Annotated in this window: 110 protein-coding genes and 1 pseudogene (2 of these 111 only partly in view); 63 read left to right on the top strand and 48 right to left on the bottom strand. The window is 59.0% G+C overall.

Annotated features, from left to right (window positions below):
* The 11 genes from tssM to AAIE04_RS10930 all read right to left on the bottom strand — a co-directional run.
* A protein-coding gene (gene tssM / locus AAIE04_RS10980) for a type VI secretion system membrane subunit TssM (protein ID WP_498576924.1) crosses the window boundary here: on the bottom strand, positions 1–1,630 show its 5' end (the start). The gene continues 2,006 nt to the left of window position 1, outside the view; only the first 1,630 of its 3,636 coding nucleotides appear in the window; the start codon lies at positions 1,628–1,630; its stop codon lies beyond the left edge, outside the window.
* Positions 1,630–2,850: a DotU family type VI secretion system protein gene (locus AAIE04_RS10975; RefSeq protein ID WP_025159843.1), complete on the bottom strand. Its 1,221-nt coding sequence runs from the start codon at positions 2,848–2,850 to the stop codon at positions 1,630–1,632. The genes tssM and AAIE04_RS10975 overlap by 1 nt, the downstream gene beginning before the upstream one ends.
* 3 nt (positions 2,851–2,853) lie before the next feature.
* Positions 2,854–4,200 (bottom strand): type VI secretion system baseplate subunit TssK, encoded by a 1,347-nt coding sequence (tssK, locus tag AAIE04_RS10970; RefSeq protein WP_025159842.1) that lies wholly within the window; start codon positions 4,198–4,200, stop codon positions 2,854–2,856.
* Between the two features lie 40 nt (positions 4,201–4,240).
* The gene (tssJ, locus tag AAIE04_RS10965) at positions 4,241–4,771 is read right to left on the bottom strand and encodes a type VI secretion system lipoprotein TssJ (RefSeq protein ID WP_063918557.1); all 531 of its coding nucleotides are present in this window, start codon (positions 4,769–4,771) and stop codon (positions 4,241–4,243) included.
* A gap of 29 nt (positions 4,772–4,800) precedes the next feature.
* Complete coding sequence (tagV, locus tag AAIE04_RS10960) at positions 4,801–5,301, bottom strand: type VI secretion system accessory protein TagV (RefSeq protein WP_019452982.1); 501 nt, start codon at positions 5,299–5,301, stop codon at positions 4,801–4,803.
* A gap of 48 nt (positions 5,302–5,349) precedes the next feature.
* Positions 5,350–5,742, bottom strand: a complete 393-nt coding sequence (locus tag AAIE04_RS10955) for a DUF4150 domain-containing protein (RefSeq protein ID WP_004934933.1) — start codon at positions 5,740–5,742, stop codon at positions 5,350–5,352.
* Between the two features lie 17 nt (positions 5,743–5,759).
* A complete protein-coding gene (locus AAIE04_RS10950) occupies positions 5,760–6,395 on the bottom strand; it encodes a DUF3540 domain-containing protein (protein ID WP_498576923.1) in 636 nt (211 codons plus the stop codon).
* Between the two features lie 30 nt (positions 6,396–6,425).
* Complete coding sequence (locus AAIE04_RS10945; protein ID WP_498576922.1) at positions 6,426–7,493, bottom strand: pentapeptide repeat-containing protein; 1,068 nt, start codon at positions 7,491–7,493, stop codon at positions 6,426–6,428.
* Positions 7,490–10,042: a DUF2169 family type VI secretion system accessory protein gene (locus AAIE04_RS10940; protein WP_498576921.1), complete on the bottom strand. Its 2,553-nt coding sequence runs from the start codon at positions 10,040–10,042 to the stop codon at positions 7,490–7,492. The genes AAIE04_RS10945 and AAIE04_RS10940 overlap by 4 nt, the downstream gene beginning before the upstream one ends.
* 173 nt (positions 10,043–10,215) lie before the next feature.
* Positions 10,216–10,716 (bottom strand): hypothetical protein, encoded by a 501-nt coding sequence (locus tag AAIE04_RS10935; protein WP_498576920.1) that lies wholly within the window; start codon positions 10,714–10,716, stop codon positions 10,216–10,218.
* A gap of 811 nt (positions 10,717–11,527) precedes the next feature.
* Positions 11,528–12,460: a LysR family transcriptional regulator gene (locus tag AAIE04_RS10930; RefSeq protein WP_498576919.1), complete on the bottom strand. Its 933-nt coding sequence runs from the start codon at positions 12,458–12,460 to the stop codon at positions 11,528–11,530.
* Between the two features lie 97 nt (positions 12,461–12,557).
* Here AAIE04_RS10930 and pcp point away from each other — a divergent pair, with 97 nt between their 5' ends.
* Positions 12,558–13,205, top strand: a complete 648-nt coding sequence (pcp, locus tag AAIE04_RS10925) for a pyroglutamyl-peptidase I (protein ID WP_198636699.1) — start codon at positions 12,558–12,560, stop codon at positions 13,203–13,205.
* A 35-nt stretch (positions 13,206–13,240) separates the two neighbouring features.
* On the opposite strand, the gene curA is transcribed toward pcp, so the two are convergent.
* The 3 genes from curA to ydgT all read right to left on the bottom strand — a co-directional run bounded on the left by curA (position 13,241) and on the right by ydgT (position 15,190).
* A complete protein-coding gene (curA, locus tag AAIE04_RS10920) occupies positions 13,241–14,272 on the bottom strand; it encodes an NADPH-dependent curcumin/dihydrocurcumin reductase (RefSeq protein WP_498056289.1) in 1,032 nt (343 codons plus the stop codon).
* 84 nt (positions 14,273–14,356) lie between these two features.
* On the bottom strand, positions 14,357–14,776 hold the full coding sequence (gene uspC / locus AAIE04_RS10915) for a universal stress protein UspC (RefSeq protein ID WP_019452973.1): 420 nt from the start codon (positions 14,774–14,776) through the stop codon (positions 14,357–14,359).
* Between the two features lie 198 nt (positions 14,777–14,974).
* Entirely contained in the window at positions 14,975–15,190 is a 216-nt protein-coding gene (ydgT, locus tag AAIE04_RS10910) for a transcription modulator YdgT (protein ID WP_004934895.1), read from the bottom strand.
* A gap of 1,357 nt (positions 15,191–16,547) precedes the next feature.
* Here ydgT and flhD point away from each other — a divergent pair.
* The 17 genes from flhD to AAIE04_RS10825 all read left to right on the top strand — a co-directional run bounded on the left by flhD (position 16,548) and on the right by AAIE04_RS10825 (position 33,319).
* Entirely contained in the window at positions 16,548–16,898 is a 351-nt protein-coding gene (gene flhD, locus AAIE04_RS10905) for a flagellar transcriptional regulator FlhD (protein ID WP_033643537.1), read from the top strand.
* A complete protein-coding gene (gene flhC, locus AAIE04_RS10900; protein WP_019452971.1) occupies positions 16,898–17,482 on the top strand; it encodes a flagellar transcriptional regulator FlhC in 585 nt (194 codons plus the stop codon). The genes flhD and flhC overlap by 1 nt, the downstream gene beginning before the upstream one ends.
* A gap of 144 nt (positions 17,483–17,626) precedes the next feature.
* Positions 17,627–18,517, top strand: coding sequence for a flagellar motor stator protein MotA (gene motA / locus AAIE04_RS10895; protein WP_498576918.1), 891 nt, complete (start codon positions 17,627–17,629; stop codon positions 18,515–18,517).
* Positions 18,514–19,590 (top strand): flagellar motor protein MotB, encoded by a 1,077-nt coding sequence (motB, locus tag AAIE04_RS10890; RefSeq protein WP_019452969.1) that lies wholly within the window; start codon positions 18,514–18,516, stop codon positions 19,588–19,590. The genes motA and motB overlap by 4 nt, the downstream gene beginning before the upstream one ends.
* On the top strand, positions 19,587–21,608 hold the full coding sequence (cheA, locus tag AAIE04_RS10885) for a chemotaxis protein CheA (RefSeq protein WP_498576917.1): 2,022 nt from the start codon (positions 19,587–19,589) through the stop codon (positions 21,606–21,608). The genes motB and cheA overlap by 4 nt, the downstream gene beginning before the upstream one ends.
* A gap of 32 nt (positions 21,609–21,640) precedes the next feature.
* Positions 21,641–22,141, top strand: coding sequence for a chemotaxis protein CheW (gene cheW, locus AAIE04_RS10880; RefSeq protein WP_004934876.1), 501 nt, complete (start codon positions 21,641–21,643; stop codon positions 22,139–22,141).
* Between the two features lie 195 nt (positions 22,142–22,336).
* Positions 22,337–24,007, top strand: a complete 1,671-nt coding sequence (locus AAIE04_RS10875; RefSeq protein WP_025159838.1) for a methyl-accepting chemotaxis protein — start codon at positions 22,337–22,339, stop codon at positions 24,005–24,007.
* 76 nt (positions 24,008–24,083) lie between these two features.
* Positions 24,084–25,709: a methyl-accepting chemotaxis protein gene (locus AAIE04_RS10870; protein ID WP_019452966.1), complete on the top strand. Its 1,626-nt coding sequence runs from the start codon at positions 24,084–24,086 to the stop codon at positions 25,707–25,709.
* A gap of 28 nt (positions 25,710–25,737) precedes the next feature.
* On the top strand, positions 25,738–26,610 hold the full coding sequence (gene cheR, locus AAIE04_RS10865; RefSeq protein ID WP_025159837.1) for a protein-glutamate O-methyltransferase CheR: 873 nt from the start codon (positions 25,738–25,740) through the stop codon (positions 26,608–26,610).
* The gene (locus tag AAIE04_RS10860) at positions 26,610–27,659 is read left to right on the top strand and encodes a protein-glutamate methylesterase/protein-glutamine glutaminase (RefSeq protein ID WP_016927288.1); all 1,050 of its coding nucleotides are present in this window, start codon (positions 26,610–26,612) and stop codon (positions 27,657–27,659) included. Before cheR ends, AAIE04_RS10860 begins: the two co-directional genes overlap by 1 nt.
* 102 nt (positions 27,660–27,761) lie before the next feature.
* Entirely contained in the window at positions 27,762–28,151 is a 390-nt protein-coding gene (cheY, locus tag AAIE04_RS10855) for a chemotaxis response regulator CheY (RefSeq protein ID WP_004934862.1), read from the top strand.
* A gap of 10 nt (positions 28,152–28,161) precedes the next feature.
* The gene (gene cheZ / locus AAIE04_RS10850; protein WP_004934858.1) at positions 28,162–28,806 is read left to right on the top strand and encodes a protein phosphatase CheZ; all 645 of its coding nucleotides are present in this window, start codon (positions 28,162–28,164) and stop codon (positions 28,804–28,806) included.
* A 125-nt stretch (positions 28,807–28,931) separates the two neighbouring features.
* Positions 28,932–29,165 carry a type II toxin-antitoxin system VapB family antitoxin gene (gene vapB / locus AAIE04_RS10845; RefSeq protein WP_154746396.1) on the top strand — a complete coding sequence of 78 codons (234 nt, stop codon included), beginning with the start codon at positions 28,932–28,934 and terminating at the stop codon, positions 29,163–29,165.
* Positions 29,165–29,563, top strand: coding sequence for a type II toxin-antitoxin system tRNA(fMet)-specific endonuclease VapC (gene vapC / locus AAIE04_RS10840; protein ID WP_498576916.1), 399 nt, complete (start codon positions 29,165–29,167; stop codon positions 29,561–29,563). Before vapB ends, vapC begins: the two co-directional genes overlap by 1 nt.
* Positions 29,564–29,692: 129 nt before the next feature.
* Positions 29,693–30,844 carry a flagellar biosynthesis protein FlhB gene (gene flhB / locus AAIE04_RS10835; RefSeq protein ID WP_498576915.1) on the top strand — a complete coding sequence of 384 codons (1,152 nt, stop codon included), beginning with the start codon at positions 29,693–29,695 and terminating at the stop codon, positions 30,842–30,844.
* Complete coding sequence (flhA, locus tag AAIE04_RS10830; RefSeq protein ID WP_019452961.1) at positions 30,837–32,915, top strand: flagellar biosynthesis protein FlhA; 2,079 nt, start codon at positions 30,837–30,839, stop codon at positions 32,913–32,915. Before flhB ends, flhA begins: the two co-directional genes overlap by 8 nt.
* Positions 32,915–33,319 (top strand): flagellar protein FlhE, encoded by a 405-nt coding sequence (locus AAIE04_RS10825; protein WP_019452960.1) that lies wholly within the window; start codon positions 32,915–32,917, stop codon positions 33,317–33,319. Before flhA ends, AAIE04_RS10825 begins: the two co-directional genes overlap by 1 nt.
* 2 nt (positions 33,320–33,321) lie before the next feature.
* Here AAIE04_RS10825 and AAIE04_RS10820 read toward each other — a convergent pair whose 3' ends face one another.
* From AAIE04_RS10820 to flgA, 5 genes are all read right to left on the bottom strand, one after another.
* Positions 33,322–33,624: a helix-turn-helix domain-containing protein gene (locus AAIE04_RS10820; protein WP_033632742.1), complete on the bottom strand. Its 303-nt coding sequence runs from the start codon at positions 33,622–33,624 to the stop codon at positions 33,322–33,324.
* Complete coding sequence (locus AAIE04_RS10815) at positions 33,621–33,992, bottom strand: type II toxin-antitoxin system RelE/ParE family toxin (RefSeq protein WP_063918546.1); 372 nt, start codon at positions 33,990–33,992, stop codon at positions 33,621–33,623. Before AAIE04_RS10815 ends, AAIE04_RS10820 begins: the two co-directional genes overlap by 4 nt.
* Before the next feature lie 230 nt (positions 33,993–34,222).
* Positions 34,223–34,657: a flagella synthesis protein FlgN gene (locus AAIE04_RS10810; protein ID WP_154746392.1), complete on the bottom strand. Its 435-nt coding sequence runs from the start codon at positions 34,655–34,657 to the stop codon at positions 34,223–34,225.
* A 40-nt stretch (positions 34,658–34,697) separates the two neighbouring features.
* Complete coding sequence (flgM, locus tag AAIE04_RS10805; protein ID WP_019452957.1) at positions 34,698–35,009, bottom strand: flagellar biosynthesis anti-sigma factor FlgM; 312 nt, start codon at positions 35,007–35,009, stop codon at positions 34,698–34,700.
* A 129-nt stretch (positions 35,010–35,138) separates the two neighbouring features.
* Entirely contained in the window at positions 35,139–35,792 is a 654-nt protein-coding gene (flgA, locus tag AAIE04_RS10800) for a flagellar basal body P-ring formation chaperone FlgA (protein WP_019452956.1), read from the bottom strand.
* Between the two features lie 160 nt (positions 35,793–35,952).
* Between flgA and flgB the strand changes: the two genes are divergently transcribed.
* The 11 genes from flgB (at position 35,953) to flgL (ending at position 46,027) form a co-directional block, all read left to right on the top strand.
* Positions 35,953–36,366 (top strand): flagellar basal body rod protein FlgB, encoded by a 414-nt coding sequence (flgB, locus tag AAIE04_RS10795; protein ID WP_019452955.1) that lies wholly within the window; start codon positions 35,953–35,955, stop codon positions 36,364–36,366.
* Between the two features lie 5 nt (positions 36,367–36,371).
* Positions 36,372–36,776, top strand: coding sequence for a flagellar basal body rod protein FlgC (gene flgC, locus AAIE04_RS10790; protein WP_004934826.1), 405 nt, complete (start codon positions 36,372–36,374; stop codon positions 36,774–36,776).
* Between the two features lie 12 nt (positions 36,777–36,788).
* Positions 36,789–37,466, top strand: coding sequence for a flagellar hook assembly protein FlgD (flgD, locus tag AAIE04_RS10785; RefSeq protein ID WP_019452954.1), 678 nt, complete (start codon positions 36,789–36,791; stop codon positions 37,464–37,466).
* Between the two features lie 54 nt (positions 37,467–37,520).
* On the top strand, positions 37,521–38,744 hold the full coding sequence (gene flgE / locus AAIE04_RS10780) for a flagellar hook protein FlgE (RefSeq protein ID WP_063918545.1): 1,224 nt from the start codon (positions 37,521–37,523) through the stop codon (positions 38,742–38,744).
* Between the two features lie 12 nt (positions 38,745–38,756).
* Positions 38,757–39,512 (top strand): flagellar basal body rod protein FlgF, encoded by a 756-nt coding sequence (locus AAIE04_RS10775; RefSeq protein WP_019452952.1) that lies wholly within the window; start codon positions 38,757–38,759, stop codon positions 39,510–39,512.
* Positions 39,513–39,530: 18 nt separating this feature from the next.
* Positions 39,531–40,313 (top strand): flagellar basal-body rod protein FlgG, encoded by a 783-nt coding sequence (flgG, locus tag AAIE04_RS10770; RefSeq protein ID WP_004934819.1) that lies wholly within the window; start codon positions 39,531–39,533, stop codon positions 40,311–40,313.
* An 83-nt stretch (positions 40,314–40,396) separates the two neighbouring features.
* A complete protein-coding gene (gene flgH / locus AAIE04_RS10765) occupies positions 40,397–41,098 on the top strand; it encodes a flagellar basal body L-ring protein FlgH (RefSeq protein ID WP_342889892.1) in 702 nt (233 codons plus the stop codon).
* Between the two features lie 10 nt (positions 41,099–41,108).
* Positions 41,109–42,209 carry a flagellar basal body P-ring protein FlgI gene (locus AAIE04_RS10760; protein ID WP_004934816.1) on the top strand — a complete coding sequence of 367 codons (1,101 nt, stop codon included), beginning with the start codon at positions 41,109–41,111 and terminating at the stop codon, positions 42,207–42,209.
* Positions 42,209–43,153, top strand: a complete 945-nt coding sequence (gene flgJ, locus AAIE04_RS10755) for a flagellar assembly peptidoglycan hydrolase FlgJ (RefSeq protein WP_049200258.1) — start codon at positions 42,209–42,211, stop codon at positions 43,151–43,153. The genes AAIE04_RS10760 and flgJ overlap by 1 nt, the downstream gene beginning before the upstream one ends.
* 206 nt (positions 43,154–43,359) lie before the next feature.
* Positions 43,360–45,009, top strand: coding sequence for a flagellar hook-associated protein FlgK (gene flgK / locus AAIE04_RS10750; RefSeq protein WP_498576914.1), 1,650 nt, complete (start codon positions 43,360–43,362; stop codon positions 45,007–45,009).
* Between the two features lie 58 nt (positions 45,010–45,067).
* Entirely contained in the window at positions 45,068–46,027 is a 960-nt protein-coding gene (gene flgL / locus AAIE04_RS10745) for a flagellar hook-associated protein FlgL (protein ID WP_019452949.1), read from the top strand.
* 187 nt (positions 46,028–46,214) lie between these two features.
* Here the strand turns inward: flgL and AAIE04_RS10740 are convergent, their stop codons facing one another.
* The 16 genes from AAIE04_RS10740 to fliF form a co-directional block, all read right to left on the bottom strand.
* Positions 46,215–46,541, bottom strand: coding sequence for a hypothetical protein (locus tag AAIE04_RS10740; RefSeq protein WP_498576913.1), 327 nt, complete (start codon positions 46,539–46,541; stop codon positions 46,215–46,217).
* Positions 46,542–46,555: 14 nt separating this feature from the next.
* Entirely contained in the window at positions 46,556–46,822 is a 267-nt protein-coding gene (locus AAIE04_RS10735; protein WP_498576912.1) for a hypothetical protein, read from the bottom strand.
* 340 nt (positions 46,823–47,162) lie between these two features.
* The gene (sra, locus tag AAIE04_RS10730) at positions 47,163–47,297 is read right to left on the bottom strand and encodes a stationary-phase-induced ribosome-associated protein (RefSeq protein WP_019452946.1); all 135 of its coding nucleotides are present in this window, start codon (positions 47,295–47,297) and stop codon (positions 47,163–47,165) included.
* Between the two features lie 352 nt (positions 47,298–47,649).
* On the bottom strand, positions 47,650–48,432 hold the full coding sequence (gene fliR / locus AAIE04_RS10725) for a flagellar biosynthetic protein FliR (RefSeq protein ID WP_019452945.1): 783 nt from the start codon (positions 48,430–48,432) through the stop codon (positions 47,650–47,652).
* Positions 48,433–48,434: 2 nt separating this feature from the next.
* Positions 48,435–48,704 (bottom strand): flagellar biosynthesis protein FliQ, encoded by a 270-nt coding sequence (gene fliQ, locus AAIE04_RS10720; RefSeq protein WP_004934803.1) that lies wholly within the window; start codon positions 48,702–48,704, stop codon positions 48,435–48,437.
* Positions 48,705–48,725: 21 nt separating this feature from the next.
* Positions 48,726–49,487, bottom strand: a complete 762-nt coding sequence (gene fliP / locus AAIE04_RS10715) for a flagellar type III secretion system pore protein FliP (RefSeq protein ID WP_004934802.1) — start codon at positions 49,485–49,487, stop codon at positions 48,726–48,728.
* Complete coding sequence (fliO, locus tag AAIE04_RS10710) at positions 49,484–49,888, bottom strand: flagellar biosynthetic protein FliO (RefSeq protein WP_019452944.1); 405 nt, start codon at positions 49,886–49,888, stop codon at positions 49,484–49,486. Before fliO ends, fliP begins: the two co-directional genes overlap by 4 nt.
* Positions 49,888–50,304, bottom strand: a complete 417-nt coding sequence (gene fliN, locus AAIE04_RS10705) for a flagellar motor switch protein FliN (protein ID WP_004934799.1) — start codon at positions 50,302–50,304, stop codon at positions 49,888–49,890. Before fliN ends, fliO begins: the two co-directional genes overlap by 1 nt.
* The gene (gene fliM / locus AAIE04_RS10700) at positions 50,297–51,301 is read right to left on the bottom strand and encodes a flagellar motor switch protein FliM (RefSeq protein WP_004934798.1); all 1,005 of its coding nucleotides are present in this window, start codon (positions 51,299–51,301) and stop codon (positions 50,297–50,299) included. Before fliM ends, fliN begins: the two co-directional genes overlap by 8 nt.
* 5 nt (positions 51,302–51,306) lie before the next feature.
* Positions 51,307–51,792, bottom strand: a complete 486-nt coding sequence (gene fliL, locus AAIE04_RS10695) for a flagellar basal body-associated protein FliL (RefSeq protein ID WP_015378245.1) — start codon at positions 51,790–51,792, stop codon at positions 51,307–51,309.
* A 165-nt stretch (positions 51,793–51,957) separates the two neighbouring features.
* Positions 51,958–53,187, bottom strand: a complete 1,230-nt coding sequence (locus tag AAIE04_RS10690; protein ID WP_498576911.1) for a flagellar hook-length control protein FliK — start codon at positions 53,185–53,187, stop codon at positions 51,958–51,960.
* Positions 53,184–53,630: a flagellar export protein FliJ gene (gene fliJ / locus AAIE04_RS10685; RefSeq protein WP_004934783.1), complete on the bottom strand. Its 447-nt coding sequence runs from the start codon at positions 53,628–53,630 to the stop codon at positions 53,184–53,186. The genes AAIE04_RS10690 and fliJ overlap by 4 nt, the downstream gene beginning before the upstream one ends.
* Before the next feature lie 20 nt (positions 53,631–53,650).
* Positions 53,651–55,012: a flagellar protein export ATPase FliI gene (fliI, locus tag AAIE04_RS10680; protein ID WP_004934781.1), complete on the bottom strand. Its 1,362-nt coding sequence runs from the start codon at positions 55,010–55,012 to the stop codon at positions 53,651–53,653.
* Positions 55,012–55,716 carry a flagellar assembly protein FliH gene (gene fliH / locus AAIE04_RS10675; RefSeq protein ID WP_063918542.1) on the bottom strand — a complete coding sequence of 235 codons (705 nt, stop codon included), beginning with the start codon at positions 55,714–55,716 and terminating at the stop codon, positions 55,012–55,014. The genes fliI and fliH overlap by 1 nt, the downstream gene beginning before the upstream one ends.
* Positions 55,709–56,701: a flagellar motor switch protein FliG gene (fliG, locus tag AAIE04_RS10670; RefSeq protein ID WP_004934775.1), complete on the bottom strand. Its 993-nt coding sequence runs from the start codon at positions 56,699–56,701 to the stop codon at positions 55,709–55,711. The genes fliH and fliG overlap by 8 nt, the downstream gene beginning before the upstream one ends.
* A complete protein-coding gene (gene fliF / locus AAIE04_RS10665) occupies positions 56,698–58,398 on the bottom strand; it encodes a flagellar basal-body MS-ring/collar protein FliF (protein WP_197667847.1) in 1,701 nt (566 codons plus the stop codon). Before fliF ends, fliG begins: the two co-directional genes overlap by 4 nt.
* 314 nt (positions 58,399–58,712) lie before the next feature.
* Here fliF and fliE point away from each other — a divergent pair, with 314 nt between their 5' ends.
* Both fliE and AAIE04_RS10655 read left to right on the top strand, forming a co-directional pair.
* Positions 58,713–59,027: a flagellar hook-basal body complex protein FliE gene (gene fliE / locus AAIE04_RS10660; protein ID WP_025159836.1), complete on the top strand. Its 315-nt coding sequence runs from the start codon at positions 58,713–58,715 to the stop codon at positions 59,025–59,027.
* A gap of 429 nt (positions 59,028–59,456) precedes the next feature.
* Positions 59,457–61,616 (top strand): phage tailspike protein, encoded by a 2,160-nt coding sequence (locus tag AAIE04_RS10655; RefSeq protein ID WP_498576910.1) that lies wholly within the window; start codon positions 59,457–59,459, stop codon positions 61,614–61,616.
* A 289-nt stretch (positions 61,617–61,905) separates the two neighbouring features.
* Here AAIE04_RS10655 and AAIE04_RS10650 read toward each other — a convergent pair whose 3' ends face one another.
* The gene (locus AAIE04_RS10650; protein ID WP_498576909.1) at positions 61,906–62,505 is read right to left on the bottom strand and encodes an FMN-dependent NADH-azoreductase; all 600 of its coding nucleotides are present in this window, start codon (positions 62,503–62,505) and stop codon (positions 61,906–61,908) included.
* Between the two features lie 128 nt (positions 62,506–62,633).
* Between AAIE04_RS10650 and AAIE04_RS10645 the strand changes: the two genes are divergently transcribed.
* On the top strand, positions 62,634–63,566 hold the full coding sequence (locus tag AAIE04_RS10645) for a LysR family transcriptional regulator (RefSeq protein WP_498576908.1): 933 nt from the start codon (positions 62,634–62,636) through the stop codon (positions 63,564–63,566).
* 475 nt (positions 63,567–64,041) lie between these two features.
* Here AAIE04_RS10645 and AAIE04_RS10640 read toward each other — a convergent pair.
* The 4 genes and pseudogenes from AAIE04_RS10640 to fliD all read right to left on the bottom strand — a co-directional run bounded on the left by AAIE04_RS10640 (position 64,042) and on the right by fliD (position 67,415).
* Positions 64,042–64,901 (bottom strand): annotated as a pseudogene (locus tag AAIE04_RS10640) (helix-turn-helix transcriptional regulator).
* Between the two features lie 308 nt (positions 64,902–65,209).
* Positions 65,210–65,578: a flagella biosynthesis regulatory protein FliT gene (gene fliT, locus AAIE04_RS10635; protein WP_198636606.1), complete on the bottom strand. Its 369-nt coding sequence runs from the start codon at positions 65,576–65,578 to the stop codon at positions 65,210–65,212.
* Positions 65,578–65,988, bottom strand: a complete 411-nt coding sequence (gene fliS / locus AAIE04_RS10630) for a flagellar export chaperone FliS (RefSeq protein WP_019452932.1) — start codon at positions 65,986–65,988, stop codon at positions 65,578–65,580. The genes fliT and fliS overlap by 1 nt, the downstream gene beginning before the upstream one ends.
* Before the next feature lie 26 nt (positions 65,989–66,014).
* Positions 66,015–67,415 (bottom strand): flagellar filament capping protein FliD, encoded by a 1,401-nt coding sequence (gene fliD / locus AAIE04_RS10625; RefSeq protein WP_498576907.1) that lies wholly within the window; start codon positions 67,413–67,415, stop codon positions 66,015–66,017.
* Positions 67,416–67,696: 281 nt separating this feature from the next.
* On the opposite strand from fliD, the gene AAIE04_RS10620 reads away from it, so the two are divergent.
* From AAIE04_RS10620 to tcyN, 7 genes are all read left to right on the top strand, one after another.
* Positions 67,697–68,743, top strand: coding sequence for a flagellin N-terminal helical domain-containing protein (locus AAIE04_RS10620; RefSeq protein ID WP_498576906.1), 1,047 nt, complete (start codon positions 67,697–67,699; stop codon positions 68,741–68,743).
* Positions 68,744–68,925: 182 nt separating this feature from the next.
* Positions 68,926–69,648, top strand: coding sequence for an RNA polymerase sigma factor FliA (locus AAIE04_RS10615; RefSeq protein WP_004934752.1), 723 nt, complete (start codon positions 68,926–68,928; stop codon positions 69,646–69,648).
* Positions 69,649–69,704: 56 nt separating this feature from the next.
* Positions 69,705–70,214, top strand: coding sequence for a flagella biosynthesis regulatory protein FliZ (fliZ, locus tag AAIE04_RS10610; RefSeq protein ID WP_025159834.1), 510 nt, complete (start codon positions 69,705–69,707; stop codon positions 70,212–70,214).
* 125 nt (positions 70,215–70,339) lie between these two features.
* On the top strand, positions 70,340–71,332 hold the full coding sequence (locus tag AAIE04_RS10605; protein ID WP_019452928.1) for a D-cysteine desulfhydrase: 993 nt from the start codon (positions 70,340–70,342) through the stop codon (positions 71,330–71,332).
* 115 nt (positions 71,333–71,447) lie between these two features.
* The gene (gene tcyJ / locus AAIE04_RS10600; protein ID WP_019452927.1) at positions 71,448–72,248 is read left to right on the top strand and encodes a cystine ABC transporter substrate-binding protein; all 801 of its coding nucleotides are present in this window, start codon (positions 71,448–71,450) and stop codon (positions 72,246–72,248) included.
* Positions 72,248–72,910: a cystine ABC transporter permease gene (gene tcyL / locus AAIE04_RS10595; RefSeq protein ID WP_025303237.1), complete on the top strand. Its 663-nt coding sequence runs from the start codon at positions 72,248–72,250 to the stop codon at positions 72,908–72,910. The genes tcyJ and tcyL overlap by 1 nt, the downstream gene beginning before the upstream one ends.
* A 3-nt stretch (positions 72,911–72,913) precedes the next feature.
* On the top strand, positions 72,914–73,666 hold the full coding sequence (gene tcyN, locus AAIE04_RS10590) for an L-cystine ABC transporter ATP-binding protein TcyN (protein ID WP_038876913.1): 753 nt from the start codon (positions 72,914–72,916) through the stop codon (positions 73,664–73,666).
* Positions 73,667–73,695: 29 nt separating this feature from the next.
* Here tcyN and AAIE04_RS10585 read toward each other — a convergent pair whose 3' ends face one another.
* From AAIE04_RS10585 to putA, 3 genes are all read right to left on the bottom strand, one after another.
* Positions 73,696–74,109, bottom strand: coding sequence for a type II toxin-antitoxin system HicB family antitoxin (locus tag AAIE04_RS10585; protein WP_019452924.1), 414 nt, complete (start codon positions 74,107–74,109; stop codon positions 73,696–73,698).
* A gap of 12 nt (positions 74,110–74,121) precedes the next feature.
* Complete coding sequence (locus AAIE04_RS10580; protein WP_063918536.1) at positions 74,122–74,325, bottom strand: type II toxin-antitoxin system HicA family toxin; 204 nt, start codon at positions 74,323–74,325, stop codon at positions 74,122–74,124.
* 163 nt (positions 74,326–74,488) lie between these two features.
* Positions 74,489–78,460, bottom strand: a complete 3,972-nt coding sequence (putA, locus tag AAIE04_RS10575; RefSeq protein WP_197667850.1) for a trifunctional transcriptional regulator/proline dehydrogenase/L-glutamate gamma-semialdehyde dehydrogenase — start codon at positions 78,458–78,460, stop codon at positions 74,489–74,491.
* A gap of 571 nt (positions 78,461–79,031) precedes the next feature.
* Here putA and putP point away from each other — a divergent pair.
* The 6 genes from putP to lpxO all read left to right on the top strand — a co-directional run bounded on the left by putP (position 79,032) and on the right by lpxO (position 86,715).
* Positions 79,032–80,516, top strand: coding sequence for a sodium/proline symporter PutP (gene putP, locus AAIE04_RS10570; RefSeq protein WP_498576905.1), 1,485 nt, complete (start codon positions 79,032–79,034; stop codon positions 80,514–80,516).
* Positions 80,517–80,760: 244 nt separating this feature from the next.
* Positions 80,761–81,606, top strand: a complete 846-nt coding sequence (efeU, locus tag AAIE04_RS10565; protein WP_025159831.1) for an iron uptake transporter permease EfeU — start codon at positions 80,761–80,763, stop codon at positions 81,604–81,606.
* Between the two features lie 20 nt (positions 81,607–81,626).
* A complete protein-coding gene (gene efeO / locus AAIE04_RS10560; protein WP_498576904.1) occupies positions 81,627–82,763 on the top strand; it encodes an iron uptake system protein EfeO in 1,137 nt (378 codons plus the stop codon).
* A gap of 11 nt (positions 82,764–82,774) precedes the next feature.
* Positions 82,775–84,073, top strand: coding sequence for an iron uptake transporter deferrochelatase/peroxidase subunit (gene efeB / locus AAIE04_RS10555; RefSeq protein ID WP_025159830.1), 1,299 nt, complete (start codon positions 82,775–82,777; stop codon positions 84,071–84,073).
* Positions 84,074–84,789: 716 nt separating this feature from the next.
* Positions 84,790–85,578, top strand: coding sequence for a phosphate starvation-inducible protein PhoH (phoH, locus tag AAIE04_RS10550; protein WP_015378226.1), 789 nt, complete (start codon positions 84,790–84,792; stop codon positions 85,576–85,578).
* A gap of 234 nt (positions 85,579–85,812) precedes the next feature.
* Positions 85,813–86,715 (top strand): lipid A hydroxylase LpxO, encoded by a 903-nt coding sequence (gene lpxO / locus AAIE04_RS10545; RefSeq protein WP_019452916.1) that lies wholly within the window; start codon positions 85,813–85,815, stop codon positions 86,713–86,715.
* A 36-nt stretch (positions 86,716–86,751) separates the two neighbouring features.
* Here the strand turns inward: lpxO and chaA are convergent, their stop codons facing one another.
* Positions 86,752–87,855, bottom strand: a complete 1,104-nt coding sequence (gene chaA, locus AAIE04_RS10540; RefSeq protein WP_019452915.1) for a sodium-potassium/proton antiporter ChaA — start codon at positions 87,853–87,855, stop codon at positions 86,752–86,754.
* A gap of 294 nt (positions 87,856–88,149) precedes the next feature.
* Positions 88,150–88,968, bottom strand: coding sequence for a siderophore-interacting protein (locus tag AAIE04_RS10535; RefSeq protein ID WP_498576903.1), 819 nt, complete (start codon positions 88,966–88,968; stop codon positions 88,150–88,152).
* 38 nt (positions 88,969–89,006) lie between these two features.
* Between AAIE04_RS10535 and AAIE04_RS10530 the strand changes: the two genes are divergently transcribed.
* The 10 genes from AAIE04_RS10530 (at position 89,007) to AAIE04_RS10485 (ending at position 100,132) form a co-directional block, all read left to right on the top strand.
* Entirely contained in the window at positions 89,007–89,378 is a 372-nt protein-coding gene (locus AAIE04_RS10530; RefSeq protein ID WP_498576902.1) for a hypothetical protein, read from the top strand.
* A 90-nt stretch (positions 89,379–89,468) separates the two neighbouring features.
* A complete protein-coding gene (locus AAIE04_RS10525) occupies positions 89,469–90,164 on the top strand; it encodes a gamma-glutamylcyclotransferase (protein WP_498056271.1) in 696 nt (231 codons plus the stop codon).
* Between the two features lie 301 nt (positions 90,165–90,465).
* The gene (gene cbl, locus AAIE04_RS10520; protein ID WP_498576901.1) at positions 90,466–91,419 is read left to right on the top strand and encodes an HTH-type transcriptional regulator Cbl; all 954 of its coding nucleotides are present in this window, start codon (positions 90,466–90,468) and stop codon (positions 91,417–91,419) included.
* Between the two features lie 175 nt (positions 91,420–91,594).
* A complete protein-coding gene (locus AAIE04_RS10515) occupies positions 91,595–93,163 on the top strand; it encodes an ABC transporter substrate-binding protein (RefSeq protein WP_498576900.1) in 1,569 nt (522 codons plus the stop codon).
* Positions 93,163–94,218: an ABC transporter permease gene (locus tag AAIE04_RS10510; RefSeq protein ID WP_154746376.1), complete on the top strand. Its 1,056-nt coding sequence runs from the start codon at positions 93,163–93,165 to the stop codon at positions 94,216–94,218. Before AAIE04_RS10515 ends, AAIE04_RS10510 begins: the two co-directional genes overlap by 1 nt.
* Positions 94,215–95,084 (top strand): ABC transporter permease, encoded by an 870-nt coding sequence (locus AAIE04_RS10505; protein ID WP_498576899.1) that lies wholly within the window; start codon positions 94,215–94,217, stop codon positions 95,082–95,084. Before AAIE04_RS10510 ends, AAIE04_RS10505 begins: the two co-directional genes overlap by 4 nt.
* Complete coding sequence (locus AAIE04_RS10500; RefSeq protein ID WP_498576898.1) at positions 95,074–95,916, top strand: ABC transporter ATP-binding protein; 843 nt, start codon at positions 95,074–95,076, stop codon at positions 95,914–95,916. Before AAIE04_RS10505 ends, AAIE04_RS10500 begins: the two co-directional genes overlap by 11 nt.
* A complete protein-coding gene (locus AAIE04_RS10495; protein ID WP_063918527.1) occupies positions 95,913–96,584 on the top strand; it encodes an ABC transporter ATP-binding protein in 672 nt (223 codons plus the stop codon). The genes AAIE04_RS10500 and AAIE04_RS10495 overlap by 4 nt, the downstream gene beginning before the upstream one ends.
* A 132-nt stretch (positions 96,585–96,716) precedes the next feature.
* Positions 96,717–98,291, top strand: coding sequence for an ABC transporter substrate-binding protein (locus AAIE04_RS10490; RefSeq protein ID WP_498576897.1), 1,575 nt, complete (start codon positions 96,717–96,719; stop codon positions 98,289–98,291).
* Between the two features lie 230 nt (positions 98,292–98,521).
* A complete protein-coding gene (locus tag AAIE04_RS10485) occupies positions 98,522–100,132 on the top strand; it encodes a hypothetical protein (RefSeq protein ID WP_498576896.1) in 1,611 nt (536 codons plus the stop codon).
* Here the strand turns inward: AAIE04_RS10485 and AAIE04_RS10480 are convergent.
* Positions 100,129–100,797: a prepilin peptidase gene (locus AAIE04_RS10480; RefSeq protein WP_498576895.1), complete on the bottom strand. Its 669-nt coding sequence runs from the start codon at positions 100,795–100,797 to the stop codon at positions 100,129–100,131. The genes AAIE04_RS10485 and AAIE04_RS10480 overlap by 4 nt on opposite strands.
* A gap of 426 nt (positions 100,798–101,223) precedes the next feature.
* On the opposite strand from AAIE04_RS10480, the gene AAIE04_RS10475 reads away from it, so the two are divergent.
* Positions 101,224–102,735: a YchO/YchP family invasin gene (locus AAIE04_RS10475; RefSeq protein WP_019452901.1), complete on the top strand. Its 1,512-nt coding sequence runs from the start codon at positions 101,224–101,226 to the stop codon at positions 102,733–102,735.
* Here AAIE04_RS10475 and narL read toward each other — a convergent pair.
* Together narL and narX are read right to left on the bottom strand one after the other, a co-directional pair.
* Complete coding sequence (gene narL / locus AAIE04_RS10470) at positions 102,732–103,382, bottom strand: two-component system response regulator NarL (protein ID WP_019452900.1); 651 nt, start codon at positions 103,380–103,382, stop codon at positions 102,732–102,734. The genes AAIE04_RS10475 and narL overlap by 4 nt on opposite strands.
* Positions 103,383–103,392: 10 nt before the next feature.
* Positions 103,393–105,177 carry a nitrate/nitrite two-component system sensor histidine kinase NarX gene (gene narX, locus AAIE04_RS10465; RefSeq protein WP_498576894.1) on the bottom strand — a complete coding sequence of 595 codons (1,785 nt, stop codon included), beginning with the start codon at positions 105,175–105,177 and terminating at the stop codon, positions 103,393–103,395.
* Between the two features lie 352 nt (positions 105,178–105,529).
* Between narX and AAIE04_RS10460 the strand changes: the two genes are divergently transcribed.
* The 7 genes from AAIE04_RS10460 to AAIE04_RS10430 form a co-directional block, all read left to right on the top strand.
* Positions 105,530–106,924: a NarK family nitrate/nitrite MFS transporter gene (locus tag AAIE04_RS10460; RefSeq protein WP_498576893.1), complete on the top strand. Its 1,395-nt coding sequence runs from the start codon at positions 105,530–105,532 to the stop codon at positions 106,922–106,924.
* 773 nt (positions 106,925–107,697) lie between these two features.
* On the top strand, positions 107,698–108,600 hold the full coding sequence (locus AAIE04_RS10455) for a winged helix-turn-helix domain-containing protein (RefSeq protein ID WP_498576892.1): 903 nt from the start codon (positions 107,698–107,700) through the stop codon (positions 108,598–108,600).
* Between the two features lie 179 nt (positions 108,601–108,779).
* Positions 108,780–109,742 carry an NAD-dependent epimerase/dehydratase family protein gene (locus AAIE04_RS10450; RefSeq protein WP_063918522.1) on the top strand — a complete coding sequence of 321 codons (963 nt, stop codon included), beginning with the start codon at positions 108,780–108,782 and terminating at the stop codon, positions 109,740–109,742.
* Between the two features lie 173 nt (positions 109,743–109,915).
* Positions 109,916–110,965, top strand: coding sequence for a UDP-N-acetylglucosamine--undecaprenyl-phosphate N-acetylglucosaminephosphotransferase (wecA, locus tag AAIE04_RS10445; RefSeq protein ID WP_498576891.1), 1,050 nt, complete (start codon positions 109,916–109,918; stop codon positions 110,963–110,965).
* Between the two features lie 45 nt (positions 110,966–111,010).
* Positions 111,011–112,144 carry a polysaccharide export protein gene (locus AAIE04_RS10440; RefSeq protein WP_063918521.1) on the top strand — a complete coding sequence of 378 codons (1,134 nt, stop codon included), beginning with the start codon at positions 111,011–111,013 and terminating at the stop codon, positions 112,142–112,144.
* Positions 112,145–112,171: 27 nt separating this feature from the next.
* Positions 112,172–114,355: a polysaccharide biosynthesis tyrosine autokinase gene (locus AAIE04_RS10435; protein WP_019452893.1), complete on the top strand. Its 2,184-nt coding sequence runs from the start codon at positions 112,172–112,174 to the stop codon at positions 114,353–114,355.
* 4 nt (positions 114,356–114,359) lie between these two features.
* Positions 114,360–114,998 carry the 5' end (the start) of a flippase gene (locus tag AAIE04_RS10430; protein WP_063918520.1) on the top strand. Its footprint extends 660 nt past the window's final position, so the window shows 639 of its 1,299 coding nt (coding positions 1–639); it begins with the start codon at positions 114,360–114,362; its stop codon lies off the right edge, out of view.

The following is a 114,998-nucleotide window of genomic DNA, read 5'->3' as shown; positions in this document are numbered from 1 at the left end:
GCTGCAGACTGTTGAGGAACGGCAGCAGTGAGAACATGTCGCCGTTGCCCAATTGCGTCAGGCTTTGCCCCTGGCGCTCGACGCCGGGCACCTTGGCGGCCACTTCCGCCAGATAGGCTTTGTTGTTGCCGTAGCTGGTGAACCAGAACATCGCCAGCACCGCCAGGATCACCGCCAGCGCGATGTAACCCGCCCAGTGCAGGGCGCGATTGCGGTATTCCCACCAGCGGTTGCTGCCCGCCAGCCCGGATTCCTGGAAGACTACCGATTCCAGCGTCTCTTTCAGGAAGAAGCTCTGGCCTTTGGCCGCCGGGATCGGCGCCTCGTGGCCCACGCTGTCCCAGGCCGCGTTGGCCTGTGCCCCTGAGTTTGCCGTCGGCAGCTGCAAATAGCGGTTCAGTTCGCCCATCACCCGGTCGAACGGCAGACCTTCCTGGGTGCCGCTGGTGAAATAGATGCCGCGCGGGGTAAAGCGGGTTTCAAAACTGGAGGTGGCGAACACCTGTTCCAGATATTGGCCGAGCAGCGGGCGCAGCGCGGCGAACTCCTGCGGGAACAGGTAGCTTTCGGCGCGCTGGCGCGCGTCGTGCTCCATCAGCAGCGTATCCGGCAGCGCCGCGTCCAGCCGCTGTTGCAGCAGGGCGTATTGCTGTTCGAAGGCGGCGTTCAGATTGAAGTCCGGCTGCCGCGAGCGCTCGTAAGGGAAGGTGAACCCCCAGATCTGGTCGCGCTGCGCTTTGTCGAAGCTGCCGAAATAGGCCATAAAGCCGTTGAGCAGGTCGGTTTTGGTGACCAGCACATAGACCGGGAAGTGAATGCCCAGCTGCTCGTGCAGTTCGATCAGGCGCTTACGCAGCGCGCTGGCCTGCGCGGCGCGCGCTTCGGCGCTGTCGCTCAGCAGATCGGCGACGCTGATGGTCACCATCACGCCGTTGATCGGCTGGCGGGTGCGGTATTTTTTCAGCAGCGCGACGAAGCTTTGCCATTCGCCGGCGTCTTCTTCACGCTGGCTTTCCTGCGTGGTGTAGCGGCCGGCGGTATCGAGCAGCACCGCGTCGTTGGTAAACCACCAGTCGCAGTTGCGGGTCCCGCCCACGCCGCGCAGCGCGGATTTGCCGAAGCGGTCGGCCAGCGGGAAGTGCAGGCCGGAGTTGACCAGCGCGGTGGTCTTGCCAGCGCCGGGCGCGCCGATGATCACATACCACGGCAGCTGGTACAGGTATTGGCGGCTGAAGCGGGTCATCCAGCGATGTTTGCCGTCGCCCTGGCCCGGTGCGAAACGCGCCTTTTTCAGCAGCTGTGCCGCTTCGTCGAAACGCTGCGCCAGCTGTTCGTCCTGTTTGATCTCGGGCTTGCCGTCTTCCGCCGGCGCCGCTTCGGCGGCGCGCAGGTTGCTCAGCAGGCGGCTGTTGAACCAGGCGCTGTAAAGGCGTGGGATCAGGCGGCACAGGAACCAGATCAGGTAGATAACGCCGATGGCGATCTGGCGGTTGAGTTCCGGTTCCAGCGGGCGATAGTCACCGATGGCCACCAGCGGGCCGATCATCCAGATGATGAACGCCAGCGCGGTGATGCCGACAAAGCCCCACAGCAGGCGGCTGGTGATGATGGAGAATAACGTACTGAGCATTACTTTCCGGTTCCTTGCGGCAAGCCGTTGATTTCCGCCTGGGTGTTTTCCGGGGCGACCAACAGCGTAATTTCTACCCGGCGGTTCAACGCGCGGTTCACTTTGTTATCGTTCGGCGCAACGGGGTTGCTTTCGCCGCGGCCCTCGGCCTTGACCCGCTGCGGGTTGGCGAGGCGCTTTTGCAAGCGGGCGCTGACCGCTTCGGCGCGCGCCAGCGACAGTTCCCAGTTGGAGGCGAAGCGGGCGCTGCGGATCGGCACGTTGTCGCTGTAGCCGGTGACCAGGATCTTGCCGCTGACGCCGTTCATGGCGGCGGCGATACGGTCGATGACCGGAATATAGTTGGCGCGCACCGTGGTGGCGGCGGAGTCGAACAACCCGTCGCCTTTCAGGATCACCACGCTTTGCTGCGCTTCGTCGCGCACCACCACCAGCCCTTCGGCGATCTCTTTACGCAGGAAACTTTTCAGGCTCAGCGTCGGCGGCGCGGCCGGCGCCGGGTTGCCGATCGCCACCTGCGGCAGATTGGTTTGGTAGATCGCCGCCAGCACCGGGCTGGTGTTGTCGCCCAGCCGCCAGTTGAGGGCGATAAACAGCAGCGAAGCCAGGAAACCGGTCAGCGCCACGCAGGCCCACAGCGGCACCAGCGGGCGCCACCGTTTCTGCTGCACCGGCAGATCCAAGGCATGAGGCGACAGCGGCGGAGCGTAGCCGCCGCGCACCGACCGAATCAGCTGCAGCAAGCGCTGCTTCATGGTCTCCAACTGCGAACGGCCGTTTTCCATTACCCGGTAGCGGCCTTCAAAACCCAGCAGCAGGCAATAATTGATCAGCTCCAGCAGGTTGATGTGCTCACGCGGGCTCTGCGACAGCTTGGCCAGCAGCTGGAAGAACTTCTCGCCGCCCCAGGTTTCGTTATGGAAGGTCACCAGCAACCCGCTGCCGGACCATACGCTGTTGCTGCCCCAGGGCGTCAGCGCCGCCGCTTCATCCAGCGCGGTGCACAGGCAATAACGCGCACCGATGATCACCTCGTACGGCAGATTGGCGCGTTGGCCGCGGATCTCGAAGCGGCGCACTTCGTCGATCAGCTGTTGGCGCAGCTGCGCCGGGTTGGCGTGCGTGGCCGACTGGCGGATCTGCGAAATGGCGTTCAGCAGCGGGTTGGCGGCGTCCACCAGCGGATTGGCCGCCGACGCCATGCTATTTTCCTGAGTCATAGATTACCGGTCCGTATGGCTGCGAATCGCCCAAAATTCCATGTCCAGCCCCGGGAATTCGCCGGCCAGGTGCAGAGCGAAGGCGCTGGATTTTTCCATCTGTTTCCACAGGTCGCCGCCTTTTTCCAGCTCGAAGTAGGTGTAGCCGGCGTGATAGGGGATCTGACGCGGCGCGGCGGGCATGGTGCGCAAACCGATACCCGGCAGCTGCAGCTGGACCAGATCGCGGATGCGCGTGACCGGGGCGATCTTCATCTGCGCCGGGAAGTGGGTCAGCAACACCTCGGCGGCCACGTCGGCGCGCACCGCCAGCACGAAGCCGAAATCGCGCATCATTTTGGCGTCCTGCACGGTGGCGACGTTCAGCCCGTGGGAGCGCTCGACCAGCGTCAGCTGAATGGCGTTGTCTTCCAGCACCACCGACAGCCCCTGACGCAACAACAGCATCAGCTTGCCGAAGCACAGCGCCAGGTTGTCGTGGTCATACACCGGCAGGCGGCCTTCCGGAGTGCGCTGCGCCGAGAAGCTGGCGAGTTCGGTGGCGAACTGCAGCCAATCGGCGAACAGACGCTCCGGGTGCAGATGGTCGAGGTGGTAGGCGTGGCTCACCTGGCCGAGATGACGGTTGATCAGCTGCAGCAGCATGAAATCCACCATTTCGGAACTGCCGCCGCGGCCCGGTTGCAACAGGCGTTGGCTCATCTGCTGGCTGCGCTGTTGCAGCAGGCCCTGCAGATCGTTGATGAAGGTCTTCAATACCGGGTTGCCCTGGCAGTTCAGCATGGGTGGGATCTGCGCGGTATCGAGACGCAGGCTGTTGTCGCCGCGTTTTTCCAGCACGCGGGTGACGCCGAGCGCCGTCCATTCGGCATTGAGCTCGCTCTCCAGCATCAGCCGCAGGCGCAGACGGCCGAACTGCAGCGCCGCGCTGCCCACGGACACGGCATTGAGATCGTCGACCTCGTTCTCGTAAGCCAGATAGCGCGCCAGCGCTTCGGGGCTTTCCTGAAAGATCACGTCTTCACGCCCCGCGCGGTAGGTCGGCAGGGCCAGCACCACGTTTTCGCCGGTCTGGTTTTCGGCGATGGTCAGCGGCGCGGGCGCCTGCTGGGCGCCGGAGAAGCGGAACGGCGTGCCGTCCGGCATGATGCCGCTGGCGGCGTTGAGCGCGATCTTGCCCTGGCGCAGCAGCGTTTGGTCCAGATCCAGGGTGAGGAATCCCCAGAAACAGCCGCTGTGGGCCTGGCCCCAGTTGCGCATATAGCCTTCGAGATAGTTTTCCGCCTGCTGGAAATGGTGAGGGCGTAAAAACATTCCCTCGGTCCAGACAACCTTATGAGCATCTTTCATCATCACACCTATAGTGACTTCGCTTCCGCGCAGCGGTGGGTCAGTCGGTCTTTTTTACGGGGCGCAGGCCATTCACGCCCGCGACGATATGCGCTTCCAGCTCATCCGGCGAGAATTGCCATACCTTGTAGAAATTGGTTTCGGTGGGTTCCGGCAGCGGCAGCGAAATGCGCCAGCTCTTGCCGTCCAGATTTTGATATTCGGCGATCACGCCGAGGTAACGTGCGTCCAATGTGCTTTGCCCGCTGAGCTTTTTGCCGGTCTGGCCAGGCGTCAGGAAGAACTGATCGCTGTCCAGCAGGCTGTTGCCGAGCACGCTTTTGGCGTCGTTTTGCAGACTGAAAAAGTCGGCATCCATGAATTCCGCATCCGAACGCAGCAGCAGCACGCGAATTTTAATCGGCGCCGGTTGCGCGCCGGCGGCGGCGTTGACCTGGCGGTCAGCGTCGAAGATCAGGCTGTAGCGCGACGGCACGCTTTTGGCTGAAGACATGCAACCGCCGAGCGCCAGCGCGCCCAGCAGCAGAAACAGCATCCCGCACCAGCGGGAAGCGATAGGGGTCGTCATCATGGGAATCTCGTCGCCCGCAGGCGTGCTGACTACTGGAGGATCCAGGTGGCTGAGCCGGCGTTTTTACACGCCTTGCTGTCGCCGCCGACTTTGACGCAGTCCTGTTTGGCAGCTCGCGCGCGGCGCGGCAGATCTTTGCGCAGCGTCGACTTGTAGCGCGCTTCCGGCACGCCGGCGTTGGCCTGGATATAGCCCACCAGATCGCCACCGCGGATGGCGGAGATCGCCAGCCAGTTGTTTTCCACTTCGCCCAGCGCATAGAACGCGGCGGCGTTGTCCAGGCTGCCGACGGCGGTACCGGTATAATTCGGGCTGCTCATGATGCTGGCGGCGTACAGGCTACGGTACTCCTCACCGATCGGCTTGAACTGTTTCGGCGCGCTCACCGCGGCGCGGTGCTGCAGCGTGACGCCATTGACTTCACTGCTGACAATTGCGTCGTTATTGAGCGCCGGCGGTGGCGGTGGCGGGGTGGAACAACCGGCAAGCGTCAGGGCGGTCAGCAGCGTCAGGGTAATCCGTGTTTTCACAATATCCTCATTTTCTTGATTGAATGGCTGTGTAATAGGGCGCCGTCATCAGGGCGCAAGCAGCAACACTTTTAATTGGCTCGGCACGATGCGCATGCCGAGCGCGTTGGTGGAATTCTGCAGGCTGAGGCTGGTCAGCCGAGTGGCCGGGGTGCCTTTAAGCAGCACGGTAAAGGCGCCGGTCAGGTGGCGGGATGGCCCCATCACCGTACCGGAAGCCACGCCGGTGGCCACGCCGGGGTTGTCGCCGTTGGTCAGCGGCGTCACCGTCGCCATGTTGTGCGCCGGAGTGCCGACGAACAGAATATTGAAGGCGTTCGGAATGGCGGTCGGCGCCAGGGCGATATCCGGGTAGGGCACGGGCACCGGCGCCGGGCTTGGCGTCAGGCAGACGTCGGGAAACGCCAGGTCTACGCCGATCATTTGGCTGTTGGCAAACATAGAAGGCCTCCGCAAGGTTATCCGACGTGGATTTGTTCCGAATCCAGCTTGGTGATGTCTTTCGAGGTAATCAGCGTGTTGCGGGCATGAATGCGGGCGTAATCTTCAGCCTGATAATCCAGCTGCCCGGCGCGCACATGTTCGGTCTGGCGCACTTTGCGAAACAGCGAGTGGCTGATCTGGCTGACCGAATGCCACAGCGACTCGCAGCGTTTGCCGACCAGGCGGCTGATGCTGACGAAGGCCGACAGCTCTTCGCCGCTGTATTTCATTTTGTCGACGTGGCAATCGCCGCTGTTGGCCTGCAGCGTCATGGCGTCGCCACGCAGTTGCAGCGCCTGCGCGCTGTGCAGCGACAGCGAGCCGCTCGGCGTTTCAATGTGCAGATCACCTTCGACGCAAAGCCGCGCCGCGTTCTGCGGCTCCGCGCGCTCGAGGACGGCGATCGCCCACAGCTGGTGGCCGCAGCCGGCGACCAGCACGTTATCGCCGAGGGCCGGCGTCAGCAGGCAGCTCGCCGCCCGGCGGCAATGCCAGCCGCGGCCTTCACATTCCACCACCAGGCTGCCGTCCGGCAGCAGATTGACGACCTGGCCGGCGGCCTGCCGGGGCGGCGCGATGTTGACGGCGCGAGTAGAGTTGGCAACGCTCATGGTGATCCCCTCGTGAAGTGGTCAATACGGTCAAATGCGGCTCTGGCGCTGCGCGCTCCAGGTTTCGGCGGCGTACAGCTCGTCGTCGCGCTCGAGAATGCCGCTGCGATCGCCCCAGCGCGTTTGCTGCTGGGGGGCGCGGTGCATGCGGGTGCGCATAAAGCGCGCACGTCGGAAATCGGCGGCGCCGATGTCGGCATAACAGAAATCGGCGTAGGTCAGGTCGCTGTCGCTGAAGTCGCAGCGCGCCGCGCGGCTATGCTGGAACACGCACTGATACAGGCGCGCCTGGCTGAAGTTGGCGGCGTCCAGCGTCGCTTCGCTGAAAATCGCCTGATCGAACTGCCCGCTGCGGCAGTGAGCCTGGGTCAGGTTGGCCTCCAGCCACAGCGATTGCTGCGCCTGCACGCCCGTCAGGTTGGCGCGCCGCAGCGAAGCGCCCTTGAAGTTGCTCTGGCGCAGCGTCGCCTGGCTGAAGTCGACGTCGTCCAATTGGTTATCGGTAAACTGGCAGGCGATCAGGCGCTGCCCGGCGTAACTTTTGCCGCGATGGTCGCATTCGAAAAACGTGACGCGGTCGAAATCTGCACCTTCAAACCCTGTTTCACAGAGATTTAGTCTAAAGAAAGTGACAAGAGAGAGCCGCGCATGCTCCAAACTCGCGCCATTGAGCGGGCTTTCGTAAAAGGTGGTGCGATCGTGCTGAGTGGCGGAAAAATTCGCGCCGGCCAATTGGCATGACATCCAGTGGCTTTGGCTGAGCGACAGCCGGCTAAAGTCGCCCTGTTCAAGCCGGCAATCGTTGAACATCGTCAGCTCGATATGGCTCTCGCCGAAGCGGCTGGCCGACATGGCGCACTGATTGAAGGCGGTTTGCTTCAGGTCCGCTCGCGCAAACTGAGCATGGTCGAGCCGGCAATCGCTGAACACGCTGTCGCGCAGATCGCAATCGGAGAAGTTCGCACCGCTCAGGTCCAACTGGTTAAACATACCGCCGGCCAAATCCATACCGGCGAATGACAGACCGTGCAAATCCTCACCGGCAATCAGCTCGCCGCGTTTCACGCGCTGGCGTATCTGCTCAGACTTTGAGGTCATACTTCCTTCCCGTTGTGGCGAGGCAATGTTTTCACCCGGGCGGTATAGGCACCGTCGAGCCGGGTCGCCTGATCCACTTGCGACTGCGACAAATCGGCTCGGAACAGATTGGTGCCCTGCAGGTCGGCGCCTGACAGCAGGCATTTCTGCAGGATCGCCGCAATGAAATTGGCGTCGCGCAGGGTGGCCTGGGACAGATCGCTGCGGATGAACAGGCTGCCGCTGCCGTTGGCCTGGCGAAAATCGGCCTCGTTCAATCGGGTTTCCGACAGGTCGCAATTATTGAGGCGCGCACGGCTGAAATTAGCCCGTTGCAACGGCATCTGGCGTAAATTGCACCGGGTTAGCGTCGCATCGCTGAAATCCGCCTGCGGCAACAGTGTTTTTGCTGCGAAGGCGCAGGCGGTGAGGCGTGCGGCGCGGAAGCTGAGGCTTTGCGTCTCGGTGTCAACCCAGGTGCAGTTTTCCAGCCGTGCCTGACTGAAGTTCACCGCCAGCAGCCGGCATTTGACGAAGCTGACTTTGTCGAGCCGGGCGTGGCTGAATGTCAACTGCTCCAGCTGCAGTTCCATCAGCGTGATGTTGGCCAGCGTGGCGCGGCTGAAATCACACTGCCCGAGCAAGGTTTCATACCCCAGCAAATCGCGTAATGATGCCATCGTGAAGTCGCAGCGTTGAAACAAGGTTTGCTGAATCTGGGTTTCGTGCAGCTGCGCGCCGCCGAAATCCGTCGCATCGCATTTCGCCAGGGCCAGGGAGGCGTGGCTCAGATTGGCCTGTTGCAAGACGGCGCCGCTGAGATCGGCGCGCGCCAGCATCGCCTCGCGAAGATCGCAGCCCACCAGCCGGGTTTGGCGCAGATTGGCGTTTTCCAGCAGTGCGCCGCGCAAGTTAGCCTGGCAGAGGTCCATGCCGGACAGATCGGCGCCGGTTAGATCAAGACCGCTGAGATCTTTATCGCGCAGCATGGCGGCGGCGACGCGTTGGCGAATGATCTGCGCCAGATCGCCGCTTAAACGTAGCGCCGGGCTTTGCGCCTGTGCCGACATTAAATACATCTGGTGCAGCGCACGCTCGCTTTCCCCCAACTGCTTGTCGCTAAATGCGTCGGGATATTGACGCCCCTGCTGAAACAGCAGATCGCGCTGATGCTGGTAGCTTTCCACACCGGATGGCGGCATGTGCTCTCCGCTAGGATTGAGCGGGTCGATACCGTTATCTTGTGCCTGTTTGAGCATGTCCTGATACTGAGCTTCGGCCTGGCTTTCCAGTCGCTCGACGAATTCGGCGAGTTGATCCAGCGTCGGCGGCACCTCTTGCGATGGCAGCGGGAACAGTTCATCGATGTCCTGCCCCTCATGCAGCAGGCGCTGGCGGTGATCTTCGCGTTGATGGTGCTCGTAGGCGGCGATATTTTGCGCTACCGGGCTTTGCTGCGTCGGTGTTTCGGTATCCAGCCAGGCGCCGATGCAGGTTTCCGGCAGCAACTCCTGCTCACGAAAAGCGCGCAGGGCTCCCTGTTCTTTATCCAGTCGCTGGGCCAACACCTGCCGATAATGCTCGGTGGCGCGGGGCTCTCCTTCGATTTCCAATGCCGGCATCAGTTGCATTACGTCGGCGGCATCGTCTTCATTGATGCGCGCGCTGCCCTGATAGATCAGCAGCATCTGCTCCCGATGGGGGAAGAACCAGACGGTGGTATGGCGCATGGCAATCTCTTCGAAATGCGCTTCGCCGGCGCGCAGCCGGTTGATGAAGCAGCGTGCGCGCCACGGCGGCAAGTGCCCTTGCTGCACCGGCTCTGACGGGTGCATGTTCCATATCCGGTAGGCGGCCTGGGGAGGCAAGCTGTCGCGTTGAGGAAACTGCTGATCGCTGTCCGCCATGTTGAACAGGCGCCAGTCGATGTCGTTGGCGAAACCGGGAAAACCGTTTTTCAACCAGTCGGCGTCGTAGTTTTTTCCGATGCGGGAGAAGCGGCGCGGCCAGGTGATATCCAGCGCATCAAAGCTTGCCGGTAGCGCGCTTTGCCGGGGAGAGGTAAGGCGCCCCTGCAGTGGTTCGACATTCGGCAGGCGATGGATACGGCCTTGCGGACATGTTTCTGGAGTGGCGCCGATGCCGTGCGGATTATCGGCGAACTGGGTGCCGCCGTAAGCCCGGCGCCAGTCCAGACGCATTTCTGCAAAAGGGAGGGGAGTGGAGGGACGATCGTTGGTCCAGTGGCGATCGCCGAAAACCACCAACGTTTTTTCCAGCGAATCCAGCTGGATCTTCACGGCGCAGGCGGTTTTGTCTTGTTGATGATGGGTGTAGGCGTTGCCGGTGGCGAGAAACTCCGCACAGGCTTTCGGGATGGCTAAATCGAGCACGCCGCCGCTCAAGGTGAGCTCTTCGGCGGCCAGTTGCCACAGCTCCGGCTCGGGGCGCAGGCGCGGGGAGGCCCCCATGTCGGCCAAGGCCAAAACGGAAATGCCAAGATGATTTTGCCCTTGCCAAGAGAAGGGGCGATGAAGTGCGCTGAGGCGCAGAGGTTTCACGACTTTCATTGTGTGTGTAAAGCTTCCTGTGGATATCAGCCGGCAGCCAGGCTGCTTGCTCAAAAACAATCCGTTTTTCGGTTTAATAGATATCAGGCTATGTCACAACAGATGAAGAAAACGATGCGGCGTTCAAAACCGATCGTTAATGCGCGGAGAGAGCCCCGCTTCGAAATGGATGATCAAGAGGGCAGTGCGTTGTCCTTGCCGCTGATTCCGCGAACCAGCAACACGGCGGCCACGGATAACGCCGCGGCGATCGCCTTGGCGATAACCTGGCCGGCGCTCTCCAGATGGTAAGGTGCAAAAAAGCCGATGTCGGCGGTGCCCAGAATCAACAGCGCGGCGAGCGCTGCAAAACAGCCCAGCTCTATGGCCAACGCCAGCCTGCCGGGTGTCGCCGTAACCAGACAACTCATCAAAAAACCGGGCAGAATCAGGAATCCGATCAGCTCTGCGGGGGCATTCACCGCCGACATCACTTGCTGGTTGTATTTCAGGAGCGCCAGCATCAGTGCGACAAAGATCAGCAGCCGCACAGGTAACGCCGCTGCTCGGCCGGCCGACAAAAAGGTTTTGCCGATCGCGGTGAGCAAGATGCAGCCAACCAGGATACCAAAGAGGGTAAACAGGATTTGTCCCCAGAGGCTGTCCTGCGTCGAAAAGGCAATAAACTCGCCCATCGTGACACTTCCTTATGCAAGGTGATTTAGCGAACTGATAGACGACAAGTCGTTTTCAGAACGTAGAGACCAGATCGCGTTGTTTGACCGTTTTTTTGCTCAAAGCCACGAGCGCTCTTCGGGCACCGCTTTTTTGGGGAGCTTCGGATCGTACTTTATCGCGGTGAAATGCCCGGTTGTCAGAGCTGAGTTGCTCGACGTCGAACTCGACCGCCGGCCAGTTTTTCCGCACCGAAAAGGCTGCTGAACAACGGCTGGTGGGCGGACAAAGGCGTATGCGCATTGATAAGGCGATTCATACTATCCCCGGGTTTAGGCATAGCTACCGCACGAGAGTGAACGCGCGATCCCGATGGCGTATCTGTCACGAATTGAGACAGGGGCTGACGAAAGATTTAACAAAGTTTACACAAAGGCACGATTTGTGCAGTCTACAATAGAGCTTCGCATTTGCAAAATAGCCTTGTGGATCAATGCTCAATTCGTTAACTCGCTCACGATCCTGTTTTTTGTTATCTAAAACATATAGATACACCTAGATCATTTTTTATCTCAAATTATTGGGAAATTGGTAATACCATAAAGTAAATGTGTAACACTTAAGTCAAGGTGTTTATAAAACAACTCTTTTTTTTCGTGAAAAAAGTCACTGATTGTTTTTTATCCTTACCATTCGTTAGTTAAAGATGATCAAATATATAAATTTACTGAATGTGAATTCGGATGATTCCTATTTGGTGGGCGCAAAAAGGCACCGCAACGGGCCTTTGAGCGTGTATTTGAGCGGTTGATAATGCAGCGAATGCCGCCGTTAATCTGAGCGGGGGGCGAGGGGAAGTTGGCCTATCAGATCGCAAAGCCAGATTAAGGCCGGGTCGCGTTGTGCCTGCCGACCGGCGATCAGTTCAATGGGAAAAGGGGCGATGGCCAACTCGTCAGGCAGCGGGAGAAAGCGTACGCGTTGCGGATCGGAAAAACGTCGGGCCACGCTGGCGGCCAGGGTGGCGATCAGATCGCTGTCGGCAACCACGGCCGGCAGGGCGACAATATGTGAAAAGGTTGCGGCGACGCGCCGCTGGCCGCCGATTTCCGCCAGACGTCGGTCGACCAATCCTCTGGCGGAACCGTCGTCTGCCGGTGCGTACAGCCCGTGCGGCAGGCTGAGGTAGCGGGACAGATCCCAACGACCGTCAGCCAGCTGCGGATGTGTGCGGCTGGCGATACACACCAGATGCTCTTCAAACAGCGCGTGCACATAGTGGCTTTCAGCGCCGGAAAGATGCCCTCCCAACGCGATGTCCACCTCGCCGCTTTCCAACTGCCGGTAAATATTGCGGCGATCCAGGCGCGAAACGCGAATATCGATACCGGGTGCCGCCTGACGCAACCGACTGATGATGGCGGGCAGCAGCAAAATATCGGCATAGTCGCCGGCGGCCAGCGTAAAGCGCCGTTGCCCGGCGGTGGCCGGATCGAAACGGGTTGGGGGAGCTAACGCAAGATGGATCTGTTCAAGCACCTGCTGTATCTGCGGCATGAGTTGGTGGGCGCGCGGCGTAGGCGCCATGCCGCCGCCGCCGCGAACAAACAGCGGATCGTTCAGCAGAATGCGCAGCCGCGCCAGCGCATTGCTGACGGAGGGTTGAGCGCGGTTAAGGCGCCGGCCTGCGGCGGTAACGTTACGCGTCTGATACAACGCTTCAAACACCACCAGCAAGTTGAGATCGACGTTGGCTAAATTCATTTTATGAATACTCTATATATAGATAATCCATTTCCAGAATCATACTGCGTTCACTAGGCTGGTAGCACACGAATTTAGCCTTCAAGCAGGGGAAATGATGAACAAAGTGTTGGTAACCGGCATTGAGCCGTTCGATGGCGATGCGGTAAATCCTTCCTGGCAGGTCGCGCAGGCGTTGGCCGGTGAGCGAAGCGGCGGCGCGGAGATCGTGGTGCGCGAATTGCCTTGCGTGCTGGGTGAAGCCAATCAGCGGCTAATCGCGGCGATTGAGGAATTGCAGCCGCTGGCGGTGATCTGTCTGGGCCTGGCCGGCGGCCGGGCCGAAATATCCCTGGAGCGGGTGGCCATCAATCTGATCGATGCCCGCATCCCCGATAATGCCGGCAAACAGCCGATTGATGTGCCGGTGGTCGCCGGCGGCCCGGTGGGCTACTTCAGCACGTTGCCCGTCAAGGCTGCGGTACAGCAACTGCGCCGGCAGGGGATCCCGGCGGCGGTTTCTTACACGGCGGGCACCTATAACTGCAACCATATTTTTTACGGTTTGCGCCACTATCTGCAGACGCATTGCCCGGCGGTCAGCGCCGGGTTCGTGCATATCCCGTACAGTCATGAGCTGGCGGCGGCGCATCCGGGCAAGCCGAGCATGGCGTTGGCGACGATGGTTGAGGCCGTGCGCACTATCGTAGAGGTTACGTTGACGGTTGAGGAAGATGTGCGATTCGGCGACGGTGCCGTACATTAAAGAAGGGGGCGTGGCGCACCACGCCCAGCTGCGGGTTATTCGTCGGCGACGCGAATCACCAGTTTGCCGAAGTTTTTGCCTTGCAGCAGACCGATAAACGCCTGGGGCGCCTGCTCCAGTCCGTCGACGATGTCCTCGCGGAACTTGATTTTCCCCTGCTCGACCCAACCGCTCATCTGTTGCAGGAATTCATCAAAGCGTGAGCCGTAGTCATCGAAGATGATAAAGCCCTGCATGCGGATGCGTTTACGCAGAATCAGCCCCTCCAGCAGCGGCAAACGGTCCGGCCCGGCGGGTAATCCGGTGGCATTGTAATGGGCGATGATGCCGCAGACCGGAATGCGCGCTTTGGTGTTCAACAGCGGTAGCACGGCGTCGAATACCGCGCCGCCGACGTTTTCATAATAGATGTCGATACCCTGTGGGCAGGCGGCGGCCAGCTGCTCGGCAAAGTCGGGGGCGCGGTGATCGATACAGGCGTCAAAACCCAATTCTTCCACCACATAGCGGCATTTTTCCGCGCCGCCGGCAACGCCGACCACGCGGCAGCCTTTCAGCTTGCCGATTTGGCCGACCACCGAGCCGACCGCACCGCTGGCGGCGGCTACCACCAGCGTTTCGCCCGCCTGGGGTTGGCCGATGTCGAGTAATCCCATATAAGCGGTGAAGCCCGGCATACCCAGCACGCCGAGCAGGCGGGAAGGGTGCGCCAGGTGCGGGCCGAGATTGCGCAGGCCGCTGCCGTCGGACAGCGCGTAATCCTGCCAACCGTCATAGCCCAACACCCAATCGCCGACCTTGAAATCGGGATGCTGTGAGGAGGCCACGCGCGATACCGTTCCGCCGACCATCACCTGGCCGATCTCCACCGGCGGCGCATAGGAGGGGGCATCGCTCATGCGGCCGCGCATATAAGGATCCAATGACAGATAAACGGTGCGCAGCAACAGCTGGCCGACGCCGGGTTGCGGCGTGGTAACCGTGTCGAGACGGAAGTTTGCCGCCGTCGGTTCCCCGTGCGGGCGCGAGGCCAGCAGGAAGCGACGGTTCTGTTGAGAAGGGGACATCGAAAGCTCCTTTGCGTTGCGACAGACAGGTTGGTTAAGCCTAGTCCAGGGGCGGCAAGGCAACGTTACCGAATGTGCTTAGCGTTAGAGCGGCACGATCAACACGTCGATATGGCTGATGTTGATGAAGCGGGCGGCGGAACAGGAGACTTTGTTCATCATGCCGTCGCGATGATTGCCGCAGAGCAGCAGGTCGAACGGCCGACGGCGGCTGGCGAATGCCAGGCTGTCGCCCAGCTCGCCGTGTACGATCAGCGTATCGGCGATCGGATAATCCGCGCGTTGGCGCAGTTCCTCCATAAACAACCGGGTTTCTTCCTCCATCAGCGTGCGCAAATCGCCGAGCATCGGCCCGGCGAAGTTATTGTACATTTCCGGATTGGCGAGGGTGCTGAGCAGCGTGATGTTGCCGCCATAGGGGCGGACGATGGAGACGGCCTTTTCCACCAGGCGGTGACTGTCAGGCGCGACGGCGACGGTGACCAGAACGTTTTGATACCCCATATCCCACTCCTTTGTTGTATCCGTCGTGTTTCAGGCTGCCGCGTCGGTGGCCTTAGAGAAAATGCTGCGCTCGGATAAAGGGTAGAACCTGGCGGGCGTAATAAATGTGTTTCGCATCACGCGCGGCAATAAAAGCTGAGTTTGCCCGGTTATATAGCAATAAAAGATAAAACCGTTGCCGCACGTAATTCCACTGAATTAAAGCACCTGCGCCCACAGCGTTTTCGGCACCTTGCCCAGATCGAACAATTTACCTGCAACCAGTTCGGCGCGACGGTGGTCTGCAGCGCGGTACATATTGCTCATTTCTGTATCATTTTCAATGGAGTAGTTCAGTTTGTCGTACACCTTCTCCAGGCTGTCCAAAGAGGAGCATTTACGGAATGTCAGCAGATATTCGAGCGTATCGGTCATGATTAAAATATAGCCTGTTAATAGTTAAAGCCGGGTGAATAACACATCAGCGACTCTCGGCGATGCCGTCGAGGCAGCGATGTACGACCTGACAAAAATCATTTCAAGTAGATAAATTGCACTGGGTAATAATTGAGACGCCGCCTGAGGCGGAGCGTTGCTAAATCATAATATGCCGGTGCGCTGTCAGCAATCTCATCCTGCTGATAAATGGAGAATTAGGGAAAGTCTCAGGTGAGGCTGCACGGGGAGGGGATGAAACCGTAGGGTTGCGGCGGCGTATAGAGGCGCGGTAGCGCGTTTTCGTCCTGGGAAGGGGATTTCTTCCTTTTTTAGCAAGACCTCTACGGCGTTGTCCGGCTTTTGGCGTTGCCGCTCGCGCTGAAACGTCGTCTCATTGGCCTGAGGGTTTTGAGGAGAAAAACAAAACTGCGTTTTATTTTATTGCAGTGAAGTGATGGGCGCGCGGGGTATTTTAATAATTCACAGTTCTGCGTGATAATTAAAGCGGCGACAAAAAAGAAATAAAAAAGCATTAAAGTTTTACGATGCGCTGCCGATATGTCGTTCTGGCACTTTTTAACGTAAAAATGGCATTCTTGCGTCAGGCTAATACGGAAACATATCGTTACGTCTGTTGGCTTGTTCACAACGTCAGCGAATCATTGATAAGCCCTAATCACCTTATGTTGAAAATTAGAGCAGCCCGAAGCGAGGGGCTTAAGTCAAATCTGAAAGGTAATAACCTTATAGTTTTCGTTGGTTATTTTTCATCTTGGATATTTTTTAGCAACGTAATTGGTTATTTATACTGAGTTTGTCGCCTATATACAGATTTTTGTTCTGTTATTTTGGTTTAGTGATGCTTTTGTTCGAATTGATCTAAAAAAGATAATTTTTTGGCTTATAAACATTGTTTTTAAGACGTTTTTTTACCTATGGCTATTTTGTGAGCGAAAACGAGGTCAATAAATGTGCGCATTTAGTCGTATTTGGCTTAAATATTTTTTATTTTTGTGATCCATGTCACATTGTATTTAAAATTGCCTCTCACTTACATTGTGTGTGCTAATGGTTCGGGGGTAGAGTTGCGTTGCTTTAGGAATAATCTTATTAAATTTGTAAAAATAGTTTCATGGTGGCTAAACACTATCGAAGCAAAATGCTGTACATCCATACACGTAGGTTTACGCTCGTAGCAAATACTGAACAGTGGTCGAATTTAGCGATTGGCGAAAGTTATAGCGGTCGTTTTTGAGAGATTAATTTGCCAACTTTGGGAAAAAACCCAGGTCACGGGCGATAAAATTTATCACCCAGCGTATGTTTTTAAACATAGTCTGTCGGGATGGGGAATATGGGTACGTCTGAATTACTTAAGCATATTTATGACATCAATTTGTCATATTTACTTTTAGCACAGCGTTTGATCAACGATGAAAAAGCGTCCGCGATGTTCCGCCTTGGTATCGATGAAACCATGGCTGACGCGTTGGCGCAGCTGACTTTGCCGCAAATGGTTAAACTGGCTGAGACCAACCAGCTGGTTTGCCACTTCCGCTTTAACGATCACCAGACCATCGAACGCCTGACCAAAGAGTCGCGCGTCGACGATCTGCAACAAATCCATACCGGCATTTTGCTATCAAGCCATTTACTGCAAGAGCTATCGAGTAAAGACGCTAGCCCGACGAAGAAAAGAGCCTGATGATGGTTGAGAAAAGTATTGTTCAAGAAGCCAAGGACATTCAGCTCGCGATGGAGCTGATTTCACTGGGAGCCCGTTTGCAGATGCTGGAGAGCGAGACCCAGCTCAGCCGCGGGCGCTTGATTAAACTTTATAAGGAGTTGCGCGGCAGTCCGCCGCCGAAAGGGATGTTGCCGTTCTCAACCGACTGGTTTATGACCTGGGAACAAAATATTCACTCTTCGATGTTTTACAACGCTTACCTGTTCCTGATGAAAAGTGGGCAGTGCAGCGGAGTGGAGGCGGTGATTAAAGCCTATCGCCTCTATCTGGAACAATGCCCCCAGCAGGCCGGCGATGCGCCGCTGCTGGCGTTGACGCGCGCCTGGACGCTGGTGCGTTTCGTCGACAGCGGCATGCTGCAACTCTCCGCCTGCAGCTGCTGCGGCGGCGCATTTATCACCCATGCGCACCAGCCGCTGAATGGTTTCATCTGCAGTTTATGTCAACCCCCATCCCGCGCAGTAAAAAGACGTAAACTTTCGCCGCAACTGGCCGATATTATTCCTCAACTGCTGGACGAGCAGGTCAAACGCGCCATTTGAGCCGCCACGTTGCCGGCTCTCGGCAATGAACACCGACGTGTGATACGCAGGGGCGGCATGCCGCCCCCAGACATGCCGCCTGGTCTGTTGGCCAGGGCGCGTTTGCCCCACCTTCCATCCACATTGTTAATTTAAGGAATGCGTGTGCTAGTTATTTTGGGTTATCTCGTGGTATTGGGTGCGGTGTTTGGCGGCTACCTGATCGTGGGCGGTCATCTCGGCGCGTTATATCAGCCGGCTGAATTTCTGATCATCGGCGGGGCGGGCGTCGGCGCTTTCATCGTCGGCAACAACGGCAAGGCGATCAAGGCCACGCTGCGCGCGTTGCCACGCCTGATGCGGCGCTCCAAATACAACAAAGATCTGTACATGGATCTGATGGCGCTGCTGTTCCGCCTGCTGGCCAAATCGCGTCAGCAGGGCATGCTGTCGCTCGAGTTCGACATCGATAATCCGCAAGAAAGTGAAATTTTCTCTAATTATCCGCGCATCCTTGCCGATAACACCCTGGTGGAGTTCATTACCGACTATTTACGGCTGATGGTGAGCGGCAATATGAATGCGTTCGAGATCGAAGCGCTGATGGACGAAGAGATCGAAACCTACGAGCAGGAAAGTGAAGTGCCCGCCGGCAGCCTGGCGATGGTGGGCGATTCCTTGCCTGCGTTCGGTATCGTCGCGGCGGTGATGGGGGTGGTGCACGCTCTGGCTTCGGCTGACCGTCCGGCCGCTGAGCTGGGGGCGCTGATCGCCAACGCCATGGTCGGTACTTTCCTCGGCATTCTGTTGGCCTACGGCTTTATCTCGCCGCTGGCCACGTTGCTGCGCCAGAAGAGCGCCGAAAACATCAAGATGATGCAGTGCATCAAGGTCACGCTGCTGTCGAGCCTGAACGGTTATGCCCCGCAGATCGCGGTCGAGTTCGGCCGTAAAACACTGTATACCACCGAACGTCCTTCTTTCGTTGAGCTGGAAGAACATGTGCGCCGCGTGAAAGCGCCGGCACAGCAGGCGACGGAAGAAGAAGAAGCATGAAACAGAATCACCCGGTCGTCCTGGTCAGAAAGCGCAAGTCGCATCATGCCGCCCATCACGGCGGCTCCTGGAAGATTGCCTATGCCGACTTTATGACGGCGATGATGGCATTCTTCCTGGTGATGTGGCTGCTGGCGATCGCCAGCCCGCAGGAGCTGACGCAAATCGCCGAATACTTCCGCACGCCGCTCAAGGTTGCCCTGACCAGCGGCGACAAGAGCAGTTCCGAAAGCAGTCCGATTCCGGGCGGCGGCGACGATCCGACGCAACAGCACGGCCTGGTGAAAAAACAGGTCGATTCGCCGGATAAGCGCGCCGAAGAGCTGCGGCTGAACAAGCTGCGCGAAAAGCTGGATGAACTGATTGAGTCCGATCCGCGCCTGAAGGCGCTGCGTCCGCATCTGCTGATCAACATGATGGACGAGGGGCTGCGCATCCAGATTATCGATAGCCAGAATCGGCCGATGTTCAAAACCGGTAGCGCGCAGGTCGAGAGCTACATGCGTGATATTCTGCGGGCGATAGCCCCGATTCTGAACGATCTGCCGAACAAGATCAGCCTGTCCGGCCATACCGATGATATCCCTTACGCCACCGGCGAGCGCGGCTACAGCAACTGGGAACTGTCGGCCGATCGCGCCAACGCCTCCCGACGCGAGCTGATCGCCGGTGGTCTGGCGGAAGGCAAGGTGCTGCGAGTGGTGGGCATGGCGGCCACCATGAGCCTGAAACAGCACGGCGCCGATGACGCGATCAACCGTCGCATCACCGTGCTGGTGCTGAATAAGCAAACGCAAGAAGGCATCGAACACGAAAATGCTGAAGGCAACGCGGTGGATATTGCCCAGCCGGACAGCCTGAAGCAGCTGGCGCCGTCGGCGACTGCGCCGGCCAGCCAAACGCCGGAACCCCAGGCGGCAACGCCGACCGATCCAACGCCGCTGCCGGCGGCGGATCCCGACGGTCAATTGCAGGCATCCCCGGCGCTAGCCACGGCCGGTCAAACGCCGGAACAGCCGGCAGCCGCGCCCGCACCGACTAACCGCGACTCACAGCCAGAGGTGACCCCGTGAGCATGGACATTAGCGATTTTTATCAGACCTTCTTTGATGAGGCGGACGAGTTGCTGGCCGACATGGAGCAACACCTGCTGGAGCTGGATCCGCTGGCCCCCGATATCGAGCCGTTGAACGCCATCTTCCGCGCGGCGCATTCGATCAAGGGCGGGGCGGCGACCTTTGGTTTTTCGGTGCTGCAGGAAACCACCCACCTGCTGGAGAACCTGCTGGACGGTGCAAGGCGCCAAGAAATGAGCCTGAGCACCGAGATTATCAACCTGTTTCTGGAAACCAAAGACATTATGCAGGAGCAACTGGACGCCTATAAGACCTCGCAACAGCCTGACGCTGAAAGCTTTGAATACATTTGCCAGGCGCTGCGTCAGCTGGCGTTGGAAGCGCAACAGCAGCAGGAGGCGCCTGCGGCTCAGCCGGTCGTTCAGCAGCCCGTTGTGCAGCCAGCGGCCGCGCCGGCGGCGATCGAAGGTGGTATGCGCATCAGCCTGAACGGGCTGAAAGCCAGTGAAATCCCGTTGATGTTGGAAGAGCTGGGCAACCTCGGCGAGGTTAAAGACCCTCATCAGACGGAGCACAGTCTGGACGTCACGTTGCTCACCTCCGCCAGCGAGGACGACATCAGCGCCGTGCTGTGCTTCGTGCTGGAACCGGAACAAATCAGCTTCTCGACGCCGACGCAGAGTGCGCCGGTCGTCGCGGCAGCGAACTCGCCGGAGGCGGTCGTTGCGCCAGAGCCCGCGCCTGCGCCGGTTGCGAACGCCGCGCCGCCTGCCGCCAAACCGGCCGCCGCGCAGGCGGAAGCGCCGAAAGCGCGCGCCAAGGCGAGCGAGTCCACCAGCATTCGCGTAGCGGTGGAAAAGGTGGATCAGCTGATCAACCTGGTGGGCGAGCTGGTGATCACCCAGTCGATGCTGGCGCAACGCTCCGGCACGCTGGATCCGGTGAACCACGGCGACCTGCTGAACAGCATGAGCCAGCTGGAGCGTAACGCGCGCGATCTGCAGGAGTCGGTGATGTCGATCCGCATGATGCCGATGGAATATGTCTTCAGCCGCTATCCGCGTCTGGTGCGCGATCTGGCTGGCAAGCTGAACAAACGGGTGGAGCTGACGCTGCAGGGCAGTTCCACCGAACTGGACAAGAGCCTGATCGAACGCATTATCGATCCGCTGACGCACCTGGTGCGCAACAGCCTCGATCACGGCATCGAAGAGCCGGCCACCCGCATCGCCGCCGGCAAGTCGGCGGTGGGCAATCTGGTGCTGTCTGCCGAACATCAGGGCGGCAACATCTGCATTGAGGTCATCGACGACGGCGCCGGGCTGAACCGCGAAAAAATTCTCGCCAAGGCCGCGTCGCAAGGGCTGGCGGTCAGTGACAGCATGAGCGACGAAGAGGTCGGCATGCTGATCTTTGCGCCGGGCTTCTCCACCGCCGAACAGGTGACCGACGTTTCCGGCCGCGGCGTCGGCATGGACGTGGTGAAACGGAACATTCAGGAGATGGGCGGTCACGTCGAGATCCGCTCGCAGGCCGGCAAAGGCACCACCATCCGTATCCTGCTGCCGCTGACGCTGGCGATCCTCGACGGCATGTCGGTTAAGGTGAACGACGAAGTCTTTATCCTGCCGCTGAACGCGGTGATGGAGTCGCTGCAGCCGCAGGCGGAAGACCTGCATCCGTTGGCCGGCGGCGAACGCGTGCTGCAGGTGCGCGGCGAATACCTGCCGCTGGTGGAGCTGTATCGGGTGTTCGAAGTGGAAGGCGCCAAAACCGACGCCACGCAGGGCATCGTCGTTATCCTGCAAAGCGCCGGCCGCCGATATGCGTTGCTGGTGGATCAGCTGATCGGCCAGCATCAGGTGGTGGTGAAGAATCTGGAAAGCAACTACCGCAAAGTGCCGGGCATCTCCGCCGCGACCATTTTGGGCGACGGCAGCGTGGCATTGATCGTCGATGTCTCGGCGTTGCAAACCTTGAACCGTGAAAAGCGTCTGACGGACGCCGCCGCATAATAATGAGTTTATTGATTTAAAAGGTGAATGATATGGCAGGATTGGCAGCCGTCAGCAAATTGGCTGGCGAAACGGTAGGGCAAGAGTTTCTGATTTTTACCCTGGGCAACGAGGAGTACGGCATCGATATCCTCAAGGTGCAGGAAATTCGCGGCTACGATCAGGTAACCCGCATCGCCAACACCCCGGCGTTCATCAAGGGCGTTACTAACCTGCGCGGCGTGATCGTGCCGATCATCGATCTGCGGGTGAAGTTCTCGCAGCAGAGCGTGTCTTACGATGAGAACACCGTGGTGATCGTGCTGAACTTTGGCCAGCGCGTGGTGGGCATCGTGGTCGACGGCGTTTCCGACGTGCTGTCGCTGACCGCCGATCAGATCCGCCCGGCACCGGAGTTTGCGGTGACGCTGGCGACCGAATACCTCACCGGCCTCGGTTCGCTGGGCGAGCGCATGTTGATCCTGGTGGATATCGAAAAGCTGCTGAGCAGCGAAGAGATGTCGCTGGTCGACAGCGTGGCGAAAAGCGTCTGATTCAAGACCCAAGGGGGCAGGGCGCTGCCCCCTATCACCTTCACTTTCCATGACTTGCCGCGACGCCGCAGGCCGTGTCCTGAACCCCCACTAAAAATAGTTACTTTCCCGCATAAAGTTTTGCCGCGCTGCGCCGATAACTCTCACATTCAACGTCATCAAAGCCTGTCTGCGCGGGCTTCAACAAGGGAAATCATGTTAAATCGTATGAAGGTGGTCACCAGCCTGTTGCTGGTGTTGGTGCTGTTTGGCGCCTTGCAGTTGATTTCGGGCGGACTCTTTTTCTCCTCGCTGAAAAGCGATAAGGAAAACTTTACCGTCCTGCAAACTATCCGTCAGCAGCAGCTGCAGCTGAGTGAAAGCCGCGTTGACCTGCTGCAGGCGCGCAACTCGCTGAACCGCGCCGGTATTCGTTACATGATGGATACCAATAAGATCGGCAGCGGCGCCACCATTGATGAATTGCTGGCCAAGGCGAAAGAAGAGCTGGCCGAGGCGGAAAGACACTACGCCGCGTACGAGAAAATCCCTCAGGATCCGCGTCAGGATCCTCAGTCTGCAGAGCGCGTGAAGCAGCAATACGACATTCTGTACGGCGCGCTTTCCGAACTGATCCAACTGCTGGGCGAAGGCAAGATCAACGCCTTCTTCGATCAGCCTACGCAGAGCTACCAGGACAACTTTGAGCAGAGCTACAACGTTTACCTGGAGCAAAACGGCAAGCTGTACCAAATCGCGGTCGACGGCAGCAACAGCTCCTACAACTCGGCCATTTGGACGCTGATCGTGGTGCTGGTGGTGGTGCTGGCGGTGATCGTACTGGCCTGGACCGGTATCCATCACATCCTGGTGCGTCCGCTGAATCGCATGATCGACCACATCAAACAGATCGCCGCCGGCGACCTGACTCAACAGATCGTCGTCACCAGCCGCAACGAAATGGGCGTGCTGGCAGCCAGCCTGAAACACATGCAAAGCGAGCTGATCGAAACCGTCAGCGGCGTGCGTCAGGGCGCAGACGCCATCTACAGCGGCGCGTCTGAAATCGCCGCAGGCAACAACGATCTCTCCTCCCGCACCGAGCAGCAGGCTGCTTCGCTGGAAGAGACCGCCGCCAGCATGGAGCAGTTGACCGCGACGGTGAAACAGAACGCCGAAAACGCCCGTCAGGCCTCTCAGCTGGCGCTGAGCGCCTCCGAAACCGCGCAGAAAGGCGGCAAGGTCGTGGCTAACGTGGTGCAGACCATGCACGACATCGCCGGCAGTTCACAGAAGATCGCCGATATTACCGGTGTGATCGACGGTATCGCTTTCCAGACCAACATCCTGGCGTTGAACGCCGCGGTGGAAGCGGCGCGCGCAGGCGAACAGGGCCGTGGCTTCGCGGTGGTGGCCGGTGAAGTGCGCAACCTGGCGCAGCGCAGCGCACAGGCGGCGAAAGAGATCAAAGGCCTGATTGAAGACTCGGTCAGCCGCGTCGATATGGGTTCCGTGTTGGTCGAGAGCGCCGGCGAAACCATGGGCGACATCGTCAACGCCGTTACCCGTGTGACCGACATCATGGGCGAAATCGCGTCGGCTTCGGACGAGCAGAGCCGCGGCATCGATCAGGTTGGCCAGGCGGTGGCGGAAATGGACCGCGTGACCCAGCAGAACGCCTCGTTGGTAGAAGAATCTGCCTCGGCGGCGGCGGCGCTGGAAGAACAGGCCAGCATGCTGACCCAGTCGGTGGCGGTATTCCGCCTGAGGTCGGAAGGCCAGGAAGAGTTTAAAACACCTGTCACCAGCAAGGCGACGGTAACACCGGTAATCAATCATAAAAAAATGAACGCCAGCGATCTGCAGGATAACTGGGAAACGTTCTGACCGGTATCGGGCCTCTCTCGCAGAGGCCCTTTTCCCTACGTAGGTCGGTCGCCGGCCGGCTGCAAGGAGGTTCACAGTGTTTAACCGAATCCGTATCTCTACCAGCTTGTTCCTGTTGTTGATGACCTTCTGCGTTCTGCAGTTGGCCAGCAGCGGCCTGTCGTATTCCGCGTTCCGCTCCGATAACCACAACCTCGATATCATCACCCTCGGCAGCCAGCAGCGCGATTCGCTCAGCCTGAGCTGGGTGTCGCTGTTGCAGGCGCGCAATACGTTGAACCGCGCCGGCACCCGCGCGGCGCTGAAGCTGCCGCAGGAACAGGTGAACGAATTGATGAGCAGCGCCCGCAGTTCGCTGCAGAAGGCCGATCTCTATTTCAATCAGTTCATGGCGGTTGAGCGCAGCAGTGAGCAACAGAGCCAGCAGACGGCGACCACCAAGGCCAGCTACGAGCGGTTGCGCGGCGCGCTGCGCGAGCTGATCGGCTTCCTGGAAAAAGGGGAGCTGCAGGCGTTTATGGATCAGCCGACGCAGAAGACCCAGGACCTGTTCGAGGCCGACTTCGTGCAGTATCTGCAGTTGATCAACGGCGACATCAGCGAGGCCAGAGACGCCAACCAGTTCTCCTTCACGCTGGCGGGCCTGATGCTGGCGGGGGCGGTATTGATGCTGATCGTGGTGACCGGCAGCGCCATGTGGTGGTTGCGCACCATGTTGGTACAACCGCTGAACCAAATCCGCAGCCACTTTGAACGCATCGCCGCCGGCGACTTGGCGACGCCGATTCAGGTGTACGGCCGCAATGAAATCAGCATGCTGTTCGCCAGCCTGCAGCGCACACAGCAGTCGCTGATCGGCACCGTCGGCGCGGTGCGCGACGGGGCGGAATCGATTTTGATCGGCCTGCAGGAGATCTCCGAAGGTAACAACGATCTCTCTTCCCGCACCGAGCAGCAGGCCGCTTCGCTGGAAGAGACCGCCGCCAGCATGGAGCAGCTGACCGCGACGGTGAAACAGAACGCCGACAATGCGCGGCAGGCGTCTCAGCTGGCGCGCGACGCCTCGGCCACGGCGGCCAAGGGCGGTGAACTGGCCGGTGACGTGGTCACCACCATGCACGATATCGCCAACAGCTCGCAAAAAATCGGTGCCATCACCAGCGTGATCGACGGCATCGCCTTCCAGACCAACATTCTGGCGCTCAATGCGGCGGTGGAAGCGGCGCGTGCCGGCGAACAGGGGCGCGGTTTCGCCGTGGTCGCCGGCGAAGTGCGTAACCTGGCGAGCCGCAGCGCCCAGGCGGCGAAAGAGATCAAGGTGCTGATCGACGAATCGGTCAGCCGCGTCAAACACGGCTCGGTGCTGGTGGAAAATTCCGGCGCCACCATGCAGGACATCGTACGTTCGGTGACCCGCGTCACCGACATCATGGGCGAGATCGCGTCGGCTTCGGATGAACAAAGCCGCGGCATCGAGCAGGTGACGCAGGCGGTGACCCAGATGGACCAGGTCACCCAACAGAACGCCGCGCTGGTGGAAGAGTCCGCCTCTGCCGCCACCGCGCTGGAAGAGCAGGCTATTACCCTGGCCGATGCGGTCGCGGTATTCCGTCTGGCGGACGATAACTTCGTCGCGCCAGGTAACAGCAACAACGCAGTTTCATCCGTGGTAAAGGAAGCCCAAGATTGTCAAACCGCATAAACAGCACGTTTTTCCCCGGTGAGGCGGCATGAAACAGGCGCCGTCAACTTCTAACCGGGATACTGCGTCGATGTTGACGCAAATGGTGCAGCGCCTGCCGCTGTCGGACGTGCATTTCCGTCGTATCAGCCAGTTGATTTATCAACGCGCCGGCATCGTGCTGGCGGAGCATAAGCGTGAGATGGTTTACAACCGTCTGGTGCGCCGATTGCGGCTGCTGGGATTGCACGACTTCGGCGACTATCTGGCGCTGCTGGAAAGCGATCCGAACAGCGCGGAATGGCAGGCGTTCATCAACGCGTTGACCACCAACCTGACGGCATTTTTCCGCGAGGCGCATCACTTCCCGATCCTGGCGGAGCATGCGCGCTCACGGCCGAACGGCTACAGCGTCTGGAGCACTGCGGCCTCGACCGGCGAAGAGCCGTATTCGATCGCCATCACGCTGAGCGATGCCTTGGGGCAGCGGGCCGGCAGTTGCCAGGTCTGGGCCAGCGACATCGATACGCAGGTGCTGGAAAAAGCGGAGGCGGGCGTTTACCGCCAGGAAGATCTGCGCACCCTGACGCCGACCCAAATGCAGCGCTATTTTCTGCGCGGCACCGGGCCGCATCAGGGGTTGGTGCGGGTGCGGCCGGAACTGGCGGCGCGGGTGAACTTTCAACCGCTGAACCTGCTGGCGCCGGAATGGGCGCTGCCGGGGCAGTTCGACGCCATTTTTTGCCGCAACGTCATGATCTATTTCGATAAGGCGACGCAGGAGCGCATCCTGCGCCGCTTCGTTCCCTTGCTTAAGCCGGGGGGGCTGATGTTCGCCGGCCACTCCGAGAACTTCAGCCAGATCAGCCGGGATTTCTACTTGCGTGGGCAGACCGTGTATGGGCTGACCAAGGAGAGGTAATGAGTAAAATCAGAGTGTTATGCGTAGACGATTCGGCACTGATGCGTCAGCTGATGACGGAAATCGTGAACGGCCATGCCGATATGGAAATGGTGGCGACCGCGCCGGATCCGCTGGTAGCGCGCGATCTGATCAAAAAATTTAATCCTCAGGTGCTGACGCTGGACGTCGAGATGCCGCGCATGGACGGACTGGATTTCCTCGAGAAACTGATGCGCCTGCGGCCGATGCCGGTGGTGATGGTCTCTTCGCTGACCGGCAAAGGATCGGAGATCACGCTGCGTGCGCTGGAGTTGGGTGCGGTGGATTTCGTCACCAAACCGCAGCTCGGCATTCGCGAGGGCATGCTGGCCTACAGCGAGCTGATCGCCGAGAAGATCCGCACCGCGGCCAGGGCGCGCCTGCCTCAGCGCTCGAGCAGCCCGGCGCCGGCGATCCTCAGCCATGCGCCGCTGCTGAGCAGTGAAAAACTGATCGCCATCGGCGCCTCCACCGGCGGCACCGAAGCGATCCGCCAGGTGCTGCAGCCGCTGCCGGCCACCAGTCCGGCGCTGCTGATCACGCAACACATGCCGCCGGGATTCACCCGTTCGTTCGCCGAACGGCTGAACAAACTGTGCCAGATCACGGTGAAAGAAGCGGAGGATGGCGAGCGCGTGCTGCCGGGCCACGCCTATATCGCACCGGGGGACCGCCATCTGGAGCTGGCGCGCAGCGGCGCCAACTATCAGGTGAAGCTGCATGACGGCCCGGCGGTCAACCGCCATCGCCCGTCGGTCGACGTGCTGTTCCGCTCGGTGGCGCAATACGCCGGCCGCAATGCGGTGGGGGTGATCCTCACCGGCATGGGCAACGACGGTGCGGCGGGGATGTTGGAGATGCATCGCGCCGGGGCTTATACCCTGGCGCAGAACGAGGCGAGCTGCGTGGTGTTCGGCATGCCGCGCGAGGCGATCGCCAGCGGCGGCGTCAGCGAAGTGGTCGAGCTGGACAGAATGAGCCAACGGATGCTGGCGCAGATTGCCGGCGGCCAGGCATTGCGTATTTGATTTTAGTCCGCCGGGGTTACCCGGCGGCGATATGACCCACGGCCGCCGCGCGGCGGCCTGCGGTTTTGCATCATTAAACGGTTAACTATTTCAGGAGTAACAATGGCAGACAAGAACCTCAGATTTCTGGTTGTGGACGATTTCTCCACCATGCGTCGCATCGTCAGAAATTTGCTGAAAGAGCTGGGCTTCAACAACGTCGAAGAAGCTGAAGACGGTGCGGATGCGCTGAACAAGCTGCGCGCCGGCGGTTTCGACTTCGTGGTGTCCGACTGGAACATGCCGAACATGGACGGGCTTGAGCTGTTGCAAACCATCCGCGCCGACAGCGCGCTGGCCGCGATGCCGGTACTGATGGTGACCGCGGAAGCCAAGAAAGAAAATATCATCGCGGCGGCGCAGGCCGGCGCCAGCGGTTATGTAGTGAAACCATTTACGGCGGCGACGCTGGAAGAAAAGCTCAACAAGATTTTTGAAAAATTGGGCATGTAAGGAGAGGGCGATGAGAGACATTCCAATGCCTGCCAGCGATGCAGCGACCGCGGGAGAGATCATCTCCCGCATCGGCCAACTGACCCGAATGCTGCGCGACAGCATGCGCGAACTGGGGCTCGATCAGGCGATCGCCCAGGCGGCAGAGGCGATCCCGGATGCGCGCGACCGTCTTGACTATGTCGTAACCATGACGGCGCAGGCGGCGGAACGGGCGTTGAACTGCGTAGAGGCGGCGCAACCGCGCCAGGCGGAGCTGGAATCCGGCGCTAACGCGTTGAAAGGGCGCTGGGACGAGTGGTTCGCCAATCCCATCGAACTGGACGACGCGCGTTCTCTGGTCAACGACACTCGCCAGTATCTGGATCAGGTGCCGGGCCATACGGCCTTCACCAACGCCCAGCTGCTGGAGATCATGATGGCGCAAGATTTCCAGGATCTGACCGGTCAGGTAATCAAGCGCATGATGGACGTGGTGCAGGAGATCGAAAAGCAGCTGCTGATGGTTCTGATGGAAAACATGCCGGAGCAGCCGGTGAAGGAAAAACGGCCGAACGACAGCCTGCTGAACGGCCCGCAGCTCGACCAGAACGGCGTCGGCGTGATCGCCAATCAGGCGCAGGTCGACGATCTGCTCGACAGCCTCGGTTTCTGAGGCTTTTCGGGGCGCGCGACGGCGCGCCCCGAAAGTTGCGCAGCGTCGCGCAAAGATTGGAGTATATAGCGTTGCTATATACACTGTGGCGATTATAATTTGTACTCCAGTTAAAGGAGGTCGCCATGACGTTAGGTTCTGTCTTTACCAATAATCGGACGCAGGCCGTGCGCTTGCCCGCAGAGGTACGTTTCCCCGATACCGTTTCTAAAGTGACCGTCCGCGTGATAGGCAAAGAGCGCATTCTTGCGCCGGTGGAGAATACCTGGGACAGTTTCTTCTGCGCGGAAAATGAGGTGAGCGATGACTTCCTCAATGAACGTGCCGGGCAACACCAGCGCGAGCGGGAAGAGTTTTGATGTTCAGCCATATGCTGGACACCAACATTGTTATCTATGTCATCAAGCGCCGGCCTCTGGAAGTGCTGGAGACGTTCAATCGCTATGCGGGCAAAATGGTCATTTCGTCGGTCACCTATGGCGAATTGGTTCACGGAGTGGAGAAAAGCTCGCGTCCGGCGGTTAACGCCAGAGTGGTTGAGGATTTTGTCTCCCGATTGGATATTCTCGATTACGGCGCCAAAGCGGCTTCACACTACGGCAACATTCGGGCTGCGCTGGAACGTCAGGGAACGCCTATCGGCGTAAACGATCTGCATATCGCCGGGCATGCGCGCAGCGAAGGATTGATTCTGGTGACCAATAACCGACGCGAATTTGAGCGCGTTGATGGCTTACGGCTGGAAAATTGGCTGTAACGTCTCCCCCTTGATTGCCTCATCCCCCAAATAACCCGCCTTTTTCCCCGTTGTTCCCCCAATGACATCGCCAATTTTTTGGCATGCTGACCGCCATTCTTTACCCTCCCGACACAGGAACGGCGTTTCGTGGCTGAAGACAGCGATCTGGAAAAAAGCGAGGCCCCCACGCCCCACAGGCTGGAGAAGGCGCGTGAAGACGGCCAGATCCCGCGCTCGCGCGAGCTGACCTCGGTACTGATGCTGCTCTCCGGCCTGGCGATTATCCTGATGTCCGGCAGCAATATGGCGCAACAGCTGGCGGCGATGCTCACGCAAGGTCTGAACTTCGATCACGGCATGGTCAGCAACGATAAACAGATGCTGCGCCAATTGGGCATGTTGCTGCGCCAGGCGGTGCTGGCGCTGCTGCCGATCATCGCGGGGCTGGTGCTGGTGGCGCTCGCCGCGCCGATGTTGCTGGGGGGCATTTTGTTCAGCGGCAAGTCGATCAAGTTCGATTTGAAGCGGCTGAACCCGCTATCCGGGTTGAAGCGCATCTTTTCTACCCAGGTGCTGGCCGAGCTGCTGAAAGGGATCCTGAAAGCGACGCTGGTCGGTTGGGTGACCGGCCTCTATCTGTGGCACAACTGGGCGGCGATGCTGCATCTGATGACTCAGCAGCCGCTCGATGCGCTGGGCAACGCGCTGCAGATGATTCTGTTCTGCGGCTTTCTGGTCGTGCTGGGATTGACGCCGATGGTGGCATTCGACGTGTTTTATCAGCTGTGGAGTCACTTCAAGAAGCTGAAGATGACCAAGCAGGATATTCGCGATGAGTTCAAAGACCAGGAAGGGGACCCGCACGTTAAGGGGCGCATTCGTCAGCAGCAGCGGGCGATCGCCCGGCGCCGCATGATGGCCGATGTGCCCAAGGCGGACGTGATCGTCACCAACCCGACGCACTACGCCGTCGCGTTGCAGTACAACGACAAAAAAATGAGCGCGCCGAAAGTGCTGGCCAAAGGGGCCGGCGAAATCGCCTTGCGCATTCGCGAACTCGGTGCGGAACACCGCATCCCGATGCTGGAGGCGCCGCCGCTGGCGCGCGCGCTGTATCGGCACAGCGAGATCGGACAACATATTCCGGCCACTCTGTATGCCGCGGTCGCCGAAGTACTGGCCTGGGTGTACCAACTGCGCCGCTGGCGGCGCGAGGGCGGCCTGATCCCGAAAAAACCTGAACGTTTACCGGTGCCGGAAGCACTGGATTTTGCGAGAGAGAGTGACTCTGATGGCTAATTTGGCCTCCCTGCTTCGTTTGCCGGGCAATTTTAAAGATACGCAGTGGCAGGTGCTGGCCGGCCCGGTGTTGATCCTGTTGATTCTGTCGATGATGGTGCTGCCGTTGCCGGCGTTCATCCTTGATCTGCTGTTTACCTTCAACATCGCGCTGTCGATCATGGTGCTGCTGGTGGCGATGTTCACCCAGCGCACGCTCGAGTTCGCCGCTTTCCCTACCATCCTGCTGTTCTCCACATTGCTGCGTTTGTCGCTCAACGTCGCGTCGACGCGCATCATCTTGTTGGAAGGGCACACCGGCTCCGCCGCCGCCGGCCGCGTGGTGGAAGCCTTCGGTCACTTCCTGGTGGGGGGCAACTTCGCCATCGGCATCGTGGTGTTCATCATCCTGGTGCTGATTAACTTTATGGTCATCACCAAAGGTGCGGGGCGTATCGCCGAAGTGGGCGCGCGCTTCGTGCTGGACGGCATGCCGGGCAAACAGATGGCGATTGACGCCGATCTGAACGCCGGATTGATCGGCGAAGACGAAGCGAAGAAACGCCGCGCTGAAGTTACCCAGGAGGCCGATTTCTACGGCTCGATGGACGGTGCCAGTAAATTCGTGCGCGGCGACGCCATCGCCGGCCTGATGATCATGGTGCTGAACGTAGTCGGCGGCCTGTTGGTCGGCGTGGTGCAACACGGCATGGAGCTGGGGGCGGCGGCGGAAAGCTATACGCTGCTGACCATCGGTGACGGCCTGGTGGCGCAGATCCCGGCGTTGGTGATCTCCACCGCCGCCGGCGTTATCGTCACCCGCGTAGCGACCGATCAGGACGTCGGCGAGCAGATGGTAGGCCAACTGTTCAACAATCCGCGCGTGATGCTGCTCAGCGCCGGGGTGCTGGGGCTGTTGGGCCTGGTGCCGGGCATGCCGAACCTGGTGTTCCTGCTGTTTACCGCCGCTTTGCTGGGCCTGGCCTGGTGGCTGCGTGGCCGTGAACAACAGGCGCCGAAGACGGTAGAGGCACCGGTGATGCCGGAGAATCCGCAGGCCGCCGAAGCCAGCTGGGCCGACGTGCAGTTGGAAGACCCGTTGGGGATGGAAGTGGGTTACCGGCTGATCCCGATGGTCGATTTTCAGCAGAACGGCGAGCTGCTTGGGCGTATTCGCGGCATCCGCAAGAAATTCGCGCAGGACATGGGCTATCTGCCGCCGGTGGTACACATTCGCGATAATCTGGAACTGCCGCCTGCCAGCTACCGCATCCTGATGAAAGGCGTCGAGATCGGCAGCGGCGAAGCGCAACCGGGCCGCTGGCTGGCGATCAACCCCGGCAATGCCGTAGGCGAGCTGGCGGGTGACAAAACCGTCGATCCGGCCTTTGGGCTGGAAGCGGTGTGGATCGACAGCGCCTTGCGCGAGCAGGCGCAGATCCAGGGCTTTACCGTGGTGGAGGCCAGCACCGTGGTGGCGACGCACCTCAATCACCTGATCGGTCAGTTCGCCAGCGAACTGTTTGGCCGTCAGGAAGCTCAGCAACTGCTGGACCGCGTTTCGCAGGAGATGCCGAAGCTGACCGAAGACTTCGTGCCGGGCGTGGTGTCGCTGACCACGCTGCACAAGGTGCTGCAAAACCTGTTGGCCGAACGCGTTTCCATTCGCGATATGCGCACCATCGTTGAAACGCTGGCGGAGCATGCCCCGGCGCAGAGCGATCCTTATGAATTGACCACCGTGGTGCGGGTGGCGCTGGGCCGGGCGATCACGCAGCAGTGGTTCCCGGGCAACGGTGAGATTCAGGTTATCGGGCTGGATACCCAGCTGGAGCGCCTGTTGCTGCAGGCGTTGCAAGGCGGCGGCGGTCTGGAGCCAGGTCTGGCCGACCGCCTGTTGGATCAGGCGCGCCAGGCGTTGCAGCGGCAAGAGATGCTCAGCGCGCCGCCGGTGCTGCTGGTCAACCATGCGCTGCGGGCCTTGCTGGCGCGCTTCTTGCGCCGCAGTTTGCCGCAGATCGTGGTGCTGTCCAACCTGGAGATCAACGACGATCGCCAGATTCGCATGACCTCGACCATCGGAGCCGCCTGATGAAACGCCGTTTGTGCTTGCTGGGTTTGTTGGCGCCGCTTGCCGCCGGCGCGGTGTCCGGTTCCTGGGTGGCGGAAGGGGCGGGCGTTACGCTGGAACAGGGCGGCATGCGCGATGAGTCCGCCGGTTTGCGGCCGCCGAACGCGCTGCCGGACGCCAACGCGCGCATCACCAGCGTCAGCTGGCGTTACCGTTTGCTGGGGCCGGAACCGGTGGGCCTGCAGGCGCAGCTCTGCACGGTGAACCGCTGCATTCCGCTGGGTGGCGGCAGCGGCAGCAGTATCGGTCTGCAGGGAGAGCCGGCCAATGCGGAATTGCGCTTTGTCTATTACGTGCAGTCGCAAGGCGGGTTGAACCCGCCGCTGCGGGTGATTGGCAATCAGGTGATCGTCAATTACCAGTAGGATCAGGCCAAAATTTGCAGGCCGTTGCGTTCCACCAACGTCAACAGCTTCATCGCGGCGGAGTTCGGTTGCGCTTCGCCGCGCTCCCATTTCTGCACCGCTTTTTTGCTGACGTTGAGATACAGCGCGAACACTGGCTGACTGACGTTTTCCCGTTCGCGCAGCGCGCGGATCTCGGCCGGCCCGAACTGTTTCACCGGCCGCAGGCACAGCATGTCGAAGGTGCGCATGGTCACGTCATCGACGAAACCGGCGCGATGCAGGCCCTGAACTTCCTGGTGGATCGATTTCAGCATCTTGCTCATAGTTGTAACCTTATTAATTCCCCGCAGTTGACCAGCTGATACAGCCTGAATGGTGAATAATCCAGATACAGCGCCGCCAAATGCCGCCAGGAAATTAACTCATCCTGATTGATGTTGTCTCTTTCGTTTTTGGCAAAGCCATACATGAAAAAGATCCTGCCTTCATCTGCCGTTGCGATTAATACCCGATACCCGCGCCGTTTTCCACTCCCCATCCGGGCGATGCGTTTTTTGTAAACGCAACCACCGAGATTGGCGTCGTACAACTGATTTTGCATCTCTTGCGCCGCTTTCACTATCGTGGCGTCACTGATGCGTTCGTCGCTGGCAAATGTCTGGAAGGCTTTTGTGAGATAAATGTCGGTCATTCACTCTCCATGTGAAAATATACCCTTAATGGGTATAGATCAAGATGTTTAACGACCGAGCTAAGATGACGAAATAGGGAGTGATGGGGAACAGGCAAATATCCGTTCTGCGCAGCCTGGCGCATAACGTTAAGGGAACTCAGAAAACGACAAGGAGAAAATGCGAAGGGAGGCGCAAAAGCCGATAAAGCTGCGCCCGGCGACACGTACACCGGGCGAAATGGGGCAGGTCAGACGCCGATTTTTCTGCCGAGCAGGCTGCCGACGTGCGACTGGCCGTCCGGGCCATACAGCGATTTGTTGTTTTTGCTGAGGATCGACAGCGCCTGGGCGTTATGGTCGATCTGCTGATTGAGCAGCAGGCCATTGTGCTGGTTCTTCTCGCGCAGCGTTTGGCTCAGCAACTGAACGCGCTGCCAGCGATCGGCCAGGGGCGCATGGTTGGCGTAAGGGGCGCGTTGCCCGCAGGCTTTCTCCTGCCCCAGACGCTGCTGCTCGAGATAGGCGACCGTCGCCAGCAGTTGGCTTTTGGCGTCGGTGACGCGCTGCAACGCCACGCCGGGCAGTTGACCGGCACACAGCAAGTCGTGCTCTTCCTCCAGCACGCCATTGAGCGCCTGCAGGGTTTCCAACAGTTTATCCAGCAGTTGTGCCAGGTTTTCCATAGTGATGACTTATCCTTTACCGCTACCCGCCGCCGCGCTGTCAGTCGCGGCCGGCGATCCATTGAATATCGCTCTGCGCGTCTTGCAGCAGCGCGTCGGCGATTTTGCCGGCGTCCATTTTCAGTTCACCGTTGCGGATCGCCTGCTTGATGGCTTCGACCCGGCCCATATCGATATCCTGGGTGCCCGGCTGCATCAGGCGCGCCTGCGCCTCGCTCAGTTTGACCTGGGTGCCGCTGACGGCGGTTTCGGCCACGGCGGCCTTACGCGGTTGGAGCGGGTTGTCGGCCGGGGTTTCACGCGGTTGCACAGTGGAAACCGGCTGTAACCGCTGGGTGCGATCGATACTCATGGTCCATCTCCGTTTACGCCGTCGCCACTTGCGGTCGACGACGCTGCAATGAAAGTTTTGCGGCCCTGGTGGCCAATAAAATGCTGCTTGATTTGTCTTATCGGCAAGGTTGGCGGAACCTTTACTTTTTTATAACGTAATGCGAATCGCGCCGTCGTCCCCGACCACGCCGCTGACGATCTGCCCGGACGCCATGCGCACGCGCACGCTGTCTTCGGCGGCAGCGTTGTTCATCGCCTTACCCGCACCGCTGATGTTAAATCCTTCGCCCTGCGCGGTGACCTGCACCGGTTGCCCGGCTTTGATAAGCCAGGCGCGGCGCAGCATGGCGAGCGTCAGCGGCTGGCCGGGGCTGATATTGCGCAGGCTGACGGCGCCTAACGCTTTGCCCGGTTCGGTCAGCGCGCGCGGCGGCAGGGTATCGAGCCGACCCTGCTTCAACGTCAGATCCGCCGCCGTCAATCGGGCGCCGGCGCTGATGCCGCGTGCCGACACGAGATAACGGCCGAACACTTGCACCTGCGTCTGAATAAAACGCCGCTCCTGGCCACAGCGCGCCGAAATGCTGACATTGCCGCCGATCCGCGCATTGGGCGACAACGACAGCTGCGGCAGTTCGCAAGCGGGCCATTGGTTCGGCGGCGTGCGCACCCGCACTTTCACCTGCACCGGTTCGCCGTTGAATTTGCCTTTGATGAAGCTTTCGATTTGCGTCGCCAGATCGTCGGCGCGCGCGTTCAGACTGCACAGCAGGCCGATAAGCAGCAGCATTTTACCTTTCATCGTCATCTTCTCAAGCTTCATCGGGATATGCGTAAGTGTACCCGCAGCGCGCGCAGGCTAAGCAGATAAATAGCGCCCCATTTTGCGTTTATTCCCGCGATAGGGTGGCACGGCGGGCGTTTATGCTGTCGACTCCAAATTCTAACCTCGCGGAGGGAGCATGCTCGACAAACTGGACGCGGCTCTGCGCTTTGGCCAAGAGGCGCTGAACTTGCGCGCCCAGCGGCAGGAAATTCTGGCCGCCAACATCGCCAACGCAGACACGCCGGGTTATCAGGCGCGGGATATCGATTTCGCCAGCCAATTGAACAAGGTGCTGGAACAAGGGCGCGTCAACGGCAACGGCATGGCGCTGAACCTGACGGCGGCGCGCCACATCCCGGCGCAGACCATGCAGCCGCCACAGCTTGATCTGCTGTTCCGAGTGCCGGACCAGCCGTCGATGGACGGCAATACGGTGGACATGGATCGCGAACGCACCAACTTTGCCGATAACAGCCTGAAATATCAGACCGACCTGACGCTGCTCAACGGTCAGATCAAAGGGATGATGTCCGTGCTGCAACAAGGATAAGGCGCATGTCTTTACTGAACATTTTTGATATCTCCGGCTCGGCGTTATCGGCGCAGTCTCAGCGCATGAACGTCAGCGCCAGCAACATGGCCAACGCCGACAGCGTGACCGGCCCGGACGGTGAACCTTACCGCGCCAAGCAGGTGGTGTTCCAGGTCGCCGCAGCGCCTGGACAACCGACCGGCGGGGTGCGCGTCGCCCAGGTGGTGGACGATCCGGCGCCCGAGCGACTGGTGTATCAGCCGGGTAATCCGCTGGCGGACGCCAAGGGTTACGTGCGCATGCCGAACGTGGACGTGGTCGGGGAAATGGTCAACACCATCTCCGCTTCGCGCAGCTACCAGGCCAACGTCGAGGTGCTCAACACCACCAAGTCGATGATGATGAAAACCCTGACGCTGGGTCAGTAACCGGAGATTCCCATGGCTATCGCCGCAACCACTAACGAGTCGTTGGACAATACCGTCATCGGTAACAACAGCAAGACCACCAACAGTCAGGATCTGCACAACAGCTTCCTGACGCTGTTGGTCGCGCAGTTGAAAAACCAGGATCCGACCAACCCGATGCAGAACAACGAACTGACTTCGCAGCTGGCGCAGATCAACACCGTTCAGGGCATCGAAAAACTCAACACCACGCTGGGTTCGATCTCCGGCCAGATCAACAGCAACCAGTCGCTGCAGGCCACTGCGTTGATCGGTCACGGCGTGATGGTGCCGGGCAACAATATTCTGGTCGGCAGCAAGGACGGCAAGGTCAGCACCACGCCGTTCGGCGTAGAACTGGAGCGCGCAGCCGATCAGGTGACCGCCACCATTACCAACGCCAGCGGGCAGGTCGTGCGCACCATCGAAATTGGCGGTCTGACCGCCGGCGTGCACGCCTTCACCTGGGATGGATCGCTGGATGACGGCACCACCGCGCCCGACGGCGCCTACAAAGTGGCCGTCAACGCCAAAGGCAACGGCGAGCAACTGGTGGCGCGCAGCCTGCATTTCGGCCTGGTGAACGGCGTGATCCGCGACGGCAACGGCGCCAAGCTGGATCTCGGCCTGGCGGGCAACGCCACCCTGGAAGACGTGCGACAGATCTTATAACCCTAAGCATCAGGCTCAATCGGACGATAGCCTGACCACTATTCGGAGAATAACATGGCCTTTTCTCAGGCAGTCAGCGGCTTGAACGCGGCAGCAACCAACCTGGACGTGATCGGTAACAACATCGCCAACTCTGCGACCGCGGGCTTCAAATCCGGCAGCGTATCTTTCGCCGACATGTTCGCTGGTTCGCAGGTCGGTCTGGGCGTCAAAGTGTCCGGCATCACCCAGAACTTCAAGGGCGGCACCACCACCGGTACCAGCCGTTCACTGGATATCGCCATCAACGGCAACGGTTTCTTCCGCATGCAGGATAAAGACGGCGGCATCTTCTATACCCGCAATGGCCAGTTCAAGCTGGACGAAAACCGCAACCTGACCAACATGCAGGGCCTGCAGCTGACCGGCTACCCGGCGGCCGGTTCCCCGCCGACCATCCAGCAGGGCGCCAACCCGGTGCCGCTGAGCATTCCTGAAGGCATGATGAACGCCAAGGCGTCCACCTCCGGCCAGATGGTGGCCAACCTGAAGTCCACCCATAAAGTGCCGGAGAACACGAAGTTCGATCCGACCAAGCAGGACAGCTACAACTACGTCAACACCATCACCGCTTACGACTCGCTGGGTAACGCGCACAACATCAACGCTTACTTCGTGAAGACCGAAAACAACAAGTGGCAGGTCTACACCCAGGACGGCAGCGCTGCACCGGTTGACGCCGGCACCATGGAGTTCAGCGAAAGCGGCAACCTGGTGAAAACCACCAGCACCAACGGCGCGCCGGGCGAGTTCAGCATGGTGATCCCGATGACCGCCAAAGACGGTGCGCCGGCGCAAAACTTCACCCTGAGCTTCGCCGGCAGTATGCAGCAGAACGTGGGCAGCGACTCGGTGAGCAAGGTATCGCAGGACGGCTATGCCGCCGGTGAATACACGGGCTATCAGATCAACAACGACGGCACAGTGGTGGGTATCTACTCCAACCAGCAGACCCAGCTGTTGGGTCAGATCGTCATGACCAACTTCTCCAACCCGGAAGGGCTGGCGTCGCAGGGCGATAACGTTTGGCAGGAAACCGGCGCGTCCGGCCAGCCGCGCGTCGGTCTGGCGGGCGGCGGCGGCTTCGGCAAGCTGACCAGCGGCGCGCTGGAATCTTCCAACGTCGATCTGAGCCAGGAGCTGGTGAACATGATCGTCGCACAGCGTAACTACCAGTCCAACGCCCAGACCATCAAGACGCAGGACTCCATCCTGCAGACGCTGGTTAGCCTGCGCTAATAGGGCCGAGTTATGGATCACGCGATTTATACCGCGATGGGCGCGGCGCGCCAAACGCTGGAACAGCAGTCCATTACCGCCAACAACCTGGCCAACGCGTCGACGCCAGGCTTTCGCGCCCAGCTCGCCGCGTTGCGCGCGGTGCCGGTCGACGGGCCGAGCATGGCGACACGCACCTTGGTGACGGCCTCGACGCCCGGCGCCGACATGAGCCAGGGCGCGCTGAACTACACAGCGCGTCCGCTGGACGTGGCGCTGCAGCAGGACGGTTTCCTGGCGGTGAGTCTGCCAGGCGGCGGTGAAGCTTACACCCGCAACGGCAACATTCAGATCTCCTCCACCGGGCAGTTGACGGTGCAGGGGATGCCGCTGATGGGCGACGGCGGCCCGATCGAGGTGCCGCCGTCGGCGGAGATCACCATCGCGGCCGACGGCACCATTTCGGCGCTGAACGCCGGCGATCCGCCGAACACCATCGCGCAGATCGGCCGCCTGAAGCTGGTCAAAGCCGATGCGCGCGAAGTGATGCGCGGCGACGACGGGCTGTTTCGCCTGACGCCGGAAACCCAGCAGCAGCGCGGCAATCAGTTGCAAAACGATCCGCAGGTGCGGGTGATGCCGGGCGTGCTGGAAGGCAGCAACGTCAAGCCGATGGAAACCATGGTCGATATGATCGCCAACGCCCGTCGCTTTGAAATGCAAATGAAAGTCATCCACAGCGTGGATGAAAACGAACAGCGTGCCAACTCACTGCTCTCATTGAGTTAAGCAGCAAGGAAATAACCGATGATTCCATCCTTATGGATTGCCAAAACCGGTCTGGACGCGCAGCAGACCAACATGGACGTGATCGCCAACAACCTGGCGAACGTCAGCACCAACGGCTTCAAGCGCCAGCGTGCGGTATTTGAAGATCTGCTGTACCAGACCATGCGTCAGCCGGGGGCACAGTCCTCCGAGCAGACCACGCTGCCATCCGGTCTGCAGATCGGCACCGGCGTGCGTCCGGTGGCGACCGAACGTCTGCACAGCCAGGGCAACCTGTCGCAGACCAACAACAGTAAAGACGTCGCCATCAAGGGGCAGGGGTTCTTCCAGGTGATGCTGCCGGACGGCACCCAGGCCTACACCCGCGACGGGTCGTTCCAGATCGATCAGAACGGCCAGCTGGTGACCTCCAGCGGTTTCCAGGTGCAGCCGGCGATCACCATCCCGGCGAACGCGCTGTCCATCACCGTTGGCCGCGACGGCATCGTCAGCGTTACCCAGCAAGGGCAGACCGCCGCTCAGCAGGTGGGCCAACTGACGCTGACCACGTTCGTCAACGACAGCGGTCTGGAGAGCGTGGGCGAGAACCTGTATCAGGAAACCGAAAGCTCGGGCGCGCCGAACGAGAGCACGCCGGGGCTGAACGGCGCCGGTCTGCTGTATCAGGGCTACGTGGAAACCTCCAACGTCAACGTGGCGGAAGAACTGGTCAACATGATCCAGACTCAGCGCGCTTACGAGATCAACAGCAAAGCGGTATCGACCTCCGATCAGATGCTGCAAAAGCTGACGCAACTGTAATCTGTCATTGACGGGCCCGGCATGCCGCGCCCGTCATTCTCTTTCGTGAAACAAAGGCGATACCCGTGGTAACCACATATTCGATGGCAATCCTGCCGCGGCAGGGACAACGCTGGCTGGCGGGAATGGTGATGCTGACGCTGAGCGGCTGCGCTTATATCCCGCACAAACCGCTGGTGGCCGGCGCGACCACGGCGCAGCCCGCGCCGGCCAGCGCGCCGATGCCGAACGGCTCGATCTTCCAGACGGTGCAGCCGATGAACTACGGCTATCAGCCGCTGTTCGAAGACCGCCGTCCGCGCAACGTCGGTGACACCCTGACCATCGTGCTGCAGGAAAACGTCAGCGCCAGCAAGAGTTCCTCCGCCAACGCCAGCCGCAACGGCGCCAGCAAGTTCGGCGTCGCCACCTCGCCGCGTTACCTCGACGGCCTGTTAGGCAATGCGCGCGCCGATATGGACATTTCCGGCGACAGCACCTTCGGCGGCAAGGGCGGCGCCAACGCCAACAACACCTTCAACGGCACCATTACGGTGACGGTCAACCAGGTGCTGGCCAACGGCAACCTGCACGTGGTGGGGGAAAAACAGATCGCCATCAACCAGGGCACCGAATTCATTCGTTTCTCCGGCGTCGTCAACCCGCGCACCATCAGCGGCAACAACTCGGTCACCTCGACGCAGGTGGCGGATGCGCGTATCGAATACGTCGGCAATGGCTATATCAACGAAGCGCAGACCATGGGCTGGCTGCAGCGCTTCTTCTTAAATGTTTCACCGTTCTAAGGATTGACTGATGCTGAAAAAATGGTTTATCGCGCTGTGCGTCGGGCTGGTGTGCTTGCCGGCGGCGGCGGAGCGCATCCGCGATCTGGTGACGGTGCAGGGCGTGCGAGACAACGCCCTGATCGGCTACGGCCTGGTGGTGGGGCTGGACGGCTCCGGCGACCAGACCATGCAGACGCCGTTCACCACCCAGAGCCTGAGCAACATGTTGTCGCAGCTGGGCATCACCGTGCCGCCGGGCACCAACATGCAGCTGAAAAACGTGGCGGCGGTGATGGTGACCGCCAAACTGCCGCCGTTCTCGCGCGCCGGGCAGAACATCGACGTGGTGGTTTCTTCGATGGGCAACGCCAAGAGCCTGCGCGGCGGCACCCTGCTGATGACGCCGCTTAAAGGCGTGGATAACCAGGTCTATGCGCTGGCGCAGGGCAACGTGCTGGTCGGCGGTGCGGGCGCGGCGGCCGGCGGCAGCAGCGTGCAGGTCAATCAGCTGGCGGGCGGGCGCATCAGCAACGGCGCCACCATCGAGCGCGAGCTGCCGACCACCTTCGGTAGCGGCGGGGTGCTCAATCTGCAGTTGAACGACGAAGATTTCACGCTGGCGCAGCAGATCAGCGACGCCATCAACCGCCAACGCGGCGGCGGCACCGCGACGCCGCTCGACGCCCGCACCATTCAGGTACTGGTGCCGCAGGGCAACAGCTCTCAGGTGCGCTTCCTGGCGGAGATTCAGAACATCACCGTCAACGTCGGTGCGATGGACGCCAAGGTGATCATCAACTCGCGCACCGGTTCGGTAGTGATGAACCGCGACGTGATCCTCGACTCTTGTGCCGTGGCCCAGGGCAATCTGTCGGTGGTGGTCGATCGGCAGAACACCGTCAGCCAGCCGACGACGCCGTTCGGCGGCGGCCAGACGGTGGTGACGCCAAACACCCAGATCTCGGTGCAACAGCAGGGTGGGTCGCTGCAGAAGGTGAACGCCAGCGCCAACCTGAACAATGTGATCCGCGCGCTGAATGCGCTGGGCGCCACGCCGATCGATCTGATGTCGATCCTGCAGGCGATGCAGAGCGCCGGCTGCCTGCGCGCCAAGCTGGAAATCATCTGATGGCCGGCGATCTGATGGCGATGTCGGGCGCGGCCTATGACGCCCAGGCGCTGAACGGCCTGAAGCGCGACGCGGCGGCCGATCCGCAGGGCAACCTCAAGCAGGTGGCGCAGCAGGTGGAAGGCATGTTCGTGCAGATGATGCTGAAAAGCATGCGTTCTGCCTTGCCGCAGGACGGGGTATTAAGCAGCGATCAAACGCGGCTTTATACCTCGATGTACGACCAGCAAATCGCCCAGCAGATGTCGCAAAAAGGGCTGGGGCTAGCCGACATGATGGTCAAGCAGATGAGCAACGCCAATACGGTGCCGAGCGAAACGGCGGGCTTGTCGCCGATGGCGCTGGACAACGAGGTGCTGCAAACGCTGCCGAATCAGGCGCTGGAGCAGATGGTGCGCCGGGCGATGCCGAAAGCGCCGCCGGCCGCCGCGCCGCTGTCGCTCAACAACGGCAACTTCGTCGCCCGTTTGTCGATCCCGGCGAAGGTCGCCAGCCAGCAGAGCGGCATTCCGCATCAGCTGATTGTCGCGCAGGCGGCGCTGGAGTCCGGCTGGGGGCAGCGCGAGATCCCGACTTCTGACGGCACGCCGAGCTACAACCTGTTCGGCATCAAGGCCGGCGGCAGCTGGAATGGGCCGGTGACGGAGATCACCACCACCGAGTTTGAGCAGGGCGCCGCGAAGAAGGTGAAGGCGAAGTTCCGCGTTTACGGCTCGTACGTCGAAGCGATCGCCGATTACGTCAAGCTGTTGACCAACAACCCGCGCTACGCCGACGTGGCCGCCGCGCGCAGCCCGGAACAGGCAGCGCATGCGCTGCAGCGCGCCGGTTATGCCACCGACCCGCAGTACGCCAGCAAACTGGTCAGCGTGATTCAGCAGATGAAGAACGCCGGGGAACAGGCGGTCAAAGCTTATACCCACGATCTGAAAGATTTGTTCTAAATCCCCGTCATTCTTGACGCCGCAGCGGCGCCAATCATTTAGGGGATAGGCGGTAACGAAGGCTAGCTGGATGCTGAGCGCGTTGCCGCTTTTTTTCCTCAAGTTCTTCCCATTTTGGCCGATAACCGAGACAGGCTGAGCGAACAGGCTCAGCAGCTCAATTAAGAACTCTGTGGGCCACCGGCGCCGCAGCATAAGGAATTCCGATGTCCAATAGCTTAATCAATACCGCGATGAGCGGGCTGAATGCGGCTCAGGTGGCGCTCAGTACCGTCAGCAACAACATCTCCAACTATAACGTGGCGGGCTACAACCGCCAGACTGCGATCCTGGCGCAGAATGGCGGCATGGCCACCATGAGCGGCTTCATCGGCAACGGCGTGACCGTCACCAGCGTCAACCGTGAATACAACCAGTTCATCACCAATCAGCTGCGCAGTTCACAGAGCGCGTTCGGGGCGCAAAACGCCTATTACGAGAAGATTTCGCAGATCGACAATCTGTTGGCGAGCAAAACCAACCCGCTGTCGGCCAACATGCAGGACTTCTTCACCAATCTGCAAAACCTGGTGAGCAACGCCGGCGACGACGCCGCACGTCAGACCGTGCTGGGCAAGGCCAATGGCCTGGTTAACCAGTTCAATAACACCGACAAGTTCCTGCGCGACATGGACAGCGGCGTTAATCAGCAGATCAGCGATACGGCGCAGCAGATCAACAGCTACAGCCAACAGATCGCCAAGCTGAATGACGAGATCACCCGCCTGCGCGGCAGCGCCGCCGGTGAACCGAACGCGTTGCTGGATCAGCGTGACCAACTGGTCACCGAACTGAACCAGTTGGTGGGGGTTCAGGTCACGCAGCAGGATGGCGACGCGTATACCGTCTCCTTCGCCAACGGTTTGACCCTGGTGCAGGGCAGCAATACCTATCAGGTGGAGGCGATGCCTTCCAGCAGCGATCCTTCCCGTTTGACTATCGGTTACAACCGCGGCAACGGCGCCAGCGAAGTGCCGGAAGGGCAAATCACCAGCGGCAGTCTGAGTGGCGTGCTGAAATTCCGCAGCGAAACGCTGGACGGCGTGCGCAATCAGCTGGGGCAGTTGGCACTGGCGATGGCGGACAGCTTTAACCAGCAGCATCGCGCAGGCTTCGATCTGAACGGCGACGCGGGCGGCGATTTCTTCAGCTTCAGCGGCGGTCGGGTAGTGGATAATACCCGCAACACCGGCGACGCTTCGCTGTCGGTGGCTTACACCGACACCGGCAAAGTGAAGGCCAACGATTATCGCGTCGAGTTCGACGGCAGCAACTGGCAGGTCAGCCGCCTGCCGGACAACGTAAAAGTCAACGCCACGCCGGGCACCAGTGCCGACGGCAAACCGACGCTGAACTTCGACGGCCTGGAAGTGAGCATCGACGGCAATGCGAAATCCAAAGACAGCTTCACCGTGAAGCCGGTCAGCGACGTGGCGGGCAACCTGAAAGTCGCCATCACCGACTCGTCCAAGATCGCCGCCGCCGGTAAAGACGACAGCGGCCGCGGCGATAACGAAAACGCCAAGAAGCTGCTGGATCTGCAAACCAAGAATCTGGTGGACGGTAAGGCGACCCTGAGCGGCGCTTACGCCGGCATCGTCAGTGGCGTGGGCAACCAGACCGCCGCCGCCAAGGCGATCGCGACCTCGCAGGCCAAGATCGTCAAGCAACTGGGTGAGCAACAGCAATCGCTGTCAGGGGTTAACCTCGACGAAGAATACGGTGAGCTGCTGCGCTTCCAGCAGTACTACATGGCCAACGCGCAGGTCATTCAGACCGCCAGCTCGCTGTTCGATGCGTTGCTGAATATTCGTTGATTTCATTGTTAGCCGGCGCCGTTGCGGTGCCGGTCGTTCAGAGTAAGGAACCCACAGCATGCGCATGAGCACCAGCATGATGTACCAACAGAACATGAGCGGCATCACGGGCAACCAGTCGCTGTTCATGAAGGCCGCCGAGCAGCTTTCCTCCGGCAAGCGGGTGATCAATCCGTCCGACGATCCGCTGGCGGCGTCGCGCGCGGTGATGTTGTCGCAATCGCAGGCGGAAAACAGCCAATACACGCTGGCGCGCACCTTCGCGCGTCAGAGCGTGTCGATGGAAGAAACGGTTTTGGCCGGCGCGACCTCCACCATCGCGGACATGAAGGCGCTGATCGTCAATGCCGGCGGCACCGAAAGCGATAACGACCGCCAGTCGTTGGCTACCCAGCTGCAGGGGCTGAAAGATCAGCTGCTGAACCAGGCCAACAGCACCGACGGCAACGGCCGCTATATGTTCGGCGGATACGTGAACGACAAGGCGCCGTTCGTCGACAACGGCGGCACCGTCAGCTATCAGGGGGGCGACAAGACGGTTGAGCAGAAAGTGGACGCCAACCGCACCATGACCATCGGCCATACCGGCAACGCGGTGTTCATGTCATTGACCAGCAACCCGAAGCCTGAGCCGGACGGCAGCGCGCCGGTCAGCAACGTTTTCGAGAGCATCGACATCGCGCTGAATGCGCTGAAAACGCCGCTGCAGGGCGCCGACGAGGCCACCAAACAGCAGGTGAACGATGCGTTGGCGAAAGCCAACCGCGGCCTGGACAACTCCTACAACAACGTGTTGAGCGTGCGTGCCGAGCTGGGTAGCCAGCTGCAGGAGATGGATCAACTGGACAGCATCGGTAAAGAGCGTGACATGACCAACCAGATCCAGATGAGCGCGTTGACGGATGCCGACTTGGCCGAGTCTATCTCGTCTTACTTCATGCAGCAGGCGGCGCTGCAGGCGTCGTACAAAACCTTCAGCGATATGCAGGGCATGTCGCTGTTCCAGATGAATCGTTAAGAGCAATACCCCGTTGCCTGACCGCGACGGGTTTCCCTTTAGTGCGCTTAGAAAATGCCCTCTCCGCCCCGCGGGGAGGGAGGCTTCTTGAAACCGGGTGCACTCGTTTGGCGCGTCGTTCGTTCTCCCACTACTGACTGAGCGACGCGCCTTTTTTTGTCTGCGTTTTCCTCATTCAGCTTACGCGTTAGCGGAAAGGCACGCCGCGATCGTTGCCGGATCCTTTAGTGCATTGACCGCCTATGTTGACAAAGGCTGAGGCCGCCGCGGTGCTAATCGCACTGCCGTTACGGCTGGCCAGGGCGCTGGCCATGGCAATGGCGCCGGTCACCACCGCGCCGGTACAAGGATCCTGAAATAGCCCATAGCCTTTCGCCGCCCAATTAGGCTGGAAGCCGTTCGCCTGCGCGCCGTAGGAGCTTGGGCCATAGTCGCGATCCCGGTCGCCGCCGTTATTGCCGTCACCGGCGCCGCCAATCCGTTGCATTTCTTCTCTGGTCAGTTCTCTCAGCATAGGTCGATCTCCTGTTAACGCGACTTAGCGTTATTTTTAGGGTTGTTATTTTCGATTTGAGATTTGCGGCTCTCATTTAGCAGCCAGCGTATTGGCTTATAGAGGCACTCGGCCAACTTCAATGAGCCAAATAAGGTAAACGGGATGATGACAAAACTATCGACGCCAGGCGGTAGAGTAAATAAACCCCAGGAAAAACCCAGTGTGTTTAAAATAGTGCTCATGATCAAAATGGCGATGCCGCTGATGAATAAATCACTCAGCTGAAACTTTATCTTCATATTTACACCGTTTATATTTTAGTGAGGCTTGCCGCGTACTGGTAGCAAGGTTGTTTTCAATATAACGCTGGGGAAATAAGGTGGGAAATCGATTTTTCTTGTCAGTGAATAAATAAGGGGTGTGAGTAAATTAAATCATTAATACATTATTTTTAAATTTAACGCAGCAGCCAGGGTGATGTGGCGCGTTATTCCCTTCCTAAGAATAAAGTACACCGGCACGGTTTGCCGGCGAGTGATGAGTGTGGGTCCCGGGCTGCTTATGCGGCGCCGCGTCGAATGACGTTGCAGAAGCCGGATAGGGGCGCAACCCGGAATTTTTGCTACAGGTCCTGCGTGATTATTTCTTTTTCTTCACCACTTTCCATTTTCCGCCATCGCTGGTCTCGGTGAAGGAAACTTTAAACTTGTTGCTTTTCCAGTGGGTCAAGCCGAATAATCGGCGTGCCTTGCGGTTGCTTTTCGCTTTAATCATGATCTCGCTCCTGTGGTTAGCAAAGGTCGATGCTGCGCCCTGCAGCCGGCAGGCTGCCGGACGCATTTATTCAGGGTGTAAGTTATCTGTCGCGCATTTAACTCTGCGTGACTGCGTTATATTTTATTTTCGCTGAGGAGTAAGCGTTTTTATCGCCGCCGATGGCTAACGGGGAGGCGATGTTTTCTTGTTACCGGGTCTATTCTAGGTCGGGGTTTTATTTATTCAAGCCGCCGGAGACATTTGAACCTTAATCCGGATAAAAGGCGTTTCTCAGGCTTTTGTCCCAATAAAACGGTTTTATTGCCATTTTGTCTCAGGCAAAAGGGGGGGAAGGAAGGAGGAGGTGGATTCAGAAGGTCATGCCGCCGATCACCGCCGCCAGACGATCGAATATCTCACCGAACAGGTGCTCGCAGAATGGCGCCAGCATCGGCATCATCATGCCCAGCGTCATGATGCCGAAGGTCATGGTGACCGGGAAGCCGATCACGAACACCGACAGCTGTGGCGTCATGCGGTTGAGCAGCCCGAGCGCCATGTTCAGCGTTAACAGCAGGCAGATCAGCGGCAGCGCCAGCATCATGCCATTGATGAAGATCAGCGAACCGACCTGGGTCAGCACCAGGAAGCCGTTGCCGTTCAGCGGCTGCGTTTGGATAGGCAGGGTGTGGAAGCTGTCAGCCAGCAGCGAAATCAGCCACAGATGGCCGTTGAAGCTGAGGAACAGCAGCATCGCCAGCAGATTGAGCAGGCGCGCCAGCACCGGCATGTTCGGGCCTCCACTGGGATCGAAGAAGGTGGCGAACGACAGGCCCATCTGCATGCCGATCACTTCGCCCGCCAGGCGCACCGCCGCGAAGGCGAACTGCATGGTCAACCCCAGCGCCACGCCGATCAGAATCTGTTGAATCGCCAGCCACAGGCCGGCAGCGGAGAAGATCGGAATATTGCTGGCGGGCAGCGTCGGCGCGATCAGGATGACGATCAGCCCGCCAAGGCCGATTTTGACCTTTTTGCTGATTTGCTTTTCGCTGAATATCGGCGCGGTGCTGATCAGTGCCAGAATGCGCAGCAGCGGCCAAAAATAGTGGCTGAGCCAGACGGTGAGCTGGGCGCTGTCGAAAGTGAGCACGGTCAGCCGATCAGGGTAGGCAGGTTGCTGAACAGGGTGCGCATGTAGTCCAGCAACAGGTTCAGCATCCAGGGGCCGGCGATGATGATGGTGGCCACCACCGCCAGAATTTTGGGGATGAACGACAGCGTCATTTCGTTGATCTGGGTGGCGGCCTGCAGCAGGCTGACCACCAGGCCGCTGATGAGCGCCGCCAGCAGCAGCGGGGCGGCCAGCGCCAGCGCCACTTTCATCGCCTCGGTGCCGAGCGCCATAACCGATTCAGGTGTCATCTCGCTTTCTCCGGTCGGGGGTTACGAATAGAAGCTCTGCGCCAGCGAGCCGAGCAGCAGCTGCCAGCCATCGACCAGCACGAACAGCATCAGCTTGAACGGTAGCGAGATGGTCGCCGGCGGCACCATCATCATCCCCAGCGCCATCAATACGCTGGCGACCACCAGATCGATAATCAGGAACGGAATAAACACCGTAAAGCCGATCTGGAAGGCGGTTTTCAGTTCGCTGGTGACGTAGGCGGGCAGCAAGATGCGCATCGGCACCGCTTCCGGGCCGGCCAGCGGCGGCTGATTGGCCAGCCTGGCGTACAGCGCGAGATCGGTTTCGCGCGTTTGGCGCAGCATGAATTCGCGCAGCGGCTGCGCGCCTTTATCCAGCGCGACCTCCAGTCCGATCTTGTCCTGGCTGAACGGCAGGTAGGCGTCCTGATAGACCTTGTCGAACACCGGCGACATGATGAAGAAGGTCAGGAACAGCGCCAGCCCCAGCATCACCTGGTTCGGCGGCGCCGACGGCGTGCCCAGCGCATTGCGCAGCAGCCCGAGCACGATGATGATGCGGGTGAAGCTGGTCATCATCAGCAACATGGCGGGCAAGAAGGTCAGCGAGGTCAACAGCACCAGCGTCTGCACCGGCAGCGACCAGCTTTGGCCGCCGTTGGCCAGCGGCTGGCTGATCAGCCCCGGCAGTTGTGCAAAAGCCGCCGGGCTGATCAGCAGCAGGGCGGCAGGGAGCCAAACCGCCGGACGGCGGACGAGGGTATGAAGAGTCGAGGTCATGCCGATTTTTCCGGGCGTTTCAGAACTTTTTGCATCAGTTGGCGGAAGTCCGCCGGTGTTGCCGCGTTGGTCTCGCCTTCGTCTTTCGGCGGGGCGGGCAGGGTGTGCAGCGGGGTGATCTGCTGGGCAGTGACGCCCAAGACCAGCAGGGTGTCGTCGACTTCCACCACCACCACGCGCTCGCGCTGCCCGACCTGGCAACTGGCGCGCAGGTTGAGCAGTTTGTTGTTGCGCGCCTGCGGGGCGAACCCCAGCCGACGGAACAGCCAACCGGCCAGCAGGATCAGCAGCAGAATGCCGCCGAGCGCGCTGCTGACCTGCATCAACACCGAACCGGCCGGCAGGGCCGGCGCGGCGGGTTGTTGGGTGCTTTGCACGGTAACGGGCGCGGCGGCGGTCATCAGCGGCTCAGTCGACGCATGCGTTCGGACGGGGTGATGATGTCGGTGATGCGCACGCCGAACTTGTCGGCCACCACCACCACTTCACCTTGTGCGATCAGGTAACCGTTGATCAGGATGTCCAGCGGTTCGCCGGCCAGGCCGTCCAGCGCCACCACCGAGCCCTGCGACAGGCGCAGCAACTCTTTGATAGTCATCTTGGTGCGCCCCAGTTCCACGGTCAGCTTGACCGGAATATCCAGGATCAGGTCGATATCCTGCAGGCTGCCGAGCGCATCCTGAGCCTCCAGCGACTTGAACACCCCTTCGGTGCTCGCGCCGGATTTCTCTGAGGACTGCTGCTCGTTAAACGCATCAGCCCACAGATCGTCCACGGATTCCTTTCCTTCGCCAGACGGTTGCTTAGGATCACTCATTGGGCTGTTCCTCACTCAGAGCATTCAAAATAGGGTTAATCAAATGTTCAACACGCAGGGCGTATTGCCCGTTCAACGTGCCGTATTGGCTGGTCAGAACCGGTACGCCGTCCACATGGGCGATCAGGCGTTCCGGCTTGTCTATCGGTAGTACATCGCCCGGTTGCAGCTTCAGGACTTTCGACAGCCGCATCGGGATATCGACGAAGTTGGCGATCAGCTCCAGTTCGGAGTGCTGCACCTGCTTCACCAGCGTTTCGCGCCAGTGGCTGTCTTCCTGCCGCGAGTTTTCCAGCGGCGGGTTGGTCAGCAGCTCGCGCAGCGGTTCGATCATCGCGAAGGGAATGCAGATGTTGAATTCGCCGGTCAGCGCGCCGATCTCCACCTGGAACGGCGTGGTGACCACGATGTCGTTCGGCGAGGTGGTGATGTTGGTGAACTTCACCTGCATTTCGGCGCGCACGTATTCCACGTCGATCTTGTAAATGGCGCTCCAGGCGTCGCCGTAGGCGTCCAGCGCCAGGCGCAGCATGCGCTTGATCACCCGCTGTTCGGTCGGGGTGAACTCGCGGCCTTCGACCTTGGTCGGGAAGCGGCCGTCGCCGCCGAACAGGTTGTCGACGGCGATGAACACCAGGCTCGGCGCGAACACGAACAGGGCGGTACCGCGCAGCGGGTTCAGATGCACCAGGTTCAGGTTGGTCGGCACCGGCAGATTGCGGGCGAACTCGTGATACGGCTGGATTTTGATCGGGCCGACGGTGATGTCCGGGCTGCGGCGCAGCAGGTTGAACAATCCCATGCGGAACTGCCGGGCAAAACGTTCGTTGATGATTTCCAGCGCGTGCAGACGCTCGCGCACCACGCGGCGCTGGGTGTTCGGATCGTAAGGCTTGACCTCGCTCTCTTTGCCGACCACCGCTTCGGGTTCGTCACCCGCGCTGTCGCCGTTGAGCAAGGCGTCGATCTCTGCCTGTGAAAGAATGCTATCGCCCATAGTGATTACCGCAGTATGAAGGCGGTGAACAGCACGTCGCTGACCACCTGCTTCGGTTGTCCCTTAACCAGCGGCGGGCTGAGCACATCCTTAATCTGCGCCACCAACTGTTGCTTCCCTTGTTCATTGGCCAGCTGGCTCGCTTCCTGGCGGGAAAGCAGCATCAGCAGACGGCTGCGCACTTCCGGCAGAAAATCGTTCAGCTGACGGCGGGTACTTTCGTCCGGCAGACGCAGCGTGAGGCCGATGTACAGCACGCGATCCGGGTTGTTGTCCGGCGTCACCAGATTGACGGTAAAGGTGTCGAGCGGCATGAACACCGGCGCCGCCGGCGGTTGTTCTTTGACGGCGGCCGGTTCGGCGCCGTTTTTATGCTGTTGCAGCAGCCACCAGCTGTAACCCGCGGCGCCACAGGCGACGACGCTGATCAACACCAGCAGGATGACCAGAAGGGGGCGTTTCGGTGCTGCCGGAAGGGAGTTCTGAGACATAGCCAAATCTAATTCCTGTTGTTCCACCCGCGGCCTGCGAGGCGGCGAGCATAGCGCGCAGCAAAGCCGCACGCATGACATGTAAAGGTATTATCGCGTCTATTGCGGCGTGCAATAGCCTGAATAAACGCGCAAATGGGTGCCAGCTTGGGCGTTTGCGGCGGCTCAGGCGAAAATATCGACGCCGTTGACCGCACTGGCCATGCGCTGCAGCGCCACCGGCGCGCTGACGTTGTCGGCTGCTGCCGCCTCGGCGCCATGATGTTCAGCATAGCTGGAACGCCCCTGGCCGTTGGAAGCCTGCTGTTGCGCCTGTTGCCAGTGCGGCGTGGATTCGCCGCCCACGCTGCTCTGCCCCAGGTTGATACCGCTCTCCGCCAGCGCGTGGCGCAGCTGCGGCATCGCCGCTTCCACCGCCGCACGCACCTGGCCGTGCGCAGAGGCGATGTGCAGCTGCGCCTGCTGGTCGTCCAGTTTCAGCGTGATCTGCAAAGCGCCCAGTTCCTGCGGGTGCAGGCGCAGCTCGGCGCTCTGCTGGCCGTTGCGGTGGAACATCAGCACCTGTTGGTTCAACGCCTGCTGCCATTCCGGGCTGCCCAGCTGCGCGTTGAGCTGCGGCGTAGGCGGTGCACTCACCAGTGCGCTGGCCGGGGCGGCCGTTTGCGTCGGGCTGGCGGCGGCCAGGGCGACGGCGTGATTGAGCGTCGGCGGCTGCTGCGCATCGCTCGCCGGCAGCGGTTGCGCGGTGCTTGCACGTTCGCCGGTAGCCGGCTGCGTGAGCGCCGCCGTAGCGTTATCGCCGTCGGTGGCCGGTGTTTTAACGCTGGTCACCGTCGGGGCGGCTGGCGCCGCTGAACGAGCAGGGGTTTTATCACCGGCCGCCGCGATGTTCAGCAGGCCGTTGCCCGGCTGCAGCGCAGTGGCCTCGTCAGCGTTTTCCATCGGCAGCGACTGTTGGCCTTCGGCCGGTTGCACCTGGGCGACGATCACGGCTGGCAGCATGGCGTACAGCGCCTGCAGCGTCGCGGCATCCAGTTCTTTGGCGGCGACGATCGGCGTCTGCGCCGGTTTATCGCCGGCGGCGGGCGCATCGCTTTCAACGGCTTCAGGTGAAGGCGCGTCGGCTGAGGTTGACAGGTTCGGCAACAGACCGCCGCGCTCGCCGAAGGTGGCCAGCAGTTGATTGAGCTGGTTGCGGCTCAGGGCCGGGGCACGTTCATCGTCCGCGCTCAGCGTGGCCGGCTGAGGTTTGCCATCGGCGGCGGGCGCGAAACGCGCGCCGAGCAACTGGGCAAAAGCGGACGACAGCTGGCTTTCGTCCAGCGCCGAGGTCAGTTCGGTCAGACCGCCAGCGTCGCCGGGTAAGGCCAGGCCGGGCAGGGCGTTCAGATTCATGGGTTGATATTCCTTTGTGCGCTGCGTTGAGCGAATTCATCCATCAATTTTTGATCCCGTTTGTTCTCCTGCTGCTGCTCCGCATTCATTGCGCGGGTATGCAGGGTTTCGAAAGCGTTCAGCCGCTGTTGTTTGTCTTGCCATTGCTTCACCGCGTGATCCACTTTCTGCCCCCACTGCAGCAGCTGCTGGCGGTGCTGGTCGATGGCCTGCTCCAGCGTGCCGATAAACTGCTGGTAGTTTTGCCAGCGTGAGCTGTCCATGCCGTCGCAGAGCGTATGATTCAGCTTCTGGCGGTATTCGTCCTGATAGTTGAGCAGCATCGACAGCTGTTGCTCCGCCGCCTGCTGCGCCTGCCGTACCTGGCCCAGCTGTTGCGCGGCTTGTTCCACCGCATCCTGCGCCAGATCGCGTAGGGTAATCAGGGGTGACTGTGATTTCATCGCTCTGCGCCTCTGTGACGTTAAACAATCAACTGCTGCAGCTGTTGACAGGCTTCATCATAGCCGCTGCGTTCAAAGATGCCCTGTTGCAGGTAGGCTTCCATCTGCGGATACAGCGTCATCGCTTTGTCCAGCAACGGATCGCTGCCTGCCGCGTAGGCGCCGACGCTGATCAGATCGCGGTTGCGTTGATAGCTGGCCAGCATCTGTTTAAAGGTGCGAACCCGGCGATAATGCTCTTCGTCGATCAGCGACGTCATGGCGCGGCTGATCGACGCTTCGATGTCGATCGCCGGGTAGTGGCCGGCCTCCGCCAGGCGGCGCGACAGCACCACATGGCCGTCGAGTATGGCGCGGGCCGAGTCGGCGATCGGGTCCTGCTGATCGTCCCCTTCGGTCAATACGGTATAGAAGGCGGTGATGGAGCCACCGCCACTGATGCCGTTGCCTGCGCGCTCCACCAGGGCGGGCAGCTTGGCGAAGACCGAAGGCGGATAGCCTTTGGTCGCCGGCGGCTCGCCGATGGCCAGGGCGATCTCACGCTGCGCCATGGCGTAGCGGGTGAGGGAGTCCATGATCAGCAGCACGTGCTGCCCGCGATCGCGGAAATCTTCGGCGATGCGGGTGGCGTAGGCCGCTCCCTGCATGCGCAGCAGCGGCGACACGTCCGCCGGAGCGGCGATCACTACCGAGCGCGCGCGGCCTTCGGCACCGAGAATGTTCTCGATAAAGTCTTTGACCTCGCGGCCACGTTCGCCGATCAGGCCAACGACGATCACATCCGCCTGGGTATAACGGGCCATCATGCCGAGCAGCACGCTCTTACCGACGCCGGAGCCGGCGAACAGGCCCATGCGCTGGCCGCGCCCGACGGTCAGCAGGCCGTTGATGGTGCGCACCCCCACGTCCAGCACCTGCTCGATCGGCGTGCGCTGCAAGGGGTTGAACGGCGCGGTGATCAGCGGCGCGCGGTAACCGGTTTCCGGGGAGGGCAGGCCGTCGAGCGGTTTGGCGCTGCCGTCGAGCACGCGGCCCAGCAGCGCCGGGCCGAGCGGCAGCTGTTTGCCGGCGCTTTGGCCTTCCGGCGCGATGCGGGCGTAAACCCGCGCGCCCGGCACGATGCCTTCCACTTCTTCCAACGGCATCAGGAACAGCCGCTGGCCGTTGAAGCCGACCACTTCGCTTTCCACTTCCTGCACCTCACCGGCGTCGTGCCGTTCGATGAGGCAGGTCGCGCCGAGCGGCAGCTGCAGCCCGGTGGCCTCGAGCACCAGCCCGGTGGCGCGGGTCAGGCGGCCGTAACGGCGCACCGTCGGCGCGCGGGCGATGCGCTTTTCCAGCGTATCCAGAGAGCTCAGCCAGCGGCCGAGACGCGCGGTCATCAGACTTCTCCTGGTGCCGCCAGGCGGCACAGTTCATGCCAGCGCGTCGCCAGGCTGGCGTCGAGATCGCCTTCTTCGGCGCTGACCTTGCAGCCGCCCGGGTGCAGTTCGCCGTCCGCCAGCAGGCGCCAGCCGTGCAGGCTGAGGGTGACCCCCAGCTGCTGTTCGACGCGTTGGTAGTCGTCCGGGTGGACCCGCAGCTGCGGCTTGCCGTTGAACATCGGCTCCTGCTGAATCAGCTGTTGGATCTGCGCGAGCAGGGCGGTGCCGTCGCACACCGGCGGCTGGCCCAGCACCTGTTTGGCGGCGGTCAGCGCCAGCTGCATCAACCGCGAAGCGATCACGCTGTCGAGCGCATCCAGCGTGTGCTGGAATTCGGTGACCAACTGCTGCCAGTGAGCGGTCAGCGGCTGTTGCTGCTGCTGCGCTTCCAGCAGCCCCTGCTGGCGGCCTTCCTCCAGACCGGACTGAAAACCGGCCTCATACCCTTTTTGCTGGCCGTCGGCATAGCCCAGCTGCTGGCCCTGTTGCTCTGCCTGCAGGCGTAGCGTCGCCAGCTGCTGTTGCAATTCGGCCTGCGCGTCCGGCGACGGATCGTCAAGTTCGAGATCCGGCAATGGCGGCAGCTCGAGAGCCGGTTTCTGCTCGCCCAAATCGTTGAGCGACCAGGGCTGCCAGGGCAGGGTGTTAATGCGATCAGACATAGGTGTCCTCGCCGCCGCCGATGATCATTTCGCCGGTTTCCGCCAGGCGTCTTACCACCAGCAGGATGGCTTTCTGCTCGTTCTCCACCTGCGACATGCGCACCGGCCCACGGTTGGCCAGATCGTCGCGCAGGATGTCGGCGGCGCGTTGCGACATGTTCTTGAGGAACTTCTCGCGCAGCGGCTGTTCGGCGCCTTTCAACGCGATCAGCAGCGACTCGCCTTCCACTTCCTGCAGCAGGCGTTGGATGCTGCGATCGTCGACTTCCACCAGGTTTTCGAACAGGAACATCTCGTCGATGATCTTCTGCGCCAGCTCGCCATCGTATTCGCGCATCGCGTCGATGACCGCTTCTTCCTGCTGGGTTTTCATCAGGTTGATGATCTCGGCGGCGGTACGCACCCCGCCCATTTTGCTGCGCTTGAGGTTCTGACCGTCGAGCAGGTTGTTCAGCACTTCGGTCAGCTCCGCCAACGCCGCCGGCTGCACGCCGCCGAAGGTGGCGATACGCAGCATCACGTCGTTGCGCAGGCGTTCGTCGAACAGGGCCAGGATGTCTGCCGCCTGGCCGCGTTTGAGGTGCACCAGAATGGTGGCGATGATCTGCGGGTGTTCGTCGCGGATCAGATCGGCGGCGCTCTGCGGCTCCATAAAGTTGAGCGTTTCCATGCCGGTGGTGGTCTCGCGCGATTCGAGAATGTCTTCCAGCAGGCTGGCGGCGCGCTCTTCGCCCAGCGCCTTGACCAGCACCGAGCGCAGGTAGTCGCTGGCGTTGACGCTCAGCGCCGCGTATTGCTCGGCGTCGTCTTCAAACTCGGTCAGAATTTCGCCGAGTTGTTTGTGTGAAACCTGGCTCATGCCGGCCATGGTGCCGCTCAGCAGCTGTACTTCGCGCGAGGAGAGGTGTTTGAACACCTCCGCCGCGCGATCTTCACCCAGCGTCATCAGCAAGATGGCGCTTTTGTCGGTTCCGGTCAGGCTCATATCTCGTTACTCATCCATTGGCGGATTACCAGAGCGACCACGCGTGGGTCTTTGTCAGCCAGATCGCGGATCCGCTGGCTCTGGACTTCTGCACTGACGCGCTGCTGCGATTTGCGACGCTGCGCCAGCTCCTCGTTGCTCGGTTTGTTGCTGTCGACCGTTTTAGTGACAGGGGCGTTGGCGGCGGCGAGGGCGGCCTGTTGCGCCGCCTGGCGCTGTTGCAGCTGCGGCCGCACCAGTTTGCGCCACAGCAGCCAGGCAACCAGCAGCACCAGCAGATAACGGCCGGCGTCGATCAGACGATCGATGAACGACTGACTTTGCCAGAACGGCAGTTCACCGCCGGTAACCTGGCTGTCGGTAAACGGTGTGTTGACCACGTTCAGGGTATCGCCGCGGCTGCTGGAATAGCCCATCGCTTCACGCACCAGCGCTTCGATCTGCGCCAACTGCTCTTTGCTCATCGGCTGCGGTTTGCCGTCTTTGTCTACGCCGAGGTAGTTGACCACCACGGCGACCGACAGACGCTGCACGGTACCGGCTTTTTGCTGGGTATGGCGAATGGTGCGGTCAAGCTCGTAGTTGGTCGTCGCGTCGCGTCGGGTGTTTTGCGGCACGCCGCTGGCCGCTGCGCTGCGGGTAGTTGCGGCGTTTTGCGCGGTCGCGTTGGCGTTGTTGCCCGCTGCGGCGGCCGGCTTGGCGGTTTCAATCGGCGCGGTGGCCGGCGCGCTCGGCTGATTGGACAGCGCGCCCGGCACGCCGCCGACCTGTGGCCCACCGATCTGCTCGCTCAGGCTGGTTTGCTGGGAGCGGATAGCGGCTTTGTCCGGCTGCTGGTTCGGCTGATACTGTTCATCGGTTTGTTCGCGCGTGGCGAAATCGATCTGCGCCGTGACCTGAGCCCGCACGTTGGCGCTGCCGACCACCGGGGCCAGGATCGCTTCGATGCGGCGCTGGAAGCCGTTTTCCACTTCGTTGGCGTATTTCAGCTGCGAGGCGTTGAGATCGCGCCCGGTACCGTCGGACTGCGTCAGCAGGCGTCCGGCCTGATCGACGACGGTCACGTTGCCCGGCGGCAGGCCGGCAACGCTGCTAGACACCATATAAACGATGGCGTTGATCTGGCCGTCGTCCAGGGCGCGGCCCGGTTGCAGAGTCAGCGTCACCGAGGCGGAAGGGGATTTTTGTTCACGCACGAACAGCGAAGGCTTAGGCAACGCCAGGTGAACGCGGGCGTTTTGCACCGGTCCCAGCGATTCGATAGTGCGCGACAGCTCGCCTTCAAGGGCGCGCTGATAGTTGATCTGCTCGCTGAACTGGCTGATGCCGAATTTTTCCTGATCCAGCAGTTCGAAACCGACGGCGCCACCCTTCGGCAGCCCTTGCTGCGCCAGACGCAGACGGGTTTCATGCACTTTTTCCGCCGGGATCAGCAGCGCCGCGCCATTTTCGGCAAAGCGGTAAGGGATGTTCATCTGCGTCAGCTGAGTGACGATGGCGCCACCGTCGCGGTCGTTCAGATTGCTGTACAGCACGCGGTAGTCGGGGCTTTTCACCCACAACAGCAGTGCGACGACGATCGCGATCGCGGCGGAGGCGGCGACCAGCAACGGAATTTTCGGGTTGGCGCGCAGACGATTCCAGATGGCCTGCAGGCCGTTGTCGCGGCTTTCGCCGGCGGTTATCGAAGCACTCATTTTAGGTCTCGTCCTTCAATGGCGCTCACGATCCCGTACGGGCCGCTGAGCAGCTCCCTGCCAGGCTGATGAACGGTATGGTTAGCGTTGTGTGACAAAACAGACTCCCTGATACACATATCTTCTAAATAGCGGCGCTCCCATTTCTGGGCAGGCCATTATTCGCCTTATCAGATGATTCTGATTGCCCGATAAGCCGGGTTTTTTGCAGTTAATTAACCGCTTTAGCTCTGAAAACGCTGTGCTAGGGTGTGCATCATTGGAGAAGTGCAGGGTGAAACTTCACCCGGCAAGACGAAATGATTGAGGGTCAGATGGCGATTCAGGGCATTGAAGGGGTGCTGCAGCAGATGCAGACCATGGCGGTTCAGGCCGGCAAGATGGGGCAAAATGCGGCGCCGCAGGGCGTTAGTTTCGCCAGTGAACTGACCGCTGCGCTCGGCAAGATCAGCGAGACGCAGCAAACGGCGCGCAAACAGGCGCAGGATTTCGAGCTGGGCGTGCCGGGCATCAGCCTGAACGATGTGATGGTCGATCTGCAAAAATCGTCGGTATCTCTGCAATTGGGCGTCCAGGTGCGCAACAAGCTGGTGGCGGCCTACCAGGACATCATGAATATGCCAGTGTGATGAAAACTTTATGCATAGGATAAATGTTCGACAGAATATTCTATGCATATAGTCCATTCTTCCGATTCTGCTTATTATTCGCTTTTTTAGAACGAATTTCCCGTGATTGGCATTTAATTCTGCGTATTTTATGGGGAGTGTTGACAAAATGGCACTCCTGGCTGTTGATGTAATATATACTTCCAGGGTTTTAACGGTATTGTTAATTGTAAGTCATTTCTCAATATAGATGATTGATGGTTTCCTTTCCTTTTAAATTGCACTGGGAAATAAATCACTAAGTGTACGTCTGAAAAAAGCGTAAGTATTGTTAGTTAAGATTGTTTACATTTTTTAGTATTAACTAGATTAAAACTCTCCTCGCGTACTCTATTTTTAATAGAGGAGTATGCTATTTTGTATCTTAGAGAGTTTACATTGGAGTGTATCATGGATCGCAGAAGTGTCGTCAAAGGTCTGGTCTCCTTTTTTTTCGGTAGCGCGATCACCTCTCGGGTGAGCGCAAAAGACAGCAGGCCTCTCTTGCCTGGCATAGCTTCACTGAATGCGATCCCTCTTCAGTTGCTCAGGCTCGTAAGCTCATTCAAAGGTAGTGCGAATGGGCAAATGTATATAGGTAGGGTTGATACCAATCCTATTATGTCAGCAAACCAAGTTCCTGTTTATCTGGAGCGTAAAGATGGTTCCCGTACGCTTGTTTCCCAGCCTATATTACTTAATGAAAATAGTGTTCCTCGCATCAGCAGTGAATCGGGAAGGCTTGTCACGCTAGAAAGTTATGCTTTGGCTGTACATGATAGCGAGGGAGGGCAACAGTTTTATATTCCCGATGTTCTTCAGTATGAGCCTTATATTGGTAACTTATATATTGATGAGAAATTATCAGAGCTATCTTCCGCTACGGGAGCCGATTTCATTGGGTATAAAAATACCACCGTAGGTGAAGAGTTGGGCTCATTAGATTTTATAAAAAGCACTGCCGATATTTATTATGCTACATTTTTTGAGACAAATACGAATGCTGTTAATTTAGTTACGTCTCACGATGGTATTAACTGGAGTGATCCTACTCAGCTGAGTGATGGTAAAAAATCAATTGTAGGGCGAGATCCATCAATTTGTTTTTTCAAAAATCATTGGTATATCGCTATAACGTCAAATTCAGTTGAAAATTATGACATGCTTATATATACCAGTGAGGACTTGGTAAATTGGAAACGTACCAATGTTAAGCTCAATGGGCACGAAGCTATCTGCAGTCGAAAAAAAGCCTGGGATAAAGGAACACGAGGCGCGGATAAATTATGGGCTCCAGAACTTATCGTGGAAAATGATGAACTTTATGTGATCGTTAGTATTTATTTAGGCTATGATAAAACGTCTTCACCAACGGCCAAGTCGAATTACTTTGGCACTTATATTGCTAAATGTACGGATATAAATGAGGTGCAGTTTTCTAAGCCGTCACGCATCGATTATTATGAATCTGATGGAAGCATTAACAAGTACAGCCGCATTGATGCTTATATCGTCAAGGATACTGAAAATAAAAAATATTTACTTGCAGCAAAAAGAGAAAATTATGGTGTGATTGATGTTTTTCACAGCACATCATTTTTAGGGCCGTTTGAATATGTCAGCACTGTAAGTATGTCAATCGGTGGTGCGGAAATTGAATATCTTATGCGGTCTGGAATAGAGGCTCCTTGCTTGTTTCAGCTAAAAACAGGCGAGTGGGCAATGGTATTTGACCCGAATGATACTTTCGATGGAATAACTTATATAACGTCACGAGATGGGTTCTCTTCCCACAGTAAACCGGAAAAATTGCGTTTGTCAAAATTTAGACATGGCACTATAAAGTCAGGGAGATATGAGGGCTTAACGGCGAAAGGCGTTCAGGATCTTTATCGATGCAAAACGGCTACCTCTGCGGCAATAAGCTCCCAAATTACTCCGAATAATTTCATTCGAATTAAAGAGAACTGCTCTATTATCCCTCAGTCAGATACTGTCTACTGGGCTAATGCATCATACAAGGTGACGTTGGTTGCACCAAATCGTGGTGATTATCCACGTAGCTTTTACTTTTGCGTGCGCACTTCAGACCGTTCTGTAGTGTTAAACCTCAATGGCGCTATCGTTGGCGGCACGTATGATCTTGGTTGGGGGATCTCAAATGAGCGCATTATTGAGTTTTTTTATGATGGTCTAGCTAATAAGTATCGCTGCGAGATGCTCGAGGTTAAGTCTTATAATGGGAACCATTTGTCTGCGTCTGCAGGAGGGAATGATATTAATACGCAGGGGGCCAGCTGGATTCCTCAACATGGAATGACTTACACTATTTCTACGTCTGATGGAACATGCGTTATTCATGCGTTACCCAATATGCCGGTAGGGACATATTTTAATGTTGTTATTCAAAGTACGGAAAATACATTTATAGGTTTGGTTGTCAAGGCTGGGAATGGGAAAAACAATTTGGGTTTAACAGCTGATTTCGCTTACCGTGGTGGGGTTGAGCAATATGATGGTAGAATTATTCGTATAGAAAAAGGTTCTGAGCTTTGGTTTGTCACAAAGTAATAGCCAATATCGGACCGCTAAACGCATTGGCTATTACTATTGCTTAATATGACCATGAGTTGTTATATAATGAATACACTAGCCTGTAATTAATTTGTCGGTATGTGAACTGAAATGCGGAGACAGTCGCCTACGCGAAACTGATCATAGTTATGCTGCAGTATCAGTCAATATCGTTAAATGTTGCACACTTGCTTGTATATCATTAAATCTAAGCGGCAATAATCTGCAAAAGCTAGTATTAGGTCAGGTAACTGGCTGAGGAACGAGATTTTCCGCACTTCTTTAATCAATATACCAACTTTGCGATCCGCTGATGGGCATTCGCCAACCCTTGAGCGTGGCCGTGCGGTTTCATGTCCAGCCCTTCAGCATAGATGAATTGCACGTCACTAATGCCCATCAGCCCCAGCACCGAGCGCAGATAGGGCGTCACGGCGTCGGTCGGCTGACCGACGTGTACGCCGCCGCGTGAACTGAACACCAGCGCATTGACGCCCTCGACCAACCCAACCGGATAGGTGGCGGTGTAGTTGAACGTTACCCGGGCGCGGGCCACCAGATCGAACCAGTTCTTCAGCTGGGTCGGTACGTTGAGGTTGTACATCGGCGCGCCGATCAGCAGTAGATCGCTCTCTTTCAGTTCGGCAATCAGTCGATCGGAGAGCGCCACCGCCGCTTTGGCGCGTTGGCTGGTGTTTTCCGCGCCGCGCAGCGCGCTGAACAGCTCGCCGTCCAATACCGGCAGATCCAACGTCGCCAGGTCGTGTTCGACGATCTTATCGTCATATCCTTTGGCTCGACGTTCCGCCAGATAATGATCAATCAGGGTATTGGTCTGCGAGTTGTTTCCCATAATGCTGGATTTGAGCACCAGTATATTTTTCATGTGGTTGTCCTCTGACGGTAATCTGTGGATTTCACCGGGAGTACCGGAATGACTGCAGGTTATCATTGCTTAGTGTTCACCAGTGGTGATAGGTTTTCACATTATTGATTCCAAATTGGAAACATAAGATGAAAAGCGATCTCAGCGCCCTGCCGGCTTTTGTCGCCGTGGCGGAAGGCGGCAGTTTCGCCGCCGCCGCAGACAAGCTTCATCTGACCCGTTCTGCGGTCAGTAAAATCGTGTCGCGCCTGGAGGATCGGCTCGGGGTCATGTTGTTTATGCGCACCACGCGCAGCCTGAGCCTGACGGATGAAGGAGCGTTGTACTATGAACATTGCCGGCAGGCGTTGGCGAATGTGCAGGCGGCGGAAAATCAGCTGGACAGCGGCAAGATGCAGGTCAGCGGCCGCCTCAGAGTCTCGGTGCCGGTATTGTTTGGCCATCTGTGCATTGCGCCCTTGCTGACGGCGCTGGCGAATGAGCACCCGTTATTGACGCTGGAGATGTCGTTCAGCGATCGCCGGATCGATCTGATCGACGAGGGATTCGATCTGGCGGTGCGCATCGGTGAGCTGGCGGACAGCGGCAGTCTGGTTGCCCGGCGACTGGGGGAACACGGCATGATCCTCTGCGCCTCGCCCGATTACGTACAGCGCTACGGCGAGCCCAGGACGCCGGAAGCGTTAAGCCGGCATCAGGCCGTCGGGTATTTACACGGCGGCGTCGTGCTGCCCTGGCAGCTGCGCGGCGCAGACGGTGAACTGCGGTCGTTCAGGCCGCCGGCCAAGATGATGATGGATGATATGCAGGGGATCGTCGATGCGGTTTCCGCCGGTGCCGGCATTGCGTGGCTGCCGGAGTGGCTGGTGCGCGATCGGTTGATGGCGGGGGCGTTGACGGAGGTCATGCGCGGCGAGTCCAGCCTCAGTTTTCCGGTGAACGTCGTGTGGCCCTATATGCCTTATCAGCCGCTCAAGGTGCGGCTGGCGGTGGACAAACTGGTGGCGGAGCTGCCGGGAAAATTGGCGCTTGTTGCGCCGTCGATATCGCATCGGCCATGACTGGCGCCCGCAACCGACAGGAAATGGGGCAATGTGCCGAATAGAGGGGCGAACATTGTGCTGTCAGGCTTATTGAATGTGCCGGTAAGCGTTTATTATGGCCTTATTAGTAGGGTTATTATTCGAGACGGGTCAATGAGCAGTAAAAGCGAATCCAGATGGCGTTTGATCAGTATTTTAATGTTGGCGGTGCTTGCCGTGTTAATTGGCGTTTTGGTCAAACTGGATTGAAGTCTGACCAGGCGATAAAAAACCTGGTCGTCTTATTGTGCGGCAAGTAAGCGCATCATGTCTTCTTCATACAGTAATGCCAACAGCCACAGCCCCAACAGCATTATTGCCAGAGAAAATAACCGCTTTTCATTATGCATCGTTTAATTCGCTGTTCGGCGGGGGGACGTTACATAGCGTATCTCAGCATTGTTACAACCGTTAAGGGCTTGTGTTAAATAAAACCGTTTTGTTGCGCGTCTATTTAGGTTTCTCCGGCGACTATCGCCTCGCCCCCCTGGAGGCCGGGCTCCATAATTCTCTGGTGGCCGCGAATGGCGGTAGGCGCAAAACCGAAGCGTTTACGAAAACGTTCGGCGAAACGCGACGCGCTTTCATAGCCGACATGTTGCGCAATGGCGGAGATAGGCCAGTCGGTCGACTGCAGCAGGGCCAGCGCGCTGCTCATACGCACGTCGATCATCAGATTGCGCAACGCGGTATTTTCCATCGACAGTTTGCGACGCAGCATCACTTCGCTCATCGACAGGCTTTCCGCGACTTTGGCCGCTGTCCAAATGCTGTGCGGATCGGTCGCCAGGCAGCGGCGCACGCGCTGCGTGAGATCCTTGGCTTCGTTATGGATGAAGCGAATACCGAACTGGGCCAACCACAGCAGAATTTCCAGCATTTTGTGCCGCACGATGAGGGTGGGAAAACGCTGCCGGAGCGCCAGTGCCAGGCTGGTGGTCTCAAAGCTGTGTTTCAGGGCAAAGGCCGGTTGCGCAGCGTCAGGACGGCGTCGAACGGCATCGGTGGCGGCATTTCTTCTACCGGCGGCTGGACGTTGAGCAGCAGCGGATCGCAGGTCAGCAACTGACAGCTGAAAACACCTTCTTCGGATGGGCCATTAATAATGTCCACCGTTTGACCGCCGTCGATAATCAACAGCTCGCCGGGATGAGCCACCACTTCCTGTTGTTGCCAGCGCACGCGCTTATGGCCTTGTTGTATCAGATACAGATGTGGTTGCTCAAAATAGACTGAGGGGAATAATAATTCAGTATGCTGAATGATGTGCGCTGAGGCACCAATTCCAGGACAGAGATTAATTGTACGTTCCATCGATATTCATTTCGCAGCCATTATCTGAGAATATCTTTACGCTTTGATCAGCGTCGGAGCAACATTTTTCCATGGGCCGTGAAACACAGCGGCGAGTTTTATCTATCAAAAATCAATTTCCTGCTGAACAGAAAACGTCCGTGTCGGGATGATGTTTATCCATTAAAGTGAGAGCCAGGCTCGAAGCGCGCATTTTAGCAATTACCCATAAACTGAATAATTCAAATGCCATAGATTAATATCCTAACGTAACCCGAGGGTAATAGCGCATAGTGCTATTTAATCCATTTTCGTCAGTATTGTCGATCTTATCGGACCTGTGGCTCTCCCAGCAGCAGCGCGCGGTCATGAAACTGGCCGTAGGTGTTGTTGACCACGTTTTGGCGCGTTGACTGTTCAATAAGCGTTTTCAGCTCATCCATCCGTTGCTGCAGCAGGCGTTTTAGTTCGGTTTCGTTGTCGAGAATCTGCTGCAACTTATTGCGCAGCATCTCCTGCAACGCCATTGACGGGCCGGCCTGGCCGGTAAAGGCGGCGGTTTTTTCCACCGCCGTCACGTAGGCGAATTCGAGCTCAACGAGCTCTTCCCAGCGCCCGGTCTGCGCCAGCGCGATCATCTGGCTGCTCAGGGCATAGATTTGTTGATAAGCGGCTAAGAGCTGTTGTTGACGTTCCATTACACGGCGTCCTGCGAAGGGTGGTAGTTGGGGCCGATCTGGCGCCAGGCGTCGGCGATGTTTTCCAGCAGCTTGACCACTTCGGCGATCGCCTCTTCGTCATTGTGCAGGTTGGCCTGCATCAGCCGGCGTTTCATATAGTCATACAGCGCCGCCAGGTTTTCGGCGATCTCGCCGCCCTGTTGATGGTCGAGGCCGCTTTTCAGGCCGTTGTCGATGATGTTGATGGCTTTGGAGAGCGCCATGCCTTTGCCTGCGATATCGCCCTGGTTCATCAGGATGCGTGCGCGAAGCAGGGCGCTGAGCGCCCCGTCGAACAACATCACGATTAACTGGTGCGGGCTGGCGCTCATGGCGCCGCTTTCCAGACTGACCTGTGCATAGGCCTGAGTGCCGCTACGGTTATACATGCTGTTTTCTTTGCCTTGTTAAAGGGTTACTTGAACTGTTGAGCCAAATAGTTACTGGTGCCGTTCATTTTCGACATCATGGTATCCAGCTGAACGAACTGTTGTTTATAACGATCGATGGTGTTTTGAATGCTGGCCGTGACCGTGGTGATCTGGCTGTTCAGGCGATCGAGGTTAGTGTTGATGCTTTTGGTCGAGTTCTCGATGATGCCGCCGGATTTGATGTAGCTCTGGATCTCGTTGTGGATCTCGGTGGCCATGCCGGTGTCTTTGCCGTTACCGACGAAGAAGTTGCTGACCTGATCCGGCTTTTCATCCATCGCTTTCTTCAGCTTGGCGCTGTCGATTTCCAGCTTGCCGGTTTTGGTGTTGGTAGAGATGCCGAGGTTGCCCAGGCCTTTCAACTCCGGGTTGTCTTGGGCGGCGCTCAGCGCGCTTTTGATCGACGACTGAATGCCGCGCAGGGTGTTGTCGCCCAGCAGCGGGCCGTTGGTTGGGTTTGGCGCTTCGCCGGTTTTCACCGGAGTGAACTTGGACAGCGAGTTGAAGGTGTCCAGCAGCGAGTTATAGCTGTCGACCCACTCTTTGATCTTGTCGGTGGTGCCGGCGGTGTTGGTGCTGATCACCAGGTGTTGCGGTTCATCGGTTTTGGTTTTGGTTTTCAGATCGATGGTGACGCCCTGCAGGGCATCGCTGATCGAGTTGGTGCTGCGTTTGATGGCCGTGCCGTTCACCGTCAGCTCCGCATCCTGCGGCGCGACCGTCTGCTTCATGGCGGTGGTGGTGCCGCGGGTGGCGTTGTAGTTCAGGATATCGCCCAACTGGTCGTCGTTATCGACCTGCAGAGAAATCTTGTTGTTTTCGCCGGTAGTGGAAGAGCTGACCGCCAACTGATAGTCGTTGTCGCCGACGCGCATGATGCTGGCGGTGACGCCGGCTTTGGCGCCGTTGATGGCGTCGCGCAGTTCCAGCAGCGAGGTTTGATCGTCGCTGAGCGGGATCTTGGTGGCTTTCGGCGGGTTGCCGGCGGTGATGGTCAATGAGCGGTCCGTCACGCCTTCAGCGCCTAACTTAGCGCCCTGGTCGCTGACTTTCGCCTGCGTGGTCAGGGTTTGCGCCTGCGCCAGTTTGTTCACTTCCACCACGTAGTTGCCCGGCACCGCCTTGGCGTTGGTGGTGATTTTAAAGGCGTCGTGTTCGGTGGCGGTGGTGGCTTTAAAGAAGTCCTCTTTCGCCATCTCTTTGCTGAGATTGTCGAACTTTTCCAGTGCGCCTTTCAGCGTGCCGTAACCGGTCAGCTGTGCGTTATAGCTGGACTGTTTGGTGGTGTAAGGGGTCAGGCGCTGTTGTTCCGCTTTAGTCAGCTTATCCAGCAGGCCGTTGAGGTCGAGTCCTGAGCCGAGACCTAATGAACTGATCGTTGCCATGAGTAATTCTCCTTGATTATGACTTTATTCGCTTTACGCGTTATCGGCCCAGTGATGAAAAAGTTTACCGAAAAAAACAAAAAAACGATGGCGCAATAGAGGAGGGAAAAAGCGCGTTATTTCCGCCATTGCCGCAGACGTAAAAAAAAATAAAAAAATTCTAAAGGTTGTTGGGGGAGGGCCGATACCTGAGGGGACGGTGGTTGACGCCGTGGGCAAACAAGCCCGAACCTTTTAACTGTGTTGCGAAGAACGCAACTGACTCGTAAGGAAAGCAAACAATGGCACAAGTAATCAACACTAACAGCCTGTCTCTGATGGCGCAGAACAACCTGAACAAATCTCAGTCTTCTCTGGGCACTGCGATTGAGCGTCTGTCTTCCGGTCTGCGTATCAACAGCGCGAAAGACGATGCTGCGGGTCAGGCTATCTCCAACCGTTTCACCGCTAACATCAAAGGCCTGACTCAGGCTTCCCGTAACGCCAACGACGGTATCTCTCTGGCGCAGACCACTGAAGGCGCACTGAACGAAGTTAACGACAACCTGCAGAACATCCGTCGTCTGACCGTACAGGCGCAGAACGGTTCTAACTCCACCAGCGACCTGAAATCCATCCAGGACGAAATCACTCAGCGTCTGTCTGAAATCAACCGTATTTCCTCGCAGACCGACTTCAACGGCGTGAAAGTGCTGAGCAGCGACCAGAAGCTGACCATCCAGGTTGGTGCTAACGACGGCGAAACCATCGATATCGACCTGAAAAAGATCGATTCAAAAGAGCTGGGTCTGGATACCTTCAACGTGACCGACAAAGGTCCTAAACTGGGTGCAGAAGTTACCGGTACCGTAAAAGTTGGTGATAAAGATCTGACTGTTGACGCCATGGCTGCAGGTAAAAAGCTGTTCTCCGGCAAAGATGCTGCTGGCAAAGATACCTTCTACGTAGAAACTACCGATAAAGGTGTTAAAACTTATAAAGAAGCAACTATTACTGAAGACACTGGAACTGCAGGTAAAGCAAAAATCGACGAAGGTACTACGGACGTTAAGATGGCGGATCCTCTGGCAACCCTGGACAAAGCGCTGGCACAGGTTGACGGCCTGCGTTCTTCCCTGGGTGCGGTACAGAACCGTTTCGATTCTGTTATCAACAACCTGAACAGCACCGTGAACAACCTGTCCGCTTCTCAGTCCCGTATTCAGGATGCTGACTACGCGACCGAAGTGTCCAACATGAGCCGTGCCAACATCCTGCAACAGGCTGGCACCTCTGTTCTGGCACAGGCTAACCAGTCTACTCAGAACGTACTGTCCCTGCTGCGTTAATCGTCTCTCCCGATTAACTGTCGCAAAAAGACCCCGCTTCGGCGGGGTTTTTTTATGCTCGCGCACCGCGCGGTTATTACATGGCGCAAATAAAGCCCGTTTTGTGCGACTGTTCAGCCGATTGGCATTTCGCCCCCTACGCATAATAGCGCTGACTCTCTTATCCGCAGGTTTAAGACATAGTGAGCGATCTGTATACCGCCGAAGGCGTGATGGACAAAAATTCTCTCTGGCTGCGCTACGTCCCGTTAGTGCGCCACGAGGCGTTGCGCCTGCAGGTCAGGCTGCCCGCCAGCGTGGAGCTCGACGATTTGCTGCAGGCTGGGGGAATCGGGTTATTGAACGCCGTTGAGCGTTATGACGCCCTACAGGGAACCGCCTTTACCACCTATGCGGTGCAGCGCATTCGCGGCGCGATGCTCGACGAGCTGCGCAGCCGTGACTGGGTGCCGCGCAGCGTGCGGCGCCATGCGCGCGAGGTCGCGCAGGTGATGCGGCAACTGGAACAGCGTTATGGCCGTCCGGCGAGCGAGACGGAAGTGGCGCAGACGCTGAATATCTCGCTGGATGAGTACCGTCAAATTCTGTTGGACACCAATAACAGCCAGCTTTTCTCCTACGACGAATGGCGCGAGGAGCATGGCGAGAACGCGGAACCGATGCTGGAAGGGCATGAAGAGGCCAACCCGCTGCATCACCTGTTGGAAGGCAGCCTGCGCCAGCGAGTGATCGACGCCATCGAGGCGTTGCCGGAGCGCGAAAAAATGGTGCTGACGCTGTATTACCAGGAAGAGTTGAACCTCAAGGAGATCGGCGCCGTGCTGGACGTCGGGGAATCCCGCGTCAGCCAACTGCACAGTCAGGCGATCAAACGGCTGCGCGCGCGGCTGGCGAACGATACCTGACGGCGGCTCGCCGCCCCCTCAACTCGAAGACTCATGCGACAATCGGACTGCCCCTTATGCCAGGAATACTGTTGAAAAAACGGCCGCTCAGCCGTTACCTGAAAGATTACAAGCACAGCCAGACCCATTGCTCCCAGTGCGGTAAACTGTTGGACCGCATGGCGCTGGTGTTTCGCGGCAAGATCATCAATAAAGAAGCCATCGCGCGCATGGATCAGCCGATCGACGACGCGGTCTGGCTGAACGTACAGCATGAGCTGACCGCGCTGTGCCGCTTTTGCAGCGAGATCTCCTGCAACAGCCACCCGAGCTATTTCGACATCATGGCGTTCAAACAGTATCTGTTCGAACAGACCGAGATGAGCCACAGCACCATCCGCGAGTATGTGGTGCGGCTGCGCCGGCTGGACGAAATGCTGGTGGCGCGCAACTACCCGGCGGACAAGTTCGCCAACAGCGCCAGCCATCAGCGCATCATCGACGATCTGCCTTCCGCGGCGCACAACAACTACCGCATTGCGCTGCGCAAATACGATCAGTATCTCGCCTGGCAGCGCAGCTACTGAGCTTTACCCCGGCCCGTTGGGCCGGGGCTGGCTGTTTCCCCCGTGATAAAGGATGATTATTCAGTTCACATCTGCTAAATCTATCGGTTATCAGATGTTGATATTCGATTCCCTGGGGGGAAGAAGTGAACCTGCAACAACAACTGGCGCAATTCCCGCGCCTGGACCTGGTTGGCACCGCCACACCGCTGGAAAAGCTGTCCCGTCTTTCCGATTACCTCGGCCGCGATATTTACCTTAAACGTGACGACGTCACCCCTATGGCAATGGGCGGCAACAAGCTGAGAAAGCTTGAGTTTCTGGCCGCCGACGCCCTGCGCCAAGGCGCCGACACGCTGGTCACCGCCGGTGCCATTCAATCCAACCACGTGCGCCAGACGGCGGCGGTGGCAGCGAAGCTGGGCCTGCATTGCGTCGCGCTGTTGGAAAATCCTATCGACACCCGTGCAGAAAATTATCTGACTAACGGCAACCGCCTGCTGCTCGGCCTGTTCAACGCCGAAGTGGTGATGTGCGAAGCGCTGCACGATCCGCAGCAGCAGCTGGCGGAACTGGCTATGCGCCTTGAAGCGCAGGGCTTCCGACCTTACGTGGTGCCAGTGGGCGGCTCCAATGCGCTGGGCGCGTTGGGGTATGTGCAGTGCGCATTGGAAATCGCTGAGCAGAGCCAGCGCAGCAACGTGGCGTTCAGCTCGGTGGTGGTGGCCTCCGGCAGCGCCGGTACCCACGCCGGGCTGGCGGTGGGGCTGCAGCAGCTGTTGCCGGAAACCGAGCTGATCGGCGTGACGGTTTCGCGCACCGTGATCGATCAGCTGCCGAAGGTTGAGCAGATCCAAAAGGCCCTGGCCTGTTCGCTGAATATCGACGAACTGGCGCCGATCGCGCTGTGGGACGATTACTTCGCGCCGCAGTACGGCATGCCGAATGAAGAAGGCATGGCGGCGGTGCAGTTGCTGGCGCAGCAAGAGGGCGTGTTGCTGGATCCGGTATACACCGGCAAGGCGATGGCCGGTTTGATCGACGGCATCGCCCAGCGGCGTTTCCGCGATGAGGGGCCTATTCTGTTCGTTCACACCGGCGGTGCGCCAGCGCTGTTCGCCTATCATCCGCAGGTGTAAATACCGCTTGTTATTCCATTTTGAACTATATTTATAAAGTTATATTCCTTTATGCGGACGGACGCACTGTTAAAGTGCTGATATCAAAAAAGATAAATAACACACAGGGGTGTTTATGATGTTTGCGAAAGTTCGTCGTCAATGGCTGTTGGGCGTAGTGGGTGTCGCGTTGGCCGCCGGTTTGTCGACGCAAACCTATGCCGCCGACAATCTGCTGCAGCAGGTGAAACAGCGCGGTACGCTGATCGTCGGGCTGGAAGGCACCTATCCGCCGTTCAGCTTCCAGGGTGAAGACGGCAAGCTGACCGGTTTCGAAGTGGATTTCGCCAACGCGTTGGCGGAACACCTGGGCGTGAAAGCCAAGCTGAACCCGACCAAATGGGACGGCATGCTGGCTTCGCTGGACTCGAAACGTATCGACGTGGTCATCAACCAGGTGACCCTCTCCGATGAGCGCAAGAAGAAATATGACTTCTCCACCCCTTACACCGTTTCCGGCATTCAGGCGCTGGTGAAGAAAGGCAACGAAGGCACCATCACCAAGCCGGAAGACCTGAAGGGCAAGAAGGTTGGCGTGGGTCTTGGCACCAACTATGAACAGTGGCTGCGCGCGAACGTGCAGGGCGTGGACGTGCGTACCTACGACGACGACCCGACCAAGTATCAGGATCTGCGCGTTGGCCGCATCAACGCCATTCTGGTGGATCGTCTGGCGGCGCTGGATCTGGTGAAGAAAACCGGCGATACGCTGGCGGTAGCCGGCCCGGCGTTCTCTCGTCAGGAGTCCGGCGTGGCGCTGCGCAAAAATAACCCAGAGCTGCTGGCCGCGATTGATCAGGCGATCGCCGAGATGCAAAAAGACGGCACGATGGCGAAGATCTCCGAGAAATGGTTTGGCGCGGACGTAACTAAATAATGCACGAAAGTATTCAACTGGCGCTGGATTCAGCGCCATTTTTATTGAAGGGCGCGATACTGACGCTTCAGCTCAGCCTGGGCGGGATGGCGTTGGGATTGCTGCTCGGTTTTCTGCTGGCGCTGATGCGCCTTTCGCCGCTGTGGCCGCTGTCGTGGCTGTCGCGCATTTACGTGTCGCTGTTCCGCGGCACGCCGTTGATCGCCCAGCTGTTTATGATCTATTACGGTCTGCCGCAGTTCGGCATCGAATTCGATCCCTTCCCGGCGGCGCTGATTGGCCTGTCGCTCAATACCGCCGCCTACACCTCGGAAACGCTGCGCGCGGCGATTTCGTCGATCGATAAAGGGCAGTGGGAAGCCGCCGCCAGCATCGGCATGACCCGCTGGCAAACTCTGCGCCGGGTGATCCTGCCGCAGGCGGCGCGCACCGCCTTGCCGCCACTCGGCAACAGCTTTATCGGTCTGGTGAAGGACACCTCGCTGGCCGCCACCATTCAGGTACCGGAATTGTTCCGCCAGGCGCAGCTGATCACCTCGCGCACGCTGGAAGTGTTCACCATGTACCTGGCGGCCTCGCTGATTTACTGGGTGATGGCGACCCTGCTTTCCGCACTGCAAAACCGTCTGGAAGCCCACGTTAATCGCCAGGATCAGGAGTAACGCATGAGTGCCATTGAAGTTAAACAATTGACCAAGCAGTTCAAGGGTCAGACGGTGCTGCATGGAATCGATCTGGCGGTGGACGCCGGCGAAGTGGTGGCGATCATCGGGCCGAGCGGTTCGGGGAAAACCACCTTGTTGCGTTGCATCAACCTGCTGGAGGAGCCGGATTCCGGCACCATTCGCGTCGGCGATATCCTGATCGACGGCAGCAAACCGCTGAGCAAACAGAAGAACCAGGTGCGTGCGCTCCGTCAGCAGGTCGGCTTCGTGTTCCAGAACTTCAACCTGTTCCCACACCGTTCGGTGCTGGAAAACATTATCGAAGGGCCGGTTATCGTCAAGGGCGAAGCAAAAGCCAGCGCTGAACAGCGCGCTCGTGCGTTGCTGGCCAAGGTGGGGCTGAGCGGCAAAGAGCAGGCCTATCCGCGGCGGTTGTCCGGCGGGCAGCAACAGCGGGTGGCTATTGCGCGCGCGCTGGCGATGCAGCCGGAGGTGATTTTGTTCGATGAGCCGACCTCGGCGCTCGATCCCGAGCTGGTGGGGGAAGTGCTCAATACCATGCGCTCACTGGCGGAAGAGAAACGCACCATGGTGATTGTCACCCATGAGATGAGCTTCGCCCGCGACGTGGCCGACCGGGTTATCTTTATGGACCATGGCCGCATCGTCGAACAGGGCCCGGCCAAAGCGCTGTTCGCCAACCCGCAGCACCAGCGCACCCAGCAATTCCTCGACAAGTTTCTGAATCAATAAGGCGGCGGGGGAGCTTCCCCCGACTGCGTTCACTCCACTTTCAACAATTCATTTCGCGCGGCGGCGGCGAGAAACCCGCTGCGGCTGCCGTATCCCGGATGTTGCCGAACCAGAGAATCAATGCGGCTTAACAGTCGGTGGGGCAGCGTGATATTGATTCGCTCGGCCCGGCCGTCAAACTTATCCATATTGATAGCGATCAACAGCCACTGCCCCCCCTCGAAGGATTCCGCGTTTTTGGCAAGATGCACGGCGACGGCCCGCGGACGCGGTATCGGCTGATTGTCTTCGCTCAACAACTCAAAGTGCGCATCCAGCGCGCTTTGGGCATCGGCAAAGGCGTCGTCCAGGCTGGCGCCGGCGAAATAACAACCGGGGACATCGGGAAAGAAACCGCTGGCGCTGCCGTCTGATTCGGTATGGATGTAAGCGGGATAAAACATGGTTTCTCCTGTCTAACGCGTGGCGATGTGAAGTGCAGTTAACCCCGCGTCTTTAAGTATCTGCCGCAGCGTGCCCAGCTTGAGATCTTTGTTTGGGTGCGGCACGGTGATGATCAGCGCAAAATCGGGATGTTTGAATTGATGGTGGCTGCCTTTTACCCGCCGCAATACCCAGCCGTGGCTTTCCAGCAGCGCGATCAGCTCTGAACTCTTCACGATGTTATCGTCCTTAATCTACACACCATACACACTCTCAGGCAAGGAGATTAATACGCTAACGACTGGCCGGGCGGCGGACAATAAAAAACCCTGCACGAGTGCAGGGTTTGCGTAGCGGTAAGCAAATCAGGCGGCGACGTGTCGCCGCCTTGACGATGCGTTAACCGATGGTCATCAGGCTGGCGTTGCCGCCGGCGGCGGCGGTGTTGACGCTCAGCGAACGCTCGATCAGCAGGCGTTCCAACAGAATGTTGGTTTCCCCGTGGGCGAAGCCCTGCACCGAAACGATGGCGCCGCCGCGCTGGGCAATCTGCTCGCACAGGGTGCGCAGTTGGTCGGCATCGCCGTGGTAGATGGCGGCGTCGAACTCAACCTTATCCTGCTGCCAGTCTTTGCTGAAGGCGATACGCGCCTGCACATCGTTCGGCAAGCGGCGGAACAGATTGCGCTGCAGTTCCGCTTCCGGCCACAGCGCGCAGCTGCCGACCGCCAGCACGGCGGCCAACTGGATCAGCGCATCGGCTTCGTTATCCGCCAGGCACAGCACACGTTCACGCGGCAACAGGGCATAGGTATTGCGCTCGCCGGTCGGCCCTGGCAGCGGACGGACGGTGCCGCCCTGGCCCAGTTCCGCATAGCGCTGCGCCAATGCTGCCAGTTCGCCGTGTTGGCTGGTGACCGCCCATTTCTCCAGCGATTGCAGCGCGCCCAGCAGCTGCGGCCGTGCGGTGGCTTCCATTGGGCGCTCCTCGTCCTGGCGGTGCAGCGTGCGCTGCAGCGCGTCGTCCGGCCGGTTGGCCAAGAGACGGTACAGGTACAGCGGGCCGCCGGCTTTCGGGCCGGTGCCCGACAGGCCTTCGCCGCCGAACGGCTGCACGCCGACCACTGCGCCCACCATGTTGCGGTTAACGTACAGGTTGCCGACCTTGGCGCGCTCGGTCACCCGGGCGATGGTTTCATCAATACGGGTGTGAATGCCCAGCGTCAGGCCGTAACCGGCGGCGTTGATCTGATCGACCAGCGCGTCCAGGTTGTTGCGCTGGAAGCGTACGACGTGCAGCACCGGGCCGAAGATCTCTTTCTGCAGCTCGTCGAAGCTGTCGAGCTCGATCAGCGTCGGCTTGATGAAGGTGCCGCGCGCCCACTCTTTTTCATCCTGCGTGCTACCTTTGGCGGCCTGGTACACCTTGCGACCTTTGGCGCGCATCGCCTGGATGTGGCGCTCGATGCCGGTTTTGGCTTCGGCGTCGATCACCGGGCCCACGTCGGTGGACAGGCGCTCCGGGTTGCCCATGCGGCATTCGGCCATCGCGCCGCGCAGCATCTGCAGCGTGTGTTCGGCCACGTCCTCCTGAATGCACAGGATACGCAGCGCGGAGCAGCGTTGGCCGGCGCTGTCGAAGGCGGAGGCCACCACGTCGGTGACGACCTGTTCGGTCAGGGCGGAAGAGTCGACGATCATGGCGTTCAGGCCGCCGGTTTCGGCGATCAGCGGCGTTGGGCGGCCCTGCGGATCCAGGCGACCGGCGATGCTGCGCTGCAGAATGCCGGCGACGTCGGTGGAGCCGGTGAACATCACGCCGCGTACGCGGGCGTCGTTGACCAGCGTCGAGCCGACGGTCTCACCCTGGCCTGGCAGCAGCTGCAGCACGCCTTGCGGAATACCGGCTTCCAGCAGGATGCGCACCGCCTGAGCGGCCACCAGCGGCGTTTGCTCGGCCGGTTTGGCCAACACGCTGTTGCCTGCCGCCAGCGCGGCGGCGATCTGGCCGGTGAAGATCGCCAGCGGGAAGTTCCACGGGCTGATGCAGACTACCGGGCCCAGCGGGCGGTGGCTGTCGTTGGCGAAATCGTCGCGCACCTGGCCGGCGTAGTAGTGCAGGAAGTCGACCGCTTCACGCACTTCGGCGATGGCGTTGTTGAAGGTTTTACCCGCTTCGCGCACCAGAATGCCCAGCAGGCTTTGCAGCTGGCTTTCCATCAGTTCGGCGGCGCGTTCGAGGATCGCGGCGCGCTCCGTTGGCGGTGTAGCGAACCAGATTGGGCCGGCGGCCGCGGCGGCGTCGAGCGCGCGGCTGACTTCGCCTTCGGTGGCTTCACGCACGTAGCCGACCACATCGCCCGGCTCGGCCGGGTTGATCACCGGCTGTTCCACGCCCTGATCCAACTCGGCGTCGATAATAGGTTCCGCGCGCCACGGATGGCTGGCGCTGGTGAGCAGGGCGCTGGAGAGCGAGGCCAGACGCTGTTCGTTGGACAGATCCAGACCGCTGGAGTTGGTGCGTTTCTCGCCATACAGCTCGCGCGGCAGCGGAATGCGCGGATGCGGCAGGCCCATCTGGCCTTCGCTGGCCGCCATGGCTTCCACGGCGCTGACCGGATCGGCCACCAGCTCGTCGAGCGGCAGGGTGGCGTCGGCGATGCGGTTGACGAACGAGGTGTTGGCGCCGTTTTCCAACAGGCGGCGCACCAGGTAGGCCAGCAGCGTTTCATGGGTGCCGACCGGCGCATAGATGCGGCACGGGCGGTTCAGTTTGCCGTCGGCCACTTTACCTACCACCTGTTCGTACAGCGGTTCACCCATGCCGTGCAGGCACTGGAACTCATACTGGCCAGGGTAATAGTTGTTGCCGGCCAGGTGATAGATGGCGCTCAGGGTATGGGCGTTGTGGGTGGCGAACTGCGGATAGATCAGGTTCGGTACCGACAGCAGCTTGCGAGCGCAGGCCAGGTAGGAAACGTCGGTGTACACCTTGCGGGTGTAAACCGGGTAGCCTTCCAGGCCGTCCATCTGGGCGCGTTTGATTTCGCTGTCCCAGTAGGCGCCCTTCACCAGACGGATCATCAGGCGACGACGGCTGCGTTGCGCCATGTCGATCACCGCGTCGATGGCGAACGGGCAGCGTTTCTGGTAGGCCTGAATTACGAAGCCGATGCCGTTCCAACCGGCCAGCTGCGGCTCGAAGCACAGCTTCTCCAGTAGATCGAGCGAGATCTCCAGACGGTCGGCCTCTTCGGCGTCGATGTTGATGCCGATATCGTACTGGCGCGCCTGCAGGGTCAGCGACAGCAGGCGTGGGTAGAGTTCTTCCATGACGCGTTCGTACTGCGCGCGGCTGTAGCGCGGGTGCAGAGCGGACAGTTTGATGGAGATGCCGGGGCCTTCATAGATACCGCGGCCGTTGGAGGCTTTGCCGATGGCGTGGATCGCCTGCTGGTAGGAAACCAGATAGGCCTGAGCGTCGGCCTCGGTCAGGGCGGCTTCGCCCAGCATGTCATAAGAGTAGCGGAAGCCTTTTTCTTCCAGCTTGCGCGCGTTGGCCAGCGCTTCGGCGATGGTTTCGCCGGTCACGAACTGCTCGCCCATCAGACGCATCGCCATGTCCACGCCTTTGCGGATCAGCGGCTCGCCGCTTTTGCTGATGATGCGGTTCAGCGAGCGGGACAGGTTGGCTTCGTTATGGGTCGACACCAGCTTGCCGGTGAACAGCAGGCCCCAGGTGGCGGCGTTGACGAACAGCGACGGGCTGCGCCCCAGGTGCGAGTGCCAGTTGCCGTTGCTGATCTTGTCGCGGATCAGGGCGTCGCGGGTCGGTTTGTCCGGAATGCGCAGCAGCGCTTCCGCCAGGCACATCAGCGCCACGCCTTCCTGCGAGGAGAGGGAGAACTCTTGCAGCAGGCCTTGCACCATGCCGGCGCGGCCGTTTGCACTTTTTTGGTTACGCAGCTTCTCGGCGATGCCGTAGGCCATTTTGTGAGTGGCCTGTGCAAGATCGGCGGGTAATCGCGCCTGTTCGAGCAACATCGGCACCGCTTCGGTCTCTGGGCGGCGATATGCGGCGGTGATGGCGGCGCGGGTGACTGACTGCGGCAGAATTTGTTCGGCGAAATCGAGGAATGGTTGGTGTGACTCTTCCTGCGCTTGCGGCATAATGTCGTCCGCTTCAGGCTGGCCCGCTGCGGCCAGCGCTGGAATTTCAGGAATATCGGTACCGCTCTCGAGACGCTCGAGGTAATTAAAGATGGCCTGCTTGATGAGCCAGTGCGGCGTGCGATCGATGCGCTGCGCGGCGCTCTTGATCCGGTCGCGTGTTGCCTCGTCGAGTTTCACGCCCATTGTGGTAGTGCCCATGCCTGTCCAACTCCTGTGTTTAGAACCTATCCCATCAGGCTAGACAAACAGCAGGCCGGAAAGCCTGTTGGGATAGGTTCGTGAGATGTGTGGTGTTAAGAATGCAGACAATATCCTGCATGTTGCAACTTTGTGCAACCTTGTTAAATCAGGCTGATGAACGAAGTGTGAGTTTCATCGATTTTTTAACATGGACAGTTGGCATGAATGTTGCGTTATTGAGCGAATGCGGCGGGGTTTATTATGCCGCAGGCGCTTTACCTTGCGGTATATAAGGGTAATCACCAGGTGCAACTCATTTTGTTTGTCGTGAGTGCAACCTGTGAGCCCGGTAAATGTGACGCAGGGTAAACTTTGTGTAACTTTGTTGTTAAATATCTTGTTGGTTGATGAAAGGCTCATCTAGGATAACCGACGGTCAACAATTACGGGCAGAAACTATTTTACCTGCACTTGCTCGCAGGCTGCGCCACGTTCCGGCGCGGCGGCCAGTGAAATGCATTGCGCGTGGGTTTACCGGCGCCGGCTTGGCCGGAGCGAAACGCGAATAATAATGAAAGTGGAGAATTAAATGACAATGAGCACACCTATGCTGGTGACCTTCCTGGTGTACATTTTCGGGATGGTGCTGATCGGCCTGCTTGCCTACCGGGCAACCAACAACTTTGATGATTATATTCTCGGCGGCCGCAGTTTGGGCAGCGTGGTGACCGCGCTGTCCGCCGGGGCTTCCGACATGAGCGGCTGGCTGCTGATGGGCCTGCCGGGCGCCATCTTCCTCTCCGGCATCTCCGAAAGCTGGATCGCCATCGGTCTGACCATCGGCGCTTACCTGAACTGGAAACTGGTGGCAGGCAGGCTGCGCGTGCATACCGAAGCCAACAATAACGCCCTGACGCTGCCGGACTATTTCACCAGCCGTTTTGAAGACAACAGCAAGCTGCTGCGGGTGATCTCGGCCATCGTCATCCTGGTGTTCTTCACCATTTACTGCGCCTCCGGCATCGTGGCCGGCGCGCGTCTGTTCGAAAGCACCTTCGGCATGAGCTACGAAACCGCCCTGTGGGCCGGCGCCGCAGCGACCATCCTGTATACCTTTATCGGCGGTTTCCTGGCGGTAAGCTGGACCGACACCGTGCAGGCCAGCCTGATGATTTTCGCGCTGATCCTGACGCCGGTGATCGTGATCTTCGCCGTCGGCGGCATCGATACCTCGATGCTGGTGATCCAGGCGCAGAACCCGGCCAACCTCGACATGCTGAAAGGCCTGAACTTCGTCGCTATCTTGTCGCTGCTGGGTTGGGGCCTGGGCTACTTCGGCCAGCCGCACATCCTGGCGCGTTTCATGGCGGCGGATTCTCACCGCACCATCCGCAGCGCGCGTCGCATCAGCATGACCTGGATGGTCCTGTGCCTGGCCGGCACCATCGCCGTCGGTTTCTTCGGCATCGCTTACTTCGCCAACAACCCTGATCAGGCCGGCAACGTGTCGCAGAACGGCGAGCGCGTGTTCATCGAGCTGGCGATGCTGCTGTTCAACCCATGGGTGGCGGGCGTGCTGCTGTCGGCGATTCTGGCGGCGGTCATGAGCACCCTGAGCTGCCAGCTGCTGGTGTGCTCCAGCGCGATCACCGAAGACCTGTACAAGGCGTTTCTGCGCAAAGGCGCCAGCCAACGTGAGCTGGTGTGGGTCGGCCGCGTGATGGTGCTGGTGGTGGCGCTGGTCGCCATCGCGCTGGCGGCCAACCCGGAAAACCGCGTGCTGGGCCTGGTGAGCTACGCCTGGGCCGGTTTCGGTGCCGCCTTCGGCCCGGTTGTGCTGATCTCGGTAATGTGGTCACGCATGACCCGCAACGGTGCGCTGGCCGGTATGCTGGTCGGCGCGGTGACGGTGATCGTCTGGAAACAGTACGAATGGCTGGGCCTGTATGAAATCATCCCAGGTTTCATCCTGGGCTGTCTGGCCATCGTGGTGGTGAGCCTGATGGGCCGCCAGCCTTCCGCCACCATGACCGAGCGTTTCGATCAGGCGGAAGCCGAGTACAAAACGGTATAACGCCGTTCGATGTCAGTCAGCAAGGGGCGCCCAGAGCGCCCCTTCTTTTTGCCTGCTCGTTACTGTCACCCAGCTGTAACACCTGGCGACATTTGATTAGAAAAAATCACCCTCGCGCCTCTTGTATTTATCCTTGGCCGAATGATAATCACTCTCGTTGAGTTTTACGTTTCTTTACATAGCCGCGCGGCTTATTTCGCAGCCACCGTTTCTGCCGCCGCGCTCTTTTCAGGGGTGATTATTTATGTTTGTTCCCTTTCTTATCATGTTCCGCGAGGGGCTGGAGGCGGCGTTGATCGTCAGCCTGATCGCCAGCTACCTGAAGCGCACGCAGCGCAGCCAATGGCTCGGCGCGGTGTGGATCGGCGTGATAGTCGCGGCCGCGCTGTGTCTGGCGCTCGGCATCTTCATCAATGAGACCACCGGCGAGTTCCCGCAGAAACAGCAGGAACTGTTCGAAGGCATCGTTGCGGTGGTGGCGGTGGTGATCCTCACCTACATGGTGTTCTGGATGCGTAAAGTCTCCAAGTCGGTCAAGGTGCATCTGGAAGGGGCGATCGATCAGGCGCTCAACGCCGGCAAAGGGCAGGGTTGGGCGCTGGTGGCGATGGTGTTCTTCGCCGTCGCGCGCGAAGGGCTGGAGTCGGTGTTCTTCCTGCTGGCGGCGTTTCAGCAAGACGTGGGCGCCGCAGCGCCGATCGGCGCGGTGCTCGGCCTGGTGGCCGCCATCGTGCTGGGCATGATGATTTACTGGGGCGGGGTGAAGCTGCACCTGGCCAAATTCTTCAAATGGACCAGCCTGTTCATTCTGTTCGTCGCCGCCGGCCTGGCCGCCGGGGCGATCCGCGCCTTCCACGAAGCCGGTCTGTGGAACCACTTCCAGGATATCGCCTTCGATTTCAGCAGCACCCTGTCGACCCATTCGCTGTTCGGCACGCTGCTGGAAGGCATTCTCGGTTATCAGGAAGCGCCGACGGTCAGCGAAGTGGCGGTCTACTTCCTGTATCTGATCCCGGCGCTGATTTTCTTCTTCCTGCCGCAGCGCGCGGAGCCGGCAGCGGCCCCGGCGCAACGTAAAATCAATCATTAATATTTAATAGGGAATCTCGTATGTCTACTCCGTTATTTCGCCGCAAGGCGTTGCACGCAGCATTACTGGCTATCCCGGCGTTTGCGCTGAGCATCGACGCATTGGCGGCGGATGTGCCGCAGGTCAAGGTCACGGTCAACGACAAACAGTGTGAGCCGATGCAGCTGACCGTGCCGGCCGGCAAGACGCAGTTTGTGGTGCACAACACCAGCCAGAAAAACGTCGAATGGGAAATCCTGAAAGGGGTGATGGTGGTGGAAGAGCGGGAGAACATCGCGCCGGGCTTCACCCAGAAAATGACCGCCACGCTCGAGGAGGGCGAATATGACATGACCTGCGGGCTGCTGAGCAATCCGAAAGGCAAACTGACCGTCACCGCAGCGGCCGGCGGCGCCACCGACGGCAAGCCGAGCGCGCTGGACCTGGTCGGCCCGATCGCCGAATACAAGGTCTACGTCACCAAAGAGGTCGATGGGCTGGTGAAACAGACCAAGCTGTTCACCGATGCGGTGAAGGCCGGCAATGTGGAGCAAGCGCGCAAGCTGTATGCGCCTACCCGCCAACACTATGAGCGCATCGAACCGATCGCCGAACTGTTCTCCGATCTGGACGGTAGTATCGACGCCCGTGAAGACGACTACGAGAAGAAATCGGCGGACCCTAACTTCACCGGCTTCCACCGTCTGGAGAAGGCGCTGTTTGCTGATAACTCCACCAAAGACATGGGTAAATATGCCGATCGCCTGTATCACGACACCGTTGAGCTGCAAAAACGCGTGAGTGAACTGACCTTCCCGCCGAGCAAGGTGGTGGGCGGCGCGGCCGGGCTGATCGAAGAAGTGGCGGCCAGCAAGATCAGCGGTGAAGAAGACCGTTACAGCCGCACCGATTTGTGGGATTTCCAGGCTAACGTCGACGGCGCGCAGAAGATAGTCAACCTGCTGCGCCCGCTGTTGATCAAAGCCAACAAGCCGCTGCTGGACAAGATCGACGCCAACTTCAAAACCGTCGACACCATTTTGGCGAAGTACCAAACCAAAGAGGGGTATGAGTCCTACGAGAAGCTGACCGATGCCGATCGCAATGCGCTGAAAGGGCCGATCACCACCCTGGCGGAAGATCTTTCCCAACTGCGTGGCGTATTGGGTCTGGACTGAGGCATACGGTTATGAGCAACAAGGCAGGCCCGAATAACGGGCCTCATCCGCACTCTCAGGGGGCTGCATCCCCTTCACGCCGCCGTTTGCTGCAGGGACTGGGGCTGAGCGCGCTGGCGCTGGGCGGCAGCCGCCTGGTGCAGGCGGCGGACAAAGCGGCGGAGCCGTTGGCAGCGCCGCAGGATGAGCGCTGGCAGAAACAGCCGTTTTATGGCCGCCATCAGGCCGGGGTGCTGACCCCGCAACAGGCGGCGATGATGCTGGTGGCATTCGACGTGCTGGCGACCAGCAAAGCGGATCTGGAACGTCTGTTTAGGCTGCTGACCGATCGCATCGCTTTCCTGACCCACGGCGGCAAGGCGCCGGAGGTGGATGCCAAGCTACCGCCGCTCGATTCCGGCATCATGGGGCCGGAGATTTACCCGGACAATCTGACCGTCACCGTCTCGGTCGGCGCCTCGCTGTTCGACGAGCGCTTTGGCCTGCAGGCGCACAAGCCGCTGCGGTTGCAGAAGATGACGCGCTTCCCCAACGATGCGTTGGACGCCGGGCTGTGCCATGGCGATCTGCTGCTGCAGATCTGCGCCAACACCAATGAAACGGTGATTCACGCACTGCGCGACATCATCAAGCATTCGCCGGATCTGCTCAGCGTGCGCTGGAAACGGGAAGGGTTTATCTCCGCGCATGCGGCGCGCAGCAAAGGCAAAGAGACGCCGATTAACCTGTTGGGCTTCAAAGACGGCACCGCTAACCCGAAAACCGACGACAAGCCGCTGATGGATAAGGTGGTATGGGTCGGTGACAACGTCGGCGAGCCGGCGTGGACGGCGGGCGGTAGCTATCAGGCCGCGCGCATTATTCGTTTCCGCGTTGAGTTTTGGGACCGCACGCCGTTGCAGGAGCAGGAAACCATTTTCGGCCGTGAAAAGCACAGCGGCGCGCCGCTCGGCATGAAGCATGAACATGATGAGCCGAACTATGCGAACGATCCCGACGGCAAGGTGATCCCGATGGATGCGCATATCCGATTGGCTAATCCGCGCACGCCGGAAAGCCAAAGCAATCTGATGTTGCGGCGTGGCTACAGCTATTCCCTTGGCGTATCCAATGCCGGCCAGCTGGAAATGGGGCTGCTGTTCGTCTGCTATCAGGCCGATCTGGAAAAAGGGTTTCTGACGGTGCAAAAAAGACTGAACGGCGAAGCGCTGGAGGAATACATCAAGCCGATCGGCGGCGGGTATTTCTTCGTATTGCCGGGCGTGAAAGAGGGCGGCGACTATCTGGCCAGCGGCTTGCTCAAGGCCTGAAGACGGAATGGCGGGGCGGGATCTTTCGCCTCGCTTTACGTTTGTCTTTCCCGTTGTGGGGGCAATGAACGATGAAACGCAATTCAATGCTGTGCCGGCAGATTAAAAAAACCGCAGTTGCGCTGTTTTTGATTGCGCAAAATTTAATCGGGAAACCAAAGTGTCATTCGTGGTTTTAAATTGTAATTCATTGATATTTATTGATTATAATTTTCTATGGAATGACGTCTTAGGCGTGATATAGTGTTTTTGCGTTAACTGAAAACAAAAGATATTAAATTTTTTTACATTTTAGTAACGCTGTGGGATTGAATGTCATTATACTGTAATCATCTGGCGGTAGTTTTCACACGGTGCACAGCTTGAAGCTGTAAATATCACTGCGGGGATCGCTAATGGTAAAGTCCTTGGTTGGGCTGGAAAGAAAAAATAACACATCTCCCCTGATTTCTCGTTGTTACGAGGGTTCTCTCTCCGACTCTCTTTTACCGGCAACTCCGCACCCTTATCGCTACCGAATCTCATCGTTTTTTACTCCACGTTTATTGATGCAGTCCGCGTTGTCCCGTGAAGATACGGCGCCGAAGCATTGCCGTCGATTCACTTTGTCCCTTGGCTCTTATTGGCTCGGAGGAGGCCAAAACCTAATACGTGTGTGAAACATAATCGCGCGGCCTGGCCGTTGCGGTAGGTGAAACAAACTGTAAGGTGCCACTATGGGTAGACAGAAAGCAGTGATCAAAGCACGTCGTGAAGCGAAACGCGTTATTCGTCGTGACGCTCGTAGTCATCGCCAGCTGGAAGAAGAGTCTGTGACCTCGCTGGTGCAAATGGGGGGAGTCGAGTCTATCGGCATGGCGCGAGACAAGCGCGATAGCTCACCCATCGAGGCTAGAACCGAAGCTCAGGGTCATTACTTATCAGCCATAGAAAATAAGCAGCTGATCTTCGCCACCGGCGAAGCCGGCTGCGGCAAAACATTTATCAGCGCCGCCAAGGCGGCGGAGGCGCTGATCCATAAAGAGGTGGATCGGATTATCGTTACCCGTCCTGTTTTGCAGGCGGATGAAGACCTCGGTTTCCTGCCGGGGGATATCTCCGAGAAATTCGCCCCTTATTTCCGCCCGGTGTATGACATTCTGGTGCGCCGTTTGGGCTCTTCCTTTATGCAGTACTGCCTGCGGCCGGAAATCGGCAAGGTAGAGATTGCACCGTTCGCTTATATGCGCGGACGCACCTTCGAAAATGCGGTCGTTATCCTGGATGAAGCCCAGAACGTGACCGCCAGCCAGATGAAAATGTTCCTGACCCGCCTGGGGGAAAACGTGACGGTTATCGTTAACGGCGACGTGACCCAGTGCGACTTGCCACGCGGCGTAAAATCCGGCCTCAGCGACGCCCTGGAGCGCTTCGAAGAGGACGAGATGATCGGCGTTATCCGCTTTGAAAAACAGGACTGCGTACGCTCCGCTTTGTGCCAGCGCACGCTCAACGCTTACAGTTAACCTATCCGCTAATGGAAAGGCCGCTTCGGCGGCCTTTTTTATCTCCGCAATTTCCGCTCTCGTTTAACCTTTGTGTAAATTATTGTGGTTATTTGTATAGATTTTCGTTGAATTAGCGTTAATGATTAATGGGTTCCAGATTGGCGCGCAGTTTGCGTGTGCCGCCAAAAGGACACTATCTGGGGTGTGCGCCGCGCGGCGCATTGAGTGTGGGTTCTTTGCTGCGATTCAAACATGAAATATATCATTCTGATTTTGCTTATTTTATGCGTCGTCTATGTGCATTACCGCGGACGAGTGCGCTACAACGTATGGCGGCAGCTGTCTGACCATTCCACCTTTACCGCACCGCTGAACGTCTTCATGTATCTGTTTTCTCGCGTGCCGACTACGCCGTACCTGAAGCCGGAGCAGTTTCCTGAGCTGGCGGTACTGCGGGAGAATTGGGAAACCATCCGCGACGAAGGACAGAAGCTGATGGAGATCCAGCAGATCAAAGCGTCCGATCAATTCAACGACGCCGGTTTCAACTCGTTCTTCAAGACCGGTTGGAAGCGCTTTTATCTGAAATGGTATGAAGACAGCCATCCTTCCGCCATGACCCTGTGCCCGCAGACCACTGAGCTGCTGCGCAGCCTGCCTTCGGTCAAGGCGGCGATGTTCGCCGAACTGCCGGACGGCAGCCGTTTGCCGCGTCACCGCGATCCTTACGCCGGTTCGCTGCGTTATCACCTGGGGCTGATTACCCCTAACGATGACCGTTGCTTCATTGAAGTGGACGGCGAGCGCTACAGCTGGCGCGACGGTGAAGGGGTGATGTTCGATGAAACCTATCTGCACTACGCGGAAAACCAGAGCGGGCAGAATCGCCTGATCTTGTTCTGCGACATCGAACGGCCGATGCGCTACCGCTGGACGCAGGCGGTGAACCATTGGCTGGGGCGCAATCTGATGAGCGCCGCCACCGCGCCGAACGAAGAGGGCGATCGCACCGGCGGCGTCAACAAGATGTTCAAATACATCTATGCGATACGCCGGGTGGGGAAACGCCTGAAGGCCTGGAACCGCACCGGTTATTACATCATCAAGTGGATTTTGTTCGGGGGGATCGCCGCGGCGATCTTCTTCTCGGTATAACGCAGACAGGGGCGCACAGAGTGCGCCCCTTTTGGATCAGGCGAAGATAGTCATCATGTAGGCGGCGAACAGCGCCAGGTGGGCGGTGCCGTTCAGCACGTTGGTGCGGCCGGTCGAGAACGACAGCTGGCACAGCAGCAGCACCGTCAGCATCACCACGATATGCGGCGTTTGCAGGCCGAAGATCAGCGTCTGCCCGGTCAGGGTGGCGATGATGGTCACCGCCGGCACCGTCAGGGAGATGGTCGCCAGTACCGAACCGAAGAACAGGTTCATGGCGCGCTGCACCTGGTTGTTCAGCACGGCGCGCAGCGCACCCAGCCCTTCAGGCGACAGGATCAACAGCGCCACCAGGAAACCGGTGAACTGCGCCGGCGCATTCACCTTGGTCAACAGGCCTTCCAGCGGGTTGGCGTTGAATTTGGTGACGGCGATAACCGCGATCAGGTGCACGATAAGCCAGGCAGCATGCCAGGCGCTGCTGTGCGAAGAAGGTTTGCCGTGATGCGGGTCGCCATCATCATCTTCATGTTCATACACGAACAGGCTCTGGTGGGTTTTGGTCTGGATCACCAGGAATACGCCATACATGGCGGCGGAGATCAGCGCCACCAACAGCGCTTGCCCGGTGCTGAAGTTGCCGCCCGGCAGCGCGCTCGGGAATACCAGCACGATCACCGCCAGCGGGAAAATTGCCATCAGGTACTGTTTGATGCCGCCCAGGTTGACGTACTGAGTGGCGAACTTGCGCCCGCCGAGCAACAGTGCGAAACCGACCAGGCCGGCGGAGACGATCATGATGATGGAGTACAGCGTGTCGCGCATCAGCGCCGGCGCGGCGTCACCGGTGGCCATCAGCGCCGAAATCAGGCTGACCTCGAGGATCACTACCGACAGGCTGAGGATCAGCGATCCGTAGGGTTCGCCCAAACGGTGGGCGAGCACGTCGGCGTGGCGCACAACGCTGAAGGCGCTGCTGAGGATCCCCACCAGCGCGAGAATATTGATGCCGACGATCAGCGGAAAGTTAGTGGTGCTGCTCCACAGATTCAACACCACCAGTGCGGCGATGGGGAAGATCAGCGAGTATTCGGTGTGGCGAGATTTGGTGGATCGGCCAGGATCGTGTTGCGACTTCATGAGGGTGGCACTCCTTCTCAAACAGCGTAGCCCGTCAGCGCCGGTCGCCGTAACACGGCAACTCTGCGTTTCCAGTAGGTATTTTATATTAGGATACACCCACGGCGCCGGTGTGATGTTGTTTTTATCTGAGAAAGCAATTGCTTGCTTTATGTGATCAGGGTAGCAAAAAAACCGCACGGGGTGCGGTTTTATTTACTTACTTTTACGCAATAACGCTGTTTTTTAACGTTAGATTTGAGAAAAGTCGTGTTTACTTATTTAGTGCGTGGTTAATCAAGGAAAATGCGACCGTTAGTCGTCAATATTATCCATGATTTCATGCCGTTTATTATGATAACCCTCTTCATTTAGTCCCTCACGCCAGTAAGGTACGGCATAAAGACGATTACGATCGCATTGGCGTTCGCGGCGCAGGTAACGGCGCAGCCCTACCACCAAACGATCTTCACCGGCCAGCCAAAAATGCGTCTCGCCTTGCGGCAAGGACTGCTCGCGGAACAGTGCGATCAATTCGTCGGTTTTTTCCGTGCCGCCAACGACCCAGTTGACTTCAACGTCCGCCGGTTTCTTCAGCTCAATCACGTCGGCGGCGCTGTCAACGCGGACAAAAGCGCGCCCCGCGCTATGCGGCGGCAGGTTTTCCAGCAGCGCGGCCAGCGCAGGCAGCGAGGAGGGGTCGCCCGCCAGGCTGTAGAAGTCGGCCTGCGGCAGCATCGGTTTCGGGCCACCCGGGTTGCTGATGCCGATTTTATCGCCGGCTTTCGCCTGGCGCGCAAAGTCGACCGCCGGGCCCTGGTGGTCATGGATGGCGAACTCGATGTCCACTTCTGCCTGCTCCGGGCGCACGGCGCGAATGGAATAGGTGCGCACGATCGGGCGCACGGCGTCCGCGGCCCAGCGCGGGCCGTTTTCGGTCAGCGTCGGCAGATCCGGCTGGGTTTGGCTGGCGAGCGGTAAAAATACCTTGATGTGCGCTGCGGCGGCGTTGGCCGGGTAGTAGCGCAGATCGGGCGCGGTAAAGGTGATGCGGCGCAGATGCGGGGTAATGTCCTGTACGGCGCTGACGGCAATCAGGTAGGGGGCGCGTGAGCGAGGGGCTTCGGTAGTCACGGGGATCTCCTTATAGTTCGTTTGGCGGTGAGTATATCATGCCGTTTGATAATGAGAATTGTTTGCTCATTGAAGCGCATCGGCCGCGAACCCGGTTTAGTCAGGATTCTCGGAACAAGCACCGAGGGCATGATGTTCTGCCACGCCGCGAACGGCTTGCCGAACGCGGTGAAGCCAAACATGCGCAGGCGCTCTATTATAAGGAAGCGTTCAACAGCGCTCGGCGACAACGCGTGCGGGCGCAAAAAGTCACGTTTTCCCCGCGGCGAGGATCGCACATGTGCTATGCGACCACGGCAATTAATATTATTGCTGCTCAGTACAAATACTTTTTCACTTTAATACCGCTTTGCAACTTGATTGCGCGACGGGAAAAGAATAAGGTCATTATTAATAGGCGCGGTTATTGAATTAATAAAATTCCGCACCAAAAATAAAATTGCAAAGGTTCAGCAGTGGCGAGGGAGGACGAGCAATCGTATTCCCGGGAGGTTGTAACAGTGTTAACGCGAGATTTTCTGCAAAAAGCGGATTGTAAAACCGCATTCGGCGCTATTGAGGAGTCGATGTTGCTGACGCCTGAACAGCGCGCAGCCTCGTTGGATTGCACGTTATCGCGCCGGCCGGATCACAGCCCGGTATGGGTATTCGGCTACGGTTCGCTGATGTGGAATCCGGTTTTTGAATCGGAAGAAGTGCGGCCCGCCAAGCTGCCGGGCTGGCATCGGGCGTTCTGCATGCGCCTGACCGCCGGGCGCGGCACGCTGCACCAGCCGGGGCGGATGCTGGCGCTGAAAGAGGGCGGCCAGACCACCGGCCTGGCATTCCGCCTGCCGGAAAGCAAGCTGCGCGAAGAGCTAGAGCTGCTGTGGAAGCGCGAGATGATCACCGATTGCTACGTGCCTACCTGGTGCGAGCTGCAGCTGGATGGCGGTGAGGTCGTGACTGCGCTGGTGTTTGTGATGAACCCGCAGCATCCGCTGTTTGAAGAAGACACCAGCTACCAGGTGATCGCGCCATTGATCGCTAGCGCCAGCGGCCCGCTGGGCACCAACGCGCAATATCTGTTTGCGCTGGATAACGAGCTGAAACACCACGGCATGCAGGATGATTGCATCGGCGATCTGGTGCGCTATGTACAGCAGTGGTTGCAACAGAACCGCCCTGGCGCTTTCGGGGCTGAAGCCACGGCCTGAGGCGTTAGCAGGGCAGCAGACACTGAAGGGCTCAGCATGCTGAGCCCTTTTTATATATCTAATGCCTATATTTAATAACTTTCTTCTGCATGATTATTTAATACTTATTTCTTGTATGGTTATTTATCTCTTTATTTTTAAAGCCATTCGGCATTTCGCTGTGCCTTGTGGAGCCGAGAACAACGATGAATAATTCACTTAGCATTAAATTGCATAACTAAAGGTTATTTCTTATTTGTTCAGCCCCGCAGGACTCCGTATCAATATGGCAAACGCTACTGCAAGAAACAGGGAGACGGGGATGAACTTTCAACAATTAAAAATTATTCGTGAATCGGCACGCTGCAACTACAACCTGACTGAGGTCGCCAATACCTTATTTACCTCGCAGTCCGGCGTCAGCCGGCATATTCGCGAGCTGGAAGAAGAACTGGGTATCGAAATATTCATTCGCCGCGGCAAGCGCCTGCTGGGCATGACCGAACCCGGCAAAGAGCTGCTGGTGGTGGCGGAGCGCATTCTCAACGATGCCAATAACATCCGTCGGCTGGCGGACGTTTTCAGCAGCAACGATTCGGGGCAGCTGCATATCGCGACGACGCATACTCAGGCGCGCTACAGCCTGCCGGGGGTGATCAAAGAGTTTCGCGCGCTTTATCCACGGGTGCGGGTGGTGCTCAACCAGGGCAGCCCGGAGGAGATCGCTTCATTGCTGGCCGCTGGCGAAGCCGATATCGGCATCGCCAGCGAACGATTGATGAGTGACGAATCGTTGGCGGCGTTTCCTTACTATCGCTGGCATCACACCATTCTGGTGCCGGAGGGGCACGAGTTGACGCGACAGCCGCAGGTGACGCTGGAGATGCTCAGCACCTTGCCGCTGATTACTTACCGCCAGGGCATTACCGGGCGCGCGAAGCTGGATGCGGCGTTTAAAACGGCGGGGCTGACGCCGGACATCGCGCTTAGCGCACAGGACTCCGACGTGATTAAAACCTACGTTGAATTGGGGTTAGGCGTGGGCGTGCTGGCCGACATGTCGTATGAAAAAGAACGCGATCGCGGGTTGGTCAGCCTCAACGCCGAGCATTTGTTTGAACCTAATACGGTATGGTTGGGCCTGAAGCGCAGCCAGCTGCAGCGCAATTATGCCTGGCGCTTTATTCAGCTGTGCAACCCTACGCTGTCGCTAACCGAAATCAAGGACAAAGTCTTCTCGTCGCAGCTGGATGCGGTGATTGACTATCAGATTTAATCGAGAGGCGGCAGGCAATTCCTGCCGCATTTTCCCCAAAGCCCGCCTAATAATCAAAATCCCAGCTATATACATAAAAAGAATATCTATAGTGATTTAAGTACCTTCAGCTGCCGATCGTGCTCGCATACACTCGCAAAATTATTATAAATTCCATCCGCTTGGAGAGTTTCAGATGAAAGCGCTCGTTCCTTCTTTGCTGTTTTTGGCCGTGGCGGCCAGCGTAAACGTACAGGCGGCGACGCCGGCCAACACGCTGGTGATCGCGCAATCTATCGATGACGTGGTCAGTTTTGACCCGGCCCAGGGATTTGAGTTGACCACGGTGCAGTCGTTCAACAGCCTGTATCAACGTCTGATCCAGTCTGATCCGCACAACCCCATCGATCTCAAGCCGACCCTGGCCAGCAGCTGGCAGGCCGGTGCCGACAACCGCAGCCTGGCCTTCCGTCTGCGTCCGGACGCCAGGTTCGCCAGCGGCAACCCGCTGCGGCCGGAGGATGTGATCTTCTCGCTTTCAAGGGTGGTGAAGCTGAATCTGGAACCGTCGTTTATCCTGACGCAGCTGGGCTGGAACGCGAAAAACGTCGAGCAACATCTGATCAAAGTGGATGACCACCAGGTGAAAATCAGCTGGAGTGAAAACGTCAGCCCGGCCTTTGTGCTCAGCCTGCTGTCGGCGCCGGTATCGTCGATCGTCGACGCCAAAGAGGCGCTGGCACATCAGCAGGGCGACGATCTGGGCCACCAGTGGCTGAACAGCCACTCCGCCGGCAGCGGCCCTTACAAAATCCGCACCTATGTGCCGCACGAAGTGGTAGTGCTGGACGCCAACCCGGGCTCGCCGGAAGGCGAGCCGACGCTGAAAACCATCCTGATCAAAAACGTGCCCGATCCGGCCGCGCGTCGCTTGCTGATCGAGCAGGGCGATGCCGATATCGCGCGCAACCTGGGGGCCGACCAAATGGCGGCCTTGAAGGGCAAGCCGGGCGTCAAACCGCTGGCTATTCCTTATGCTTCGCTGTATTTCCTGCAGTTCAACGCCAAGGCGTCACCGGCGCTCGGCAACCCGGCTTTCTGGGAGGCGGCGCGTTGGCTGTTCGATTATAAAGGCATCGCCGACGATCTACTGAAAGGGCAGTTCCAGAGCCATCAGGCGTTTCTGCCGGAGGGTTATCTGGGGGCGCTCAAGGATCAGCCATACAGCTTCAATCCGCAAAAAGCCAAAGAGATACTGGCCAAAGCGGGGCTCAGCAACGTCAGTTTCCGTCTGGACGTCAACAATCAGCCGCCGTATCTGGATATCGCCCAGGCGCTGCAGGCCAGTTTCGCCCAGGGCGGCGTGAAGGTCGAATTGGTGCCGGGCATCAGCTCACAGGTCTCCACCAAGGTGAAAGCGCTTAACTACGATGCGACGCTGACTTCCTGGGGGCCGGATTATTTCGACCCTAACACCAATGCCGCAGCCTTCGCCTACAATCCGGAAGACGGCAGCAAAACGCTGGCCTGGCGCGCTAACTGGCAGATCCCGGCGCTGAGCAAGCTGACGTTGGCCGCCACCGCGGAAAACGACACCGCCAAACGGGTGGCCGACTACCAGCAACTGCAAAAACAGGTGCAGCAAAGCTCGCCGTTCGTCATCGGCCTGCAGGCGCGCAGCCTGATCGCGGTGCGCGACAATCTCAAGGGCTATGTACAGGGCATCAACCCTGACATGGTGTTCTACAGCAAGGTCAGCAAGTAATGGCCGCTGAACTCTCCGCTTCCGCCGGAGCTGCCCGGCGGTATTGGCGCTGGGGCGGGCGGCTGCTTGGCGGCGCGCTGTCGCTGGCGTTAACGCTCCTCGGCCTGCTGCTGTTCACCTTCATGTTGTCGCACCTGGCGCCGATCGATCCGGCGCTGCAGGTGGCGGGCGATCACGCCAGTGAAGCCACCTATGCGCAGGTGCGGCATGAGCTGGGGCTGGATCAGCCGCTGCCGGTGCAGTTTTGGCGTTATCTGACGCACCTGGCGCACGGCGATCTGGGCATTTCGCGCATCACCGCCCAGCCGGTGTTGAGCGATCTGCTGCGTACCTTCCCAGCGACGGTGGAGCTGGCCACTTGCGCCATTATCCTCGGTGCCCTCGGCGGCATTACGCTGGCGTTTCTGGCGGTGCTCAAACCGGGCAGCTGGCTGGATAACGCGGCGCGTTTGCTGTCGCTGATCGGCTATTCGGTGCCGATTTTCTGGCTGAGCCTGCTCGGGCTGCTGCTGTTCTATGCCACGCTGCACTGGTCGGCGGGGCCGGGGCGGCTGGACGATATCTACTTGTACAGCATGGAGCCGCGCAGCGGTTTCGTGTTGATCGACAGCTGGCTGTCCGGCGATCGCGAGATGTTCTATAACGCCATCAGCCACCTGTGGCTGCCGGTGGTGGCGCTGGCGCTGCTGTCGATGGCGGGCATCACCCGGCTGCTGCGTGCGGCGATGCTGGAAGAGTGCAACAAGGAATACGTGACGCTGGCGCGTTCCAAGGGAGCCGGGCGTCTGCGCATTCTGCTGCGCCACGTGTTTCCCAACGTGCTGGGCACGCTGATCACCGTACTTTCTCTCTCCTACGCCAGCCTGCTGGAGGGCGCGGTATTGACCGAAACGGTGTTCGCCTGGCCCGGCGTCGGGCGTTACCTGACTTCGGCGCTGTTTGCCGCCGACACGCCGGCGATCCTCGGCGCCACGCTGCTGATCGGCACCTGTTTTGTGCTGTTGAATGCGCTGGCTGACGCCTTGACCTATTTAGTGGATCCGCGAACCCGATGAGCCAATATCTTTCTGAACACGAACCGCAAAGCGAGCCGGCCGTCGGTTATCGTACCGGTCGGCGGTTGACCACTATGACGCTGGGCGCGGCGTTGGTAGCGATCCTGATCGTCACCGCGCTGCTGGCCCCGTGGCTGGCGCCTTTCGATCCTAATCTGCAGCATATCGAACTGCGCTTGCTGCCACCTTCCGCCGAGCATTGGCTGGGCACCGACGGCTTCGGCCGCGATTTGCTCTCCCGCGTGATTTACGGCGCGCGGCCGACGCTGATTCTGGTGTCGCTGATTCTGGTGCTGACCATTCCTATCGGTCTGCTGGTCGGTATCTGCGCCGGTTATCTCGGCGGCTGGGTTGAACGCGTTTTGATGCGCCTGACCGATATTTTCCTGTCGTTGCCGAGTCTGGTGATTGCGCTGGCGTTCGTGGCGGTGATGGGGCCGGGGCTGATGAACGGCGCGTTGGCGCTGGCATTGACCAGTTGGCCGGCCTTTGCCCGCCAGGCGCGGGCCGAAACCCTGGCGCTGAGGCGCAGCGATTACCTGGCGGCGGCGCGCATGCAGGGTATCCGCGGGCTGCGGCTGATGGTTGGCCACATTTTGCCGCTGTGCCTGCCGAGCGCGGTGGTGCGCGCGGCGCTGAGCCTGGGCGGCATCATCCTGTCCGCCGCCGGTCTGGGGTTCCTCGGCATGGGCGTCGCGCCGCCGACCGCCGAATGGGGCTCGATGGTGGCCGAAGGCAGCAAAGTGATTTTCGACCAATGGTGGGTCGCCGCCGCACCGGGCGGGGCGATCCTGTTCGCCAGCCTGGCCTTTAACCTGCTGGGCGATGGCCTGCGCGACAAAATGGATCCTCGTCATGGGCACTGATAACACCTTATTGACCGTCGAGCGTTTGGCGATCGGCGTGCCGGGGCCGCAGCCGGTGGCGCTGGTGAAAAATATTTCGTTCAGCATGGGGCGGGAGCGCCTGGCGCTGGTCGGCGAGTCCGGCTCGGGCAAATCGTTGACCGCGCGTGCGCTGATGGGGCTATTGCCGTTGCCGTTGCAGCTGCAGGCGCAGCGCCTGACGCTGGGCGGCGAAGACCTCACGCGACTGAGCGAGCGCCAGTGGAGCCGGCTGCGCGGCGATCGGGTGGCGATGGTGATGCAAGACCCCAAACATGCGCTGAATCCCAATCAGCCGATTGGGCGTCAGGTCGAGGAGCCGCTGGTGCTGCATGCGAAGCTGAGTCGCGCCGAGCGGCGTGAAAAAGTGTTGGAGATGCTGGCTGCGGTGGGGTTGCCCGATCCGGCGGCGCTGTGCCGGCGCTATCCGCATCAGCTCTCCGGCGGCATGGGGCAGCGGGTGATGCTGGCCATTGCGCTGATCAACGATCCGCAGCTGCTGATTGCCGACGAACCGACTTCGGCGCTGGATCACCAGATGCGCGATCAGGTGCTGCAGCTGATAGAAAATCTGGTCGCACAACGCAATATGGGCCTGATCCTGATCAGCCACGATTTGCAGCAGGTGGCGCACCACTGCGAACGGGTATTGGTGATGTACAAGGGTGAGCTGTTGGATCAGCTGCCGGCGACGCAGTTGGCGCAGGCCACGCACCCCTATACCCGCACGCTGTGGGCGTGCCGGCCGAGTCGCGAGACGCGCGGCAAACCATTGCCGGTGCTGGATCGGGCGCTGTTGGAGACCTTGAAATGAGCGTGATTGCACTGGATAACCTGAGCGTCAGCCATCGTCAGGGATACGAACTGCGCACCGTGGTGCATGACGTTAACCTGCGCATCGAACCGGGCGAGTGTTTCGGGCTGGTGGGGCCTTCCGGCTGCGGCAAGTCCTCGTTGCTGTGGGTATTGGCCGGGCTGAACGACAGCTGGCGCGGCGGCTTTGAGCTGTTGGGGCGGCGGCTGCAACCGGGCCAGGCATTTACCGGCCCACTGCGGCGCGAAGTGCAGATGGTGTTTCAGGATCCCTATGCTTCGCTGCACCCCAAACACCGGCTGCTGCGCACGTTGTCGGAGCCGCTCAAACTGCTGCAGGAAAGCGATATCGAACGCAAGATCAGCGCGGGATTTCGCCAGGTCGGGTTGGATCCGCGCCTGCTGGATCGCTATCCGCATCAGCTGTCGGGCGGCCAGCGACAGCGCGTGGCGATCGTGCGCGCGCTGCTGTTGCGGCCGAAGCTGCTGCTGCTGGATGAGCCGACCTCGGCGTTGGATATGTCGGTACAGGCGGAGATCCTCAACCTGCTCAACGAGCTGAAGCAGGCGGGCGATCTGACCATGGTGCTGGTCAGCCACGATGCGGACGTCATCGACCACATGTGCGATCGCGCGGTAGCGATGGCGCACGGTCGCATCATCATTTAAACCTGTGCCCGCCAACGCGGCGGGCATATCCATCTTGGTAATAAATAAAGCAATTTATCGTCGTTCTTCTGTTAATTCTAACCCCCTACACTCGAAATACAACGCAACCGCGTGATTGTGGAGAGTGTATCGATGAAACGGTTAATTCCAACTTTGTTGTATGGCGCGCTGGCGGCCGCTTTCGGTGCGCAGGCCGCCACCCCGCAAGACACCCTGGTGGTGGTCAGTTCGCTGGAGGGCATTATCAGCCTCGATCCGGCGGAGAGCTTTGAAACCGTCAGCTCGGCCAATTTGGTCAACCTCTATCAGCGCCTGGTGGCGCCGGATCGCGCCGCGCCGCAAAAGCTGGCACCGGACGCCGCAGGCAGTTGGCAAGCGGGCGCCGATGGCCGCAGCCTGACTTTTACCCTGAAACCGCAGCAACGCTTTGCCTCTGGTAATCCGTTACGGCCTGAGGACGTGATTTTCTCACTGGTGCGTGCGGTGAAGCTGAACAAGGCGCCGTCGTTTATTCTCGCCGAGTTTGGTTGGACGCCGGATAACGTTGAACAGCAGCTGAAGAAGATCGGGGATGACCAGGTGCAGCTCAGCTGGCCGGCCAATATCGGCAGTGAGCTGGCGCTGCGTCTGCTGACGGCGAATGTGGCTTCGATTGTGGATGAGAAGCTGCTGAATGAGCATGCGCAGCAGGGGGATTACGGCAACGCCTGGCTGCGCAGTCATTCCGCCGGCGGCGGCCCGTATCGGGTGAGTAACTATGTGCCGCACGAGGCGCTGCTGTTTGGCCGCAACGACTATGCGCCGTCGCCGGCTCGGCTGAAAACGGTGCTGTTCAAGAATGTCAGCGACGCCGGCACCCGCCGCCTGCTGTTGCTGAAGGGGGATGCCGACGTGGCCTACGATCTGGGCGCCGACCAATTCGACTCGCTGAGCAAGGCGCCGGGCGTACGCATCGAGCAGGCCGATGCGCCCCGGGTGTATTATCTTGGTTTCAACACCGGCAGCAAAGACAACCCGGCGCTGGGCAATCCGGCGTTGTGGCAGGCGGCACGCTGGCTGGTGGACTATCAGAGCATCGCCGAGCGGTTGCTGAAAGGGCAATACCGGGTGCATCAGGCCTTCTTGCCGCAAGGATTGGACGGTGCGCTCAACGATCGGCCGTTTAAGCTCGACGTGGATAAAGCCAAACAGATCCTGCGCGATGCCGGCATCGCTGAAGGCACGCGCATCGACCTAATCGTCATCAATCAGCCGCCGTATACCGATATCGCCCAGGCGCTGCAGGCCAGTTTTGCGCAGGCCGGGCTGCGGTTGGATATCCATCCGGTGGTGGAAAGCGATCTGTGGGGCAAAATGCGCGGCCGCGATTTTCAGGCGATATTCACCTATTGGGGCGCCGACTACCTGGATCCGAACACCAACGCCAGCGCATTTGCTTATAACGTGGCCGACGGGCCGAAAACCCTGGCCTGGCGTACCCAGTGGCGCATACCCGCCATCAGCGCGGAAACGCGCGCGGCGGCCGCGGAGGGCGACAACGCCGCGCGCAGCGCACGCTACGTTACGCTGCAGCGGGAACTGCAGGCCAGTTCGCCCTATGTTGTGGCGCTGCAGGGGCAAACGCTGGTGGCATTACGCAACAACGTTCAAGATGCTCGGGTGGATATCGCCAACAGCATGCTGTATCTGGACCGGGTGAGTAAGTAGCGACCGCGCCGCGCGCCTGGCCGGGCTTCTGGCGCGCCAAAGGCCGACAGCGTGTGAAGTCGCGTGCTGTTGCAACCGCGAAACGCGAGATGTTGTATCAAGGTGAAATAAAATGAAATTTCATAACGTGCTCATGTGGCGGTGATAGATTGGCGCTGAAAGGTGGCGTTATTTACGCCTTTCAGCGCGGTCGTTCGCAATGATGCGAACACATCACGTCAGGAGAAATTATGGACAATAACGAAAACGTTCCAGTACAGCGCGCAGCAACCTTGCTCGCCACCGGTGAGGTTGTGACGCCGGAACAGTTTTATCAGGACAGCGACGGAAGCAACTGGGGGCCGGCGATCAACAAAGCGGCGGAGGCGGCGTTGCAAGCAGGCGGTACACTGTCTCTGGGGAAACGGGTATATACGGTCGCTGGACATGTACTCATTCAGACGACAACGGACATCTACGGCGGCATCGGTCTGCGGGTGGTCGGATTGGGGCGAGCGACCAAAATCGTCAAGACTGCGGACAGCAGTTACACCAATGAACAGGGTGAAACGAAGAAAGCGGTAATCGTAGTGAAAGGATTCGCCAATCTGACGCTGCACGGCTTGACGCTGCGGGATGATACCGGCGTAGACGACACCCACGGCGTATGGTTTAGCGATCGCAATATGACGAAGTTCGATATCCGTGATATCTACACCAACGTCGGCGGTTATTCGCTGTTTGTCTCGGGCGACATGTTCATTAACTGGCTGGTGAATGTGCAGATGGAGGCTAACGCCAGTCGCCCGGGCGATGGGGTGTTGTGGATGGACAAGTCCGGCACCACCAACTTTATCGATGGCCTTTATGCTGCGCGTGCCAAGGGTACTGCGTTCAGAATCTCAGGGTTTTACTCTACTGTCGGCTCGTTGGCTGCGGATGACTGCATCGGCGATATCTACTATTTCAAAGATTTTAACGGCACGATCAATTCATTGGGCTGCGAGAACCGCAACACGCAGCGCGCCGCCAATGTCAGCGTGCTGTCCACCAACTTTGCCCAAGGCACAATAGGCAATATCAATATCCAGGACGCGCAGAACGTGGAGAGCGGCGGCGTGTTGTGCCGATTCATCAACGAATCCCGTTGGGATATCGGCCAGTTGAGTCTTTACAGCGGTTCGACGACTCCCTTCCCGGTGGCGATCGCCGCCTGCAACAACAATACCGAGGTGACGTTCAGCAACGTATACAACGGCGGCGTAGCGGTAGCCGGCAAAAGCACCGTCGACGTCACGTCATTTTTGAGCGGAGTTGAGGTGATGAACAGTTTGGGGGAGCGGGGGATAGCGCCTTCCGCCACCAGCAATCATCTGCCACGCAATATCTCGAAACAGCAATCGTGGACTTTTTTAGGCACCCTGACTGCGCCGGATCGGCAACCCACAACGCACATTACTCTGCAACAGGGAGTAAGCACCAAAGTGCTGGCGTGCGATTTGTATATCACGTTCGATCTGTCTTCGCAGGCCGCCGCCTTTGTCGTCAATAAAGGCAGCTATAGCGCGAAAGGCGCTTTTATGCTGCGGCGCATCGGGCCGCTGAGCTGCGAAATATATTACCGCGTCGAGAAGGACTTTGGTTTTGGCAGCTATCAGGTGCAGACTACGCGAGGCAGCTATTGGCGACCGGATGGCGGATCGTTAAACGCACCGCCATCCGATGCGCTGGAAATCCGCAGCGATGAGGTGCTCTCCACGACCAGGCTCGCGGCGATCCAGCCCCTGGCCAATCCGACAACGGCCAGCACGGCGGAAGTGGCCGGCGTGCTCAATCGACTGATCGACGCGCTGAAGAACTAACCGAACAACGCCGGCATATTTGGGTCGGCGTTCATCATCAGCAACAGCCAGCCGGCGGCCGCCAGGGCGATGCCGAAAGGTTGCGGTGCGCGCCAGGCGCGGCGGTTGTGCAGGCCGTGCGCCAATGCCGCGCCGAGTCCGAATACTGCCGCCAGACAGACCAGCAGCGGCAATGCCGACCAGCCGAGCCAGGCGCCCAGTGCCGCCAGCAGCTTGAAATCGCCCTGGCCAATGCCGTTACGCCCCCGCACCAGCCGATAGAGCGCGTTGAGCAGCCACAGTGCCCCGTAACCGGCGGCGCCGCCGATAACCGCGTCGTCCAGAGGCGCCCAGCGAGCGTCCAGGTTGCACAGCAGCCCACCCCACAGCAGCGGCTGAGTCAGTCGGTCCGGCAACCAGCGATGACGCCAGTCCAGCCACGCAAGGGCGATCAGCAGCGCCGCCGCCGCCGGCAACCATAACCGCTGCGCCGCCGGCAGCTCGAAAGGCAGCGCCGCCACAGCCAAACCCAGGGCCGTCAACAGCAGGCTGCGGCGACGTAATGTCGGCGGGGTGGCGCGTGTGGCTACCGTTCGCTCCAGCCGGGTGATGAGTGCGGAGGCGCCCAGGCCTGCCGCCAGCAGCGCGGTGAAAAACAGCGCGTGCCACAGTAGAGAAATTAACATCAGGACTCCGCCAACCGTAAAACAGGCGTTTAAAATAACGGCAAAATGCTGATTTCATCGGAGTGAAACGCGGCTGCCTGCGGGGAACGCGCGATAGCACGCATCGGCACTGTGCTGATTACATGGCAGTGCAACGCCATGCGCGGCGGCGCGCAGAGGCTGGCGTACTTTTTATCGGCAAAATCGGCGCTAAAATGGCGTGAATTCACCCGATGGCTGAAATGAAAGGGTAAACCGCGTAATGTGACGTCGTCACAAAAGAGGGATTAGGGGTTTATCCTATTGTTTCTTCTCGTCAAGCCGTTAGGCTTTAGGGTAGAGGCGCACCCGCCTGGTCGGGGCGTGAGGTTTTTCAGAACTGTCGCGGGAAGGCGGCGGCGCAGCAGTGGGTTGGCGTGCTCCAGGAAGGAGGGAGCTAACGGTGTCATGAACGACGTCATTCAGGCAGTACTCAACAAGACCAAAAAACGATTCTGGCGCCGGCGTCAGACGGCGTGGCTGGCCGGGCCGCTGATGTGGCTGGCCGGAGCGGCGCCCGCGTGCGCCGAGTCCCCACCGGCGCCGGACAGCGTGATCCCTTCCGAACAGACCGCCGCGGATCCTGCCGCGAATTTGCCCGAGCTGGGCGGTGCGCCCGACGACGCGGCGCGCGAAAAGCAGTGGGCCGAGATGGCCAAGCAGCTCGGTGAACAAGAGTTGAACAATGTGTCTCGTCAGCAGATGCGCAGCCGCGCTGAGGATTATTTGCTGGGCCAGGCGACCGGCGCGCTGCAGCAACAGGCGCAGGAGCTGCTGTCTCCGCTGGGGACCGCCCGGCTGTCGCTGAAGATGACCGGTGAGGGCGACTTTACCGGCAGCAATGGCCAGCTATTCAGCCCGCTGTACGACGTCGACGGGCTATTGACCTACAGCCAGATCGGCTGGCTGCAGCAAAGCGCCGGGGCGCTGGGCAATTTTGCACTGGGGCAGCGCTGGATCGCCGGCGATTGGCTGCTGGGTTACAACACCGCGCTCGACAGCGATTTCGCCCGGCAGCGCAATCGCGGCAGCATCGGCGCGGAGGCCTGGGGGGACTATCTGCGTTTCTCCACCAACTATTACTACCCGCTGTCGGCGTTGTCGCAACAGCCCGGCGATGGGGTGTTCTTCAGCCGTCCGGCGCGAGGCTACGACATCACGACGCAAGGCTATCTGCCGTTTTATCGCCAGATCGGCGGTTCGCTCAGCTATGAGCAATATCTGGGCGATAATGTCGATCTGTTCGGCAGCGGGAAAAAGCAAAACGATCCGCGCGCCATGCAGCTGGGGCTCAATTACACCCCGGTGCCGCTGGTGACGATGAAGGCGTTGCATAAGATTGGCGCGGGCGGCCAAAGCCAGGATCAGGTTGAGCTGGCGCTGAGCTATCGGCTCGGGGTGCCATTGGTGAAGCAGATTTCGCCGGAGTATGTGGCGCAGGCCAAGTCGTTGCGCGGCAGCCGCTACGATCCCATCGAGCGTAAAAATGTGCCGGTGCTGGAATTCCGTCAGCGCAAGACGCTGCAGGTGTTCCTGGCTACGCCGCCGTGGAACCTGCAGGCGGGAGAGACTGTGCCGCTGGTGCTGGAAATCAAGGCGTTGCACGGGATTTCTCATGTCAGTTGGCAGGGGGATACGCAGGCGCTGAGCCTGACGCCGCCGCACAACGCCAACGATCCGCAGGGCTGGACGGCGATCGTGCCGCCGTGGGATGACGCGCCGGGTGCCGCCAACAGTTACCGGCTGTCGGTCACGCTGGAGGACGACAAGCAGCAACGCGTGACGTCCAACTGGATCGAGCTGAAAGTGGCGCCGCCGCTGACGGCGAGCGCCGGCGATGGCGAGGACCTGCCGGCGATCCAAACCCTGACGCCGCCGCCCATTCCGGCGCAAACCGGGCCGTTGTACGGGGAAGATTAACCGTTTTTACCCTGCAGCACCCACACGGCGGCCTCGACGCGGGATTTCAGCTTCATCTTTTTCAGCAGGTGTTTGACGTGCACCTTGACGGTGCTTTCCGTGATGGTCAGGCGGCGCGCGATCAGCTTGTTCGGCAGCCCCTGGGCGATCAGCTTGAGAATATCCCGTTCGCGCGGCGTCAGCTGCTGAATATCGCGCTCGGCGCTGGGGCGGTTTTCACGCAGGCTGGCGGCGAGGATCGGCGTCAGCGTTTCGCTGAGCACCATCTGCCCGGCGGCCGCCTGATGCAGCGCTTTCAGCAGCTCCTCCGGCTCCATGTCTTTCAACAGATAGCCGTCGGCGCCGCGCTTGAGCGCGCTGACGACATCGTCTTCATGGTTGGATACGCTGAACACCACGACGCGCCCGGACAGGTCGGTCTGGCGCAGGCGATCCAGCGTTTCCAGCCCGTTGATGCCGGGCATGTTCAGGTCGAGCAGGATCAGATCCGGATCGTGCTGTTGCGCCAGTTCCACGCCTTGCTCACCGCTGCCGGCTTCGGCGATAACCTGCAGGCGAGCGTCCATGCCGATCAGCTGTTTTACGCCGTTGCGCAGCATGGGATGGTCGTCGATCAGTAAAATTGTGGCGGCGGTTTCTGTCGTCATGGTGTCTCCGTTAGTCGATGGCGTGGTTATCCGGCGTGAAGCTGACTCGCACTTCGGTGCCGCCGCCGCTGCGCGGTAAAATGTCGCAGCGGCCATGCAGGCTCTTGGCGCGATCGCGCATGATGATCAGGCCGTAATGGTCGGGGCGGGACGTCTCGGCCGGCAGGCCGCGTCCGTTGTCGCAAACGCTCAGGGTCACTTCGCCCCGTTTATTGATGACCTGAATGCTCACCTGGCTGGCGGCGGCGTGCTTAAGGATATTGCTGAGCGCCTCGCGGGCGATCTGCAGCAGATGAATGGCCTGATAGGCGGGCACCGTGCGCGGCCCTAGCTGGTAATCGAGGTTGATGGTCAGGCCCAGTTTGGGATTGAACTCCGCCACCGTCGATTGCAGCGCCGCCAGCAGGCCCGGTTCGGTCAGCTGCAGGCGGAAGGTGGTCAACAGCTCGCGCAGCTGGCGGTAGGCGCCGTTCAACTCTTCACGCATCTGTTGCACCAGCGTCTGGCTGGCGGAAGAGAGCGTTTCGCCCTGCATCTGCAGGCAGGCGATCTGCATTTTCAGGCAAGAGAGCGATTGAGCGATGGAGTCGTGCAGTTCGCGAGCGATCGCCGCCCGTTCCTCCATCAGCATCAGCTGTTGCTGGTGGTCGACCTGGCGTTCGATGGCCAGCACGCTGGTCAGTTGCTCTACCAGAGTGTTGATCAGTTGGCGGTGCTCATCGTTCAGCGGCTGTTGCGGCGCATGCTGAGCCACGATCACGCCGTAGTCGCCGAGTTTGTCGCTCAGGCTCCAGCTCAGCGACGGGTTATCGGGATGCTGGCGATCGCTGTCGTTCAGGCAGGCGCTGCACACCGGGTTGTGGCAGTGCTCCGGCCGCAACGGCTGGTTGCCGCTCAGCTGCAGCAGCGGTTCCCGGCTGTCGTTTTCATACAGCCGCACCTGGATGGCGCGCAGCGGCGTCAGGGTTTGCAGTTGGTTGAGCAGCGGCGTCAGGCGGCTGCATAGCGGTTCGTTGGCGTGCAGCTGGCGGCTGGCGCGATAGAGGAAGCTCAGCACTTGATTTTTCTGCTGCAGGTCGGCGGTCTTTTCGGCTACGCGTTGCTCCAGCCCGCTGTAGGTGGCAGACAGCTCATCGGACATGGTATTCAACGCGCCGCCGAGCGAGGCCATTTCATCCTGGTGTCCGCGCTGGGGAAAGCGGCGGCTGAAATCGCCGCGGCCCACCGCTAACGCCATCTCTACCAGTTGCCGCCAGGGATGCAGCAACCGGCGGCGCAGGTAGCAGGTGGTGCCGAACAACAGCAACAGCGTCAGTGCGATGAAGCCGGCCTGCACCAGCGTCACCATCAGCAGGCGGCGCTCGGTTTGCCGATCGATGTCCGATACCAGCTTGTCCAGCAGCTGCACGAAGTGCGCCACCTGCGGTGCGGCATCGGCCGGGCGCTGCGCGCTGCGCAGGCGAGGCTGCAGAGTCTGCTGCCAGTAGTCGCGCAAGGCGACGAAAGGCTGTGTCAGCCCCTCTTGTTCCACCGAGCGCTGCAGGTCTGGGCTGTTTTCGTCGCGTTCGAGCTCCTGAATCAGAATTTCGTGCCGCGCGTCCAGCGGCACCTGCGCCAGCAGGCGATAGCTTTGCATACGCAGCGAACCGGCCTTGTTGATGGCATGCGCGTTGCCCTGAATGCTTTGCGACATCCAGGCGGAAATGCCCATTCCGGCCACGCCCAGAATGCCCGACAGTAACATCAGCAGGGCGACCTGATTCACGATCGAAAGCGGGGCCAACAGGCGTTTCATAAGTCCGGATTCCTGGCGTTTAGCGCCGCTGAAGCTCAGGGGCGAAGGCGGCGACGGGGATAAAAAAAGTAACGATTCAGCCATATTTTTGATTATCCCTGAGCATAACCACATACCTCGAATGAAGTACCCATTAGTTTCCAGTGACGTGGCGAGCCGGTAAAAACAAGGAAGTGATGTTGATCAAGTTATTGATTTTAGGTTATTTAATTTTTTGTTTGCCCGTACCCCTAAGGGGATGAAGGCGCCGTTTACGCCGCCAACTACTTGCATTCGGGTTGATGTACATCAACTTTGCCGCCGGGGCCGCCCCCTAGGGTGTGCGGAATAATCCCCCGTGTCTGAGGTTTTTATGTCGCAACTTGCAACGCCTTCATCAAAGAAAACCGGCGCGCTGATTCAGGACTGGCGCCCTGAAGACAGTGCTTTTTGGCAGCAACGCGGCCAGCGCATCGCCACCCGCAATCTGTGGATTTCCATTCCCTGTCTGCTGCTGGCCTTCTGCGTCTGGATGCTGTTCAGCGCCGTCGCGGTCAACCTGAACAAGGTCGGCTTCAACTTCACCACCGACCAGCTGTTTCTGTTAACGGCGTTGCCGTCGGTCTCTGGCGCTATTTTGCGCGTGCCGTATTCGTTCGTGATCCCGCTGTTCGGCGGCCGTCGTTGGACCGCTATCAGCACTTGCTTCCTGCTGGTGCCCTGCCTGTGGCTGGGGTTCGCGGTGCAGGACAGCAGCACACCGTACAGCGTGTTTGTCGTCATTTCCCTGCTGTGCGGTTTCGCCGGTGCCAACTTTGCTTCCAGCATGGCCAACATCAGTTTCTTCTTCCCGAAAGCACGCCAGGGCGGTGCGTTGGGGCTCAATGGCGGGTTGGGCAATCTGGGCGTCAGCGTGATGCAACTGGTTGCGCCGCTGGCGATCTCTTTCAGCCTGTTCGGCCTGTTTGGCGGCGCGGCGCAAAATCAGGCGGACGGAAGCCCGCTGTGGCTGGAAAATGCCGCCTGGATCTGGGTGCCGTTCCTGTTGATCGCCACGCTGGCGGCCTGGTTCGGCATGAACGATCTGGCGGCGGCCAAAGCGTCGCTGCGCCAGCAACTGCCGGTGCTCAAACGCGGGCATCTGTGGATGCTGAGCCTGCTGTACCTCGCGACCTTCGGTTCCTTCATCGGTTTCTCCGCCGGTTTCGCCATGCTGTCGAAAACACAGTTCCCGGATGTGGTGATCCTGCACTACGCGTTCTTCGGTCCGTTCCTCGGGGCGCTGGCGCGGCCGGTTGGCGGTGCGTTGTCTGACCGTTTCGGCGGGGTGCGGGTCACGTTGATCAACTTTGTGGTGATGGCCGTTTTTGCCGCGCTGCTGTTCCTGACCTTGCCGGACGCAGGGCAGGGCGGTTCATTCATCGCCTTCTACGGCATCTTTATGGTGCTGTTCCTCACGGCGGGGCTGGGCAGCGGTTCGACTTTCCAAATGATCGCCGTCATCTTCCGTAAAATCACGGTCGAACGCGTCAAAGCGGCCGGCGGCAGCGACGAGAGCGCGCAGCGTGAAGCGGTGACCGACTCCGCCGCCGCATTGGGCTTTATCTCGGCGATCGGTGCGGCCGGCGGCTTTTTCATTCCGCAGGCATTCGGCACCTCGTTGGCGCTGACCGGTTCGCCGGCGGGGGCGATGAAAGTGTTCCTGGTATTCTATATCTTGTGTGTGGTCATTACCTGGGTGGTGTATGGCCGTAAGAAAAAGGCCTGAGCACCAAACGATTGTCTCAATTCCTCCCCGACAGGGGAGGGATATTTCGCTCATACCGAATCATCTCTCCTCGCCTTCTCAGTGAAATTTTCTGCCTTTAGGTAAAATTCTCATCTCCGCTTGCCGTTTTTTTCTTTTTTTATAGCCATATCTCTCAATGTAGGAATGTCTTCTCACAAACGGATTATATTATTTGCACGGTTTTTTCTTTTTGTTGAGAGTATTCTTACATTAAAATATTAATGCCATCGCCGCAGGTTAAATGAAATTTCTGGGTGGGGAAGGCATAATTAGTGCGATTGTTATAAAATCATCAATAGGGATTTGTCTTAGATGCTAAACTTGCTGGAATGAATGAGTGTTGGAGTTAAATCAGATAACTCTCATTCTGTTTTTTTCGGCTTTTTGTAGTCTATCTGCCAACCAGATTAAGTGGGAAAATAGGATGAATTCACATCACGGAATGAAATTTCACAATTTTACTCGATTAACAATTAAACGACATTGTTAGTTTTTCTTTTTTAAATCAATGAGGTGCCAGGTTGGATTTTACGGCGGTCATGAGAGAAATCCATGTTACCAACAGGGGAAAAGAGTCGTCTGGATAAACAGAACATCCTTAATCAGGCTTAATGTAAAAAATGAAATCAGAAAATTTTTATAAAAGCCAATATCCGATGAATGCAACCTGTTGAGTTTACATTTAATTTCTTGAACATTTTTTGATATTTCTATACAAAGTGTGCAGGACAGGCACGCTAAGGAAATTAAAAGTGAATCTTGATAAAAGAATAAAGATTAGGAATCTCGATGTTCTGACTCCTGCCGGGGAGAAATTTCGTCTGCGTTGGAAAGAGTATCAAATCCTTTCGCTGCTTGTCGCCAGATCCCCCGAACTGGTTACCCGAACGGAAATTATAGAAAATATCTGGAAAGGGACTTATTGTTCAGATTCAACGATAAATCAAACAATTAAATCCATTCGTCAGAAAATTAGCGACACCGAACATACGCTTATCAGAACCATTCCTCGCTTGGGTTACAAGGTGGAAAATCAGGCGGTTTTTCACTTTATATCTGAAGATGAAGACTACGTCGGTAATGATATATTAAACGGCGATGATGATATTAATGTTGATATTCAAGCGGAACTTTCTGAAAGTGTAAATGGAGCGCCTGAAACAAACGATGAGAAAATAGTTAAGCAACGTAAATCGACACTGGTTTCAGCGCCTCTCGCGGCAGAGACGCCATCCCAGGAAACACCGGCGTCTGAAAAGAAGCCAACATCGGGGCGGCGCTTTTTCAGCATGCCCGCTAGCCGCGTAGTGAAATACCTGACGGTATTCGCTTCTTTACTGGTCATTTCACATTTTTCATATGTGTTGGGCAACCAAACCCGCCCGCCGGTGATCAATGATATTCAGAATAACACGCGCGTCGTGTTGACGTTGACGCTGAACAACCCTCATACCAATAGCCCGCAAACCCTGTTCTGCCTTTACCAGGGAGAGAGCATGGAGCAGGCGACCATTGAATGTGTCGATCCTAAGCAAGGCCAGATTAAGCTGCCGGTAAAATATGAGGCCTTTTCTATGCCTGGTAAAGGTCGGATTAATCTCATATTGCCCAATAAAACCTTGCAATATCAAGTTGCTTACGATGTTAAAAATTAGCACTGAATGAGGTTTTATCTTTAGCGATAATTTCACATTTAATGAAATCTTTTATTTCATTATTTGTTATTTGAAAGCCTGATTCGATTTGTCCAGTCTGAATCTCATTACCTAACGCGTATTAGCGTCCTGTCTCAATGTTGTGACGGGAATAATGAGAACCTGCTGAGTGACAAATTATGGATAAGCGTAAAGTAGCTATTATCGGGGGGGCCGGTTTTATCGGAACGCGCCTGGCGAAACGTCTCAGTGCACGCGATGATCTGACGCTGATCATCGTGGATAAACGGCCCAGCGAGCACTTTCCGGCGCTCTACCAGTACGGTGATGTGACTCAGCCCGAGACCTTGCAGCAACCGCTGACGGGCTGTGACGCCATCATTAATCTGGCTGCGGAGCATCAGGACAATGTCGACCCCATTTCGCTCTACTACCAGGTCAACGTCGAAGGTGCACGCCATGTCTGCATGACCGCTTCCGCGTTGAATATCCGCCAAATCATTTTCACCTCATCGGTCGCCGTTTATGGTTTCGTCAAACAAGAGACTGGCGAAGAGGGGCGTTTCGAACCCTTCAATCACTACGGCAAATCCAAGCTCGAAGCGGAATACGTTTATGAAGCGTGGCGCAAAGCCGATAGCGAAAACAAGCTGACCATCATTCGCCCGACGGTGGTATTCGGCGAAGGGAATCGCGGCAACGTGTATAACCTGTTCCGTCAGATCGCCAGCGGCCGATTCGTGATGATCGGCAGCGGCAATAATATGAAGTCGATGGCGTATGTTGAAAATATTGCCGCACGGTTGGAACACGCGCTGGATCAGCAATCCAGCTATCAGGTCAGCAACTACGTTGATAAACCAGACTTCACGATGAATCAACTGGTTGAGGTTATTTCCTCTTCTCTTGGTCGTGAAAATAAGACGATTCGCATTCCCTATGCAGTGGGAATCTGCGGGGCGACCGCATTAGATGTTGTGAGTAAAATAAGTCGAAAAAAATTCCCAATCAGCCGCGTCAGAGTGCAGAAATTCTGCGCCAGAACGCAATTTAAAACCAATGTGAAGAATGATTTCGTAGCGCCGGTGGAACTTGATTCGGCCATCGAAAGAACCATTAAACATGAGTTTTCTGACCGATAACTTAACCGCACGCTGGCGTTATTTATGTATTTCCGCCGACAAGCGGATAAATCTGCATTTTCAGGATTAACTCATGCTGACTTATATCCTGGCAGGATCAATTTTGTTTTTGCTAATAGCGCATTGGGAGCTGTAACTCAAGGGCGGTAGCGTGCTTAATCGCTGGAGGAACGATGTTATATCAACTGAGCGTGATATTTGTGCTGGCGGTCGCCTGGGTGCTTATTGCCCGTCGGGCCGCTTTGGCGGTGGGGTTAGTGGATAAGCCCAATGCGCGCAAGCAACATCTGGGGCATATTCCGCTGGTCGGCGGCATCGCCGTATACCTGACGTTGACGCTGATGACGCTGTGGCAACCCGCCTGGCTGCCCGACAGCACGATCTACCTGCTGTGCGTCACGGCGCTGGTGGTGTTGGGCGTGCTGGATGACCGCTTTGATCTGCCCGTGGCGCCGCGCGTCATGGTGCAGGGAGGGATCGCGCTGGCGATGATGCTGGCGGCAGGGATGCAACTCTCCTCTCTGGGCTATGTCTGGGGGCATCAGGAAGTGATGCTCGGCTATGGCGCGCTGCTGCTCACGCCGCTGGCGGTCTGGGGAGCGATCAACGCCTACAACATGGTGGATGGCATCGACGGGCAACTGGGCGCCTTGTCCTGCGTTACCTTCGTCGCGTTGGCCGTTGTGTTTGGACTGGGCGGGCGGGAAGACCTGGCGCTGTGGTGCCTGGGCCTGCTCGTCGCGCTGGCAGCTTATCTGCTGTTCAACCTGAGCCTGTTCGGCGCGCGTAACAAAATCTTTATGGGCGATGCCGGCAGCATGGTGATTGGCTTTAGCGTGCTGTGGCTGGTGCTGTTGGCGACGCAGGGGCCGCAGGCGGTGATGCGCCCGGTCACCGCGCTGTGGCTGATCGCCATTCCTCTGATGGACATGGTGACCGTGATGGTGCGCCGCCTGTTGCGTCGCCAAAGCCCATTCAAAGCGGGCCGTGACCATCTGCACCATATTCTGATGCGCCGCGGGCTCAATGCGCGCCAGGCGCTGGCCATGAGCACCATGCTGGCGGTGACGCTGGCCTGCATCGGCATCTGCAGCGAAGTGTTGAAGCTCCAGGAGAGCCTGATGCTGGTGGCGTTCCTGTTCTGTTTTTGCGGCTATTTCGCCATGCTGCGCGAACCGCAGCAGGCAACGGTGCTTAGCGACAACCCGACCGTTGGTCGCTAATCCTCTCACGGGCTGCGACAGCAGCCCGTCTATCACGGTAACCCCATGAATTTTCATTTGCCTCTTTTGATGCCGTTGGTCTGTACCTCCGCGCTGTTGAGCGGTTGTACGGTGGTCCCCGGCTCGCATTTACCGACCAGTGGAAAAGCCATCGTCGTGCAGCAAGACGACGATTTCGATTTGAACAACCAGGTACAGGTCTATCGCATGTCGCCGATGCTGCTGCAGAAAATGCGGCGCATAGAACCGGTCGCCCGGCCGAACCCGGCGCTGGATCGGCGGTTGCAGAGTTATCAATACCGCATCGGCGTCGGCGACGTGTTGAACGTCACCGTCTGGGATCATCCCGAGTTGACCACGCCGGCCGGGCAGTACCGCAGCGCCAGCGACACCGGCAACTGGGTGCATGCGGATGGCACGATCTTTTATCCCTATATCGGGCGCGTGGCGGTGGTGGGCAAGACCGTCACCGAAGTGCGCAGTCTGATCGCCGGCCGTCTGGCGCAGTATGTGGAAAGCCCGCAGGTGGATGTCAGTATCGCCGCGTTCCGCTCGCAGAAGGCTTATGTCACCGGCGAAGTGAAAACCTCCGGCCAGCAGGCGATCACCAACGTGCCGCTGACCATTCTGGATGCGATCAACGCCGCCGGCGGCCTGACGGACAACGCCGACTGGCGCAACGTCGTGCTGACCCATCAGGGCAAGGAGCGGGCCATCTCGCTGCAGGCGCTGATGCAGCGCGGCGACATCAGCCAAAACGCGCTGCTGCAACCGGGCGATATCCTTTACGTCCCGCGCAATGACGAGTTGAAAGTGTTCGTGATGGGCGAGGTGGGCAAACAAACGACGCTGAAGATGGACCGCAGCGGCATGACCCTGACCGAAGCCCTCGGTTCTTCCGAAGGGATCAGCCAGACGGTGGCGGATGCGACCGGGGTATTTGTGATCCGACCGAGCGGCGGCAAACAGCCGCAGCGGTTGGCGACGCTGTACCAGTTCGATCTTTCAGACGCCAGCGCGCTGGCGATGGGCGCTGAATTTCAGCTGCAACCTTACGACGTCGTGTACGTCACTGCGGCGCCGGTCGCGCGCTGGAACCGTTTGATCAGCCAGCTGGTGCCGACCATCAGCAGCTTTAACGATCTCAGCGAGGCTACCTTGCGCGTGCGCAACTGGTGAGTCCGCAGGATGAACAAGGAACAGAAAATGAAAAACAATGCGCTGTCCGTTATGGTGGCCGAACAAGATGAAAAGCTGGAGTGGGAGCGCCTAATCGGGCCGCTGTGGGATAACCGTTGGCGGATCGCCGCCGTGACCGGTTTGGCCGGTGTGCTGGGCGTGGTCTACGCCCTGTTGGCTACCCCGGTGTACCAGGCCACGGCGGTGGTGCAGGTGGAGAAGCAGCTGTCCGGCGATTCGCTGCTGCGCGAAACGCTGGACAGCTCGATGATGGGGCAAAGTTCGGCGACGGAGGATGAGGTGACGCTGGTCAAGTCGCGCTACGTGCTTGGCAAAACGGTGGACGCCCTCGGCCTGACGGTGCGCGTCAGCCCGGACTATTTCCCGGTATTCGGCAAAGGCTTTGCCCGGCTGAGCGGCGAAAAACCGCCGGTCCTGGAGATTGCCACGCTGACGACGCCGGAGGACATGCTGGACGAAGCGCTGACGCTGACGGTGCGCGACGGGCAGCATTATGAATTGAGCCATGACGGCGACAAACTGTTCAGCGGCGTGGTCGGGCAGGCGGTCGCACAGGGCGGATGGAACATGACCGTTTCGGCGCTCGATGCAGCGCCGGGCGCCAGTTTCACCGTGGTGAAAGTCGCGCGTCAAAAAGCGGTGGATGAGCTGCGCAAATACCTGGACGTGGTGCCGGGTGGCAAGGACAGCGGCATCATGACCTTTACGCTGCCGAGCGAAGATCCGCAGAGCGCCGAGGCGATGTTGAAGAACATCACCGACAACTATCTGCAGCAGAACGTGGATCGCAAAACGGAAGAAACGCAGCGGATGCTGGCGTTCCTGCAACAGCAGCTGCCGCAAACGCAAACTTCGTTGAACAACGCCGAAACCCAGCTCAATCAATTCCGTCAGCAAAACGACTCGGTGGATCTGTCGCTGGAAGCCAAATCGGTGCTGGATACTCAGGTGCAGCTCGAGGCCCAACTCAACGAGCTGACCTTCAAGGAAGCGGAGATCTCCAAACTCTATACCCGTGTGCACCCGGCTTACCGGGCGCTGTTGGAAAAGCGTGCCACGCTGGAGGCGGAAAAGGCGCGGCTGGGTAAGCAGGTGCAGACGCTGCCGAAAATGCAACAAGAGATCCTGCGCCTTACCCGCGACGTGCAGGTGGATCAGCAGGTTTACATGCAGTTGATGAACAAGCAACAGGAGCTGAGCATCAGCAAGGCCGGCACGGTCGGCAACGTCCGCATTATCGACGAAGCGGAAACCGCTATCCGGCCGATTAAGCCGCAAAAGGTGTTGATCGTGCTGTTGGCGCTGTTGCTGGGCGCGGCGGGCACCGTCTCGGTCGTGCTGTTGCGCGCGGCCTTCCATCGCGGCATCAATGATATCGATACCCTTGAGAGGCGGGGCATCAACGTCTACGCCACCGTGCCGCTGTCGCCGTGGCAGGTGAAGCGCAACCGCGAGCAGCGCCAACTGTTGCCTAAATCCGGCGGCCGACGTTTGCCAATCCTGGCGGTGGCCGAGCCGACGGATCTATCGGTGGAAGCGATCCGCAGCCTGCGCACCAGCCTGCATTTCGCCATGATGGAGGCCAAGAACAACATTCTGATGGTCTCCGGTGCCAGCCCGGAAAGCGGTAAGAGCTTTACCAGCACCAACCTGGCGGTGGTGGTGGCGCAGGCCGGGCAGCGGGTGCTGTTGATCGACGCCGATATGCGCAAAGGCTTCCTGCACCGCTGGCTGGCGGATGATGGGCATCAGGGCCTGTCTGACCTGCTGGTGGGCAACGTGATGGCGGAACAGGCGGTGCGGAAAACCGCCATCGCCAATCTGGACTTCGTGCCGCGCGGCCAGGTACCGCCGAACCCGTCCGAACTGCTGATGCACCGCCGTTTCGCCGATTTTCTGCGCTGGGCCGGGCAAAACTACGATCTGGTGTTGATCGATACGCCGCCGATTCTGGCGGTGACGGATGCGGCGATCGTTGGCAACCACGCCGGCACCTCGCTGCTGGTGGTGCGTTTTGAGGTGAATACCGTCAAGCAGATCGAAACCAGCATGCGCCGTTTCGAACAGAATGGGGTGGGGATCAAGGGCGTGATCCTCAACGGCATGGTGAAGAAGGCGGCAACCGACATGAGCTACTACAACTTCGCCTACCCAAGCCATCGGGAAGATCGCCCGCAGGCAGGGGAATAAGCGGGTGAAGGCCATTATCACCAATGCCCTGTGGCTGATGCTCGAACGCGTTTCGCTCAGCCTGTCCGGCATCTTCGTCTCCATTTACGTTGCGCGCTATCTGGGGCCTGCACAGTTTGGCGCTCTCAACTATCTGTTGGCGACGATTGCCATCGTGGTGCCACTGGTGCAGTTGGGCGCCGACAGCATCATTTTCAACCGCGTCGCCCGCCGACAGCCGAGCGGCATTCGCCTGATGCTGGCGTCAATACGCCTGCGCCGTTGGCTGTTCCTGGTGGTAGCGCTGCCGATACTGACATGGAGCTATTTCAGCCAATCGCCCGCCAGCCAACTGATGACGCTGTTGCTGCTTGTCAGCGCCTATTTCTCGATTCAGGACGTGTACAAGATTTATTACGATGCCCGCCTCCAGTCGAAACGCAATACGCTGATCAACAACCTGGCGCTGCTGCTGTCGATCGGGCTGCGGCTGGCGCTGGTGAGTGCCGCGCTGCCGCTGGTGTGGTTCGCGGTACCCTACATCCTCAGCAGCGCCGTACCTTACCTGGCGCGCCTCTGGTTATTCCGTGGGGAAGCGGCGGCCTCGCCGCAGGTTACGCCGCGCCAGGCCGGGCGCTATGGCCGTTATTTGCTAAAGGTGGGC

It is taken from the genome of Serratia sp. Ae19-1 (assembly GCF_059801225.1).
Note: the sequence above shows the minus strand (reverse complement) of the source record. Positions and strands in the feature narration are given on the sequence as shown.

Coding starts and splice junctions, on each gene's coding strand:
- flhA (WP_019452961.1), top strand. CDS start 30,837: ATGGCTAATTTGGCCTCCCTGCTTCGTTTGCCGGGCAATTTTAAAGAT.
- flgM (WP_019452957.1), bottom strand. CDS start 35,009: ATGAGTATCGATCGCACCCAGCGGTTACAGCCGGTTTCCACTGTGCAA.
- flgE (WP_063918545.1), top strand. CDS start 37,521: ATGGCCTTTTCTCAGGCAGTCAGCGGCTTGAACGCGGCAGCAACCAAC.
- AAIE04_RS10860 (WP_016927288.1), top strand. CDS start 26,610: ATGAGTAAAATCAGAGTGTTATGCGTAGACGATTCGGCACTGATGCGT.
- flgA (WP_019452956.1), bottom strand. CDS start 35,792: ATGAAAGGTAAAATGCTGCTGCTTATCGGCCTGCTGTGCAGTCTGAAC.
- flhD (WP_033643537.1), top strand. CDS start 16,548: ATGGGTACGTCTGAATTACTTAAGCATATTTATGACATCAATTTGTCA.
- cheZ (WP_004934858.1), top strand. CDS start 28,162: ATGAGAGACATTCCAATGCCTGCCAGCGATGCAGCGACCGCGGGAGAG.
- AAIE04_RS10620 (WP_498576906.1), top strand. CDS start 67,697: ATGGCACAAGTAATCAACACTAACAGCCTGTCTCTGATGGCGCAGAAC.
- tssK (WP_025159842.1), bottom strand. CDS start 4,200: ATGAAAGATGCTCATAAGGTTGTCTGGACCGAGGGAATGTTTTTACGC.
- AAIE04_RS10650 (WP_498576909.1), bottom strand. CDS start 62,505: ATGAAAAATATACTGGTGCTCAAATCCAGCATTATGGGAAACAACTCG.
- fliN (WP_004934799.1), bottom strand. CDS start 50,304: ATGAGTGATCCTAAGCAACCGTCTGGCGAAGGAAAGGAATCCGTGGAC.
- sra (WP_019452946.1), bottom strand. CDS start 47,297: ATGATTAAAGCGAAAAGCAACCGCAAGGCACGCCGATTATTCGGCTTG.
- flgG (WP_004934819.1), top strand. CDS start 39,531: ATGATTCCATCCTTATGGATTGCCAAAACCGGTCTGGACGCGCAGCAG.
- flgB (WP_019452955.1), top strand. CDS start 35,953: ATGCTCGACAAACTGGACGCGGCTCTGCGCTTTGGCCAAGAGGCGCTG.
- ydgT (WP_004934895.1), bottom strand. CDS start 15,190: ATGACCGATACGCTCGAATATCTGCTGACATTCCGTAAATGCTCCTCT.
- fliZ (WP_025159834.1), top strand. CDS start 69,705: ATGCCAGGAATACTGTTGAAAAAACGGCCGCTCAGCCGTTACCTGAAA.
- AAIE04_RS10945 (WP_498576922.1), bottom strand. CDS start 7,493: ATGACCTCAAAGTCTGAGCAGATACGCCAGCGCGTGAAACGCGGCGAG.
- cbl (WP_498576901.1), top strand. CDS start 90,466: ATGAACTTTCAACAATTAAAAATTATTCGTGAATCGGCACGCTGCAAC.
- fliQ (WP_004934803.1), bottom strand. CDS start 48,704: ATGACACCTGAATCGGTTATGGCGCTCGGCACCGAGGCGATGAAAGTG.
- AAIE04_RS10495 (WP_063918527.1), top strand. CDS start 95,913: ATGAGCGTGATTGCACTGGATAACCTGAGCGTCAGCCATCGTCAGGGA.
- flhC (WP_019452971.1), top strand. CDS start 16,898: ATGATGGTTGAGAAAAGTATTGTTCAAGAAGCCAAGGACATTCAGCTC.
- flgC (WP_004934826.1), top strand. CDS start 36,372: ATGTCTTTACTGAACATTTTTGATATCTCCGGCTCGGCGTTATCGGCG.
- tssJ (WP_063918557.1), bottom strand. CDS start 4,771: ATGATGACGACCCCTATCGCTTCCCGCTGGTGCGGGATGCTGTTTCTG.
- fliF (WP_197667847.1), bottom strand. CDS start 58,398: ATGAGTGCTTCGATAACCGCCGGCGAAAGCCGCGACAACGGCCTGCAG.
- fliP (WP_004934802.1), bottom strand. CDS start 49,487: ATGACCTCGACTCTTCATACCCTCGTCCGCCGTCCGGCGGTTTGGCTC.
- fliL (WP_015378245.1), bottom strand. CDS start 51,792: ATGTCTCAGAACTCCCTTCCGGCAGCACCGAAACGCCCCCTTCTGGTC.
- flgH (WP_342889892.1), top strand. CDS start 40,397: ATGGCAATCCTGCCGCGGCAGGGACAACGCTGGCTGGCGGGAATGGTG.
- AAIE04_RS10585 (WP_019452924.1), bottom strand. CDS start 74,109: ATGTTTTATCCCGCTTACATCCATACCGAATCAGACGGCAGCGCCAGC.
- flgK (WP_498576914.1), top strand. CDS start 43,360: ATGTCCAATAGCTTAATCAATACCGCGATGAGCGGGCTGAATGCGGCT.
- putP (WP_498576905.1), top strand. CDS start 79,032: ATGACAATGAGCACACCTATGCTGGTGACCTTCCTGGTGTACATTTTC.
- AAIE04_RS10875 (WP_025159838.1), top strand. CDS start 22,337: ATGTTAAATCGTATGAAGGTGGTCACCAGCCTGTTGCTGGTGTTGGTG.
- tcyJ (WP_019452927.1), top strand. CDS start 71,448: ATGATGTTTGCGAAAGTTCGTCGTCAATGGCTGTTGGGCGTAGTGGGT.
- fliI (WP_004934781.1), bottom strand. CDS start 55,012: ATGACCGCGCGTCTCGGCCGCTGGCTGAGCTCTCTGGATACGCTGGAA.
- fliO (WP_019452944.1), bottom strand. CDS start 49,888: ATGACCGCCGCCGCGCCCGTTACCGTGCAAAGCACCCAACAACCCGCC.
- AAIE04_RS10935 (WP_498576920.1), bottom strand. CDS start 10,716: ATGGGCGAGTTTATTGCCTTTTCGACGCAGGACAGCCTCTGGGGACAA.
- pcp (WP_198636699.1), top strand. CDS start 12,558: ATGAACAAAGTGTTGGTAACCGGCATTGAGCCGTTCGATGGCGATGCG.
- uspC (WP_019452973.1), bottom strand. CDS start 14,776: ATGGGGTATCAAAACGTTCTGGTCACCGTCGCCGTCGCGCCTGACAGT.
- fliT (WP_198636606.1), bottom strand. CDS start 65,578: ATGGAACGTCAACAACAGCTCTTAGCCGCTTATCAACAAATCTATGCC.
- AAIE04_RS10955 (WP_004934933.1), bottom strand. CDS start 5,742: ATGTTTGCCAACAGCCAAATGATCGGCGTAGACCTGGCGTTTCCCGAC.
- AAIE04_RS10450 (WP_063918522.1), top strand. CDS start 108,780: ATGGATAAGCGTAAAGTAGCTATTATCGGGGGGGCCGGTTTTATCGGA.
- cheR (WP_025159837.1), top strand. CDS start 25,738: ATGAAACAGGCGCCGTCAACTTCTAACCGGGATACTGCGTCGATGTTG.
- chaA (WP_019452915.1), bottom strand. CDS start 87,855: ATGAAGTCGCAACACGATCCTGGCCGATCCACCAAATCTCGCCACACC.
- AAIE04_RS10480 (WP_498576895.1), bottom strand. CDS start 100,797: ATGTTAATTTCTCTACTGTGGCACGCGCTGTTTTTCACCGCGCTGCTG.
- AAIE04_RS10820 (WP_033632742.1), bottom strand. CDS start 33,624: ATGAGCAAGATGCTGAAATCGATCCACCAGGAAGTTCAGGGCCTGCAT.
- putA (WP_197667850.1), bottom strand. CDS start 78,460: ATGGGCACTACCACAATGGGCGTGAAACTCGACGAGGCAACACGCGAC.
- AAIE04_RS10490 (WP_498576897.1), top strand. CDS start 96,717: ATGAAACGGTTAATTCCAACTTTGTTGTATGGCGCGCTGGCGGCCGCT.
- vapB (WP_154746396.1), top strand. CDS start 28,932: ATGACGTTAGGTTCTGTCTTTACCAATAATCGGACGCAGGCCGTGCGC.
- fliD (WP_498576907.1), bottom strand. CDS start 67,415: ATGGCAACGATCAGTTCATTAGGTCTCGGCTCAGGACTCGACCTCAAC.
- narX (WP_498576894.1), bottom strand. CDS start 105,177: ATGAAACGCCTGTTGGCCCCGCTTTCGATCGTGAATCAGGTCGCCCTG.
- AAIE04_RS10690 (WP_498576911.1), bottom strand. CDS start 53,187: ATGAATCTGAACGCCCTGCCCGGCCTGGCCTTACCCGGCGACGCTGGC.
- AAIE04_RS10475 (WP_019452901.1), top strand. CDS start 101,224: ATGAACGACGTCATTCAGGCAGTACTCAACAAGACCAAAAAACGATTC.
- AAIE04_RS10975 (WP_025159843.1), bottom strand. CDS start 2,850: ATGACTCAGGAAAATAGCATGGCGTCGGCGGCCAATCCGCTGGTGGAC.
- AAIE04_RS10460 (WP_498576893.1), top strand. CDS start 105,530: ATGTCGCAACTTGCAACGCCTTCATCAAAGAAAACCGGCGCGCTGATT.
- AAIE04_RS10505 (WP_498576899.1), top strand. CDS start 94,215: ATGAGCCAATATCTTTCTGAACACGAACCGCAAAGCGAGCCGGCCGTC.
- cheW (WP_004934876.1), top strand. CDS start 21,641: ATGGCAGGATTGGCAGCCGTCAGCAAATTGGCTGGCGAAACGGTAGGG.
- AAIE04_RS10775 (WP_019452952.1), top strand. CDS start 38,757: ATGGATCACGCGATTTATACCGCGATGGGCGCGGCGCGCCAAACGCTG.
- fliJ (WP_004934783.1), bottom strand. CDS start 53,630: ATGAAATCACAGTCACCCCTGATTACCCTACGCGATCTGGCGCAGGAT.
- AAIE04_RS10940 (WP_498576921.1), bottom strand. CDS start 10,042: ATGAAAGTCGTGAAACCTCTGCGCCTCAGCGCACTTCATCGCCCCTTC.
- AAIE04_RS10760 (WP_004934816.1), top strand. CDS start 41,109: ATGCTGAAAAAATGGTTTATCGCGCTGTGCGTCGGGCTGGTGTGCTTG.
- flgJ (WP_049200258.1), top strand. CDS start 42,209: ATGGCCGGCGATCTGATGGCGATGTCGGGCGCGGCCTATGACGCCCAG.
- AAIE04_RS10485 (WP_498576896.1), top strand. CDS start 98,522: ATGGACAATAACGAAAACGTTCCAGTACAGCGCGCAGCAACCTTGCTC.
- motB (WP_019452969.1), top strand. CDS start 18,514: ATGAAACAGAATCACCCGGTCGTCCTGGTCAGAAAGCGCAAGTCGCAT.
- fliM (WP_004934798.1), bottom strand. CDS start 51,301: ATGGGCGATAGCATTCTTTCACAGGCAGAGATCGACGCCTTGCTCAAC.
- AAIE04_RS10645 (WP_498576908.1), top strand. CDS start 62,634: ATGAAAAGCGATCTCAGCGCCCTGCCGGCTTTTGTCGCCGTGGCGGAA.
- fliG (WP_004934775.1), bottom strand. CDS start 56,701: ATGAGCCTGACCGGAACCGACAAAAGCGCCATCTTGCTGATGACGCTG.
- cheY (WP_004934862.1), top strand. CDS start 27,762: ATGGCAGACAAGAACCTCAGATTTCTGGTTGTGGACGATTTCTCCACC.
- AAIE04_RS10815 (WP_063918546.1), bottom strand. CDS start 33,992: ATGACCGACATTTATCTCACAAAAGCCTTCCAGACATTTGCCAGCGAC.
- AAIE04_RS10515 (WP_498576900.1), top strand. CDS start 91,595: ATGAAAGCGCTCGTTCCTTCTTTGCTGTTTTTGGCCGTGGCGGCCAGC.
- flgD (WP_019452954.1), top strand. CDS start 36,789: ATGGCTATCGCCGCAACCACTAACGAGTCGTTGGACAATACCGTCATC.
- AAIE04_RS10735 (WP_498576912.1), bottom strand. CDS start 46,822: ATGAAGATAAAGTTTCAGCTGAGTGATTTATTCATCAGCGGCATCGCC.
- AAIE04_RS10435 (WP_019452893.1), top strand. CDS start 112,172: ATGAAAAACAATGCGCTGTCCGTTATGGTGGCCGAACAAGATGAAAAG.
- AAIE04_RS10950 (WP_498576923.1), bottom strand. CDS start 6,395: ATGAGCGTTGCCAACTCTACTCGCGCCGTCAACATCGCGCCGCCCCGG.
- AAIE04_RS10500 (WP_498576898.1), top strand. CDS start 95,074: ATGGGCACTGATAACACCTTATTGACCGTCGAGCGTTTGGCGATCGGC.
- flgL (WP_019452949.1), top strand. CDS start 45,068: ATGCGCATGAGCACCAGCATGATGTACCAACAGAACATGAGCGGCATC.
- efeB (WP_025159830.1), top strand. CDS start 82,775: ATGAGCAACAAGGCAGGCCCGAATAACGGGCCTCATCCGCACTCTCAG.
- AAIE04_RS10825 (WP_019452960.1), top strand. CDS start 32,915: ATGAAACGCCGTTTGTGCTTGCTGGGTTTGTTGGCGCCGCTTGCCGCC.
- AAIE04_RS10930 (WP_498576919.1), bottom strand. CDS start 12,460: ATGAATTTAGCCAACGTCGATCTCAACTTGCTGGTGGTGTTTGAAGCG.
- AAIE04_RS10740 (WP_498576913.1), bottom strand. CDS start 46,541: ATGCTGAGAGAACTGACCAGAGAAGAAATGCAACGGATTGGCGGCGCC.
- phoH (WP_015378226.1), top strand. CDS start 84,790: ATGGGTAGACAGAAAGCAGTGATCAAAGCACGTCGTGAAGCGAAACGC.
- AAIE04_RS10530 (WP_498576902.1), top strand. CDS start 89,007: ATGCCGTTTGATAATGAGAATTGTTTGCTCATTGAAGCGCATCGGCCG.
- fliH (WP_063918542.1), bottom strand. CDS start 55,716: ATGTCTGATCGCATTAACACCCTGCCCTGGCAGCCCTGGTCGCTCAAC.
- tcyL (WP_025303237.1), top strand. CDS start 72,248: ATGCACGAAAGTATTCAACTGGCGCTGGATTCAGCGCCATTTTTATTG.
- tcyN (WP_038876913.1), top strand. CDS start 72,914: ATGAGTGCCATTGAAGTTAAACAATTGACCAAGCAGTTCAAGGGTCAG.
- AAIE04_RS10655 (WP_498576910.1), top strand. CDS start 59,457: ATGGATCGCAGAAGTGTCGTCAAAGGTCTGGTCTCCTTTTTTTTCGGT.
- efeU (WP_025159831.1), top strand. CDS start 80,761: ATGTTTGTTCCCTTTCTTATCATGTTCCGCGAGGGGCTGGAGGCGGCG.
- AAIE04_RS10510 (WP_154746376.1), top strand. CDS start 93,163: ATGGCCGCTGAACTCTCCGCTTCCGCCGGAGCTGCCCGGCGGTATTGG.
- efeO (WP_498576904.1), top strand. CDS start 81,627: ATGTCTACTCCGTTATTTCGCCGCAAGGCGTTGCACGCAGCATTACTG.
- lpxO (WP_019452916.1), top strand. CDS start 85,813: ATGAAATATATCATTCTGATTTTGCTTATTTTATGCGTCGTCTATGTG.
- curA (WP_498056289.1), bottom strand. CDS start 14,272: ATGTCCCCTTCTCAACAGAACCGTCGCTTCCTGCTGGCCTCGCGCCCG.
- AAIE04_RS10810 (WP_154746392.1), bottom strand. CDS start 34,657: ATGGAAAACCTGGCACAACTGCTGGATAAACTGTTGGAAACCCTGCAG.
- wecA (WP_498576891.1), top strand. CDS start 109,916: ATGTTATATCAACTGAGCGTGATATTTGTGCTGGCGGTCGCCTGGGTG.
- fliE (WP_025159836.1), top strand. CDS start 58,713: ATGGCGATTCAGGGCATTGAAGGGGTGCTGCAGCAGATGCAGACCATG.
- vapC (WP_498576916.1), top strand. CDS start 29,165: ATGTTCAGCCATATGCTGGACACCAACATTGTTATCTATGTCATCAAG.
- AAIE04_RS10440 (WP_063918521.1), top strand. CDS start 111,011: ATGAATTTTCATTTGCCTCTTTTGATGCCGTTGGTCTGTACCTCCGCG.
- fliS (WP_019452932.1), bottom strand. CDS start 65,988: ATGTATAACCGTAGCGGCACTCAGGCCTATGCACAGGTCAGTCTGGAA.
- narL (WP_019452900.1), bottom strand. CDS start 103,382: ATGACGACAGAAACCGCCGCCACAATTTTACTGATCGACGACCATCCC.